We start from the raw sequence: 115,343 nt of genomic DNA on the forward strand, positions 1-115,343 counted from the left end.
GGCCGATCCAGGTCGGCTCGCACTATCACTTTTTCGAAACCAACGATGCCCTGACCTTCGACCGCGCGGCCAGCCGTGGCATGCGCCTGAACATTCCGGCGGGCACCGCCGTGCGCTTCGAGCCTGGGCAGAGCCGCGAGGTGGAACTGGTGGACTATGCCGGGCACCGGCGGGTGTTCGGGTTTGCCGGGCGGGTCATGGGTGACCTCTGAGTCCGCGTGTACCGCAGCCCCTCACCCCAGCCCTCTCCCAGGGGAGAGGGAGCCAACCACCGATAACTGCCTCACCGCGATCAGTCCCCTCTCCCTCCGGGAGAGGGTTAGGGTGAGGGTCAATGGCTCACCGCTATTTTCCTGAAGGACGCCAGATGAAGATTTCCAGACAAGCCTACGCCGACATGTTCGGCCCCACCGTCGGCGACAAGGTGCGCCTGGCCGACACCGAGCTGTGGATCGAGGTCGAACAGGACTTCACCACCTACGGCGAAGAAGTGAAATTCGGCGGCGGCAAAGTGATCCGCGACGGCCAGGGCCAGAGCCAGTTGCTGGCGGCCGAAGTGGTCGACACCGTCATCACCAACGCGCTGATCATCGACCACTGGGGCATCGTCAAGGCTGACGTGGGCCTCAAGGACGGGCGCATCGCCGCGATCGGCAAGGCCGGCAACCCGGACGTGCAGCCCGGCGTGACCATTGCCATCGGCGCCAGCAGCGAAGTGATTGCCGGCGAAGGCATGATCCTCACGGCCGGCGGCATCGACACCCACATCCACTTCATCTGCCCGCAGCAGATCGAAGAAGCGCTGATGAGCGGTGTCACCACCATGATCGGCGGCGGCACGGGACCAGCCACCGGCACCAACGCCACCACCTGCACTTCAGGGCCGTGGCACCTGGCGCGGATGCTCCAGGCGGCGGACGCATTCCCGATGAACATCGGCCTCACCGGCAAGGGCAACGCCAGCCTGCCGGAGCCGTTGATCGAACAGGTCAAGGCCGGCGCCATCGGCCTCAAGCTGCACGAAGACTGGGGCACCACCCCGGCGAGCATCGACAACTGCCTGAGCGTCGCCGACCAGTACGACGTGCAAGTGGCAATCCATACCGACACCCTCAACGAGTCCGGTTTCGTCGAAACCACCCTCGGCGCGTTCAAGGGCCGGACCATCCACACCTATCACACCGAAGGTGCCGGTGGCGGCCACGCGCCGGACATCATCAAGGCCTGCGGTTTCGCCAACGTGCTGCCGAGCTCGACCAACCCGACCCGGCCGTTCACCCGCAACACCATCGACGAACACCTCGACATGCTGATGGTCTGCCACCACCTCGACCCGAGCATCGCCGAGGACGTGGCGTTCGCCGAAAGCCGCATCCGCCGCGAAACGATTGCCGCCGAAGACATCCTCCACGACCTCGGCGCGTTCTCGATGATCAGCTCCGACAGCCAGGCCATGGGCCGCGTCGGCGAAGTCATCACGCGCACCTGGCAGACCGCCGACAAGATGAAGAAACAGCGCGGGCCGCTCGCGCAGGACGGCGAAGGCAACGATAACTTCCGCGCCAAACGCTACATCGCCAAGTACACGATCAACCCGGCGATCACCCATGGCATCAGTCATGAAGTGGGTTCGGTGGAAGTCGGCAAATGGGCCGATCTGGTGTTGTGGCGCCCGGCGTTCTTCGGCGTGAAACCGACGCTGATCCTCAAGGGCGGTGCCATCGCCGCGAGCTTGATGGGCGACGCCAACGCGTCGATCCCGACCCCGCAACCGGTGCACTACCGCCCGATGTTCGCCAGTTACGGCGGCTCGCTGCACGCCACCAGCCTGACCTTCATCAGCCAGGCAGCACAGGAATCGGGACTGCCCGAAGCGTTGGGCCTGAAGAAGAAAATCGCCGTGGTCAAAGGTTGTCGCGACGTGCAGAAAACCGACTTGATCCACAACGATTACCTGCCGACTATCGACGTCGATCCGCAGACCTATCAGGTCAAGGCTGACGGGGTGTTGCTCTGGTGTGAACCGGCCGAAACCCTGCCAATGGCCCAGCGTTACTTTCTGTTCTGAGCCAAAGCCCCGGTCGTCGAGCTTTCGACGATCGGGGCTGACAGCGCCTCAGCGGGTTGAGGTGTCCATCAGATAACCTGAAGTGCCAGGCTGCTCATCGTCGAGCCCAACCGTCACCGGTTCGCCGGTTTCCAGGCGCGACAGGGCAATCAGTTGCTGATTGCGCTCGATACCACGCTCGATCTCGAGCGCCTGAACCGCCTCCTGGTATGCCGTGCTGGTCACGCCCTCATATTCGTCCTCAAGTCGTTGCAGCTTTTCATCCGCGCTGCGCTTGAGCGCACCGAGTTCATCCGGGTACTTCTCGGTCAGGTACTGCACCCAGTAATCGCGGCTGATCAGTTCTTCATAGAACCGCTCGCCTTTTTCCGCCTTCACGACGGCGTCACGCGCGGTCGCCAGCTCCTCGCCCCTGATCGGCCGGGCAAATCGCATGTGGCTGGGTTGCCCCGGCAGTTGCAGACCGTCCTCCCAGCCTGAAGTCAGACCGATCCGGTATTGCAGTCGCACTTCCGCCGGATCGGCGTGACGGCCCATGCTGCGTGCGGCCAGTTTTTCCACCTCGCCCAGGCGGAACAGCTGCCGCGACAAGTCGAGCAAGGCGCGCCCCTTCGCCGCGAGGCCGGGCTGCAAGTGTCGCAAGGCGTTGTACTCGAAGACCTTGACCTCGATTTCACTGAGCGCCAGGGTGCGGCCATCAACACAGGTCGTGTGGGTGGTCGCCATCGAAAACAGCGTGTCGCGCAGCTCCTGACTGCCATCCGCCGCCTCGACAACTTCCCACACGCGCCGGGTCAGGTCGGCGCGAAACACCCGGAACTCTTCGGTGTCCGGCATCCGTGAAAGCAGATGGAAGAACGCCCCGTTGTCAGGCTCGGCAGCCAACCGCTGCCACATGGCCCGATATCGTGCGGCGTCCTCTTGCGGGATGTTTTCAATCCAGGGCGCAGCTTGTTGTTCGAGGATGCTTTCAGCGAGTGTCGGGACCACTTCATCCGGTTCTGCATCACTCTCTGTACCCGCGCCTTCGTCGTCGCTTTCGGTCGTACTTTCCATGTCATCGATCATCCGGTCGATATCGGCATACGTCATACCCAACACATCGCGACGCCCATGGGCATCGGCGTACTCACGCAGGCGCATCAGGCTTTGCTGCGATATCTCGTAGTTCTCCGACAGATTGCTGCCGGCGAGCAACATGGCATGGTCGCGGTCGTACAACTCGACAGGAATCGACGAGATCTCGTTGTTGCTCAGGTCGATCACTCGCAGACGGGGCGCTTGCAGCGCGCCTTCCGGCCATGCCGTGAGCAGGTTGTCACGCAGGTCCAGCCGTTCCAGTCGCTCGAGACGAGTGACGCTGAATGTGCGCAGGCCGTTATGGCTCAGGTCCAGCCACTGCAACTGCGACAGCCCCTCGAGCGCTTGATCCAGCGCTGCGGAATCCGCGAGGCCGGTGAGTGACAGTTCCAGTCGTTCCAGCTGACGCATTTGCCCGACAGGCTCAGGGATTGCCGGCAAGTGGTTGCCGCTGAGGTTGAGCTTTCGCACCTGCGTGAATGCCCTGAGGAAAGCACTGGAGCCATCGGTGGAAAGCTTGACCCCCGCGAGATTCAGGGTGCTCACCGCAGGAAACGCCTCTGACAGTTCAGGCAGATTGCCGACTTGCAGACCGTCGAGGTTCAGCTCTCGATCAGTCACGCCATTCCAGTCAATCGTACCTTCACGCCAGCATTCGATGATCCGCTGCGCCGCAAGTTGGCGGGTGCGCGATGACACGACCCAATCCATGCCGCGGGTTTCATGGGTGAACAGCCAATCGTTCAGACGCCGGGTCAGCGACTCGAATGTCTGCTCCCATGCGTCGATTCGCGCACCGATCTGCACCTCGGTCAGCCCGGCGCCCTGCATCCGTACTATCGCCTGCTGCGCCTGCGCGCTGTCGTACTGCGGACGCAAACGCCGGACGCGAGCAGCCCACCCGGTCGCCCCCTCGCCCATTGCCGTGAGCGGAGGCAGCGGCAGCAACCGCCGGGCGATCACCGAGCCGCTTTCCGCAGGCGGCGTGCGATGGCGCGGTTCTTCCAGGGCAAAGCGCTGAAGCGATCCAGGCATCAGACCTCTGGCCTCTTCGATGCGCTGGCGCGCACTGCCCAGCGACACTTTGGCCTGCTCGGTAAGCGGTGTGCCAACCAGGCTGGTATCAAGCAACAACGCATCACGCGCCAGCAACGCCTCCGGCAGCGCGGTCAACTGACTGTCGCTGAGATCCAGCCAGGTCAGCTCCGGCAGAGACTCCGCACCGACCGGCCATTCGCGCAGGGTCGTCGCGCTAAGGTCCAGTGCCATCAGGCGATTCATCCCGCGCACATCGATGCTGTTCAGCGGGTTGTCATGCAGGTTCAGGGTTTCGAGTGCCGGCAGATCGCTTGAGTCCAGCGGCAGTTCGGTCAAGCCACAATGGCTCAGGTCGAGGTTATCGACCCCGCGAAACGTGCGGATAAAACCGCGCAACTGTTCGACCGGGGCCTGCAACCCGGCCAGATTCAGACTTCTGACATGAGCGAACCCCTCAGGCGACAGGGCCGGCAGACTGTCCACCGGCGAGCCGAGAATATCCAGCACCGAGGCATCATTGGGCAGGCTGACATACAGGTTGTAAAACAGGCTCTCGGTGCGCGCGCCATAACGCTGGAACAACCCGCTGCGCCAGCTGGTCTTCAGCGCCTCGGCCACTGCCGAACGTACTGCACCGCCGTTGAGGACCGTCGGCTCGGAACCGACCCACTCCTGAAGCCGGTTGAGTTCGCTGAACTGCTCGCTCAGGGTTTCGATCGCGGCGAAGCGGCTGCCGATGTCTGGCCATTGCGCCTTGAACCCCGTACTCAGGACATCGAAAAGGCTTGGCTCCATGCCGACAAAACGCTTGAGCTCACCGCGGCAGTAATCCGCGACCATTTCGTCCAGATCGATCAAATGCCGGGGCTGGCTGCGGATAAATTCGTAGATCGGCTTGAACACCCGACGCGGGAATTTCGACCAGTCCAACGACAGGCCGGACAACAGCCGCTGATGGCCTTCATAGATTTCCATCGGCAGGCTATTGATCGCGGTTGATCGCAAATTCAGGCGTTCCAGTCGTGGCAAGTCCAGAACACCGCGCGGCCATTGGTGCATTTGCGGGCTGCCGATTTCGAGCCTGCGCAATTGGCGCATGCCGCCGACGTCGAGCGTCATGGGCACCACCGGGTTCATGCCTCCAGAGGAACAGTGCAGCTCCAGCTCTTCAAGCCGGTTCAGTTCCCGAAGCCGTGTCGCCACTTGCCCGGTAATCGGTGTGGAGAGTTTCAGGCGGGTCATGTGCCGCAGCGTCCTCAACGTCGCGAGCACTTTGTCGAACTCCGCAACACTGGCGGTCAATGTCAGTTTTTCGACATTGGGAAATGCCGCAAGCGTGTCGCCCACGACCGGAACGCGCAACATCAGTTCGCGCACATGGGAAAAGTCCGCCGCCAACGAAGGCAGCGACGCGTCACTGATCAGCGTCAGGCGGGCCGCTTGCGGATCGTGTCCGGCCAACGGTGCGTTGCGCCAACAGTCCTTGATGTTTTGCACCACACTGACGAACTCGTCCCGGGAAGCGCGCAAACGCAAATTCTGCGACATCAACCATTGATCGAGCGTTGTTTCCAGACTCCGCCACTCGCTCAATCGATTATTGAGCAAATGAAAGATCTGCTGGTCATTCTTGCCCAGACGCCATTGTTCAAGGATGAAACCGCGTGCCTGAACATCAGTAAGATCCGGGTAGACATTCTGGACGTGACCGGTCAACGACGGATCCGGCCCCGGCCCATCGCCACTCGCGCGATAGCCAAGCAGTCGGGAGGCAATACGCTGCGGCGGCTTGAACCATGGTTTTTCTGCGGCGCCTGCACGCAGAAGCCAGGCCGACTGACTGCGCTCGGCAAGCGCTCGTTCAGCGATCGCACCTTGCAGCTCGACGCTCTGTCCGACATGCGGCAGCCCCAGCGCCTGCCGTGCCGGATCGGGCAAGGCATGCATCAACGAGCTGAAAAAGTTATCCCCCCTGTGGGGAATGCCATTGAGCGGCTCGCCACGCTCGTTGGCGGCTTGAAAGGCATCGGCGTACTTGACCAGATACTTGTGCGCAGAGGCCGTTTCGCTGCCGATGGCATCCAGCAGCGGGCCGCTGATACTGCCTTCGCGGAGTTCCAGACGCACGTCATCCGACCAGCCCGGCAGCCGACCCAATGTCTGCAACGCGAGATGACGGCTGTCGGGCGAGGCCATGGTCTCACTGCGCAACCCGGCCAGCGCCCGGGTAAGGCGTCCTTGCTGGCCATACCAGCGACCGAGCTCCTGCAAATGCGAAGGGACCTTCGCAGTGCCGTCCAATCGGGCCAGTTCCTCGGCGTTGGCCTCGCCCAACGCAGCTGTTGCGGCCCGCCCGGTCAGCCCGGGGACGACTCGTTGCAGCTTTGCCGCCCGGGGCTCGACTGGCTCGGTTGCCTTGAGAAGACTGTCGAACAACGCAGGCTGGTGCGCGCTGGCGTAGTCGGCAATCTGCCTGGAGAACTCCTGGGCCCTTGATGCGCGAACGCGCGCGGGCTCGCCACCCAACAGACGCACCGTCTCCGCCTCATCCAGTGCCGCGAGTACCCGGGTCGGTAGCTCACCGTTCAGCACCTCGGCCCGGCTGATCCGGATCGGCACCTTGCCGCCGCGCTTCGTCCCGTAACCGAGTGCACGTCCCGAGAGATCAGGGCTGTCGTAAATCTGCAGCCTGCGCCCGAACGGCCAGCGCGGCATGTCGGGAAGCAGCGGCATCAGATGCATGAAGCGACTGTCGACCACCCGTGTTCCTGCTGCCTGTTCGACGATCGATCCAGCATCGCGCTCGGCGTTGAACAGTTGCATGGCATCGGCCAGTTCCGGCGGCGGCAAGGCGTTGTCCAGGTGCATCTTGCGCAAGGCGTTGTCGCTGACGCCGGCCACATCGGCCATCGTCAATAATTGCTCGTCAGCAAACGGGTCAGTGCTGTGGCCGATACGCCGCAACAACGTCAACCGGTCCCAGTCCTGCGGGCGTTCCAGGGTATGCCGCCATGCACCGGCGCCGTTATGCGTCAGGGGCGGCTGATAGGCCTGCGAATCGCTCGGATGCTGGATGCGCCAGGCTTTGAGCGACTCGTCGTAAGTCTGCTGGTAAGTCTTGCCGTCAAAGCGGATGCAGATTTTTCCTCCCGACTCGTACTGCCCCAGCGCATTCGGTCCAACGTTCGCGTCCAGTGTGACCGGACTCTCGTAGCCACTCAGATCAGGCTTCCACAAGCGGGCCGTGCCGTCGGGCATTTCCACCTGATGCAGGTTCTCGATGACCGGTGTCGATCGGGCGGCGGTCAGCCGGGCGAGCCCTTTGCCGGCACCCGCCATCAAGGCAATCAACGCCAGGTTCTGCGCGACATCGATCAGATGCGCCTTGGCGGCCTTGCGATCACCCTCGCTCCACTCGATGGCGCCTTCAAGGGTTTCTTCGAGCAGTTGCCCGGCCATCACCACCATCATCACTTCACCCAAAACCGGCACGAACATCGAGACGCCCATCAGCACCAGCATGCCGATGTTCAACAATCCGGCGAATTTTTCCGAACGCACTTTGGCATCGACATCCGCCGTCGGCACTGCATGGCTGCGGGCATCGTCCATCATCCGGTCGCGATGCCGGTGATAAAGGTAATCCCACAAGTCAACGTTCTGCGCCCAGATGCCATGGCCTTTGCGCGGCAGGCCGACCGGGTTCAGATAGGGATCGGTGTTCGGCACCTGCTCGATCGACGGCGCAGGCGGCAGTTCGTGAATACCGGTCAGGGCGGCGTTGAATGGATTGACCGCTTTGTAAAACTCATTGAGCAGCGCTTCATAGGGCGCCAGCCTTTGGGCGAGCGTACGGTTCGGCGGGTCGTCAGTGAACTGGCCGAAGTAACGCGAGCGGTCGGCATACGCGACGAACTGGCTGAAAAACCGTTGGTAGCCGTTGGGTTCCGCTGGATGAGCCTGAGTAGCATCGGGTGCGGTGAACCGCCGCTTGAACATCGCGGCCATCTCCCCGCCCCTGTAGCGCTTGAGCGGGTGATAGGGATCGCCCGGGATATACAGAATCGAATCGTCGCTGTAACGGTACTTCTCACAGATCGTGAACATGACGCAGCCAGTCATGCGCCGGCCCATCAGGCTCAGATCGCGAAACCATATCTGCCGATCGCCCTGAACCGGTGCCAGCTCACCGTCGAGGATTGAACGAATCGAGGCGTAGTCTTCACGCCCGATATCACCTTTGACCAATGCCAGTTCGGCAGCCGCACGCAATGCGGTTTTATGGGCGTCGATGAATTTATCGCGCAGCACGTGCTCGGCCACCGCGTCCCTGGGGTGCAGGAAATCCTTGAGGTAAGCCTGGTATTTCGCCCCGATATCCAGCGAGCGGCACAGGCCGGTGAACTGCTCGACCGTCAGGGAAGTGCTCAACGGCGCAAGGGTGCCGGGTTCCAGGCTTTCACTGCGAAATCCCGATGTTTCATGAAAAGCCCCGCTTTTGCATTCGCGGGCTTCGAAGTTGTGCAGCGCCGCCTGTAGCAGAGGCAGTTTCAATACCTCAAAGTAATCGATGTCGATGGCGAAGATGCCCATCTCCACCGGTTTATTCAGCACCAGCCAGGTCTTGCTGACATCCAGCGTCACGTTGAAGCGGTCCTTGAGGGCCCTGGTCAACAACGGCGCGGCGAAGCTGTCGATGTCCTGGAAGGTTGACATGACGTTGTCCAGGCGGGTCTGGGCGGCGAGGCTGGCGGTCACGGCATCGCCCACGGCTTTGCGTTGATCGCGCGACGCGCGCCTGTACCAGTCCGGTGTGGCGGCAATGGCATTTTTCAGCGCGTCCTGCTGTCGAACCGGTGCGTTGACCAACCAGTCCGGGCTGGCCTTGTGCAGGAAATCGGCGTGCAGACTTTGCGTCGCGAGCGGCCCCGGCGAGGAGGTAACGTTATCGGTTGAAGAGAGGGAGACAGGGATTTCGGGCATGGTTTCACTCCTTGAAATGGAGCGAAAGCAGACCATGGCGAGACTCAACGGCGGCGGTACATAGGTATCGCGGCACGGCGTCTTGTCAGCGGAGATTTCAGGCCCGAGCGGCACTTTCATTCCCGCCCAAAGGGGCTAATATTCGAACGCCCCGACTTGAATTTCCAGGAACCCGGACATGCGTTTATCCGAATTTATCCGGCAACACGCGGATCACATCGTCGAGGAGTGGGAACAGTTCGCCAGGACCATCACCCCGGCGGCCGAGACCATGGACAGAACGGCGCTGCGCGATCATGCCAGAGAGATTCTGCTGGCCGCCGCCCGCGACATGGACACCGCACAGACCGCCAGCGAGCAGATTGCCAAAGCCAAAGGCGAAGGCCCGGAGAAAACCCCGAGCCTGGACGAGGCCGGTGCCAGCCACGGAGAGTTGCGCCATACAGTGGGTTTCGACCTGGTGCAGATGACGTCCGAATTCCGTCATTTGCGTGCCTGTGTGATCCGCCTCTGGGTCAACAGTCTGGAATCACCGGACATCGCGTACTTCCAGGACATGATCCGTTTCAACGAAGCCGTTGATGAAGCCCTGGCCGAATCGACGGCCGCTTACGCCGAACAGGTTGCTCATTCACGGGATATCTTTCTCGCCATCCTCGGCCATGACCTGCGCGCACCGTTGCAAGCGGTCAGCATGTCCACCGAGTTGCTGATGCGCAAAACGGCGCTGGAAGGCGATGCGCTGACCTGCGCGCTGAACATCAGACAGGGTGCGCGGCATATGGCGGCGATGGTCAGCGACCTGCTGGAACTGGTGCGCAGCCGCCTGGGCAAGAGCCTGCCGATCGAACCGGCACCGATGGACCTGGCCGACGCGGCGCGCGCCGCCATCGCCGAAGCCTGCGCCGGCAATCCGGAAAGTGATCCGACACTGAAAACCGAGGGTGACACCCGTGGCAACTGGGATGCCGGACGGATCGATCAACTGCTGCAGAATCTGATCGGCAATGCCTTGCAGCATGGGTCTGATCCGCGCGAAGTGATCGTGACGTTGAAGGGAGAAGCCGGGCACGTGCTTCTGACCGTGCACAACTGCGGCAACCCCATTCCCGCAGAAGCCATCGGTACGATTTTCGATCCATTGGTGCGCAGTGCCGACGAAGAACTCGGCCAGCCGTCGACCAGCCTCGGTCTGGGCCTGTTCATCATCAAGGAAGTGGTGACCGCCCACGGCGGGACGATCGAAGTCAGTTCAAGCGAAGCCGACGGAACGCTGTTCAGCGTGACGCTGCCCAGACAGGTTTGAAGCGCTACTCGACCACCAGCCGCGCCAGACGCTGACGGAGCATGCGGTTCTCGGATCGCAACTCCTGCACTTCTTCCAGCAGGTCCAGCGCCAGGGCGACGCCTTCCCATTCCAGGTCAAGGTCGCGCCGCAGCTTGGCGGCGCGTTTGGCCAGGGCCAGTTCGTAGTCGGTGAAGCGCCATTCCCGGGGCTGCGTGCCCTGAGGTTCGAGGATGCCGTGCTCGACGATTTCGATCACGTAGACGTCCGACAGGTCGGCCGCCTCACAGAATTCTGCCATGTCCAGTTGAACGATCAGGGGGCTGCTCATGATGGGCTACTCCGTCGTCAGTATCAGAAGTTCTCTCGCGGATTGAAGGCGGCCTTCTTCGCCAGTTCCTGCCACAGCGCCTTGACGTCATCGCCGTTGGCTTTGGGCATCACGGCCTTGAGCTGGACGAACAGATAACCGCGCTCGCCAGCCTTGTTCTGCAGGCCGTGGCCCTTGGCTCGCATGCGCTGGCCATTCTGGCTGCCGGCCGGGACCTTGAGGTTGATCTTGCCGGTCAGGGTCGGCACGGCCACTTCGGCGCCCAGCGCCAGCTCCCAGGGAGCAAGCGGCAAGGTGATGATCAGGTTTTCGCCTTCGACGTCGAATTTCGGGTGCGGCGCGAAACGGATGGTCAGGTACAGATCACCATTGGCGCCGCCACCAATGCCCGGTGCGCCCTGACCCTTGAGGCGGATGCGCTCGCCGTCGGCCACGCCGGCCGGGATCTTCACGTTCAGGCTCTTGCTGGTGTTGCTGACGTGCTGGCCCGAACCGTTGTATTGCGGCACCTGAAAGCTGATCTTTTTCGATTCGTTCGAAAGCGTCTCTTCCAGAAAGATCGGCAGTTCCAGTTCCACGTCTTGCCCTCGCCGTCCGGCGCTGCGGGATTGCCGGCCAGCGCCGCCACCGAAACCGGGGCCGCGATTGCCGAAGATCGAACTGAAGAAGTCCGAAAAGTCACCGGTGTCCTGACCGCCACTGTTGCCAAAGCCGCCACGGCTCTGCCAGCCCGGCGGGCCCTGGAACGGCTGACCGTGCTGGCCGTAACGGCGCAGGTCATCGTATTCAGCGCGTTTGTCGGCACTTTTCAGCGCTTCATAGGCTTCCGAGGCGTCCTTGAACTTGGCCTCGGCGTCCTTTTCCTTGCTGACATCGGGGTGGTATTTGCGCGCCAGCTTGCGATAGGCAGCCTTGATTGCCTTGTCGTCAGCCGTCGGCTCCACGCCGAGTATCTTGTAATAGTCTTTGAAGTCCATCGAAGGAATCACCATCCGTTATCGATTTCGCGCCGATCCCAGCATGCGCCTATTCGCGCGTGCCGGGTTGACCGATCTCAAGTTTGTGACCGGGTGGCGCAGCAGAAGTTTATCGGCAGTGGACGGCGGTTCTTGCGACCGCCGGTATGTCTGCCGGCCCATGCCAGCAAGTTTGGGGCAAAGCGCCGAGTTTCAAGCAAGCTTAGTCGTGAAATAGCAGATGACCGGCCTTCGAATCTGTCGCGCACTGACATACACTGCGCGGCCGTTTTTTTGACCGGAACCGAAAGACCATGAAAGACGCCTCTCCAGCCCGTGCCTGCGGCATCGACTTCGGCACGTCCAACTCCACCGTCGGCTGGCTGCGCCCCGGCATGGAAACGATGATCGCGCTGGAAGACGACAAGATCACCCTGCCGTCGGTGGTCTTTTTCAACATCGAAGAGCGCCGCCCGGTTTACGGCCGTCTGGCGCTGCACGAGTACCTGGAAGGCTATGAAGGCCGGCTGATGCGCTCGCTCAAGAGCCTGCTCGGTTCCAAGCTGATCAAGCACGACACCAGCGTCCTCGGCACCGCGATGCCGTTCAAGGACCTGCTCGGGCTGTTCATCGGCCAGCTCAAGAGCCGCGCGGAAACTGCCGCCGGTCGGGAGTTCGAGCAGGTTGTACTGGGCCGCCCGGTGTTCTTCGTCGACGACGATCCGCTGGCCGACCAGGAAGCCGAAGACACCCTGGTGGAAGTGGCGCGCAAACTCGGTTTCAAGGACGTGTCGTTCCAGTACGAGCCGATTGCCGCAGCCTTCGACTACGAGTCGACCATCGAAAAGGAAGAACTGGTGCTGATCGTCGACATCGGCGGCGGTACGTCAGACTTCTCGCTGGTGCGCCTGTCGCCCGAGCGTCGTGGTGTGGATAACCGTCACGACGACATCCTCGCCACCGGCGGCGTGCACATCGGCGGGACCGACTTCGACAAACAATTGAGCCTGCAAGGCCTGATGCCGCTGTTCGGCTACGGCAGCCGCATGAAAAGCGGCGCGTTCATGCCGACCAGTCACCACATGAACCTGGCGACCTGGCATACCATCAACTCGGTGTACTTGCAGAAATCGACCCTGGCCCTGGGCAGCATGCGCTACGACATCGAAGACACCGGCGGCATCGACCGTCTGTTCAAGCTGATCGAACAGCGCGCCGGGCATTGGCTGGCGATGGAAGTGGAAGAAACCAAGATTCAGCTGACCCACAACGACAGCCGCCATGTGCCGCTGGATCGCATCGAGCCGGGCCTGAGCGTGGAACTGACCCGGGCGTTGTTCGAGTCGGCGATCGAGTCGCAGCTGGAGCGCGTGCGCGGCAGCGTCACCCAGTTGCTGGCAGACGCCAACGTGGCGGTGGGTCAGGTTGATACGGTGTTCTTCACTGGCGGTTCGAGCGGTATTCCGGCTCTGCGCAACAGCGTCTCGGCGATGCTGCCGAACGCGCGGCATGTGGAAGGGAATATCTTTGGCAGTATCGGTAGCGGCCTGGCGATTGAAGCCATGAAACGCTACGGCGTTTAACGCCAGCCTCAAGTTGCAAGCTTCAAGCTACAAGTAAAAGCAAAGGCAAGAGCGACCACCGCTCTTGCCTTTTTCTTGCGGCTTGCAGCTCAAAACTCGCAGCTGCTTTTAAACCATCCCGCCCAGCTTCAGCTCACTCTTCAGATACGCGTAATAAATCGGCCCCGCCACTACCCCCGGCAAGCCGAACGCGGCCTCGAACACCAGCATTGCCAGCAGCAACTCCCAGGACTTGGCACTGATCTGCCCGCCGACGATGCGCGCGTTGAGAAAGTATTCGAGCTTGTGGATAAAGATCAGATAGCCCAGCGCCGCAATCGCCACCCAGATCGACAGCGACAGGCCGACGATGGTGATCAGCGTGTTCGACATCAGATTGCCGATCACCGGCAGCAGACCGAGCAGGAAGGTCAGCACGATCAGGGTCTTGGTCAGCGGCAGCTTGATCCCGAACATCGGCAGGATCACCGCCAGGAAGATCCCGGTGAAGAAGGTGTTGAGCAGGGAAATCTTGATCTGCGCGAAGACGATGTTGCGAAACGCCTGAACCAGCAAGTGCAGACGGTCGAACAGTGCAGCCGCCAGCGGTTTACGCTTGGTGACGTCCGGCACCCGCTGCAAGGCGATGATCGCGCCCAGCACCATGCCGATCAGCAGCGTCACGAACATGTGCGCCGCGTCCTTGCCCACCAGTTGCAGGTCGGACAAATGCTTGCTCGCCCATTCACCGATGGCCACCCGGAACTCGGCGGCACTGGCCGGCAGGTAGCTGTCGAGAAACGGCGGCAGTTGCCCGCGCGCGCGGTCGACCACGCCCATGAATTTATCGAGGGAAGCGCCGGGGTTTTCCGCCTCGTGCAACAGGAAACTGATGGCCCCGGCAAAGATCAACGCCAGCACACTCACCACCAGCGTGCCCAGCAACGCCACCGCCAGCCAGCGCGCACGCCGACCTTCGATCAGCCGTTGCAGTTGCGGGGTGAGCATGTTGACCAGTTCGAATACCAGCAGCCCGGCGAGCAGACTGGGCAGCAAACGCAATGGCAACACCAGCAACAGACCGCCGAAAATGATGATGCAACTGACCCAGAACACTACATGACGCTCAGAAAACGTTGGCATACAGCCTCAAAACGAACGGCGTAAAAGGATTGGCAGTCTGCCAGCGATCCTTGGGGAGCACTAGGGATATGCGGTGTTTGTAGGTTTGGGGCTCGGCTTGAGAACCACCCCTCACCCTAGCCCTCCCGAAACGTCGGACCGCCCGTAGGGAGAGGGCACTGATTGCGGGATGCTCGGGTGATCCGGCGACCTGAAAGCTCTGTATCGAATCCATAATCGACCGGATGTTTCAGGTCGAAGAATGCCTGGAAACAACGCGGTCAGTCCCCTCTCCTTCTGGGAGAGGGTTAGGGTGAGGGCCTGGATCCCAAGCCGGACACATCTGCCAGTCACCACTCAAACCCGCTTTATTTTTTCTTCAGGCAATCACTCATGAAGGTCTTGCGCGCATCACCCGTCAGCGCCTTGGTGGCCGCATCGGCGTTGCAGGTTTTCATTTTCTGTTGCTGCGGGGTCAGGGCCTTGGCGTCGTTTGCTGCCGGGGTTGCCTTGAGGCAGGTGCTCATGAAGGCTTTGCGCTCGTCGCCCTTCAGGCTCTTGGCCGTGGCGTCGGCGTTGCAGGTGGTCATTTTGTTCTGTTGCGCCGTGGCGGCGAAACCCTGGGAGCACAGCAGCAGACCGATCATCAACAAAGGGACACGCAGCATCTTCATGGAGTTTTCTCCTTGGCGCCGCCTCGATGGAGGCGGCCTCCGGCTGAGTGTAGTCAAAGCTTGTTACACCTTCCTGCCTTCAAGGTGGCTGCGCCGGTATTGTTCGGGGGTACATCCGGCCTGCCGGGCAAACATGGCGATGAAGGCCGAGCCGCTGCTGTAGCCGAGATCAAAAGCGATTTCCTGCACGCTGCGCGCCGACTCCAGCGCCTCAATGGCCGCGAGATAGCGCAGCCGCTGGCGCCATTCGCCAAAACTCATCCCCAATTCCCGCACGAATTGCCGGGCCAGAGTGCGCTCGCTGACATGCACCTGCGCCGCCCAGTGCGCCAGCGGCTCGTTGTTGCCGGGCTCGGCCTGCAGGGTTTCGAGGATGGTCAGCAATCCGGGGCTGCTGGCGTAGGGCAGATAGCATTGGTGAACCGGCGCCTGGCGCAATTGATCCACCAGCACCTGGGCCAGGCGCTGGTCGGCTTCGAACGCCGGGATCTTCACATCACGGGCGGCGAAGTCCTTGAGGATCGCCTTGAGAATGTCGCTGATCGCCAGAGTGCAGGCCTGCGCCGGCAAGTCGCAACAGACATCCGGCGCCAGGCACACCGCCCGATAATTGACCGGCTGATGACTGTAGAAACTGTGCTCGACCTGCGGCGGCACCCACACCGCGTATTGCGGCGGCGACATGAAGCGGCTGCCGTCGACATCCATGTGCAGCACGCCGTGGGCCGCGTACTCCAGCGTGCCCCACGGATGGCGGTGCGGCGCGGCGTATTCGTGGGCGTTGAAGTCGGCATAGCGGAAATACACCGCCGACGGCAGTTCGCTGAAATCCAGCAGATCGATGTGTTTACTGTTCATGCTGTCCGGAATCAGAGGCGGGTTGTCCGGTTCGCAGTATAGGCCTGCATCCAGACAAGGGATAATCACCGTTCATCAACGTACTGGTTTCTCCTCCCATGCAATACGCGTTTCCCCTGCTGGCGATTTTCATCTGGGCCGGCAACACCGTGATCAACAAGCTTGCGGTCGGTGCGATCTTTCCCGCCGAGATCGGCTTCTACCGCTGGCTGCTCGCCGGTCTGCTGTTCACGCCGTTCATGCTGAAAAAGGTGATCGCGCACTGGCCGCAGATCCGCCCGAATCTGGGCAAGATTTTCATCCTCGGCGTGCTCGGCATGGCGGTCTATCAGAGCCTGGCCTACTTCGCTGCGACCATGACCAGCGCCACCAACATGGGCATCATCCTGTCGTTGATGCCATTGATGTCGCTGGCCATGGCGATCATCAGCCTCGGCCAGCGCCTGACCGCCGGCGCACTGGTCGGAGCCGTACTTTCATTCGCGGGTGTATTGGTGGTGGTGTCCTCCGGCAGCCTCGGCGCACTGCTGCAACACGGGGTGAACCTGGGTGACGCGATGATGTTGATTGCCACCCTCGCCTACGCGATCTACAGCACCCTGCTGAAAAAATGGCAGCTGCGCCTGCCGCCGCTGGTGTTGCTGTATTTGCAGGTACTGGTGGCGGTGGTGGTGTTGTTTCCGCTGTACGCGACTTCACCGAAAACCGGCCTGACCCTGCAGAACATTCCGCTGGTGCTGTACGCGTGCCTGCTGGCCTCGATGCTTGCGCCGCTGGCGTGGATGCAGGCCGTGCAGCGTCTGGGCCCGAGCCGGACCACGCTGTTCTTCAACCTGCTGCCGCTGATCACCGCGCTGATTGCCGCAGTGGTACTGAAGGAACAACTGGCGATGTATCACCTGGTCGGTGGCTTGCTGACGCTGGGCGGGGTGATTCTTTCCGAGCGCTGGACCACCGCCCTCGGTCGCTCCCGCACCCCGAGCGCCGCCTAGACCCCGGCGGCTTTCAACCGCGCCGCATGCTCGACGAACAGCCGCACCGGATCCGCGCCTTTGCCAACCAGACCCAGCGACTGGTTGACGATGTCGAAGTGATCCATCGGGTAGTCATCGCCGATGACGGTGCCCAGGTGCGAGCTGTAGCGTCCGACCATGCCATCGCACTGCCCCGGCTCGCGCACGAAGGTTTTGGCGAACAACCGACAGCTGCGGTTGGTGCCATCGAACAGGTTGCCACCGCGATCGGTCTTGCCCGGCTGCAAGGTGCCGGACCACGAGTAATACCGCACGCCGTTGACCTCTTCCGGCCCGTGCCCACCCCAGGTTTGCGGCAGGCCCTGTGGATAACGCTGGTTGAACAGCGCCACGCCTTCGGTGGTCAGGGAATGGTGCGAGGCGTGGATATCCACCGGCAGTTTCGGCCCGTGGTAGCCGGTCTCCAGCAGCGCCATCAGCCAGCCGACAAAACGCAACAGCGCCTCGAGGATTCGGCCCTTGGCGCTGTCCGCCGGATAGTGTTTCGCCAGATAGTCGGCCAGTTCCGAACCGTGATTGGGCCCGGCAACCGACGTCACCGACGCCACCAGATCCGGTCGCTTGGCCGCCGCGTAACGTGCCGTCAGCGAACCCTGGCTATGGCCGAACAGATTGACCTTGGCCGCGCCGGTCTCACGAAGGATTTCATCGATGCGCGTCAGCAACTGCTCGCCGCGCACCTCGGTGGAATTGAGCGGCGACACCTGCACCGCAATCACCGTTGCACCACCCCGGCGCAACGCCTTGATGATTCCGTACCAGTACGGGTACAGCACCAGACGGATGAAACCGAGCATTCCCGGCACCAGCACCAGTGGATAACGTGTGGCCGAATCTTGCGACATGGGCAAACATCCTTGTGGTCGGTGAGTGGATGCAGGACGTGCAAAACGCCCGCCAAACATCCGCCTCGATGATGACAACTCCACGACCAGCCTACTTCAGCCCCACCACCCCCGCCACAATCAGCCCCACCGACAGCAGCTTCACCAGCGTCAGGCTCTCGCCCAGCAGGGCGAAACCGAGAAACACCGTGCCGAGCGAGCCGATGGCCGTCCAGATCGGATAAGCGATGCTCACCGGCAACTCGCGCATCGCCAAGGTCAGGAAGTACACCCCGCCCACCGCCGCGACCACGGTAATCAGCGACGGCCAGAGCCGGGTGAAACCCTCGGCGTACTTCATGCCCATGGCGAAGGTGACCTCGAACCCCGCTGCGATCAGCAGAAACAGCCAGGCCACCTAGAGCTCCCGGGCGAGGTCGAGCAAGCGCTGCTCGGCCTCGGCCACCGACACCGCGAAGGTACGCTCGGCGGATTCCTCGCCCTCGGCCGCGACCACCGTGACGTCGTTGATGCCGATAAAACCCAATGCCGTGCGCAGCCATGGATCGGCGTGGTTAAGCGCTTCCAGTTCGCCGCCCGGGCCGAAACCGAAACCGCCGCGACTGGTGACGATCAGCGCCTTTTTGCCGTGCAGCAGCGGCGTGTATTGGGCGATGCCATTGTCCAGCGTATGGTCGAACGTCAGACCCAACCGCACGATCTGATCGACCCAGGCCTTGAGGCCGCTGGGCACGTTGAAGTTGTACATCGGCGTGGAAATCAGCAGCAGGTCGTGATCGAACAACTCGCCCACCAGTTGATCGCTGAGCGCCAGATCGGCCTGCATCGTCAGCGGCCGAGCCTCGGGATCCGGATAAAACGCCGCCGCGACAAACGCCTCGTTCACCGCCGGAATCAACGCCCGGCCGACTTCACGGCGAGTGACCTGAGCCTGTGGATGACGGACTTGCCAGGCACTGAGAAAGGTTTCTGCCAGACGCCGCGAATGGGAACGCTCACCGCGAGGGCTGGCATGGATCACAAGAATCTTGCTCATCTGAATCTCCTTGGGACTAGACTTGAGTGACGGTGTGGCGCCAGATTGCAGCACCCACGTCATCGCCTCAAATGAGCAAAAATCAGTCGGGATGAATTTATTTCATCCGTGGAGCTTTCATGTTCGCTGCCTTGCCCCTGACCGCCCTGCGCGCGTTCGAATCCGCTTCACGCCTGTTGAGCTTCAAGGCGGCCGCCGAAGAACTGGCGGTGACGCCGACGGCGATCTCCCATCAGATCCGCTCGCTGGAGGACTGGCTCGGCGTGGCGCTGTTCGAACGCCTGCCGCGTCAGGTGCGCCTGACCGAGGGTGGCGAGCGGCTGTTTCGCAGTTTGCACGGCGCATTTCTGGAGGTGGCGCAAAGCGTCGACACCCTGCGCCCGCAACGCAGCGGCAGCAGCCTGACGCTGTCGACCACCGCCGCGTTCGCCGCGCTGTGGCTGGTACCACGACTGGGGCGGTTTTACGCAAAACATCCGAACATCAATGTGCGGCTGGACACCCATTGCGAAGTGATCGACCTGCATCAGGACGCCAGCGTCGATCTGGTGCTGCGCTACAGCCTCGACGATTACCCGAACCTCTATGGGCTGTGCCTGTTCGATGAATCGTTCGGCGTGTACGGCTCGCCGGAACAGGTGGCGCTGGCCGCCCGCCGCACCCCGGCGCTGATCAGCGTGCGCTGGCACAACTCAAAGCTCTACGCCCACGGCTGGGAAGCCTGGTGCGCGCAGTCAGGCGAGAACTGGCTCAATCAGCAACCGGCCGTCCGCGAATACGACGAAGAGCACTACGCGCTGCAAGCAGCCATTGCCGGACAGGGGCTGGTGCTGGCGAGCAATATTCTGGTGTCGGAGAGCGTCGCCAGCGGTCTGCTGGTGCCGTACAAGGGCGAAGTGCAGGTCGACGGCGCCGGTTACAGCGCGCTTTGTGTACCGGGCCGCGAGCGGCATCCGCCGGTAAAGGCGTTTTTTGCCTGGCTGCGCGAAGAGGCGCAGCTCTCCGGGCATGCCCCGCGCTGAATCCGACAAAACTTTTTGCCGCGTTCATCACTCACAACCAGGTAACGATCACGTCAGCAGAACGTGACGCCAATCGGATTAGCCTCCAGGAGACTGAAATGAGTGACCTGCAATTGTCTGATGTTCAAACCCTGCGCGAGCGCGCACGCCAGCACGTGGAAAACGGCGCAGTGACCGAAAGCTACAGCGCCAACCGTGAAGAAGTGCTGCGCCTGCTCAACGAATCGCTGGCCACCGAACTGGTCTGCGTCTTGCGCTACAAGCGCCACTACTTCATGGCCAACGGCTTGAAAGCCAACGTCGCCGCCGACGAGTTTCTCGAGCACGCCACTCAGGAAGCCGAACACGCCGACCGTCTGGCCGAGCGCATCGTGCAACTGGGCGGCGAGCCCGAGTTCAACCCTGACCTGCTGTCGAAGATGTCCCACGCGCAATACGTGGCCGGCAACACCTTGAAGGAAATGGTTTACGAAGACCTGGTGGCCGAGCGGATCGCCATCGACAGCTACCGCGAGATCATCCAGTACATCGGCGAAAAGGATCCGACCACGCGCCGGATCTTCGAAGACATCCTGGCTCAGGAAGAAGAGCATGCGGATGACATGGCCGATATCCTGAAAGACCTCTAATCTCCCGCTAACCCCGCTGACTGATCGTTCCCACGCTCCGCGTGGGAATGCATCCCGGGACGCTCCGCGTCCCAAGAGCGGACGCAGAGCGTCCATGGCGGCGTTCCCACGCAGACGGTTCGACGCCTCGACGTGGGAACGATCGGGTTGCAGCAATTACTTGGTGGGTTTGACGGTCACCGGCGCCTTGCCCGCCTTCATCTGCTCCAGCAACGGCGCGCACTGATTCGGCTCGCCACCACTCGGCGCCACCAGCGCCAGCAACCCTGCCGCCGGCGCAGCGATCACGCCCAAGGCCACCATCCCCGCCCCGCGCAACATCAGCGGCACCGCTTTCACCCCGGCATCCGGCTTGATGAACTTGCCACGCACGTACAACGGCGAACGCAGGGAAATCAAACGCCAGCCCTTGGACTCCGGCGTCACCGTCAGGTCCAGTTGCTCGGTAGCCATGTTCGCCGTGCCGTCGATGTAGATGATTGCGTTCTCGGTATCGAACACAAACAGCCGCGTGTTCGCCAGGCCAGTCTTGATGTCGAAGTCCGCCGCCGCGCAGTTGATCTTCACTTCCTTGTCGCCAAAGATCTTGCCGACCACGTAGTTGCCGACGTTGAGCCCGGCCAGCTCCATCAACTCGCGACTGATCGCGCCGTCGTTGATCAGCATCTTCAGGTTGCCGTTGGCACCGCCCAGCAGTTTGGCCACCGAGTTGCCGCGACCGGCGATATCGGCATCACCGTTGAGCTCGCCGAAACTGGTCTTCATCGGTTCGAAGGTCGGGAACAGCTGTTTGAGCTTGAACTTGCGCGCAGTCAATTTAGCCCGGCCTTCCAGCGGTTCGGTGCGACCGTTGAGGCGAATCTGCGCATCGAGGTTGCCACCGGCCACGCCGAAGCGCAGCGGCTCCAGACTCAGCTCGCCGTCGTTGAGTTTGAGGTGGGTATAGAGGTCGGTGAACGGCAGTTCTTCGCTGTGGACGATGCGCTTGCCGGTGAATTCGACGTCGGCATCCATGTCGCGCCAGCGCTCGGTCTTGAACTCTTCCACCGGCAGCACCTTGTCCGCCGGCTGCTTGCTCTCGCCGCCACGGGCCTTCTGCTTGGCATTGGAGTCGGCACCGATCAGCGGCGCGAGGTCGGCGAACAGCAATTGATTGGACAGCAGCGCGCCACTCAGCTTGGGCCGTGGCTGGCTGGCGACGTAAGCCAGATCGCCATGGATGTCGCTGCTGCCGATCTTGCCGTTGAACTGTTCGTAGCGGAACTGCGCGCCGCCCGGCTCATGCAGCTTGGCGATCAAATGGCCGTCGGTGGCATAAGGCGGGGTGTCCGGCAGGGTTACGCCGGTCAGCGGATACAGGTTGCCGAGGCTGGCGCCGGCCAGTTTCAGGCGCAGATCGAGGGCGCCGAGGTTCAGCGGATCGGTCAGGGTGCCGGCGAGTTCGACGCTGGTATCGCCGATCTTCGCCTGGGCCTGCAACGGGAACGGTTTGCTCGCGTCCTGCAGAGCCAGCAAGCCACCGATCTTGCCCTGGCCGGCGAGTTTCTGGCCGTGATACTGGCCGGTGACTTTCAGGCCGAAGGCGTAATCCTGCGGTGCGCCACCTTTGTCCTGTGCGGTTTTCGCGGCTTTGTCGCCGACGATGTCGCTGAACGGAATCGGCTTGCCCAGCGGATCGATCAGCAGGTCGAGGTTGGTCTTGAGGGTCTGGTCATCCAGGGTGACGTGGCCCTTGTCGAAGCCGATGGCGCCGATGTCGACCACCCAGTTCGAGGGCTCGGCATTCGGGTCCTTGGGATCGAACTTGAAGGTCCAGTTGGCGCGGCCGTCGGCCAAACGCTGCAGTTGCGCGTTGGGTTCGGTCAGGTCGATGCGCGGGATCGCGACCCGTTGCGCCAGCAAGGCCAGTGGCGAAATGCGCAGCTCGACCCGTTTGAGGGTGACCATCTGCGGTTGCTTCGACCAGTCGGGATTGCCCAGCGTCAGGTCTTCGGCAACCACATGCGGCCACGGCACCCAGGCGCGCCAGCCGCCCTCGTCGAGCTCACGCCGCCAGACCACCGACAGGTTGCCGTTGATGGCGAACGGTCGATGCAGTTCTTCCGAGACTTTGGCGTTGAGCGGCGGTTTGATGCGGTTCCAGTCGAAGAACACGATGATCAATACCAGCACTGCCAGTAACAGCACGAGGGTGGCGAAGGTCCAGGCGAAGATTTTACGCGTGCGCGTCATTGCACAAAGCTCCTGAAGACGACTGCATCCATTGGCACGACGCAGCTGAAACGACGGGCCGTGATGGCCCTCATGAAATCTGTGACTGACAAACAGCCCGCAGGTTTAATCCAAAGCCCCAGCGAGGGGAAAAAACGGTCGCCATTCTGACCGATCGGTCGAATTGGCGTTACCGGACCCGCACTTTTGCGGGGCGCGAGTGGGTGGAAAATACCCACCGCAGTGCAAAACCGCCTGCCTGAAACGCCCGATCTAGAGCCTCCCAATGGAACAATCAATTCTGTTGATTATTACCATTGTGTTTATGAACTTTTATATCGACTTATCGAGAGTAGCATTGCCCTCGTACCCACTTTATCGCCCTCCCAAGGAGCAACCCATCATGAAACGCCAACTTCTGTTCAGTCTTACCCTCTCGATGCTGGCCAGCACCGCTTTCGCCCTGCCAGCTGCCGATCAAGCGACTCCGCAAGTCAAAACCAGCCACTCGGTGTTCAGCCAGACTGTTGCCGCTGATGGCTCGGACCGCACTCCACAAGGCCAGACCCTGGCTGAAAACGGTCGTAACCGCCTGGAAGAAAAAGGCCTGGTTCAAGATGGCTATGACAAAACCCCACAAGGTCAAACCGTAGCTGAAGGCGGCCGTGATCGTCTGGAACAGAAAGGTCTGGTTCAAGACGGTTCGGACCGCACTCCACAAGGTCAAACCCTGGCATCTGACGGTTCTGAACGCACCCCACAAGGCCAAACCCTGGCATCTGACGGTTCCGATCGCACTCCACAGGGCCAAACCCTGGCAGCCGACGGTTCCGATCGCACCCCACAAGGTCAAACGCTGGCCGAAGGTGGTGGTGACCGTGTGATCGAACGCAACAGCGCTTTGAGCTAAGCCCATGGCGGCCTGGAAAAAAAGCCCAATCCCCGGATTGGGCTTTTGACTTTTCAGCAGCCTGTATAAAGAAGTCGCGATTTCCCTGCTCCATCTCCCCCGCTGCCGTTCGACGCCGACAAAGCCGATTTGCTAGAGTGCGGCGCTTGTCTTGCCTAAGAACACACCCTTGCGATGCTGCCCCGCGCCGAACAGAAACAACAGACCCGCAACGCCCTGATGGACGCTGCCCGCCACTTGATGGAAAGCGGCCGAGGATTCGGCAGCCTGAGCCTGCGTGAAGTGACGAAAACCGCCGGCATCGTGCCCACCGGTTTCTACCGGCATTTCGCCGACATGGACGAACTCGGCCTGGTACTGGTCAGCGAAGTCGGCCAGACCTTCCGCGAAACCATCCGCCTGGTACGCCACAACGAATTCGTCATGGGCGGCATCATCGATGCGTCGGTGCGGATTTTCCTCGACGTGGTCAGCGCCAACCGTTCGCAATTCCTGTTTCTGGCCCGCGAGCAGTACGGCGGATCGTTGCCGGTGCGTCAGGCCATTGGCCGTTTGCGGGAGGACATCAGCTCCGACCTGGCGGCGGACCTGGCCTTGATGCCCAAGCTCCAGCACCTCAATCGCGAAGGCCTGAGCGTAATGGCCGACCTGATTGTCAAATCGGTGTTCGCCACCCTGCCGGACATCATCGACCCGCCCGCCGAAGCCCTGCCCGAGCATCTGACGCCCCAGGCGAAGATCACCCAGCAGTTGCGCTTCATCTTTATCGGGTTGAAGCACTGGCAAGGGCTCGGCAGTACCGAGTGAGAAAGCAAAAAATCGCAGCCTGGAGCTGCGATTTTTTTTGCGCTGCAAATTGGTGCATGAAAAAAACTTCATGCACCAAAACACCCCACAATCCTGCAACATCTTGAAACATCCACTAGGCTCCGACAGGGTTTTCCTACGCTTCGTCCGATTGGCAAGCCCCTTGCTCTAGCCTGAGCATTGTCCATTGCTGGAAGCTTTCCGATGCTGGTGATTCATCGCAGAATCGAGCCCCACCCCGTCTGGGCCGCCGAGTTGCACCTGACCTTTGAAGCCAGGAGCAAAAGCCGCTTGCGCTGTTTCAGTGCCGAAGGCGAGGACGTCGGACTGTTTCTGGAGCGCGGTCAACCGCCGCTGTATGACGGCGAGTGCCTGCAAGCCGAAGATGGCCGGATCGTCCGGGTCTGTGCCCGCCCTGAACAATTGCTGCACGTCACCTGCGCCAACGCCTTTGAACTGACCCGCGCGGCCTATCACTTGGGCAATCGCCACGTCGCGCTGCAAGTCGGTGACGGCTGGTTGCGGCTGCTCGACGATTACGTGCTCAAGGCGATGCTTGAACAACTCGGCGCGCAGGTCGAATCGATCGAAGCCCCGTTCCAGCCGGAACACGGCGCCTACGGTGGCGGCCATCATCATTCGCGGCACGGTGACGAAGACTTCAACTACGCGCCGAAACTCCATCAGTTCGGCGTCCGTTTGTGAACCCGGCCTGGGCGCTGCTGCGCCTGGCCAGTCCGCAATTGCCGATTGGCGGCTACAGCTATTCCCAGGGCCTGGAAATGGCTGTGGATAACGGCCGTGTCGACAGCCCGGACAGCGCCCGCCGCTGGATCAGCGATCAATTGCTGCTCAACCTCGCGCGGTTTGAAGCGCCCCTGCTGCTCGCCCATTGCCAGGCCGCCGCGGACGAACACTGGGATGAATTGCGCAAGCTCTGCGAAAGCCACCGCGCCAGCCGCGAAACCCGCGAGCTGCATCTGGAGAGCCGGCAGATGGGCTACTCGTTGCAGCAATTGCTCAACGGCCTGCCCGAACTCGATCAGCCAGCGCGGGATTTTCTCGAACATTGCGCCGAGCCGCACTTGGCCCTGTGCTGGGCTCTGGCCGCGCGCGCCTGGCAGATCAGCCCGCAGGACGCCCTCGCCGCGTGGCTGTGGAGCTGGCTGGAAAACCAGCTCGCGGTGCTGATGAAAACCTTGCCGCTGGGCCAGCAAGCCGCTCAGCGCCTGACCAGCGAACTGCTGCCGCTGCTGCAACAGGCCCAGCAGGACGCCACCCGAATCAATCCCGAACACCTCGGCAGCGCCGCGTTCGGTCTGTCCCTGGCGTGCATGGCCCATGAGCGCCAGTACAGCCGCCTGTTCCGTTCCTAGGGCCTTTTATCTGGAGAATCACATGAACACACAACCCCTGCGCGTCGGCATCGGCGGCCCGGTCGGTTCCGGGAAAACCGCGTTGACCCTGGCCCTGTGCCTGGCGCTGCGCGAACGCTACAACCTGGCCGTAGTCACCAACGACATCTACACCCGCGAAGACGCCGACTTTCTGGTGCGCAACGAAGCGCTGGCGCCAGAACGCATCATCGGCGTGGAAACCGGCGGCTGCCCGCACACCGCGATCCGCGAAGACGCTTCGATCAACCTCGAAGCGGTGGATCAACTGAACCGGCGTTTTCCGGGGCTGGACCTGATTCTGGTGGAGTCCGGTGGCGACAATCTTTCCGCGACCTTCAGCCCGGAACTGTCCGACCTGACCATCTACGTGATCGACGTTTCCGCCGGCGACAAGCTGCCGCGCAAGGGCGGGCCCGGCATTTGCAAATCCGACCTGCTGGTAATCAACAAGATCGACCTCGCGCCGCTGGTCGGCGCCTCGCTGGAGATGATGAACAGCGACACCCAACGCATGCGCAACGGCAAGCCGTTCGTGTTCAGCAACCAGAAAACCGGTCAGGGCCTGGAAGACATCATTGCCTTCATCGAACGCCAGGGCCTGCTGACTGCAGCCTGATTCACTGATCAACAAGGAAGCTTATCCATGACACTCAAACGCATTCTCGGCGCCGTCGCGCTGCTGCTGACTCCGGCCCTGGCCTTCGCCCACCCTGGCCACGGCGACTCTGGCCTGGTGGCCGGCATCAGCCACCCGATCGGCGGTCTCGACCATTTGCTGGCGATGGTGGCCGTCGGTCTGTGGGCGGCGCAGCAGCAAGGCGCCGCACGCTGGGCGCTGCCGTGCACCTTTGTCGGCACCATGCTGATCGGCGGTCTGCTCGGCTTTGAAGGGCTGGAGCTGCCGGCGCTGGAAAGCGGGATTGCCGCCTCGGTGCTGGCGATGGGTCTGGCGGTGGCGCTGGCGGTGCGTCCGCCGCTGGTAATGGCAGTGGCGGCGACGGCGCTGTTTGCGCTGTTCCACGGCGTGGCCCACGGCCTCGAGTTGCCGGACATGTCGAGCCCTTGGGCGTATGCCGCCGGTTTCGTGGTCGCAACGGCTGCGCTGCATGCGGCGGGTTATGCGGTCGTGCGTTTTCTGCCTCAGGCGGCCGCGCCGCTGGTGCGACTGGCCGGCGCCGCTTCGGCGGTGACGGGCGCGTGGTTGCTGGCCGGCTGAATTGTACCTCTGATCGTTCCCGCGTATGGCGCGGGAACGATCGATCGCCACTCTCTGCTACCATGTCGCGCAATCGCCCCTGCCGTGACGACGTCCGCCCATGCCCCACGCCTCCCGCTCCACCTCCCTGCCTGAACTGACCGCCCTGTTCGGTGAAGTGCAACAGCACTTTCTCGACGTGATCGTGCCCCTCTGGCAAGGGCCGGGCTGGAACGCCGACATGGCGTTGCCTTATGAGGCGCTGGACGCTGCACATCAGCCGCTGCCACCACAGCGCTACCGGGCGATGGCCTGCGCACGGCAGCTGTACTTGTTCTCAAGCCTGATCGGGGTTGTGGATAACGCCGAAGTCCGCGCGGCTGCGTTGTTCCGTTCCCTGCAACGGCACTTCCACGATGCCGAGCACGGCGGCTGGTTCTACAGCATCGATCCGCAGGGCAAACCGCTGGATAAGCGCAAGGATCTCTACACCCACGCCTTCATCCTGTTTGCCTGCGCGCATTACTGGGAAAAGTCCCGCGAGCCCTTGGTCGAATCGACCCTGAATGCCGCGCTGGAAGTCATCGGCCGACGTTTCGCCACCGGTGACGGCCTCTACGAAGCCTGCCTCGACCGCGACTGGGTCACGCTGGAAACCGGCCCGTTGCAAAACCCGCTGATGCACCTGGCCGAAGCCTTCCTGGCCACGTTGGCCGTGCGCGAAGATCCCCAGACCCGGCAGGCGCTGAGCGAGTTATGCACAGCCATGCACAGGTGCTTCATCGAACCGCAACAAGGCGTGTTGATGGAAAAGCCGCTGGGGGCTGTGGATAACTGGTTTGAACCGGGGCATCAGTTCGAATGGTATTTCCTGCTGGAGTCTTCACCGCTGTTGCGCGGATCGAAACTGCACGCGGCACTGGATCGCGCGTTTGCCTTCACCGAACAACAGGGCGTAGAAGCCGACACCGGTGCGGTGCTGGCCATGCTCGATCCGCAAGGACACGGGAAGGATTCGACCCAGCGCATCTGGGCCCAGGCCGAATACCTGCGCGCCCTGACCTTGCGTCCGGGCAGTGAAAGTGCGGTGCTGCGCCAGTTGCAGGCGCTGCAACAGCGCTTCCTGCATGCCGGCGGCTGGCACGAATGCCGTGACGATCAGGGCGAGGTCAGCCGCAAGGACATGCCGTCGACCACGCCGTATCACTTGGCGACCTGCTACCGCGGCCTCGCCGACTATCTGAGCTGACAGCCGTGGCGAGGGAGGCGACTCCCCCCCCCCCACGCAACATCAGGCAATCCACTTCCTGTCGCCGGTGAAGCTGATGGTCAGCCAGCGCGCCGCATCCGGTTTGCCCAGCTTCGCGGAAATCTCCTCACGCAGCACATCCAGCTGACCGACGCTCTGCAGCCGGTAATTCGCCGGCAACACCACATGAATTTCGATGAACCGCGCCCGCCCGTGCTTCTGCACGTAGGACACGTAGTCGTCGAAACCATGCTCGACCTTGGCCGCATCCATCACCTGGCGCACCTGATCGTCCAGCGTGTCCGGCGCAATACCGAGCACGTCCCGCAGCGCCGGGCCGAGAATCTTGAAGGCCGGTGGCAGCATGGTCAGGGCCAGCACGATCAGGATCAGCGGGTCGACGAACTTCGCCCACTCGCCATAACCCTGGGACTTGAGCAGCAGCGCCGCGAGGAAACTGATCAGCAGGCCCACCGACAGCATCGCGTCCACCAGCCAGCTGATGTTGTCGAACTGGATGAGGCTCGACTTGAGCTTGCGATTGCGGTGACGCACGTAGAAGAAGTAGGCGAACTCGACAACGGTGAACACCGCCGCGTAGATGATCACCAGCCCCAGCTCGATTTCACGACCGCCGTTGATGATGCCGAACACACCGTTGAGAAACGCGTAGATGGCGATCAGCAGCAGGAAACTGCCCTCGATCAGCAGCACCATCGGCTCCAGATGCCAGAAACCGAACTGGAAACGCTGGTTGCTTTGCTTGGCGATCAGCTTCGCGGTGATCAGCATCAGAACTTTGATGAAGGTTGCGATCAGCGAAAAAAAGCCATCGAACAGGATGGATTGGGAACCCGAAACAAAACCGGTGGCGATCCCGGCGATCGACACGGCCAACATCAGGATGGTCGATTGTTTGAGCAGCGACTGCTCACCTCGGTTACTCACTTTGACTCCTCGAAAACCTTGAAAACCGCAGGGTGCGGTGGGGTCCTTGAGGAGTGAGTCTACCTTACTGCCAGAATTTGGCCGATTTGCCCTCTTCGCCAGCAGACTGGCAAAGAGGGCAAAACCGTATCAAGCCTTGTTACGCTCGATGGCAAAACCGGCCCAGGTCTGGCTCACCGGCATCAGCTCAAGGCTGTTGATGTTGATGTGCGCCGGCGCATTCAGCACCCAGAAGATCGTCTCGGCGATGTCCTGCGGCTGGATCGGCTCGGCACCGGCGTAGGTGGCGTCGTAACGCGCCTGGTCACCGGCGAAACGCACCAGCGAGAACTCGCTCTCGCACAGGCCCGGCTCGATGTTGCTGACGCGCACGCCGGTGCCCTGCAGGTCGCAGCGCAGGTTCAGCGAGAACTGTTTCACGAACGCCTTGGTAGCGCCATAGACGTGGCTGCCCGGGTACGGGTAGCTACCTGCGATGGAGCCGAGGTTGACGATGCCGGCGCCGCGACCGTGGGCGATCAGGCGAGGCAGCAACAGGCGAGTGCTGTACATCAGGCCTTTGACGTTGGTGTCGACCATGGTGTCCCAATCGTCGAGGTCGCACTTCGGTGCAGGGTCCACGCCCAGCGCCAGCCCGGCGTTGTTGATCAGGCCGCGCAGCTTGGCGAACGATGGCGGCAGGTTGGCAATCGCCTCCTCCATCGCCTTGCGATCACGCACGTCCAGCACCAGGCCATGCACTTCGGTCTGCTTCGACAGCTCGGCGCATAGCGCATTGAGGCGTTCTTCACGACGACCGGTCAGCACCAGTTTCCAGCCGGCCTCGGCAAAACGACGGGCACAGGCTTCACCAAAACCGGAGGTCGCGCCGGTGATAAACAGGGTGTTGGACATCGTGTTCTCCTTGCTTCGGCCGCCGGGGCAGCCATTGGAATAGAAAATCAGCGGGCAGCATGCCCGGCCCCGCTTTAACCGGCAACCACCGAATCCTGCTCATTAATTGATCAGCGGCCGCTACGCCATATGCGCCGCGGCCTGTAGCCATGTGCACGCACGTTATCCACAAGCCCTTCCACAGTTTCCGGGGGCAAGTGGAAAAGCGCAAAGCCGCGCCACACAAGGCTTTGCGAGCGATTCAGAAAGTTTTTTGCTTGACCCTGAACAACCAGTTGTGCCGGGCAGGGCATTTTGCACGACCGACCGGTCATGGCCATGATTGCGCGAGGCCAGCAATTACGGCCCTTAGCCAAGTCTTTCCAGAGTTTAATCACAGACTTATCCACAGGATTGACCACAGCCATCAGCGCTGTTTTGCACCCCCATAAAAAGGTTGACAAACAGGCCTTCTCCTCAGCGAAAACACGCTGATCAAAAAACAACCACAGCGCTGCAAGCCACGGTTTCAAAGGCTTTCAGCCAGCTACACCCACGTTATTCACAGCCAGCTCCACAGCAAACGGGGACAAGTCAAAACTGTGGAAAAACAGCCATTTGCAGCGGCTTTATGTCGCGCTTTGGCAGGTTGGCGATTTTGTTTTCCACAATTTCCCGAAAGTCCTGGTTTCCAGTGAACGAGCAGACGCAAAAAAGCCCCGACACTCACGCATCGGGGCTTGTGGACAACTTCAAACGATCAGTGACCGCCGAGGTAAGCGTTGCGCACTTCCTCGTTCACCAGCAATTCCTGGCCGGTGCCCGTCAGGCGGATCTCGCCGTTGACCATCACGTACGCCCGGTCGGACAGTTTCAACGCATGGTTGGCGTTCTGCTCGACGAGGAAAATGGTCATGCCGGTTTTCGCCAGTTCCCGCAGGGTGGCGAAGATCTGTTTCACCACGATCGGCGCCAGCCCCAGGCTTGGTTCATCCAGCAGCAACAGCTTGGGCCGGCTCATCAGCGCCCGGGCGATGGCGAGCATTTGCTGCTCGCCGCCGGACATGGTCATCGCCCGCTGCGTGCGGCGCTCTTCGAGCCGCGGGAACAGCTCGAACATGCGCTGCATGTCTTCCTTGGCGTACTTGTCACCGATCGGAATGGTGCCCATCAGCAGGTTTTCCTCGACGGTCATGTCAGGGAACACCCGCCGCCCTTCCGGCGATTGCGCAATGCCGTTGGAAGCGATGTAGTGCGATGACTTGTGGGTAATGTCCACGCCTTGATAGAGGATCAGTCCGCCCGCCGCCCGTGGCTGGCCGAAGATCGACATCAGCAGGGTGGATTTACCGGCACCGTTGGAGCCGATCAGGCTGACAGTTTCCCCTTCGTTGATCTGCAGCGAAACGCCTTTGAGGGCCTGGATCGGACCGTAGAACACGTCCAGATCCTTGAGTTCGAGGATGGGTTGCGTCATACGACTTCCTCTTCGTCGGCGCCCAGGTAGGCCGCGATCACTTTCGGATCGTTACGAATGGCATCCGGTCCGCCCTCGGCGATGACGATGCCGTGGTCCAGCACCACAATGTGATCGGAAATGCTCATTACCATGCCCATGTCGTGTTCGATCAGCACCACGGTCAGATCGTGCTCGTCGCGCAGCAGCCGGATCATCGCGCTCAGCGCTTCGGTTTCCTGAGGGTTGAGGCCGGCGGCCGGTTCGTCGAGGCAGATGATCTGCGGCCGCGTGCACATGGCCCGGGCGATTTCCAGACGGCGTTGCTGGCCGTAGGACAGTTCACCGGCCAGACGGTTGGCGCAGTCCACCAGATCCACCACTTCCAGCCAGTAGAACGCGCAGTCCAGCGCGTCGCTTTCAGCCTTGCGATAGCCCTTGGTGTTGAGGATGCCGGCCAGCATGTTGCGGTTCACCCACATGTGCTGGGCCACCAGCAGGTTTTCCAGCACCGACATTTCCTTGAACAGGCGAATGTTCTGGAACGTCCGGGCCAGGCCGGCGCGGTTCACCAGATGGGTGCCGCCGAACATCTTGTAATACAGACGGCTGGCAAAGTTTTTCGGCGAGACGAAGTCGGTCGGCTTGAACGACTCGCCCAGTAGCTGGATGACGTTGGCCTGCTGGCCGCGCACGTTGAGTTCGATCTTGCCGCCGGAGGCTTTATAGAAACCGGTCAGGCAGTTGAACACCGTGGTCTTGCCGGCGCCGTTGGGGCCGATCAGGGCGAAGATCGAGTTGCGCTTGACCTTCAGGCTGACATCGCTCAAGGCCTTGATGCCACCGAAGTGCATCATCAGTTTTTCAACAGAGAGTACGACTTCACTCATGGCGCAGTCCTCTCATAGTGAATGGCACCTTTGCGTGGAGTGACTCCGGTACGGCTGATGCGGATCAGCCCGCGAGGTCGCCAGATCATCATCAACACCATCAGGATCCCGAACAGCAGCACGCGGTATTCGGCGAAGCCGCGCAGCAGTTCCGGGGCGACGGTCAGCACGAACGCTGCAATCACCACACCGATGGTCGAGCCCATGCCGCCGAGCACCACGATGGCGAGGATCAATGCCGATTCGAAGAAGGTGAACGAGGTCGGGTTGACGAAGCCTTGGTAAGTGGCGAAGAACACACCCGCCAGACCTGCCGTCGACGCACCGATGGTGAACGCCGAGAGCTTGACCAGCACGTGGTTGAGGCCCATCGAGCGGCAGGCGATTTCGTCTTCACGCAGGGCTTCCCAGGCGCGGCCGACCGGCATCTTCACCAGGCGATGCTTGATGTACAGCACGGCCAGTACCACCAGGAACAGCACGGCATAGATGAAGTAATACTTCACGTCCGGGTTGTAGGCGATGCCGAAGAACTCGTGAAACGGTACCCCGCCATCCTTCGCCCGCTTGCCGAATTCCAGACCGAAGAAGGTCGGCAGTGGCGCCGGCATGCCGTTCGGACCGCCGGTCAGGGACAGCCAGTTGTTGAGCACCAGACGAATGATTTCACCGAAGCCCAGGGTCACGATCGCCAGGTAGTCGCCGTGCAGGCGCAGCACCGGGAAACCGAGGATGCAACCGGCAAGGCCAGCAGTGATCGCCGCCAGCGGCAGCACGGTCCAGAAGCCCAGCCCGAGGTACTGATATCCGAGCGCCAGACCGTAGGCGCCGATGGCGTAGAACGCCACGTAACCCAGGTCGAGCAGGCCGGCCAGACCGACCACGATGTTCAGGCCCAGACCCAGCAGCACGTAGATCAGTCCGAGGATGACCACGCCCAGCAGGTAGGAGTTGGAGAAGAACGGCAACGCCACGGCGATGGCGATCATCAGCGGGATGATCCAGCGCAGGCGCGATTTGTAGTCCGGGGCCAGCACGTGCACGCCGGAACCGGTGCTCTCGAATCCGTCGAGAATGCGCAGGCCCTTGGGGGTTTGCAGGAACAGACTGAGGGCAAAACGGCCGGCCATGACGATGGCAATGATCCACGCCACGCGGCTCGGTTCGAGGTTGAAGCTGTAGCCGTCGAGTACCACGCCGACAATCGGCCCGAACACGATCAGGGCAATCAGACCGGCGAGAATCGCCTCAACCAGGCTTTTTTTGACATCGATGGATTTTGTAGTGGTTGAAGACATCGCTTACACCTTCGACACAAGAGGACGACCCAGCAGGCCCTGAGGCCGGAAGACCAGAACAAGTACGAGCAGCGAGAAGCTGAACACGTCTTTGTAGTCGGAGTTGACCAGGCCCGAGAACAGCGACTCGGAGATCCCGAGGATGATCCCGCCGAGCATGGCGCCAGGCAGCGAACCGATCCCGCCCAGTACCGCCGCAGTAAATGCCTTGATGCCGATGATGAAGCCGGCATAGAAGTCGAAGGTGCCGTAGTTCATGGTGATCAGCACGCCCGCCAACGCCGCCATGGCCGCACCGATGATGAACACGTAGGAAATGACCCGGTCGGTGTTGATGCCGAGGATCGAAGCCATTTTGCGGTCTTGCTGGGTCGCACGGCACATGCGCCCGAGCTTGGTGTACTTGATGACGTAGGTCAGCAGGCCCATGCCGACGAATGCGGCCACCAGGATGAAGACTTTGGTGTAGGTCAGTTGCACGAAGCCGGTACCGACTTCGACACGCCATGCACCGGTCAGCAGCGTGGGTACGCCCTGTTGTTTGGCGCCCTGGGCGATCTGTGCGTAGTTTTGCAGAATCAGGGAGATGCCGATGGCGCTGATCAACGGTGCCAGTCGGGTGGAGTTGCGCAGGGGTTTGTAAGCGACTCGCTCGATGACCCAGCCATACACCGCCGTGATCACGATGGTGAATATCAGGGTGCCGAGCATCAGCAGTGGGAAGGATTCAATACCGAAGTAAGCCAGCAGAGCCAGACTGATTGCCGCGAGGTAAGCGGAAATCATGTAAACCTCGCCGTGGGCGAAGTTGATCATGCCGATGATGCCGTAGACCATTGTGTAGCCGATGGCGATCAGGCCGTAGACCGACCCGAGGGTCAGGCCGTTGACCAGTTGCTGCAGGAAAATACCATCCATAACGCAATCTCACGCAGTGAGAACCTGCACACCCTGGGGCGCGCGGTTCTTCTAGGAAAAATACAGATTTACGTCGGAGCAATGTCAGACAGGAAACCGCAACCCCCTTGTGGGAGCTGGCTTGCCAGCGATAGCGGTAGAACATTCAACAAAGTTGTCGACTGTCAGGCCGTCATCGCGGGCAAGCACGCTCCCACAGGGAATGTGGCGTCCGGTTGATCAGGTGCCGTTATTTCTGTTTTTCCAGCTGGTGATATTTGCCATCCTTGTCCCACTGGTAGACCACGTAGTCGGAGACCTTCAGGTCGCCTTTGGAGTCCCAGGTCTTCTCACCCATGACGGTCTTGACCGGGTTCTTCTTCAGCCAGGCAGCGGCCTCCTCGCCCTTGTTCGACTTGGCGCCGTTGAAGGCGGCGGCCAGGGCCTGAACCGATGCATAGGCGTACAGGGTGTAGCCTTCAGGCTCGGTGCCAGCCTTGCGGAACGCATCTACCACAGTCTTGCTGTCTGGCAGCAGGCGCGGGTCGGCACCAAACGTCATCAGCACGCCGTCGACGAATTGCGGGCCACCGGCGGTGGTCACCAGTTCGTCGGTCACGATGCCGTCATCGGACATGAACTTGACGTCTTTCAGGCCTTGCTCACGCAGTTGGCGAACCAGCGGGCCGGCTTCCGGGTGCAGGCCACCGAAGTAGACAACATCGGCGCCGGCGCCACGGATCTTGGTGACGATGGTGCTGAAGTCTTTTTCGCCACGGGTCAGGCCTTCGTACAACACCGGCTTCACGCCGCGTTTTTCCAGCTGAGCCTTGGTGGCATCGGCCAGGCCCTGACCGTAGGTGTCCTTGTCGTGCAGCACGACGACTTTCTTGCCCTTGAGCACGTCGACGATGTAGTCGCCGGCCACGATGCCTTGCTGGTCGTCACGGCCGCACATCCGGAACATGGCGCTCAGGCCGCGCTCGGTCACTTGCGGGTTGGTGGAACCCGGGGTGATCGCGATGATGCCGGCTTCGTCGTAGATCTCGGACGCAGGAATGGTGGAGGACGAGCAGAAGTGGCCGACCACACCGGCGACCTTCTGGTTGGTGAGGTCCTTGGCGACCGTCACCGCCTGTTTCGGCTCGCAAGCGTCATCGCCCTTGACCAGGACGATCTTCTCCCCGTTGACGCCGCCCGCCGCGTTGACCGCGTCGGCCGCCGCTTGTGCCCCTTTCATGTACTGTTCGCCAAATGCCGCGTTGGCGCCCGTCATCGGACCCGCCACACCGATTTTCACATCAGCTTGTGCAAACGCAGAAACACCCAGCGCAGTAGCCACTGCGAGGGCCAGAAAGCCTTTCTTGTAAAACGTCTGGGACATGAGGTGGTGCTCCAAGGTTTTTTTTAGTTGGCACTGCGACTTCACTTGAATGCTCAGAGCAAGGGCCGTGCCATCGGTTTTTTATTCTTCAAAAAGTCGCTGCTTTCTTGTTATTTCGACTGTTTCGTTCCCATTTTCATTGGGCGTGCAACCGTCTAAACCGCGGAAGGTGAAACCAATTATTTTTTCAGGCGCAACCCGCACGCGCCATCATTGCAACCGCGGCGCCAAACGACGTGCAACCAGCCTGTAACAGCCCGCGTCACCGAACTGCACACTGCTGGTGCGGGACTGCTACAACCCGCACCATTACAGGCTAGTCGCTACATCGAAAAGCGCCGCTTCCGGCAACATATTTCAACACTCAAATGACGATCCGCAGGCACTGGCCCGCGTGATACAGCGAGAACCCCGCCTCGTACAGACAACTGCGCAAGCCCACACCCGCCAGGGGCTGCATCGGTGCGAAGGGAATCGGCAATGCCTGAGGATTTCCGTTACACAGGTAATCGGCGAAGGCCTTGCCGACCACGGTGCCGGTGGTCACGCCACGGCCGTTATAACCAGTGACGGCCACCAGTCCGGGCGCCGGCTCGAACAGGCGCATCAGGTGATCGGGAGTGAAAGCGATGCGCCCGGTCCAGGTGCATTCCCACTCCACGGGTTTGAGGTTGGGGAAGTAATGCTGCTGCACCCGGTCGGCCCAGGCCTTGAGGAACCAGGTCGGTTTCTGATTGCCGTTGCCGAGACTGCCCAGCAGCAGACGACCATCCTTGTCACGGCGGATGCTGCTCAGCACCTGACGGGTATCCCACGAGCCCTGCCCGCCCGGGAGAATTTCCTGGGCGGCGTCTTCGGTGAGCGGCACCGAAGCGACCTGATAGTAGTAACCGGGAAAGAAGTTGCGCTTGAGTTCGGTCCAGTCGCCTTCGGTGTAGGCGTTGGAGGCGATCACCACTTGTTCGGCGAGCACCGAACCCTGCTCGGTCTGCACCGACCATTTCTGCCCCTGGCGCTCAAGACGCGCGACCGGGGAATGATCGAACATTTGCCCGCCAAGGCTCATTACAGCGTTGGCCAGCCCGGTGACGTAGGCCATCGGATTGAGCGTACCGGCGCGCCGGTCGAGCAGCGCGGCGGCAATCTTCTGTGTGCCGGTCGCCTGTTCACAGGCCTTGCCGGTCAGCAGTTCAACCGGCGCCCCCCGGCGTTTCCACTGTTCTTCGCGACTGCGCAGGTCCGCCTCGCCCTTGGCGTTGTGCGCCATGTGCAGGGTGCCTTCGCGGCGCAACTGGCAATCGATGTTGTACTTATCCACAAGGCTGAACACCAGCGCCGGCGCCGCACCAAGCATGCGGTTGAGCTGGCTGCCAACCGCCTCGCCAAAGCCGGCCTCGATCTCGTCCGGCGGAATCCACATCCCGGCGTTGACCAGCCCGACGTTGCGCCCGGAGCCTCCATGCCCGGCGCGATGGGCTTCGAGCACGCAGACGCTCTTGCCTTTTTCCAACAGATGCAGCGCCGCCGACAACCCGGTAAACCCGGCGCCGATCACGCAGACATCAACCTTGACCTCGCCCCTGAGCGCCGTGTTATCCGGTCGTTGCGGCGTGAGGTTTTCCCACAGACATTCTTCGCGTAACGGCATTGCCAGACTCCAACAGAAACCTAACAAACACACAGTTCAACAATGTGGAAGCGAGCCTGCTCCGGGCGGCGCTCCAACGAAAGCGGCGTTTCAGCCAACATTGGTGTCGACTGACACACTGCTATCGCGAGCAGGCTCGCTCCCACAAGGGACTTACCGCTCAACCCTCAATCGAACGTAATGCCCTGCGCCAGCGGCAACTCCAGCGAGTAGTTCACGGTGTTGGTCTGCCGGCGCATGTACGCGCGCCACGCATCCGAGCCCGACTCGCGACCACCACCGGTTTCTTTTTCACCGCCAAACGCGCCGCCGATTTCCGCGCCGCTCGGGCCGATATTGACGTTGGCAATGCCGCAGTCACTGCCTACCGCCGACATGAATTTCTCGGCCTCGCGCACATCAGTGGTGAAAATGCACGACGACAGGCCTTGCGGCACGGCGTTGTTCAGGCGCAGCGCCTCTTCAAAATCGCTGTAGCCGACCACGTACAGGATCGGAGCGAAAGTTTCGCTGCACACCACGTCGCTCTGCTCCGGCATTTCAACAATGGCCGGCGCCACGTAGTAAGCATTGGGGAATTGATCTTCCAGTTGGCGCTTGCCGCCGAATACCCGACCGCCCTCGCTCAACGCTTGTTCCAGCGCGTCCTGCATGTTTTCGAAGCTGTGCTTGTCGATCAGCGGACCGATCAGGTTGCCTTCCAGCGGGTGACCGATACGGACTTTGGAGTACGCAGCTTTCAGTCGGGTGACGATTTCTTCTTTCACCGATTCATGGGCGATCAGGCGACGCAACGTGGTGCAACGCTGGCCGGCGGTGCCGACGGCGCTGAACAGAATGGCGCGCACTGCCATGTCCAGATCGGCGCTCGGGCCGAGGATCATTGCGTTGTTGCCACCCAGTTCGAGAATGCTGCGGGCGAAACGCGCAGCGACTTTCGGCGCCACTTCGCGGCCCATGCGGGTGCTGCCGGTGGCGCTGATCAGCGCGACACGCGGGTCATCCACCAGCGCTTCGCCGGCATCGCGACCGCCGATGATCACCTGGCTCAGGTGCGCCGGGGCATCGCTGAAATTCTTCAGTACGCGTTCGAACAGCGCCTGACAGGCCAGCGCGGTCAGCGGGGTTTTCTCCGACGGCTTCCATACCACCGGGTTGCCGCAGACCAGCGCCAGCGTGGTGTTCCACGCCCACACCGCGACCGGGAAGTTGAACGCACTGATCACGCCGACCACGCCCAGCGGGTGCCAGGTTTCACGCATGTGGTGGCCCGGGCGCTCGGAGGCGATGGTCAAACCGTACAACTGGCGGGACAGCCCGACGGCGAAATCGCAGATGTCGATCATCTCCTGCACTTCACCGAGGCCTTCCTGGGTGATCTTGCCCGCTTCCCAGGACACCAGCTCACCGAGTTCGGTCTTGTATTCACGCAGCACTTCGCCGAACTGACGCACCAGCTCGCCGCGACGCGGGGCCGGCACCTTGCGCCATTGTTCGAACGCATGATCTGCGCGACTGATGTGCTGCTCGACTTCGGCCGGGCCTTCCCAGTTCACGGCGCCGATGCGGCTGCCGTCGATGGGCGAATGCACCGGCACTTTGCCGTTCTGGTACAGGGCCGGGTTCACACCTAGACGATCAAGCAATGCGGCAACCATGGGTCACTCCTCGAGCAAAAAACTGAATGTGTGCGGGCGCGTTTTCACGACCGGGCAGACCTTTAGTTGTAGCGTCAGGAAGGCTGTGCAACAAACGACCTTTACGCGAGATATCATTCCGTTTATTCATGCTGCGCAGAAAGACAAGAAAAGGATCGCCCATGCTGAACAAACGCCACTTGCCGTCGATCACCGCGTTGCAGTGCTTCGAGGCCGTGACCCGGCACCTGAGTTTCACCCGGGCCGCCGAGGAACTGAACCTGACCCAGAGCGCTGTCAGCAAGCAGGTGGCGCAGCTCGAAGAATTGCTGCAGCACTTGTTGTTCCGCCGGGTGCGCCGCCGTTTGCAGATGACCCCCGCCGGCGATCTGTACCTGGTGGAAGTCAGAAAAATCCTGACCCAGGTCGAGATGTCGACCCATTACCTGCGTTCCTACGGCGGCGAAACCGAAGTCCTGCGCGTTTCCACACCCTCGACCTTCGGCGCCCGCTGGCTGGTGCCGCGCCTCAAGGGCTGGCGTCTGCGCCATCCATCGATTCATCTGGACCTTTGCAACGAGCAGGAGGCCGATGACCTGCTGCAAGGGCGCAGCGACCTGGCATTCTATTTCGGCCAGGGTTCACGTCCCGGCACCGAATGCCTGAAGCTGTTCGGCGAAGAACTGGTGCCGGTCTGCGCGCCGAGCAGCCTGCCGGACACTCCGTTGACTGATCCAACGCAACTCACCGATCTGGTCCTGCTGCAGAATGCTTCGCGCCCACAAGCGTGGCACGACTGGTTCGACAGCCAGGGTTACCAGACCGAACACAGCTACCACGGCCCGCGTTTCGAAACCTTTTATATGTGCATTCGCGCGGCGCAGGTCGGTTGCGGCGTCGCCCTGCTGCCGAGGTTTCTGGTGGAAGAGGAATTGGCCGACGGCAAACTGGTCATTCCCTGGCAGCATGCAATGCCCAGCACCGATGCCTATTACCTGGCCTACCCGGAACACGCGGCAGAAGTGCCCAAGGTGCGGGATTTCGTGAAGTGGATGCTGGAGCAGATCGACAGCCCCGATGCGCTCTAAGGCGCTGTGCCGGGATAAAAATCGCTGGCAATCCTCACCCCGGATATGCGCCACTAGCGCCATTGATTGATACCGCGCCAACGCGCGGCCCGTCTGGAGACCCCGTTATGAGCGAGAGTGTGTTTGCCGATCGCATCGTGCAGAACCTGCTCGACACCGACTTCTACAAACTGACGATGATGCAGGCGGTGCTGCACAACTACCCCAACGTCGAAGTCGAATGGGAGTTTCGTTGCCGTAACAGTGAAGATCTGCGCCCGTATCTGGCGGAGATCCGCTTCCAGGTCGAGCGTCTGGCCGAGTTGAGTCTGAGCGCCGATCAGTTGAGTTTTCTCGAGCGCATCTCGTTCCTCAAGCCGGATTTCCTGCGGTTCCTCGGTCTGTTCCGTTTCAACCTGCGCTACCTGCACACCGGCATCGAGAACGGCGAGTTGTTCATCCGCCTGCGCGGGCCGTGGCTGCATGTGATCCTGTTTGAAGTGCCGCTGCTGGCGATCGTCAGCGAAGTGCGCAACCGCTATCGCTACCGTGAAACGGTGCTGGAACAGGCCCGCGAACAGCTGTATCGCAAATTCGACTGGCTGACCGCCAACGCCTCGGCGGAAGAATTGTCGCAGTTGCAGGTCGCCGATTTCGGCACACGCCGGCGGTTTTCCTACCGCGTGCAAGAGGAAGTGGTGAACGTGCTCAAGCACGATTTCCCCGGGCGTTTCGTCGGCACCAGCAACGTCCACCTGTCCCGCGAACTGGACATGAAACCGCTGGGCACCATGGCTCATGAGTGGATCATGGCCCACCAGCAACTCGGTCCACGGCTGATCGACAGCCAGATCGCCGCCCTCGATTGCTGGGTTCGCGAGTATCGCGGGCTGCTGGGGATCGCCCTGACCGACTGCATCACCACCGACGCGTTCCTCGGCGACTTCGATCTGTTCTTCGCCAAGCTGTTCGACGGTTTGCGTCACGATTCCGGAGATCCGGTGCAGTGGGGCGAAAAATGCATCGCCCACTATCACAAGCTCGGCATCGACCCGATGAGCAAGACCCTGGTGTTCTCCGACAGCCTGACGCTGCCCAAGTCGCTGGAGATCTTCCGGGCGCTGCGCGGCCGGATCAATGTCAGCTTCGGCATCGGCACCAACCTGACCTGTGACATTCCGGGTGTCGAACCGATGAGCATCGTGCTTAAAATGACCGCCTGCAATGGCCAACCGGTGGCGAAGATCTCCGACGAGCCGGGCAAGACCCACTGCAAAGACCCGAATTTCGTCGCCTATTTGCGACACGTTTTCCAGGTTCCTGCCGTTTCCAGCCTTTCTAGCAAGGAGTGAATTCATGCAAGCCGTACAGCGTGAGATTGCTGAACAGCTCAACGTTCAGCCGCCGTTCGCCGATTACCAGGCCCTCGAAGCGGAAGTCGCCCGACGCATCACCTTCATCCAGGATTGCCTGACCAGTTCCGGACTCAAGACCCTGGTGCTGGGCATCAGTGGCGGCGTCGATTCGCTGACCGCAGGCCTTTTGGCCCAGCGCGCCATGCGTGAACTGCGCGAGCGCACCGGTGACGAGGCTTACAAGTTCATCGCCGTGCGCCTGCCGTACGACGTGCAGTTCGATGAACACGATGCCCAGGCCTCGGTGGACTTCATCGCCCCGGACGAGCGCCACACCGTCAACATCGGCCCGGCAGTCAAATCCCTGGCCAGCGAAGTCGCAGCCTTCGAAGGCAAGCACGCGGTGTCGGTGGATTTCGTGCTCGGCAACACCAAGGCGCGGATGCGCATGGTCGCCCAGTACACCATCGCCGGCGCGGCCCATGGCCTGGTGATCGGCACCGACCACGCGGCGGAAGCGGTGATGGGTTTCTTCACCAAGTTCGGCGACGGCGCCTGCGACCTGGCCCCGCTCAGCGGTCTGGTGAAAAATCAGGTCCGGGCCATCGCCCGCAGCTTCGGCGCACCGGAATCGCTGGTGGAAAAAGTGCCGACGGCGGATCTGGAGGACCTGTCGCCGGGCAAGCCGGACGAGGCGTCCCACGGTGTGACCTACGCCGAGATCGACGCCTTCCTGCACGGCGAGCCGGTGCGTCAGGAAGCGTTCGACATCATCGTCAACACCTACAAAAAGACCCATCACAAGCGGGTCATGCCGTTTGCGCCTTGAATCCAGGGCATAAAAAAAGCGTCCTTCAGGACGCTTTTTTTTTGACCTTGTGTTGCTTATTTCAGGGTCACGGTGCCTTTCATCATCGAGATGTGGCCCGGAAACGAGCAGAAGAAGCCGTACTTCTCGTCAGCCTTGAGCTTGGACACGTCGATGGTCAGCGAGTCGGTTTCCTTGGCGCCGATGATCTTGGTGTGAGCGATAACGCGCTCGTCACCGTCCTTCAGGTAGTTCTTGTCGATGCCGGCGGCCAGGCCGTCGGTGGCGATCGGCTGCATGTCGGCTTCTTTGCTGATCACCAGGTTATGGCCCATGACGTTCTTCGGCAGGCTGCCGGAGTGGGTCAGCTCGACGGTGAAGGTTTTGCAGCTCTTGTCGATTTCGATGGCCTTGGTGTTGAAGGACATCTGGTCGGTGGAATCAACGGTGGTTTTGCACTCGGCAGCCATCAATTGGCTGCTGGCCAGCGCCAGCAGGGATACCGCAACAACTTTGGAAAACATGGTGAATCTCCAAGGCAGGGTTAACAAAAACACGAATGGTTGGAAGACTGCCTGAAATCTTCGCAAGTTCCTATGACTTGAGTCAAAAATTGTATACAACTTTCAGGCTATGACACTCATCGAAACAATCTAACAGCCAGACGTTTGGCCGGGCCGTATCTTCAGGGCTCAACGTTCATCTGGAGCATCCGTCATGTCCTTCAACAGCCTGTTGTGCAGTCTGCTCGCCGCCTACGCCTGTGGTGCAAGCGGCACCTATGAAACCCCGAAACGCGAAGTCTAGCCCTTGGATCAAGGCGTGCCAGCCATTACCCTGTGACCGATTGACCCAGGAGGAAGGCATGTCTCTCACATCCGTTTGTGTATTTTGCGGTGCCAACGCCGGCACCACCCCGGCGTACACCAAAGCCGCCATTGCCCTCGGCACAGCTCTCGCAGAACGTAAGCTGACGCTGGTCTACGGCGGTGGCGCCGTCGGCCTGATGGGGATTGTCGCTGACGCCGCGCTGGCGGCCGGTGGCGAAGTGATCGGCATCATTCCGCAGAGCCTGATGGATAAGGAAATAGGTCACAAGAGCCTGACCCGTCTGGAAGTGGTCGACGGCATGCACGCCCGCAAGGCGCGGATGGCCGAACTCAGCGATGCGTTCATCGCCCTGCCCGGTGGCCTCGGCACCCTGGAGGAGCTGTTCGAAGTCTGGACCTGGGGCCAGCTCGGCTACCACGGCAAGCCGCTGGGCCTGCTGGAAGTGAACGGTTTCTACAGCAAACTCACTGCATTTCTTGATCACATCGTCGGCGAAGGCTTCGTTCGTGCGCCGCACCGTGACATGCTGCAAGTGAGTGAATCGCCGCAAACATTGCTCGAAGCCCTCGACAACTGGAAGCCCACCGTCACCCCAAAATGGGTCGACCAGAAACCCGGTTAACCGCCGGGCACCGATACAGGGCAGAATACGCGCCGCTCAACCTCACCTTCGACCCCAGAGGATCGCCCATGGCCAAACCCAATTACTCCTTCGCCAAACGTCAACGTGACCTGGCCAAGGAACAGAAGAAAGAGGAAAAGCTTCAGCGCAAGAAACAGATGGCTGAAGAAGCGGCACTGAACCCTGACGGTGAAGTGGCGACCGATGATGATGTTGAGGCACCGAAAGACCAGGCACCCGACGCCTGAGCTGAATCGCGAAATTGAACACCCTCCATTGTGGGAGCTGACTGGCTCCCACGATGGATCGCACTTACTCCAGTGGCATCACCGTGACCCGCACCTCCGGATCATGGCTCCCTCCCCCCAGAATCACCCCGCGCAACGGCGAGACATCGGAGAAATCCCGGCCCCAGGCCAGGGTGATGTGCTCCAGTGCCGGCTGCACATTGTTTGTCGGATCGAAGTCCACCCAGCCCAGCACCGGGCAAAACACCGAAACCCAGGCATGGGACGCATCGGCGCCGATCAACCGTGGCTGCCCCGGTGGCGGCTGGGTCAGCAGGTAGCCGCTGACGTAACGCGCCGCCAACCCGCGTGAGCGCACACAGGCGAGCATCAGGTGCGCGAAGTCCTGACAGACCCCGCGCCGGCGCTCCAGCACTTCCACCAGCGGCGTCGCGACCTGTGTCGCTTCGGCATCGAAGGTGAATTCGCTGAAGATCTTCTGCATCAGGGCCTGCACGCCCAGCATCAACGGTCTGCCGGTCGGGAAACAGCTCTCCGAGAACTCGACGAAACTGCGCTTCAGATGCACGTAGGGCGACTGGAATCGATAGCGACAGGCTTCCAGCAACGAGGCGGACAGCGGTTGACTGCTGTAGGTCAGCGCGTTGCGCGTCAGTTCCCAGGCCGGTGACTGCTGGAAATCCACCACGGGTCGCGCCAGCACTTCCACCGTCAGCCGTGCGTTGACCTGCAATTCATCGTGGGGTCGCTCGAAGGCGAGGCGAGTCAGCGGATTGCCGAACACATCCTGCTCGTCACGGCGGGCGGTCGGCTCCGGACTGATCAGCAATTGCTGCTCGCTGCAGCGCTGCCACTCGCATTCGCGCGGCCACAGATGCGCCAGTTGCTGGGCCAGGGACACCGGGCTGTCGTAGCGATAGCAGGTGTCGTGAAGGATCTGGTAATGGGCACTCATCAGACGGACACCGTGCGCTGGCTGACATCATCGACATGGGCGAAATGGCGCAGGGCCAGTCGATCCGACACCTGACTGCTGGCGTCGGCGATTTCCTGTAGCAGGTCCGCCAGACCGTCGAGGGCCGCGCGCACGCTGGATTCGCCGAACAGCGGATTCTCCAGACAGCTCAGGTCGAAGCGCGCCAGACGCTCGACCAGCGGCGGCAACCCCGCCTCCCTCGGCACACCGAAGTCATCATTCAGCCGCTTCAAGGTGCGAGTCACCAGCGTCAACTGGAACAGCACCGCATGGGGGTTCTGCTCATCCAGCAGCAACAGGTCGAGCACCGGAATCAACTGCGCCACCGCCAGATAACGCGAGCGATAGGTGATGCTGCTGTTACCCAGCTCCAGCAACCACTCAAGCCCGGCCTGATCGAACGCGCCAGCGCCGCGCAAGAAACCCGCGAGGCTGCTGCTGAGAAATTGCAGGCGCTCAATCCGCCGGCCGATCATCAGGAAGCGCCAGCCTTCGTCGCGAGTCATGTCGTCAAGGGCAAACCCGGACAGCGCCGCCAGCGACATCACCAACCGGTTGAGAAAATCCAGCAGTTCGCCGAAATCCGGCTCGTCAGTGTCCAGCTCTGAAGCCTCACGCTGCAGCTCCACCAGCGCCTGCCAGTTTTCCCGCGAGAGCTTGCCACGCACTTGCGATGCCGCCCACTGCAAGCGTTGCAGGTTGGAACGCAAACTGAACGACCAGTCCTCGCCGAGCAGCGCCGCGAGCAAGCGCTCCGGCAGTTCACCTTCGTCCGGCAGCAGCATCAGTCGCTCGCCCAGATCCACCGCAGCCTGCAGGGCTTGCGGGTCATCGCCGTCGACGTAACGCGCGAGCATGATCCGCAGCAGCCGCGCGCTGTCGTCGCAACGCTCGCAGTAACGGCCGAACCAGAACAGGTTTTCCACCACCCGCGACGGCAGATACGGATCGCGTCGCACCAGATCGGGCACACCGATGTTGCGCTGGGCTTTCCACTGTTCACCGCTGGGCGGTCGATCCCCCAGCACCCAGGTGTCCTTGCTCGCGCCACCGCGCTGCATCGACACCACTTCGGCATCGGCTTCTGCCGCGACCCGGGTCAGGCCACCGGGCAGCACCCGATAACCGTCGTGACTCGCCACCGCGTACATGCGCATGCCGATTGCCCGGGGTTGCAGTTGCCCGTCCTCGGGCTGCCAGATCGGCGCCTGGGACAACTGGGCGAGTTCTTGCGCGACATAAGCATAAGGCCGGGCCTGCATGCGCGCGGCGAGACTTTCACGCTGTTTTTCGCTCAGATCCCGACCAAATACCGGCGCAAAACTTTGCGACGGAAACGCCGGTTTGATCAACAGCTCCGGCAGTTTTTCCAGGGCCTGGGCCAACACCGGCGCTTCGCCGCACCACCACGTGGCAATGGACGGCAGAATCAGCTCTTCGCCGAACAGGTACTGATTGATCTTCGGCAGGAAACCCAGCAACCCCGGCGACTCCAGCACGCCACTGCCCAGCGCGTTCGCCACCAGCACCCGGCCCTGACGCACCGCCTCCAGCAATCCCGGAACGCCGAGCGCCGAATCCGTGCGCAATTCCAGCGGATCGCAGAAGTCATCGTCGAGCCGACGCATGATCGCGTGCACCCGGCGCAGGCCGCTGAGGGTTTTCAGGTAGACCGTGGCATCACGCACCGTCAGGTCTCCACCCTCCACCAGCGGATAACCGAGCTGGCGGGCGAGATAGAGATGCTCGAAATAGCTTTCGTTGAAACGCCCCGGGGTCAGCAACACCACCAGCGGCGCGTCATCGTCGCAGGGGGCCTGACGGGCCAGGGTTTCCTGCAAGGTGCGGAAGAAGCCGGCCAGATGCTGCACTTTCAGATCCCGGTACAACTCGGGAAAGGCGCGGGACACGATGGTGCGATTTTCCAGCGCGTAACCGGCGCCGGATGGCGCCTGGGTACGATCCGCCGTCACCCACCAGCGCCCGTCCGGCGTGCGCGCCAGATCGACGGCATACAGGTGCAGAAAGGCCCCGTCCGGCGGCACAATGCCCTGACAGGGCCAGAGGAAGTTGTTATGGCCGAACACCAGTTCTGCCGGCAGCAGCCCTTCGCTGATCAGCCGCTGCGGGCCGTACAGATCCGCCAGCACCGCATTGAGCAGCCGCGCGCGCTGGGCGATTCCGGCCGACAGCTGTTGCCACTCGTCGGCGGCGATTACGTGGGGCAGCAGATCCAGTTCCCACGGACGATCCGCGCCCTTGGGGTCGGCATAGACGTTGTAGGTGACGCCGTTTTCCTGAATCTGCCGGGTCAGCAACGCCTGACGCTGCACCAGTTGCGCCGGGGTGCTGCGCTGCAATTGGTCGACCAGTCGCCGCCAGTGCGGGCGCACCGCCCCGCTGTCGTCGAGCAGTTCGTGATAGGTGCCCGCCGTCAGCGGGTAGCGGTCAAGCAGGTCAGGCATGGAAAGCTCGGCAGCCGGCAAGGAACGGTCAGACTAACGCAGGCACATGACGCCCGGATATACGAAAAATCCGGGCGTCACGCTCCTAAATAAAACAGCCGATTTAGAAGCGTCGTAAATCGAGTGTCATCGGTAGTTCGTCGGAGGTTGTCAGGTTCGGTATAGGAAGTTTCCCCGGCGTATGTCCGATGCGGAAGAAACGCGCCATGCGCCGGCTCTCCGCCTCGTTGGCGTTGACCGGCAGCGTTTCGTAATTGCGCCCGCCCGGATGCGCGACGTGGTACTGGCAACCGCCCAGCGAGCGCTGCATCCAGGTATCGAGCAAGTCGAACACCAGCGGCGCATGCACCGGGATCGTCGGTTGCAGGCAATTGGCCGGTTGCCACGCGCGGAAACGCACACCGGCGACAAACTCGCCCACCCGGCCGGTCGATTGCAGCGGCACCGGTATTCCATTGCAGGTCAGCAGATAACGCTGCGGCGGCAGCCCCGTGAGTTTGACCTGCAAGCGCTCCAGCGATGAGTCGACGTAGCGCACCGTACCGCCCGCCGCGCCCTCCTCGCCCAGCACGTGCCAGGGTTCAAGGGCCTGACGCAATTCCAGCTCGATACCGTTGACGGCGTAATCGCCGACCTTGGGAAAACGGAACTCAAGGTGCGCCGCGAACCATTCCGCACGCAGGGGGTAACCGGCATTGTTGAGCTCGACGATGACGTCGGCGAAGTCCTGCTCGATGAAGTGCGGCAGCATGAAGCGGTCGTGCAGCTCCGTACCCCAGCGCGCCAGTTTCGGCGGCGCATAGGGCTCGCGCCAGAACCGCGCCACCAGCGCTCGCAACAACAGCTGCTGCGCCAGGCTCATGCGCGCATGGGGTGGCATCTCGAAACCACGCAACTCCAGCAACCCGAGGCGCCCGGTGGAGCCATCCGGTGAATACAGCTTGTCGATGCAGAACTCGGCGCGATGGGTGTTGCCGGTAACGTCGATCAGCAGATTGCGCAGCAAACGGTCGACCAACCACGGCGGGCAGTCTTCTCCCGGCGCCGGCATTTGCGCGAAAGCGATTTCCAGTTCATACAGCGCATCGTTGCGCGCTTCGTCGATCCGCGGCGCCTGAGAGGTCGGGCCGATGAACAGGCCGGAAAACAGGTAGGACAGCGATGGATGGTTGTGCCAGTAGCTGATCAGGCTACGCAGCAGGTCCGGGCGGCGCAGAAACGGTGAGTCACCCGGTGTCGCGCCGCCGAGGACGAAATGGTTGCCGCCGCCGGTTCCGGTATGTCGCCCGTCAACCATGAATTTCTCGGTGGACAGTCGGGTCTGGCGCGCTTCTTCGTACAGAAATTCGGTGCGCTCGACCAACTCGTCCCACGTCGCCGACGGCTGCACGTTGACCTCTATGACGCCGGGATCCGGGGTGATGCGAAAGTTGCTCAGGCGCGGATCGCTCGGCGGCTCATAGCCCTCCAGCAATACCGGACAATGCAGCTCCTCGGCGGTGGCTTCGATGGCCGCGACCAGTTCCAGATAATCCTCGACCCGCTCCAGCGGCGGCATGAACAGGTACAACCGGCCTTCCCGGGCCTCGGCGCAGAAGGCGGTGCGGGTCAGCCAGTCGGCGGACTCGTCGATCTTCGGCACACGCTCGTCCGCCGGAGCGGGCTCACGGTGATCGTTGAGCTGCGATGTTTCGGGCAGCCCGGGGAAGTCCTGATTCGGATCGTTCGGATGAATGAACGGATACTCTGCCGCCTTCACCCAAGGTTGCGAACCCAATGGCAGGCGATAGCCGAGCGGCGAATCTCCCGGCACCAACCGGCAATGCTCATCGCGCAGGTACCAGCGCCCGCTCTGCCACTGATCGCCCTTGGCGGTGCGCGCCAGCGGCAGCACCTGGCCGATGATCTTGTCCAACCCCTGACTGAACACCTTGCGCAGTCGCGCACGTTCCAGCGGCTCCTCCAGACGCGAGTCTTCGGCGCTGACGTTGCTCGGCAAGGCGCCCTCGCGCCAGAGGTAATAGAAATTGTCTTCGTAGGCCGGGAAGACGAAGCGTGTCGGCAGTTTCAGGCGTTCGGCGACGCTCGCCAGAAAGCGCCCGGCCAGTTCACCCGTGGCGCCGTAATCCTGCTGCTCATCGGCGATCAGTGCATTGTTATGCCAGATCGGCACGCCGTCGCGGCGCCAGTAGCAATTCAGCGACCAGCGCGGCAGTTGCTCACCCGGATACCACTTGCCCTGGCCGAAATGCACCAGCCCCTTGGGCGCGTAATGTTTGCGCATGCGCTGGAACAGTTCGGCGGAGAGCCGGCGCTTGTCCGGGCCCAGCGCGGCGGTGTTCCACTCGGCGCCGTCGGGGTCGTCGATCGACACGAAGGTCGGTTCGCCGCCCATGGTCAGGCGCACATCGCCTTCCAGCAGATCGGCATCGATCTGCCGGCCCAGCGTCTGGATCGCCAGCCATTGCTCATCGGTGTAGGGCTTGGTGACCCGCGGCGCTTCCCAGATCCGCTGCACGGACATTTCGTGGCTGAACTCGCATTCGCAAGGTTCCACCAGACCGCTGATCGGCGCCGCCGAGGACGGATCGGGACTGCAGGCCAGCGGGATATGCCCCTCTCCGGCGAATAGTCCGGAGGTCGCATCAAGGCCGATCCAGCCGGCGCCGGGCAGATACACCTCGCACCACGCGTGCAGGTCGGTGAAGTCCACTTCGGTGCCGGACGGCCCGTCGAGGCTTTTCACGTCGGCGGTCAGTTGAATCAGATAACCGGAGACGAAACGCGCCGCCAGCCCGAGGTTACGCAGCAGTTGCACCAGCAGCCACGCCGAATCGCGGCAGGAACCGGAGGCGTGTTCGAGGGTGTGTTCCGGGGTCTGTACGCCCGGCTCCATGCGGATCAGGTAATTGATGTCTTCGCTCAAACGCTGGTTGAGCGCCACCAGGAAATCCACGGCCGGCAGCGGCGTGCGGTCGATGGCGTCCAGATAGGCCTTGAATTTCGGCGTCAGCGGCAGGGTTTCGAGGTACGGCGCCAGCTCCTTGCGTTCATCGGCGGCGTAGGCGAAGGGGATTTTCTCGGCGTAGGGCTCGAGGAAAAAGTCGAACGGGTTGAACACCGCCATCTCGGCCAGCAGATCGACCTCGATCCGCAGTTCGGCGGTTTTCTCGGGGAACACCAGCCGTGCGAGGTAGTTGCCCTGAGGGTCCTGCTGCCAGTTGATGAAGTGCTGCTCGGGCGAGACTTTCAGTGAATAGGACAGAATCCGCGTGCGGCTGTGGGCAGCCGGGCGCAGCCGCACGATCTGCGGGCCGAGTTCGACAGCGCGGTCGTAGCGGTAATGCGTGACGTGATGCAATGCGACATGAATCGACACGGCGTGCCTCCTGCGAGCCCAAGCGTATTCGAAAGCGCGCAAGACTTATGCCATGCAGAGGCTTGGGCGCTTTCCCGGAATGCTTAGGGCAGTACAGCACCAAAATCGGGCGATGCGGTGAAATGGTTTGGCACAGTTGCACGCAAATGTTGCGAAAGCGGCCGGATACTTGATCGTTCCCACGCTCCCGCGTAGGAATGCAGCCCGTGACGCTCTGCGTCACTGGACGCGGAGAGTCCCTGGAGGCATTCCCACGCAGACGGTTCGACGTGGGAACGATCATTGAGCTCCTAAATGCAAAACGCCAACCCGAAGGTTGGCGTTCTCGTTAGCGCGGTACGACCGGCTTGCGTGCCGGTTTCGGCCCTTTGCCTTTCGCGGCTTCCTTGCGCTCCTTGGCGGCCTGCTGGTTGCGGGCGAATGCCGCGGCCTTGGCCTGTTCACGCTTGTCCCAAGGATTGCCGCCGTCGCTGGCGCGTGGAGGCAGACCGGTGTGCTGGGTGAGGATCTTGGTGGTCTTCTCTTTCGCGACCTTGTGGCTGCCGGCCGGCGTCGAGTTCTTGCGACGGGCACTCTGGTAGCTGTCGGTGGCCGGCTGATGCAGCGGGATCAACTGGTGCTTGCCCGGCCCGATCAGGTCGGCGCGGCCCATGCGGGTCAGCGCTTCACGCAGCATCGGCCAGCCTTTCGGGTCGTGATAACGCAGGAACGCCTTGTGCAGACGACGCTGCTCCTCGCTCTTGACGATGGTCACGCCGTCGCTCTTGTAGGTGACCTTGCGCAGCGGGTTCTTGCCCGAGTGGTACATCGCGGTGGCGGTGGCCATCGGCGACGGGTAGAACGCCTGCACCTGGTCGGCACGGAAACCGTTGCCCTTGAGCCACAGGGCCAGGTTCATCATGTCTTCGTCGGTGGTGCCCGGGTGCGCGGCGATGAAGTACGGAATCAGGTACTGCTCTTTCCCGGCTTCCTTGGTGTACTTCTCGAACATGCGCTTGAAGCGATCGTAGGTGCCGATCCCCGGTTTCATCATCTGGTTGAGCGGACCTTCCTCGGTGTGTTCCGGGGCGATCTTCAGGTAACCGCCGACGTGGTGGGTCACCAACTCCTTGACGTACTCCGGCGACTCGACCGCGAGGTCGTAACGCAGGCCGGAGGCGATCAAAATCTTCTTCACACCCGGCAAGGCACGGGCGCTGCGGTACAGCTGAATCAGCGACGAGTGGTCGGTGTTCAGGTTCGGGCAGATGCCCGGGAACACGCAGGACGGCTTGCGGCACGCGGATTCGATTTCCGGGCTCTTGCAGGCGATGCGGTACATGTTCGCGGTCGGGCCGCCGAGGTCGGAAATGACGCCGGTGAAACCCGGCACCTTGTCGCGGATCTCTTCGATTTCGCGAATGATCGACTCTTCGGAGCGGTTCTGGATGATCCGGCCTTCGTGCTCGGTGATCGAGCAGAAAGTGCAGCCACCGAAGCAGCCACGCATGATGTTCACCGAGAAACGGATCATGTCGTAGGCCGGGATCTTTTCCTTGCCGTACGCAGGGTGCGGAACACGTGCGTAAGGCATGCCGAACACGTAGTCCATTTCTTCAGTGGTCATCGGAATCGGAGGCGGGTTGAACCAGACGTCGATCTCGCCATGCTTCTGCACCAGCGCACGGGCGTTGCCCGGGTTGGTTTCCAGGTGCAGCACGCGGTTGGCGTGGGCGTACAGGACCGGATCGTTACGCACCTTTTCCATCGACGGCAGGCGGATCACGGTCTTGTCGCGGGTCATTTTCGGGCTGGCCAGGATCTGCACGACCTTGGCTTCTTCCGGATCTTCAACCGGACCCTTCTCCTGCTCGATCGCGCAGGCCTGAGTGTCCTGGGTGTTGACGTACGGGTTGATGATCTTGTCGATCTTGCCCGGACGGTCGATGCGCGTGGAGTCGACTTCGTACCAGCCCGCCGGCGTGTCGCGGCGGATGAACGCGGTGCCGCGCACATCGGTGATGTCTTCGATCTTGTGACCGTAGGACAGACGCTGGGCAACTTCGACAATCGCGCGCTCGGCGTTGCCGTACAGCAGGATGTCGGCGCTGGCGTCGATCAGGATCGAGTTGCGCACGCGATCCTGCCAGTAGTCGTAGTGGGCGATGCGGCGCAGGGAGGCTTCGATGCCGCCGAGCACGATCGGCACGTGCTTGTAGGCTTCCTTGCAGCGCTGGCTGTAAACCAGGCTCGCGCGATCCGGACGTTTGCCCGCCATGCCACCCGGGGTGTAGGCGTCGTCGGAACGGATTTTCTTGTCCGCGGTGTAGCGGTTGATCATCGAGTCCATGTTGCCGGCCGCGACGCCGAAGAACAGGTTCGGCTCGCCGAGCTTCATGAAGTCGTCTTTGGACTGCCAGTTAGGCTGCGCGATGATCCCGACGCGGAAGCCTTGCGACTCCAGCAGCCGGCCGATGATCGCCATGCCGAACGACGGGTGATCGACGTAGGCATCTCCCGTAACAATGATGATGTCGCAGGAATCCCAGCCAAGCTGATCCATCTCCTCCCTGCTCATCGGCAGGAATGGCGCCGGCCCGAAACATTCGGCCCAGTATTTTGGATAGTCAAATAACGGCTTGGCTGCTTGCATGTCGATGACCGGTGTTGAGGTGCAAAATCGCGGGCGCGGAATATAGCACAAAAAATGACCAATTCCGACGGCTGTGGTCGGAAATATCAGGGGCTTTCAGACGACGACAGATTTACTCGTCGTCGTCGAAGTTATAGCTGCCCGGCGCGAGGTTTTCGAAGCGGGTGTACTTGCCAATGAAGGCCAGGCGGATGAAGCCGATCGGGCCGTTCCGCTGCTTGCCGATGATGATTTCGGCGATGCCCTTGTGTTCGGTTTCCGGGTGATACACCTCGTCCCGGTACACGAACATGATGACGTCGGCGTCCTGCTCGATCGCTCCGGATTCCCGCAAGTCGGAGTTCACCGGACGCTTGTTGGGACGTTGTTCCAGGGAACGGTTGAGCTGCGACAGGGCGACTACCGGGCAGTTGAATTCCTTGGCCAGGGCTTTCAGGGATCGGGAGATCTCGGAAATCTCGTTGGTCCGGTTGTCACCGCTGGAGCCGGGGATCTGCATCAGCTGCAGGTAGTCGATCATGATCAGGCCGATGTCGCCGTGCTCGCGCACCAGACGCCGGGTCCGGGCACGCATCTCCGACGGGCTGATGCCGGCGGTGTCATCAATGAACAGCTTGCGGTCGTTGAGCAGGTTGACCGCCGAGGTCAGGCGCGGCCAGTCGTCGTCTTCCAGCTGGCCGGAACGCACCTTGGTCTGGTCGATACGACCGAGGGACGACAGCATACGCATGATCAGCGATTCACCTGGCATCTCGAGGGAGTACACCAGCACCACCTTGTCGCTGCGCAGTACGGCGTTTTCCACCAGGTTCATCGCGAAGGTGGTCTTACCCATCGACGGACGGCCGGCGACGATGATCAAGTCGGCCGGTTGCAGGCCGCTGGTCTTCTCGTCGAGGTCGGTGTAGCCGGTGGACAGGCCGGTGATCGAGTCGGCGGTGTTGAACAGGGTGTCGATGCGGTCGATGGCCTTGGTCAACAGGTCATTCACGCCCACCGGACCGCCGGTTTTTGGCCGGGCCTCGGCAATCGCGAAAATCTGCCGCTCGGCTTCGTCGAGGATTTCCTCGGCGGTGCGGCCTTCGGGGTTGAAGGCGCTGTCGGCAATTTCGGTGCTGATACCGATCAGCTGACGCAACGTCGCACGCTGGCGGACGATCTGCGCATAGGCCTTGATGTTGGCGACGGACGGCGTGTTTTTCGCCAGCTCGCCAAGGTAACCGAGGCCGCCGACCTGCGAGGTCTGACCTTCCTTGTCCAGTTGCTCGGCAAGGGTCACGACGTCGATCGGCAGGTTCTGATCGGCCAGTTTGGCGATCGCACGGAAAATCAGACGGTGGTCATGTCGGTAGAAATCGCCGTCGGAGACTTGATCGAGCACACGTTCCCATGCGTTGTTGTCCAGCATCAGACCACCGAGCACGGCCTGTTCGGCCTCGATGGAATGCGGCGGCACCTTCAGCGCGGCGGTTTGCAGATCGTATTGCTCGGGAGCGGAGATTTCGTTCATGGCCACTTTTTAATCAGGAAAAGCAGGGAGTGCAGAAAGACAAAGGGCACGACCTGTAAACAGGATCGTGCCCGATGTTAACCGTCTGACGGACAAGCCGCCAGTCGATCAGGGTGTTGCTTAAGCTGCTACCACGACAACGCGTACGGTGGCTTCAACTTCGGCGTGCAGGTGCACAGCCACGTCGAATTCACCCACGTTGCGGATGGTGCCGTTCGGCAGACGAACTTCGCTTTTCGCAACTTCAACGCCGGAGGCGGTCAGTGCGTCAGCGATGTCGTGAGTACCGATCGAACCGAACAGCTTGCCTTCGTCGCCAGCGGTGGCAGTGATGGTCACTTCCAGCTCGGCCAGTTGGGCAGCACGGCTTTCAGCCGATGCTTTACGGTCTGCGGCGGCTTTTTCCAGCTCAGCGCGACGCTCTTCGAACGCAGCCAGGTTGGCAGCGGTCGCAGCGGTGGCTTTGCCGAAAGGCAGCAGGTAGTTACGGCCGTAACCGGCCTTAACGTTTACTTTGTCGCCCAGGTTGCCCAGGTTGGCGATTTTTTCCAGAAGGATCAGTTGCATGTGGAAATCCTCTTAACTTTTAACCTTCACCGTTCGCGTTATCGGTGTCTTTCGACACCCGACCGCGAAAATCAATCAGGCTGTCGACAATGGCCAGAACCACGAGCAACGGATAGATCAGCTGCATGAACAGCAACAGCGTCACGTACAACCCCACCAGCCAGAAACCGGCCAGTCGCCTTTGCGCCACCAGCCCGTGAATCAGGGCCAGCCCGGCGAACACCAGCGGTACACTGCACAACGGCGTCAACATGGCCATCTGTGCACCGAGATTCGGGCCCAGAAGCATCAACGCCAGCAGTAACATCGCCGGTCCCAGCGGGATCCGGATGGCGCGAAACTCGCGACCAAAACCACCCGGGTTGTACAACAACGCCTGCCAGTAACGCCCGACAATCAGGCTCAGCACGCTGACGATCTGCAACAAGGCCGCAATCAGGCCGGTCAGGACCGGTGCGATCAGCGACGCGAAACGCGCCTGCTCGTCTACCGACAATTGTTGGTAGGCATCACCGAGAAGCGCGGGCATGACCTTTACCAAGGCCTGCGCCAGCATCTCGATCTGGGGCGCAAACGCCGCCCCGAGCACCACTGAAAACACCAGCCCCATGGCTACGCTGACCAGCAGCGTGCGGACCCAGGACTCGCTTGCGCGCAACACCAGCGCAAGCCCCGAAGACCCCAGCAGCACCAGAAGTGCCCGTGGGTCATCGAACTTGAGCCACCAGATCAACGCTGGCAGCAGTCCCAGAACCAGAACGCCAAGGGCGTCCGACAATCCGCGCCGCAGAAGCACCAGGCTTCCCGCGGCAGCACCCAACCAATACAACAACGGCAATGCTGCACATCCAGCCACTACGAGAGTGGCCTGCATGCGGCCGCGCATGATGAACTCAGCTAAGGCACGCATGCATTCAATCCTTTGCTACTTGTCGACTGCCCGGTCTCAGCGGCCGTGGCTGTCGGTGTAGGCCAGCAGGGCCAGGAAGCGGGCGCGCTTGATAGCGGTGGCCAGCTGACGCTGATAACGAGCTTTGGTACCGGTGATGCGGCTTGGAACGATTTTGCCGGTCTCGGATACGTAGGCTTTCAGAGTGTTGAGATCTTTGTAATCGATCTCCTTCACGTCTTCAGCGGTGAAGCGGCAGAATTTACGACGACGGAAGAAACGTGCCATTTGATAGGCTCCTTAAAAGGTCCGTGGATTACTCGTCAGCGTTATCGCTGTTGTCGCTGTCGCTATCGCTGTCATCGCCATCGGCGCTGCCATCGTGCTCAGGACGTTCGCGACGCTCACGGCGCTCACTGCGGTTTTCTTCAGCCTTGAGCATCTCGGACTGGCCGGTAACGGCTTCGTCGCGACGGATGACCAGGTTACGGATCACAGCATCGTTGTAGCGGAAGTTGTCTTCCAGCTCGGCCAGGGCCTTGCCGGTGCACTCAACGTTCAGCATCACGTAGTGAGCCTTGTGAACATTGTTGATTGCGTAGGCCAGTTGACGACGGCCCCAGTCTTCCAGACGGTGGATTTTGCCGCCGTCTTCTTCGATCAGCTTGGTGTAACGCTCAACCATGCCGCCGACTTGCTCGCTCTGGTCAGGGTGGACCAGAAAGATGATTTCGTAATGACGCATGAATGCTCCTTACGGGTTGTAGCCTGCCGCTCAAAAACGGTCAGACAAGGAGTGAATGACACTTATGGACTTGCTGGCGCGGGGCACATGCATGCCTGCCGCCACAGCAAGGGGCGCAATTGTAGAGAAGGGACTGAAGAGGTGCAAGGCAATTGGTGATTATTTGAACAGTCACCAATCCGGGTCACCCCACAAAGCACTGTGGGAGCGAGCCAGCTCGCGATGGCGGCTTAACATCCAACAATGATGCTGAATGTAACTCCGCTTCGCGAGCAGGCTCGCTCCCACATTTTGAAAGGCGTGATGCTTAAGCTTTTTTGGCAGCTGCCTTGGCCTTCGCACCGCGTTGGCGCTGGGCTTCGAACAGGCACACGCCGGTCGCAACCGAGACGTTGAGACTGCTGACGCTACCAGCCATCGGCAGGTGTACCAGGTAATCGCAATGCTCGCGGGTCAGGCGACGCATGCCTTTGCCTTCTGCGCCCATGATCAGGATGGTCGGGCCGGTCAGGTCCTGGTCATAGATGCTGACCTCGGCCTCACCCGCCGTGCCGACAATCCACAACCCACGCTGCTGAAGCTTTTCCAGGGTGCGCGCAAGGTTGGTGACGGCCACCAGCGGAATCACTTCCGCCGCGCCGCAAGCCACTTTACGCACCACAGGGGTCAGGGTGGCCGACTTGTCTTTTGGCACGATGACCGCCAGCGCACCGGCAGCATCCGCCGAACGCAGGCAGGCGCCAAGGTTGTGCGGGTCGGTCACGCCGTCGAGCACCAGCAACAGCGGTGCGCCTTCGGTGCGATCGAGCAGCTCGTCGAGCATCGCTTCGCCCCAGACCTGGCTCGGACTGACGTCCGCCACCACGCCCTGGTGCACGCCTTCGACCCAGGCATCCATTTCACGGCGCTCGGCCTGACCGATCTGAACCCGGTTTTCGTTGGCCAGCTCGATCAGCGTCTGCACGCGCGGATCGTTGCGGCTTTCAGCCAGCCAGATCTGCTTGACGCGTTTAGGGTGGTGACGCAGCAACGCTTCTACCGCGTGAACGCCGTAGATTTTTTCCAACTGACTCATGACTTCGCCTTCGGTTTACGCGCCCCGCCACTTTTGGCTGGAGCGGAACCCGCTTTCGGCGGGCCTTTACGGTGTTTGCTCGGTTTGGCTGGCTTGCCGCCGGAGGCCTTTTCAGGCGCCGACCGTCCGGTCTTTCCCCCGGACGCCGCTTTACCACCGTTTTTGGCGTCGGCCAGCAAAGCCTTCTTCATTTCACGGCTTTTGCGCAGCTCGGCGTTTTTCGCCACGGCGTCGCTCGGGCGATAAGCCTCGGCAACCTTTTCCTTGGCCGGACGACGGCTGGTGGATTTTGCCGGAGCTTTTTCTTCCACAACCTTGGCTGCAGGAGCAGCCGTTTCGGCGCCACGCTTCTTGCGGCCGATCGGCGCGCTGATGGTTTTTTCAGCCATCTCGAAGTCGATCTTGCGCTCGTCGAGATCGACGCGCATCACGCGCACTTCAACGGTATCGCCAAGACGGAAGCTGCGACCGGTGCGCTCGCCCGCCAGGCGGTGATGCACAGGGTCGAAGTGGTAGTAGTCGCCCGGCAGCGCCGTAACGTGCACCAGACCTTCGACGTAGATATCGGTCAGCTCGACGAACAGGCCGAAACCGGTCACGGCTGTGATCACGCCCGGGAACGATTCGCCCACGCGGTCTTTCATGAACTCGCACTTGAGCCAGTTCACTACGTCGCGGGTCGCTTCATCGGCACGGCGCTCGCTCATCGAGCACTGCTCGCCGAGTTGCTCCAGCGCTGCTTCGTCGTACGGATAGATGCGCGCCTTCGGAATGGTCATCGCCCCGGCACGACGAACGTGCGGAGTATCCTGTTTCGAATGGATCACGCTGCGGATCGCCCGGTGCGTGAGCAGGTCCGGGTAACGACGGATCGGCGAGGTGAAGTGGGTATAGGCTTCGTAATTCAGGCCGAAGTGGCCTTCGTTCTGGGCGCTGTACACCGCCTGGCTCAGGGAACGCAGCATCACGGTCTGGATCAGGTGGAAATCCGGACGGTCCTTGATGCTGGCCAACAGGGCCTGATAATCCTTCGGCGATGGACCATCCTTGCCTTTGTGCAGGGACAGACCGAGCTCACCGAGGAACGCGCGCAGTTTTTCCAGACGCTCCGGTGGCGGGCCGTCGTGGACGCGGTACAACGCAGGGATTTCGTGCTTTTTCAGGAACTCGGCAGTGGCCACGTTGGCCGCCAGCATGCATTCCTCGATCAGCTTGTGTGCATCGTTACGGGTGGTCGGACGGATTTCGGCAATCTTGCGCTCGGAACCGAAGATGATCCGGGTTTCCTGCGTTTCGAAATCGATCGCGCCACGCACGTGACGGGCAGCCAGCAATACCTTGTACAGCGCGTAGAGCTGTTTGAGGTGCGGCAAGACGTCGGTGTATTCACCGCGCAACTTGCGACCTTCGGTGGCTTTCGGCGTTTCCAGCATCGCGCTGACCTTGTTGTAGGTCAGACGAGCGTGGGAATGGATCACCGCTTCATAGAAGCAGTAGTCGGTCATTTCGCCGGACTTGGAGATGGTCATCTCGCAAACCATGGCCAGACGATCGACATGTGGATTCAGCGAGCACAGGCCGTTGGAGAGCTGCTCCGGCAGCATCGGCACCACGCGCTCGGGGAAGTACACCGAGTTGCCGCGCACCTGGGCTTCATTGTCCAGAGCCGAACCGATCTTCACGTAGCTGGAAACGTCGGCAATCGCCACGTACAACTTCCAGCCGCCGGAGAACAGGCGCAGCTTGCCGGGCTTGGCTTCGCAGTAAACCGCGTCGTCGAAGTCGCGGGCATCTTCGCCGTCGATGGTGACGAACGGCAGATGGCGCAGGTCGACGCGCTTCTCTTTGTCTTTCTCTTCGACTTCCGGCTTGAGCTTGCCGGCTTCCTTCAGCACGGCTTCAGGCCAGACGTGCGGAATGTCGTAGGTGCGCAGGGCGACATCGATTTCCATGCCCGGCGCCATGTAGTTGCCGACGACTTCGATCACGTCACCTTGCGGCTGGAAGCGCGGGGTCGGCCAGTGGGTGATTTTCACCTCGACGAACTGACCGATCTGGGCGTTGGCGTTACGGCCCGGCGTCACCAGCACTTCCTGCTGGATCTTCGGGTTGTCCGCGACGACGAAGCCGATACCGCCTTCTTCGAAGTAACGGCCGACGATGCTCTCGTGGGCACGGGACACCACTTCGACGATCACGCCTTCGCGACGACCGCGACGGTCCAGGCCGGACACACGGGCCAGGGCACGGTCGCCATCGAACACCAGACGCATTTGCGCCGGACTCATGAACAGGTCGTCGGAGCCGTCATCCGGCACCAGGAAGCCGAAACCGTCGCGGTGACCGCTGATGCGGCCGAGGATCAGGTCGAGCTTGTCCACCGGCGCATACGTGCCACGGCGGGTGTAGATCAGTTGAGCGTCGCGCTCCATGGCGCGCAGGCGGCGGCGCAGGGCTTCGATCTGGTCTTCTGTGGTCAGACCAAACTCTTCGACCAGTTGCTCGCGGGCAGCAGGCGAACCCCGATCAGCAAGGTGCTGAAGGATCAGTTCGCGGCTGGGAATAGGGTTTTCATATTTTTCCGCTTCACGAGCGGCCTCGGGATCGAGGGACTGCCAATCGGCCATTAGAGAGTTTTCACCTTGTCTATATGCGGGTTAGTTTGGCATAGGCGCCATCAAACGGGAAATTTCCGACTATATAAGACGCGTCTGGAGCCTTGTATCGACGCTTGGAGGGCGTTTTGAACACCGCTGGTAAAAAAAATCATTTTTTTTGCTGGCAGGGGTTTACAGTTAAAAAGGCGCTCCGTATAGTGCGCGCCATCGACGACGTACACACGTTGACGAGATGCCCAGGTGGTGAAATTGGTAGACACGCCAGCTTCAGGTGCTGGTGACCTTACGGTCGTGGAAGTTCGAGTCTTCTCCTGGGCACCAATTTCGAGTTTGAGACTAGATCAGTTTCAAGACTCACACAAAAACCCGCGAAAGCGGGTTTTTTGCATTCTGCGCCCCGCCTTTTTTCTGAAAATGATTTATTAAAATCAAATCAGGGGTTTACAGATCAAAAGGCGCTCCGTATAGTGCGCCACATCAACAGCGGCAACGCTGAAGATGAAGCCCAGATGGTGAAATTGGTAGACACGCCAGCTTCAGGTGCTGGTGACCTTACGGTCGTGGAAGTTCGAGTCTTCTTCTGGGCACCAATTCAAATTCAAGGTCACGATCTTGAATCTCACAAAAACCCGCGAAAGCGGGTTTTTGCGTTTTCGGGGGCTGGAAAAGTCTGAGCCCCAACACCTACCAGACCAACTCCCTCCCCGCAAGGCGCACTTGAGAAACAATATCGTTTATCATTGTTGCAAGTTTTTGCAATGCGACAGTGAGGAACCCTGCGAATGATGTTTCGAAATACCCTGCGCCGCGGCTTGACCTTCACCCTGCTCGGCCTGGCACTCGCCACTCCCCTCACCCAGGCTGCCGACGCGGTTTCCCTGACTCTCTACAACGGTCAACACAAGGAAGTCGGCGACGCGATCGCCAAAGCCTTCGAAGCCAAGACCGGCATTCACGTCAATGTCCGCAAGGGCAGCAGCAATCAGCTGGCCAGCCAGATCATCGAAGAAGGCGACCGCTCCCCCGCCGACGTCATCTACACCGAAGAATCCCCGCCGCTGAACAACCTCGGCGAGCAAGGCCTGCTGGCCAAGGCCGACGACGCGACCCTCGCCGTTCTGCCGAAAGAATACGTCGCCGGTAACGGCACCTGGATCGGCGTCACCGCCAGGGTTCGTGTAGTGGCCTTCAACCCGAAACTGGTCGATGAAAAGGACCTGCCGAAATCGGTACTGGATTTCGCCGACCCGCAGTGGCAAGGCAAGGTCGGTTTCGTACCGACCAGCGGCGCGTTCCAGGAACAGGCTGTCGCCATCATCAAGAAACACGGCCGCGAAGCCGCCGAAGAATGGCTGACCGGTCTGCGCGCCTTCGGCAAGACCTACAGCAACAACATGGTCGCCCTCAAGGCTGTGGAAAACGGCGAAGTCGCCACCGTGCTGGTGAACAACTATTACTGGTTCGCCCTGCAACGGGAAAAAGGCCAGCTTGATTCGAAACTGCATTACTTCACCGGCGGTGACGTTGGCGGCCTGATCACCGTGTCCAGCGCAGCCGTGCTGAAATCCAGCAAACATCCAAAAGAAGCCCAGCAATTCCTCGCCTACATGGCCAGCGAAGAAGGCCAGCGCGTGATCACCCAGACCACCGCCGAATACCCGCTGCATAAAGGCATGGAATCGGATCGCGGCCTCAAACCTTTCAGTGAACTGGAAGCGCCGGACGTCACGCCGGCCGATCTCGGTAATGCCGAAGAAGCTTTGGAGCTGGAACGCGAAGTTGGCCTGAACTGATGACCGCATCGTTATCCGCCCCCGCTACACGCGGGGGTTACGTGCCACGGCGCAAGCGGCCGTCGATCTGGCTGGTGCTGCCGGTGTTGTTGCTGGTGGTCATGAGCCTGTTGCCGCTGGCCTACGTCGGGCTCAAAGCCTGGCAAGCAGGCTGGTCCGAGGCGCTGCACTTGCTGTGGCGCCCGTATGTGTTCAGCCTGCTGCGCAACACGCTGGCGCTGATGGTTGGCGTAACCGTGACCTGTGGCGTGATCGGCCTGTCGCTGGCGTGGTTGCTGGAGCGCAGCAATCTGCCAGGCCGACGGCTGTGGGGCGTGATTCTTTGCCTGCCGTTCGCGGTGCCGGCATTTGTCAGCAGCTTCACCTGGGTTTCGCTCAGCGCGCAGTTCGAAGGACTCGGCGGGGCGATTCTTGTGATGAGCCTGTCGAAGTACCCGCTGATCTTTCTGCCAGTGGCCGCCACACTGCGCAATCTTGATCCCTCCCTTGAAGAGTCGGCTCGCACACTGGGACAGAATCGCTGGGGCGTGTTTTTCCGCGTCACCCTGCCCCTGCTCTGGCCTTCGCTGCTGGCCGGCTCATTGCTGATCGCATTGCACATGCTGGTGGAATTCGGCGCACTGTCGATCATCGGCCTGCAAACCTTCACCACCGCGATCTATCAGCAATTCGAACTGGAATTCAGCAATGCCAACGCGGCAATGCTGTCGGCAGTGTTGCTGGCGCTGTGCCTGATGCTGTTGTGGCTGGAGTTGCGCGTGCGCGGCAAGGGCCGTCATGTGCGCACTGGCCAGGGCGCGGCGCGTCGGGCTGAACAAGTGCGACTCGGGCCTTGGGCGATTGCCGGTCAGCTGTATTGCCTGATGCTGGCGATTGTCGGCAGCGGGATTCCGCTGGGCATGCTGGCCTACTGGCTCGCCGTGGGGTCGTCAGCAGCCTTCCCGGTGGCAGCAATCACCGAAGCATTGCTGTCGTCACTGGCACTATCGCTGGGTGGCGCGGGATTGTGTCTGGTGCTGGCGGTACCGGTCGGACTGCTGGTGGTGCGCTATAAAGGTCAGCTGGCGATCTGGGCCGAGCGCCTGCCCTATCTGCTGCACGCCCTGCCGGGATTGGTGATCGCCCTGACGCTGGTGTATTTCGCCCTGCATTACGTGCCGGCGCTGTACCAGACCTCCGCGCTGTTGCTGATCGCTTATGCGCTGCTGTTTCTGCCGCTCGCTCAGGCGCCGATCCGCACGGCGTTGAACAAGGCGGCTCCGCAGCTCGAAGAAGCCGCCCGCACGCTGGGCGCTTCTTCATTCACGGCGTTCTGTCGAGTGACCCTGCCGATCATCTTCCCGGCACTGGGTGCGGCGTTCGCTCTGGTGTTTCTGGATGCCATGAAAGAACTGACGGCGACACTGCTGTTGAGTCCGACGGGGCTCAACACATTAGCGACCGAAGTCTGGGCGCACACCGCGAATGTCGAGTTCGCAGCAGCGGCGCCTTATGCGGCGTTGTTGATTGTGGTGTCGGGATTGCCGGTGTACCTGCTGACGACCCGGATGTATTTGAGCCGATAAAAAAATCGCAGCCGAGGCTGCGATTTTTTTTGCCCGGACTATCAGGCCCGGAACTGCCCCAGACTGGCCTTGAGCTGCGCCGCCAAACCATCCAGCACCTTGCCGCTGGCCGTGGTCTCGACCACCGCCTGGGCGGCTTTCTCGGCCTGGGCATGGATCGTCTCGACCCGCCCACGCACGGCCTGCGCGCCCTGCGCCTGATGCGCCGCGGCCTGAGTCGCCAGGCCAATCGCCGCATGCACCTGCTCGACCGACGCCTGCACCGATTGCTGCAACCGTGCGCTGTCACGCAGCACCAGCAAACCTTCGCTGGCCTGACGCCCGGCCTGACCGATCGCCTCGACTGCCTCACGGGCACCCTGCTGCAGCGCCACGATATGCGCCTGAATGTCGCCCGTGGAGCTTTGGGTCTTGCTCGCCAACGCGCGGACTTCATCCGCCACCACTGCAAACCCGCGTCCGGTCTCGCCGGCCCGGGCGGCTTCGATGGCCGCGTTGAGCGCCAGCAGGTTGGTCTGCTCGGCGATGCCGTGAATCACGGTCAGCACCACTTCGATCTGCTCGCTCTGCTGCGCCAGCCGCTCGATGACTTTCGCCCCGGTATCGACCTGCCCCGCCAGCGCCTCGATCAGGCTGCCGACCTTGGCCGAAGTGCGAGTGTTCTCGTCGGTGGCCTGGCGAATATCCACCACCTGCTTCAACGCAGCCTGCATCGCATGGCTTTCCGATTGCGCTTCATCGGCCATTTGCGACAGAGCCCGCAAACTTTCGGCCACTTCATCACGCTGCATTCCGGCCGCCGCATCGGCACCGGCATTGCGCAAGGTCATCGCACCGATTTCCACACCGGTACGCTGAGCCACATCCCCGGCCTCGCGCACGATCGGCTGCAACTTGTCCACAAAGCGGTTGACCGCCGACGCCATGTCGCCGATTTCGTCCTTGCTGTTGATCTGCACGCGTTTGGTCAGATCGCCCTCACCTGCTGCCAGATCATCCATGGCGGCGTTGAGCATCTTCAGGCGATTGACCACTCGATGACCGAGCACCACCGCCAGCAGCAACAGCACCCCGGCACCGACCAGCGCCAGACCCATGCCGATACGCCAGCGCAGAGTTGCTGCTGCGTCCTGCACTGTACTGGTGGTGTTGGCCTTCATTTCGGCAGCCGTGGATTGCGCCGATTGCAGGCGCGCGCGCATGGCGGTGGCGCTGTCGGCAGCAGCGCCTTTGAGGCTGTCACCGACCAGTTGATCGCTGCTGGCAATCAACGCCGTGAAGCGCTGATCGAGCGCCGCCAGATCGGTTTCGACCGAAGCAGTCGAGACACCCATCAGCACCTTGCCGATTTCCACGCCATTGGGGTTGATCGAGGCTTCGAGGTAGTAGACCGACGGATCATTCTTCGCCGCATCCAGCACTTTATCCAGCGCCCGCTCACCCTGGCCTTTTTCCAAAAGGGCCTTGTTGATCGGGTTTTCGCGGTTGAGGTAGCGGGTCAGATGCTGGCCGGTGGCGTCGTCATACACCACGAACAGCACGTTGGGATTGCGCTGGGCCCGGCGGGCGAACTCGGACAAGGTCGGCACGTCGCTGTCCCACATGGCGCGAGGCGCCACCGAGGCCAGCAACTGGGCCATGTCATTGGCCGAATCCTTCAGGTCTTTTTCCAGAGTCGCACGCAGTTGCGCCTGCTCTTCCTTCAGACGCGAGGAAAGACCGGCGGTAAGACGCTGACGGGTACTCGAGGAGAGGTTGTCGAGGCTCGACGTGACTTCGCGCCCGGCCTGCTCCAGTTCACCGGACAACTTCTGGCTGTCGGCGCCCAGACGAGAGCCGAGATCGGCTTCCAGCGCGGTGACGGTGCTCCGCGTCAGGGCGACGGCCACCAGCACTTGCACCAAAAGGGCGATACCAAGGGTAACGAACACAGGCCGCAACAGACGGCTTTGTAACAGTGAGAGAACGGCTGACACTTTGAATCCCTCTACTTCTGACGCCATTAATTTGATGGCACTCTTGTAGACAGAATCACAGCAAAGGTCATGCCGTCCAACAGGCATAAACGACAAAGGCCCCGATGAAGGGGCCTTTGTGTTTTTACATCAACGACTTATCAAGCGAACGGATGACGCAGAACGATGGTTTCGTTGCGATCCGGACCCGTCGAAATAATGTCGATCGGCGCGCCGATCAACTCTTCAACGCGTTTGATGTAGGCACGAGCGTTGGCCGGCAGCTCTTCCAGGGTTTTGGCACCCACGGTCGATTCGGTCCAGCCCGGCACTTCTTCGTACACAGGCTGCAGGCCTACGTAGCTGTCAGCGTCAGTTGGAGCAACGGCGTTGCCTTGTGCATCTTTGTAGCCGGTGCAGATGTTGATGGTTTCCAGGCCGTCGAGTACGTCCAGCTTGGTCAGGCAGATGCCGGAGATGCTGTTCACATCGATAGCGCGACGCAGGATAACGGCGTCGAACCAGCCGCAACGACGGGCACGGCCGGTGGTAGCACCGAACTCGTGACCTTGCTTGGCCAGGTGCGCGCCCACTTCGTCGAACAGCTCAGTCGGGAATGGACCCGAACCTACGCGAGTGGTGTAAGCCTTGGTGATGCCCAGGATGTAGTCCAGGAACATCGGGCCAACACCCGAACCGGTCGCCACGCCACCGGCGGTGGTGTTGGAGCTGGTCACGTACGGGTAGGTACCGTGGTCGATGTCGAGCAACGAACCTTGGGCGCCTTCGAACATGATGTCTTTGCCGGCGCGACGCAGGTCGTGCAGCTCGGCAGTCACGTCCAGCATCAGCGGCTTGAGCAGCTCGGCGTATTCCTTGCACTCGGCCAGAGTCTTTTCGAACTCGATGGCAGGCTCTTTGTAGTAACCGACCAGCATGAAGTTGTGGTAGTCCACCAGTTCACGCAGCTTGTCTTCAAAGCGCGGCATGTTGAGCAGATCGCCAACACGCAGGCCGCGACGTGCAACCTTGTCTTCGTATGCCGGGCCGATGCCGCGACCGGTCGTACCGATCTTCAGCTCGCCGCGGGCCTTTTCACGGGCCTGGTCCAGTGCCACGTGGAAGGACAGGATCAACGGGCAGGAAGGGCTGATGCGCAGGCGCTCGCGCACCGGTACGCCTTTCTCTTCCAGCTTGGTGATCTCGCGCAGCAGGGCGTCGGGTGCAACCACCACGCCGTTGCCGATCAGGCACTGCACGCCTTCGCGCAGCACGCCCGACGGGATCAGGTGCAAGACGGTTTTTTCACCATCGATCACCAGAGTGTGACCGGCGTTGTGGCCACCCTGGTAGCGCACTACGGCGGCAGCATGTTCGGTCAGCAGATCAACGATCTTGCCTTTGCCCTCATCACCCCATTGGGTGCCCAGGACTACGACATTCTTACCCATAACACTTGTCCTCATTCGCGCAAACTTGGTGCCGGCTTCAGCCGGCAGGAAAACTCAAGAAGCCAGTGGCGATACTTGCCAAAGCCCGTTCTGCTGGATCAATTGCCGGTCGCAGTCCGCATCACGGGCGGCGGCCAAAGGTTGTCCAGGCAATGCCTGAACGACACGCTGACCCTCACTGCGCAACTGGCAAACCTGCTGCCAGAGTGCCGCATCCGTACTGTCAGGCATCCAGATACCGCCAGACGGTAGCTCGATCTCAGCACGCCCCAGGGTCACCAGGGTTTTCAAATCGGTGGAGAAGCCGGTGGCCGGACGGGCGCGACCGAAGTCGGCGCCGATGTCGTCGTAACGACCGCCCTGAGCGATGGACTGGCCAACGCCCGGCACGAACACCGCGAACACCACACCGGTGTGGTAGTGGTAACCGCGCAACTCGCCCAGATCGAAGTACAGCGGCAGCTCCGGGAAGCGCGCCGACAGACGCTCGGCGATCGCCAGCAAGTCTTCCAGTGCCGCCAGTACCGGGGCCGGCGCATTGGCCAGACGCTCGCGGGCAGCGGTCAGGACTTCACGGCCGCCGCACAGGTCGACCAGCGCGCGCAGCATGCCGGACAGATCGGCCGGCAGGCCTTCGGTCAAGGTAATGACCTCGTCGATGGCCTTGCGTTGCAACGCATCGAACAACTGCTGCTCGACTTCACCCGACAGACCGGCCGCCTGGGCCAGACCGCGGTAGATGCCGACATGCCCGAGGTCCATGTGCACGTCCGGCACATCGGCCAGTTGCAGCATCGCCAGCATCAGGCTGATGACTTCGACGTCGCTGCTCGGGCTGGCATCGCCGTACAACTCGGCACCCAGCTGGATCGGGCTGCGCGAGGACGACAAGGCACGCGGCTGGGCATGCAGCACGCTGCCGGCGTAGCACAGACGGCTCGGGCCTTCGCGACGCAGGGTGTGCGCATCGATGCGCGCCACTTGCGGCGTGATGTCGGCACGGAACCCCATCTGCCGGCCCGATTGCGGGTCGATGACCTTGAAGGTACGCAGATCCAGGTCCTGGCCCGCGCCGGTCAGCAGGGATTCCAGGTACTCGATATGGGGAGTCACGACAAACTCGTAACCCCAGCTCTGGAACAGATCCAACACCTGACGACGCGCGACTTCAATGCGCGCCGCTTCCGGTGGCAGTACTTCTTCGATGCCATCTGGCAGCAGCCAGCGGTCTACCGTTGCCATTACGCCATTCCCCTTAGATCCGGGCGGCCAGCCCGAGGGCGAGCCTTGAGTGAAGCAGAAAATGACCGGCCCGTTCAAAACGCACGCGCATGAACGACGCGGCGAAAGGCCTGTTACCGGCTTCGCCCATCACTTTCCTCGAAAAACTGTCGGGCCATTCAACCCGATCTTCTGCAACAAAAACAGCAATCAAACGTGCAGACGCAAAAAAGCCGGGAATTTCCCGGCTGCCGCATCATACACACGTTTTCCCAAAGGATCACCCCGCCCGAGGTTTTAGCCGCCGGGCGGAATGATTCAGGTCAACGTCGTATCAAGGCTTGGACTTTTCCAGGTAACGGAAGAAGTCGCTGCTTGGGTCGAGGACCAGGACGTCGGATTTGTTCGCGAAGCTTTCACGGTAGGCACGCAGGCTACGGTAGAAACCGTAGAACTCCTGATCCTGACCGTAGGCCTTGGAGTAGATCGCAGCAGCCTGGGCATCACCGTCACCGCGAATCTCTTCGGATTCACGATAGGCTTCAGCCAGCAGCACGCGGCGTTGACGATCGGCGTCGGCACGGATGCCTTCGGCCAGCTCGTTACCCTTGGCGCGGTGCTCGCGAGCTTCACGCTCACGCTCGGTGCTCATACGTTCGAACACGCTGCGGTTCACTTCTTTCGGCAGATCGATGGCCTTGACCCGGACATCGACCACTTCGATACCCAGCTCTTTCTCCGCCATCTTGTTCAGCGACGCGGTGATATCGGCCATCAGCGCATCGCGCTCACCGGATACCACTTCGTGCAGGGTGCGTTTACCAAACTGGTCACGCAGGCCCGATTCCAGACGACGGGACAGACGCTCGTCGGCGATCTGCTTGAGGCCGGACGTTGCGGTGTAGAAGCGCTCGGCATCTTTAACGCGCCACTTGGCGTAGGCATCGACCATCACGGCTTTCTTTTCCAGCGTCAGGAAGCGTTGTGTCGGTGCATCCAGCGTCATCAGACGCGCGTCGAATTTACGCACCTGGTTAACGTAAGGAACCTTCACATGCAGACCCGGCTGAACGTCAGCCTGAACCACGCGACCGAATTGCAGCAACACCGCGCGCTCGGTCTGAGCAACGATGTAGAAGCAGTTCCAGCCAACCAGTACCACGACAACGCCAACGATCAGGGCGATCAGCGATTTATTGCTCATCAGCGGGTCTCCCTTGTGCGCGACTGCGGCACGTCAGTGACATGCGGCGTGACGTCCGTGTTGTTGCTGGCGGCAGCCGAACCGGTGACCGGTGCATTGCTGCCCGAACTGTTCTGAATCATCTTGTCCAGCGGCAGGTAAAGCAGGTTGCTCTGGCCGTTCTTGTTGCCGGTCACGAGAACCTTGCTGGTGCTGCTGAAGACTTCCTGCATGGTGTCCAGATATAGACGCTGACGAGTGACCTCGGGCGCCTTGCGATACTCGGCAACCAGCTTGGTGAAGCGATCCGCCTCACCCTTGGCCCGCGAGACCGTTTCGTCACGGTAACCGTTGGCATCTTCGAGGATGCGCTGGGCCTGACCACGGGCTTCTGGCACCACGCCGTTGGCGTAGGTTTCAGCCTGGTTGCGCGAACGCTGCTCGTCTTCACGGGCGCGGATCACGTCATCGAAGGCTTCCTGCACTTCACGCGGTGCCGCTGCGCTCTGTACGTTGACCTGGGTGACGGTGATACCGGTGCGATAGGTATCGAGGAAGCGTTGCAGACGCTCCTTGATCTCGCTGGCCATCAGCTCACGACCTTCGGTCAGCACCTGGTCCATCGCGGTGGAACCCACCACGTGGCGCAGCGCACTGTCGGTCGCATGTTGCAGGCTGATTTCCGGCTGGTCGACGTTCAGCACGAAGTCCTGCAGGTTGCTGATCTTGTACTGCACGGTCAGCGGCACTTCGACGATGTTCTCGTCTTCGGTCAGCATCTGGCCCTGCTTGGTGTAGGCACGCTCACGCGTGACGTTCTCCATGTACTTCTTGTCGATCGGCGGGAAGTAGATGTTCAGGCCGGGACCGACAGTCTCGTAGTACTTGCCGAAGCGCAGCACCACGGCTTGCTCCTGCTCGTCCACGACATATACCGCGCTATACAGCCAGACGGCCGCCAGCACGACAAGGCCGATGCCGAGCAGGCCGCCGAAGCCGCCGCTCTTGCCCGAGCCACCACCGTCATCACCGCGTTTTTTTCCACCACCGAACAACCCGTTCAGGCTTTCCTGCAGCTTTCGGAAGGCCTCGTCGAGATCCGGCGGCCCCTTGCGGTCGCCGTTGTTGCGACGCTTGCCACCCCAAGGATCCTGATTGTTCGAGTTGCCACCCGGCTCATTCCAAGCCATAGCGCTCTCCATCTGATAAAGCAAAGACGCACCCACGGCGCGCCGACCAATGCTACAGAATGCCTGCCGTTGCGGCACAACCGCTTTGCCAGGCTTTTATTGCAAAGTGTGTTGCTCGATGAACTCCGTCGGCACAACGCCTTCACGACTCACCAGTCGATTGAGCTCCGAGCGTGGCAATCGAACGGCCAGCAAGCTGACCCCTTCTTCGTCGTGTTCTTCTTTCTGTACCGCGCCCAGTTCGAAGAACTGCGCACGCAGACGCGCGAACCGCTGAGGCAGGCGCAAGGTTCCCACGAACAGGTCGCTGCCCAACAACTCGGCAATCGCCTGCTCGAGCAATTCCAGACCGGTGCCATCACGCGCAGACAGCCAGACCCGCTGGGGCTTGCCGTTTTCATCGCGCTGGATTTGTGGCTCAACGCCTTCAAGCAAATCGAGTTTGTTATAGACCTCGAGGATCGGCAAGTCCTGGGCACCGATCTCGCCCAGCACTACCATCACCTGCTCGATCTGCAACATGCGATCCGGTTCGGCCGCATCGATCACGTGCAGCAGCAGATCGGAGTTGCTCGACTCTTCGAGCGTAGACCGAAATGCCTCGACCAGTTTGTGTGGCAAGTGGCGGATGAACCCTACCGTGTCGGCCAGGACAATCGGCCCCAGGTCGTCCAGATCCAGACGGCGCAGGGTCGGGTCGAGCGTGGCGAACAGCTGGTCAGCCGCGTACACGTCGGACTTGGTCACGTTATTGAACAGCGTGGACTTGCCGGCGTTGGTGTATCCCACCAGAGACACGGTAGGGATATCCGCACGCGAGCGGCCACGACGCGACTGTTCGCGCTGGCTGCGCACTTTTTCCAGACGGCCCTTGATCTGGCGCAGGCGAACCCGCAGCAGTCGCCGGTCGGTTTCGAGCTGGGTTTCACCCGGGCCGCGCATGCCGATACCACCACCTTGACGCTCAAGGTGAGTCCAGCCGCGAACCAGCCGGGTGCTCATGTGGTCAAGCTGGGCCAGTTCTACCTGGAGCTTGCCCTCATGGGTACGGGCGCGTTGGGCGAAAATATCGAGAATCAGACCGGTACGGTCGATCACGCGACACTCGAAAACACGTTCGAGGTTACGTTCCTGACTGGGCGTGAGGACGTGATTGAAGATCACCAGATCGGCTTCTTCGGCGTGGACCAGGTCGCGCAGTTCCTCGACCTTGCCGCTGCCAATCAGGTATTTGGCGGTTGGCCGATGACGCGGCACGTTAAAAAACGCAACGGTCTCGGCGCCAGCCGAATTTGCCAGTTCCTGAAACTCCTGCGGATCTTCGCGCGCCTCAGGGTCCTGTCCATCCAAGTGAACGAGGATGACTCGTTCACCACCACCGTGGCGCTCAAAGAACAAAGGAGACTCCTATCAGGCGTTACCTGGCTCAGCGTCACCTGCTTCGGATTCGGTTGCGCTTGGCAGACGAATTGGACGAACCGGCACGACTGTAGAGATAGCGTGTTTGTAAACCATCTGGCTGACGGTGTTCTTCAGCAGGATAACGAACTGGTCGAACGACTCGATCGTGCCTTGCAGTTTGATCCCGTTCACCAGGTAGATGGAAACCCCCACTTTCTCTTTACGTAAAGTATTCAAGTAAGGGTCTTGTAGCGAATGCCCTTTTGACATGTGCCGCACTCCTTTAAGGATTCAATATAAAAAATAGGTAAACAGATGGCTTTTGCCGCCACACCCCCAAGGATAGACGGCAATTGCAAGGACTCAGCTCAATATGGAGATCGTCCCAAGGTATTTCAAGGCGCGTGGCAGATTGTCGCAATCCAGACTGTCGAGCCAGTGTAAATCTTTCCAGCTGCGCAGCCAGGTGAACTGGCGTTTGGCCAATTGGCGCGTGGCGATGATGCCCCGCTCCTGCATCTCGGCCGACGTCAGCTTGCCATCCAGGAAGTCCCAGACCTGGCGGTAGCCTACCGCACGTATAGACGGCAACCCGGCATGCAGGTCACTTCTATTACGCAGGGCTACGACCTCGTCGATGAATCCCTGTTCCAGCATATTTGTGAATCTTTGTTTAATGCGCTCGTGCAGTACCTGCCGATTAGTTGGAGCAATCGCCAGGTTCGCGACAGTATAGGGCAATTGTTGCAGTCCCGATGCGGCCGCTTCGGTACTTTGTACAGATTGTTTCAGCCGCAGTTCAGTCATGCTCTGACCGCTGACCCGGTAAACTTCCAGCGCACGACTCAGTCGTTGTGGATCGTTCGGATGAATGCGTGCCGCAGACTCCGGATCGATGACCGCCAGTTGATCGTGCAGGGCCTGCCAGCCAAGGCGTGCAGCCTCTTCTTCGATTTGCGCGCGAACCTCGGGATCGGCCGCCGGCATGTCCGCCAGACCTTCGATCAAAGCCTTGTAATAGAGCATCGTGCCGCCCACCAGCAGCGGAATTTTTCCGCGTGCGGTGATCTCGGCCATGGCCTGGAGCGCATCGCGGCGGAAATCCGCTGCCGAATAGGCTTCGGCCGGGTCGAGAATGTCGATCAACCGGTGCGGAAACTCGGCCAGCAGTTCTTTGGACGGTTTGGCGGTGCCGATGTCCATGCCGCGATAGACCAGCGCCGAATCGACGCTGATCAGCTCGCACGGCAGTACCTTGGTCAGCTCGATGGCCAGATCGGTCTTGCCCGCAGCGGTCGGGCCCATCAGGAAAATCGCTGGAGGAAGCTGGCTCATCAACGACCGCGCAGGAACAGTTTGTCCAGATCGTCCAGGCCCAGTTGGGTCCAGGTCGGTCGGCCATGGTTGCATTGACCGCTGCGCTCGGTATTTTCCATGTCGCGCAGCAGGCCGTTCATTTCCGGCAGGGCCAGGCGCCGGTTGGCGCGGATCGCGCCGTGGCAGGCCATGGTGCCGAGCAATTCGTTCAGATGTGCCTGGATCCGGTCGCTGGTGCCGTATTCCATCAAGTCCGACAGCACATCACCCACCAGACGGTTGGCTTCGGCCTGCTTGAGCAGGGCCGGAATCTGCCGGATGGCCAGGGTTTCCGGGCCAAGGCGCTGCAATTCAAAACCGAGGCGCTGGAACCACGCCGCATGTTCTTCGGCGCAATCGGCCTCGCGCTGACTGACCGCCAGGGATTCCGGCACCAGCAAAGGCTGACCGCTAAGGCCTTCGCTGGCCATGGCGATCTTCAGACGCTCGTACATGATGCGCTCGTGAGCGGCGTGCATGTCCACCAAAACCAGGCCTTGGGCGTTCTCGGACAGAATGTAGATGCCCTTGAGCTGCGCCAGCGCATAGCCCAGCGGCGGAATGTCTTCCTGACCGGCTGGCAATGCATTGGCGTTGGCCTCGGGCAGCGGCGCAAAAAACTCGCGGTACGCGGCCTGGGCCTCGGCTACCGGCACGCTCGATTGCGGACGCGGCGTGTATTGATACTGATAAGCCCCGCCAGCGCTGGCACCCGACGAGGTATTGAACGCCGGTTGCGCCTGCGGTTGCTCCAGCAACGCATTGGCCGCCAGACGCATTTCGCCCTGCGGCCCGAACTCACCGGCTTCAAGGCCGGTTGGCCGGACGATCGCGGTGGTGACCGAACCGGCAAGCTGATCTTCCGGCCTCACATCGCCGAGGGCACGGTGCAAGGTGCCATAAAGGAAGTCATGCACCATGCGCCCGTCACGGAAGCGCACTTCGTGTTTGGTCGGGTGTACGTTGACGTCTACTGCTGCCGGGTCGACCTCGAAAAACAGCGCGAACGTCGGGTGCCGGCCATTGAACAGCACATCGCGATAAGCCTGACGCACCGCGTGGGCCACCAGTTTGTCGCGCACCGCACGGCCGTTGACGAAGAAATACTGCAAGTCCGCCTGACTGCGGTTGAAAGTCGGCAGACCGACCCAACCCCACAAATGCAGGCCATTGCGCTCGATCTCGATCGGCAACGCCTGCTCAAGGAAGCCCGAACCGCAGATCGCCGCCACACGCCGTGCGCGCGCCGCGTCATCGTGGGCTTCGTGCAGGCTGAGGATGGTCTTGCCGTTGTGACGCAGATGGAACGCCACGTCGAAACGCGCCAGCGCCAGACGCTTGATCACTTCTTGCAGGTGATCGAATTCGGTTTTTTCAGTCTTGAGGAATTTGCGTCGCGCCGGGGTGTTGAAGAACAGGTCACGGACTTCCACCGACGTGCCGACCGGGTGCGCCGCCGGCTGCACGCGGGGCGCCATGTCACGGCCTTCGGTCTCGACCTGCCAGGCCTGATCGGCATCTCGGGTGCGCGAGGTCAGGGTCAGACGTGCCACGGAGCTGATCGATGCCAAAGCCTCGCCCCGGAAACCCAGGCTCATTACTTGCTCAAGGTCTTCCAGGTTGCGGATCTTGCTGGTGGCGTGACGCGCCAGGGCCAGCGGCAGGTCATCGGCGGAAATACCGCTGCCGTCGTCACGCACACGCAGCAGTTTGACGCCGCCCTGTTCAACATCGACGTCGATACGTTTGGCGCCGGAGTCGAGGCTGTTTTCCAGCAGCTCCTTGATCACCGAGGCCGGGCGTTCGACCACCTCACCGGCGGCGATCTGGTTCGCCAGCCGCGGGCTGAGCAGTTCGATGCGCGCAGCGTTCAGGACCTGATTCATTCTTTGGACGCCAGTTCGGTGCCGGGAATGGTCAGGTGCTGACCGACTTTCAGATCATCGCTTTTCAGATTGTTGGCGCTGCGCAACGTGGCCGGCGAAATCTGGTAACGCACGGCAATCATCGCCACGGTTTCACCCGGACCTACCCGGTGATCACGCGGCCCCTGAGCAATCTTGCCCGAATCACGCAGCCAGGCGATGTAAGTGCCCGGTGGCGGATTCTGCTGGAAGAACTGACGCACGCCGCTGCTGATCGAACGCGCCAGCGCCTGCTGGTGGCTCGCTGCCGAGAGTTTGTTTGCTTCGTTGGCGTTGGAGATGAAGCCGGTTTCCACCAGGATCGACGGGATGTCCGGCGATTTCAGCACCATGAACCCGGCCTGTTCCACGCGCTGTTTGTGCAGCGGGGTGACCCGGCCAATGTTGGTCAGGACTTTCTGGCCGACGTTGAGGCTGGAGGTCAGCGAGGCGGTCATCGACAGGTCGAGCAGAACGCCGGCCAGCATCCGGTCCTTGTCATCGAGACTGACGTTGCCGGCACCGCCGATCAGGTCGGAACGGTTTTCGCTGTCGGCCAGCCAACGGGCGGTTTCCGAAGTGGCGCCACGGTCGGACAGGGCGAACACCGACGCACCGAACGCGGCCGCAGACGGCGCGGCGTCGGCGTGGATCGAGACGAACAGGTCTGCGCCCTTCTTGCGAGCAATCTCGGTACGGCCGCGCAGCGGGATGAAGTAGTCGCCGGTACGGGTCAGTTCGGCGCGGAAGCCTTTCATGCCGTTGACCTGACGCTGCAACTCGCGGGCGATCTGCAGTACCACGTCTTTCTCGCGCTGACCGCGAGAACCGGACGCACCCGGGTCTTCGCCACCGTGGCCGGCGTCGATCACCACAATGATGTCGCGCTTGCCGGCCGGGGCCGGTGGCAGTTTGATCGCAGGCTCGGCCGGGGTGACCGGCACCGCAGGCACGGTCGCAACCGTTGGGGTCGGCGCAGGTGTCGGCGGTGGTGCGGCGTCAGCCGGGTTGTCGAACAGATCGACCACCAGACGGTTGCCATATTGCGCATTCGGCGCCAGCGAGAAACTTTTCGGGGTGACGGCTTTTTTCAGGTCGATGACCACCCGCAGGTCGGTCGGCGTACGTTGGGCCGAGCGCATGGCGGTGATCGGCGTATTGGCGGTCTGCACATTCAGCGGCGCGCCGAGGGTGGCGCCGTTGATGTCGATCACCAGACGATCCGGCGCGGTCAGCGTGAAGACGCTGTGTTGCACCGGGCCTGTCAGGTCGAACACCAGTCGCGTGTTGTCCGGCGCCCGCCACAGGCGCACGCTGTTGACCTTCGTCTCGGCCACAGCGTTGACGGTTACTGCCATCAACATCAGTCCAGCGGCAGCCACCAACGCGCGAAAGCGCATACCTAACCCCATCATTCAATTGGTTTCCAATGCCAAAGCGGCACACCAGGCCTCGCCGCGCGAGCCCTGGGATAAAATGGTCAGCGAACGTCCGCTGTCTTGCGGGCTAATGGTAATGGTCAGGTCAGGCTTTGGCAAAAAGCCTGCACCTTTATCGGGCCATTCGATCAGGCACAGGGCGTCGTCTTCGAAATAGTCGCGAATCCCGAGAAACTCCAGCTCTTCCGGATCGACCAGGCGATACAGGTCGAAGTGAAACGCCCGGACGTCACCGATCTCGTAGGGCTCGACCAACGTGAAGGTCGGACTTTTCACCGCCCCGACGTGCCCCAGGCCGCGAATGATGCCCCGCGACAGCGTGGTTTTGCCCATCCCGAGGTTGCCTTCGAGAAAGATCAGACCATGGCCCTGGGTGATACGGGCGATGCGTGCGCCAAAGTCGCTCATGGCCTGTTCATCGGCCAGGTACAGGGTTACTTCAGACACGGTGCATGCTCCTCCAACAACTGACGAATGGCTGGAATCAGATCACTGGCCGCCAGCCCACGGCCGAATTTACCTTGTTGCGCCCCAGCGTTGGCGTGCAGCCAGACCGCCAGACAAGCCGCGTCGAAAGCTTTCATGTCCTGGGCCAGCAGCGCGCCGATCAGACCGGCCAATACATCGCCGAGCCCGGCGGTGGCCATGGCCGGATGGCCTTGATGACACAGCGCCAGACGACCATCGGGATGAGCAATCAGACTGCCTGCGCCTTTGAGCACCACCACCGCTGTATATTTTTTGCTCAATGCCAGCGCCGCCGCTGGACGATCGGCCTGCACCTCGGCGGTGCTGATCCCCAGCAGCCGCGCCGCCTCACCCGGATGCGGCGTGATCACGCAATCATTGGGCAGACTGACAAAACCGGAGGCCAGCAGGTTCAGTGCGTCGGCATCCCATACCTGCGGCAGCGAGGCATTGGCAGCGGCCGACAACAGCGCCCGCCCCCAACTCGCCTGCCCAAGCCCCGGCCCGACCACCAGCACGGACACTTTTTCCAGTAGCCCCATCAACTGATTGGCTGAAGAGGTGCCCAGCGCCATGGCTTCCGGCACCCGGCTCAACGCCGCCGGCACATGTTCCGGACGGGTCGCAAGTGACACCATACCGGCGCCACTGCGCAAAGCACTTTCGGTGCTCAACAGAATTGCCCCGCCAAAGCCGTGATCGCCGCCGATCAGCAGCACATGGCCGAAACGCCCCTTGTGCGCCGCCGGCGTACGGGCCGCCAGACGCGGCAGGTTAATCGCGTTGAGACGTTGAGCGGCGGCTGGAATGTCAGTGAAGTTTTCGGCCGAGGCCTGCAGATCGTTAAACAGCAGTTCGCCGACGTGATCCGCCGCCGCGCCCGTGAACAGCCCGAGCTTCAGGCCGATGAAAGTCACGGTGAGGTCAGCGCGCACCGCATCACCCAGCGCATGACCAGTGTCGGCGCACAATCCGGAAGGAATATCGACCGCCACCACCGGCAGTCTGCTGGCATTGATCGCCGCGATCGCAGCGGCATAGGGCTCACGCACGTCGCCGCTCAGGCCGGTGCCGAGCAACGCGTCAACGACGATACCGCGCAACTCGCAGGACAGATCCCATGCTGCAATCGAAACGCCGTCAGCCACGGCTTCGGCGTGAGCCACGGCGGCATCGCCCTTCAAACGTTGCGGGTCGCCGACAGCCAGTACCTGAACCTGCCAACCCGCACGGTGGGCCAGCGCCGCCACCAGATAACCATCGCCGGCGTTGTTGCCGTGCCCGGCCAGCACCGTCAATTCATTCGCGGCCGGCCATTGGCGTACCAGTGCGCGCCAGGTGGCATGGGCGGCACGCTGCATCAATTCGAAGCCCGGCGTGCCGGCGGCGATCAGCCGTGCGTCGAGTTCGCGCACCTGCGCGGCACGGTACAGCGCGTCGGGTAATTGATCTTTAGTGTGCGGCATGCGTCTTCGGGCTCCGATGTCTGGCAGAATTATACGCACCTCAGCTCCGGTTTCTCTCGCCTCATGTCCGCCATCACCACAGATCTGCCTGCCCTCGCCCAATCCATCAAGGACTGGGGCCGCGAGCTGGGCTTCCAGCAAGTCGGCATCAGCGGTCTGGATCTGGCCGAGCATGAGCAGCACCTGCAACGCTGGCTCGAGGCCGGCTACCACGGCGAAATGGATTACATGGGCGCCCACGGCAGCAAACGCTCGCACCCCGAAGAGCTGGTGCCGGGCACCTTGCGCGTAGTCTCACTGCGCATGGACTACCTGCCGGGCGACACGCAAATGGCGCAATTGCTGGCAAAACCGGAAAAGGCCTACATCTCGCGTTATGCCTTGGGCCGCGATTATCACAAGTTGATCCGTAAACGCGTTCAACAACTGGCGGACAGGATTCAATCCGAGATCGGCCCGTTCGGCTTCCGCGCCTTCGTCGACAGTGCGCCGGTGCTGGAAAAGGCCATCGCCGAACAGGCCGGGCTGGGCTGGATCGGTAAAAACACCCTGGTGCTGAACCGCAAGGCCGGCAGTTACTTCTTTCTCAGTGAGCTGTTCGTCGACCTGCCCCTGCCGGTGGATGAACCCCACAGCACCGAACACTGCGGACGCTGCACCGCGTGCCTCGACATCTGCCCGACCAACGCCTTCGTCGGCCCGTATGTGCTGGACGCGCGACGCTGCATTTCCTACCTGACCATCGAACTGAAAAACGCCATCCCCGAAGACCTGCGACCGCTGATCGGCAACCGGGTGTTCGGCTGCGACGATTGCCAGATCTGCTGCCCGTGGAACCGCTTCGCCCGCCCGTCCGGCGAAAGCGATTTCAAGCCACGGCACAATCTGGACAATGCCGAACTGGCCGAGCTGTTCTTGTGGGATGAAGACAAATTCCTCAGCAGCACCGAGGGTTCGCCGTTGCGCCGCGCGGGTTACGAGCGTTGGCTGCGCAATCTGGCGGTGGGATTGGGCAACGCGCCTTCAACGATTCCGGTGCTGGAAGCATTGAAGGCGCGACGGGATCATCCGTCAGAGTTGGTTAGAGAACATGTGGAGTGGGCGTTGCGCCAGCATCTCGATGAAAGTACGTGATGCCCTCACTCACGAACTCTCCACACCACTGTCCTCACCTTCGAAGTCTAAAATCTGCGGTTGTATCTGGTTTTCTCCATCAACTTGAATCAGGACTCTCCTATCCAGGCCAGCGGCCTCGATATAGGCACTGACTCGCTGCAGAGTGGCCTCATCCAGCGGATTGTTTCGAAAGTTAAAATTGACCTGTTGAATATCCGGCACCTCAAAAAGTTCGTCTGGCAAGTGTTCAATTTCGTTATTGCGCAGATCGGAAAATGCCAGGCTTTCGCTTTCAAATAGCCCGACAGGCACCTCGTTCAGCCCCGTATCCGAGAGATAAAGACTGTCCAGGCGCCTCATGAATCTGAGGTCGGGCGACAGCCCGAGCGGGTTGTTGCTCAAGTCCAGCAGCTTCAGTTGTTCAATGTGGGCGAGGCCTTCGACGCTGGCTTCGGTGAGCCGTATGTCACAGTTGTCCAAGGTCAGCGTCACCAGTTCCCTCATCTGGTAAACCTCAACGGGAAACGATTTCAGGGCAAAGCCCGACAGGGTGAGATACCGCACACCCGGAAAACTCGCGAGAAAGGCGCTGTCTTCCAACGGGGCAGTGCTGGTCAGACTCAACTCGCGAACATGGCTGAAATCCGCCGACAAACGAGGCAGGCTGCCAAGTACATCGAGATCGTAATCCAGCGTCGATGGCGAATACGGATTGGCGCTGGTTGCCTTCCGGGACCAATTGTCCTGAAGTTCCTGTGCAAAACGCTCTCGGCTTGTTCTCTGCACGCCAATCTCGGTACTTGTCAGGGGCAACCCCGTGACCGGGTGCCGGGACGGCACCTGCCCGGCCCACGCGCCAAGATCCTTCAACAGAGTGAAGTATTCCGCTTCCAGCCGGGCCACTGCCAGCAGCGGATCACCCGTCAATCGCTCGCGGTGCATGGAAGTCCGAGCATCCTGGGCCATGGTCGGAAACAACGCTGCCAGACGCTCATCTACATTGCGCGCCAGCCCCGACGGGGCATCGCCTCGATCCAACGGGTTCCCTGATGCTATAGGGTGCCAGTACCTGCCCTCGGCGTCCGGCTCCATCAGCGGACCGGAAGCCTTGAGTTCTCTGGCGACCGTCGCGCGAAAAAGGCCGCTTTCGGTATCCCGAACCACTTGTACGAAATGATCGTCGGAAACAGCCACATACTGGCGCTGCTTGAACTCCCGAACGCCCTGCGCATCGACCTCGCCGAGATTTTTTCGGGCGGGCACCCGGTAGTCCGCGAAAGAAGTGGGCGAGGCAACTCCCGCTACTTCATTGATCGCGAAAAGCTCCACGCTCGGCCTGGGATTGGTTATCTGCGCCGTCGTGACAGGATCCGGCAGGAAAAGAGACGGTCGCGGATCCGGGCGATGCGGCAGGGCTGAGAGGGGAGAATCCCCTCTGGGCACACGATGAGAACCATCGGCAGCAGAGTCATTTATTTTGCTGGAGCCAGGTTTGATCCTGGGTGATTTGTCAGCCATGAAACTCTCATCCTTGAGATTGGGTTGCACTGATAACGGAGTTCTACGCGAACCGTATCGAACGCGCAGGTCAGTCAGCCAAACCTGAATTGTCTGGCCCTCGAAAAACCATCATACCGCCGTGCTTGCTGCGCACTGTCGTACATATGTCTACCGCATGAGCCTGCATGCTCACACTGCAGCCTGGAGGCGCGTTGATTGCCTGATCAGTAAATTAAAGAGAAAAGGCGCCTTCAGCGATTCCTCTTGGAACCACCGAAGGCGCGACCGGATCATTCCTCAGAGTGTATCCGGCAAAAGCACGAGTGGGCGCTGCCCTCCCGGCCATGGCACGCCAGGCCCATCAAGCGCCTCGAACGGTATGACCAAACGCATGCATGGTTACCGTCCGGGTGTCATGGTTCGCAAAGAAAAACAGACGTGTGGCCTGGTTAAGCCTGATTTCCGTGTAACCCGTGTCATTGAAGTAACCTGGGTCGCGGAGCTGACGCGGGTTGGGAGACTTGAAAGGGACCATCTCATTGTAATAAGTCTTGCCCCCAAGACCATTTGCAGCTTCGCTTGGAGACTTTCCTCCGTCCTTGATTGCATCCTTGAAACGGAAGAATTTATCCCTTGAAATGTCATCAAGGTCTTCAAAGCCGGGAATGGCGCCTCTTCCTGTTTTTTGACCATCTACCGTCCCTCTGAAGCCCTGTGTCTTGTATGTCCATTTTCGTGGACCTGCGCTCGTTCCCGAAGTGCTTCGCCCCCCCATTCCACTCGCCATGGCTCTGGCGGCCTCGCGAGGATTAGTGCTCAACCCTGACTTGAAAGCCCCCGCCAACCTGCTGGCACCTTTGATAGCCTGACCCGCCAGGCCGGCGCCAAGGGATGCCAACCCAAGTCCCAGACTGATGTAGCCAAGGACGTCACCCGCCGAAGAATCCGGGGCCAGTTCATGAGCCAGCTCGCTGGCGATAGCGGTAACACCCGAGGCGACTCCCAGCCCGATGGCCAGCACACCGAGTGGCGAGGCCGCTCCCAGCGTCAGAAAACTCACCGCAGTCCCCAGTGCTGCTAGCGCAACCCCGGCAATCGACTGCCAGGAAACATGCCCCGTAGGATCCACTCGGTTAACCGGATCGCCAAGGCAATACGCGTAAGCATTCAAGCCGCCTGCATCGAACGGACTCAGGCTGTCCGGGCTGATGAAGCGCATCAGTGTCGGGCTGTAGGCCCGGTAACCATTGCCCAGCAGATACAGACCGGTGACCTCATCCAGTTGCTCGCCATTGAAACCCGCCTGACTGAACAGGCCTCCCTCGACAGGCCGATGCCCGTAGGGACTGTAGGCGCTGTCGAGCGATTGTTCGCCATGCGAGCGACTCAGCACGCTCTGCTGCTGGTCAGCCCCGAAAAGCCGGATACCCGCATTCGCTCCCAGTTGCTGCTGTCCCAATATCAGACGGCCGTGTCGCACGACACTGCGTGATTCAGGACCACTGACTTCGTTGCTCATTTTGTTGTGGTGATAGAAGCGCTGCACCGCCGACTTTCCGGATTGCGACAGCTCGACCAGCCGATCGAAGCCGTCGTATCGGTAACCACGCAGGACCTCCCCACGTGAATCGATAACCTGAGTCAGGCGGCCATACGTGTCGTAGGCCAGAGTACGGCCCTTATCGTCCTTGATCATCCGGCCGTTGGCGTCGTATTCCAGGGTGACCGGTGCCGGATAGTCGGCATGAGAATGTTGAACCCCGACCAACTGGGCCGGATCCTGTTCGCTTAAACTGAACGTCGTCACGTTGACACCCAGAGGGAACGTGGTTTGCAAGGAGAGAATGTTATCCAGCGCATCGAACGTGAATGTTTGCTGGATAATTTCCTTGCCATAAGGGTCCCGCGGTCGCTGGATCCCTTCACAGTCGTACTGGATGAGTCGACCGCGTGCATCGTAAGAAAACCGCTCATCGCGCAACACCATGAAGCCGCGTTTGAGAACCTTCTGCGCCAGCTTGCCCGTCACGGTGTAACTGGAGCTCAGCGTTTGAGAGGGTAACCCGTTGACTTCAAAACGGCGGGTCAGCTCACGACCGATATCATCGTAGGTCAGATGCGTGAGGATATGATGCCCGGACAGGGTATCCCGGGATTCGATCCGCTCAAGCAAACCAGCCTTGCCATAGAAGTATCGAGTTTCTATCGGGCCTTGCCTGTGCAAGGTTTCGCGCCCCCAGATGTCGTACTCGGTTTTGTGCCGCGTGCCCGATACGTCCACGTGTTCCAGAGGGCGCCCCGCCAGCGAGTAGGTATGGGAGGTCGTCCGGCGCTGCCCGTCAAAGCGGGTTGTTTCCGACTTCAGACGCCCGGACGGAAAGTACTCGAACAGATTCTCACGTCCTTGCTCGACGCAACTTTCCATTCTGCCGTTTCGTTCATCGTAGGTGAAACGGGTAAGCCCTCCGCCTCCTGTTAGCGCTTTGCGCTCAGTCAAGGCGCCACCCGGACCCGATGAATAAACAAACTCGGTCGTTTCCCCTGCCGCACTCGTGTGCGATGTGGGCTGAGTCTTGCCGGCCGGATAAACTGCAACTGACTTGCGCCCGCCCACCGAAAGCTCGGTCAGCCGATTCAAACCATCGAAGACTTGCTGCCCCAACAGTTTCCCGGCGACTCTGATCGCGACCGGCAAAACCTCGGTGCTGTGGACGGCAAAATCGGTCTGCACCGCATGCCCGTCCGGCAAAACACTGCGAAACAGTCGATCGTACGCATCGTACTCATAACCGGTCCTGTTCCCGGCGGGGTCGGTTTGACTGATCGTTCGACCCAATCCGTCGTACTCAAAGACGGTTTTGCCAAGGCTTTGCGCCTTGAGGTCGAAGACTTCAAGGCTGTCCGGCTTGCCGAAGGCATTGAAGACAGTGACAGTTTTACCCAGGCCTTGCTGCCAGCGCTTCTGCTGGCGAGCCACCGGGTCGAATTCGTTATACTCGACTCGCCCGTCGGCATGGCGAGTCTCCTTGATCTGACCCCAGTTGTCGTAAAACACCTGCGATTTCACAGGACGTGCAACACCGTCCCACCAGTCGGTGCGGGTCTGCTCAGTCAGTCGTCCGACCCGATCATGGAGCGCGGCATAGACCACTCGCATCGGAAATGAGCCTGCCGGATCCGGGTTGTCGCAATCCTTTTCTTCAACGCCTATGACCCTCCCCAACGCGTCATAGGTAACTTTTTGCATGCCTCCCGACGGATCGGTCAGAACCACCGTGGCCGGCACGTCTACCTTGGCCGTTTCGTGACGCCATTGATACGAAGCAACATTCGTCGTGCCAGAGACAAGCGTCTTGCGTACACGACGTCCAAGCTTGTCGTATTCGAATGTAACCACACTGTCGTCAGCATCGCGCTCGGACAGCGTCAAACCACTCAGGGTGGAAAGCGTTTGCTCGGTCGAACTCGCTGTACCGTCGACCCCCTGCAAGGTTGTCTTCAGCCGCAGGGAGAAATCGTCGGTCGTGTAGGCATGCTTGATACAAGTCGTCGTGCCGTTGCGAGTGACCTTCTGCTGCTCCAGGAGGCCGTGTGTAAGAGGGTTGTCCGGTGTTTCCAGATAAGTCAGCGCAAGGGTCGAACGAAGAACTTCGCGATCTGCGACCCACTCGAAAGATTTTTCCTCGACAGGCACCACACTGGCCAGCGTCCCGCCCTTGAGCACGGAGAGCAAGGCATAGCGATAACGCGTGACGATGGACGCACCGCCACCCGTCGCGGGAGCCACGGTTTTTTGCTTCAGGAAGCGGACAAACTCCAGCGGATCCGCTGGACAATCCGGTGTCTGGGTCGCCGGATAGTATTCAAATCGCGTTGTCACCCCGTCCGCCCCGACCTGTTTGAGCAGGTTGCCGATGGCATCGTATTCAGTGACAGAGGCCTCGGAACGCTTCTCTTTTGTCGTCAGGTCCTCGTAAGTCAGGGTCTGGACTTCAGGCATCCGGAACTGCGCGGGCTGCTGGGTGAAAGGCAGTCTCACGTCACAGTAGTACCGCGTTGCAACTGTTGTTTGCGCATTACCGCAAGTGGTCACCTCGGAGATCAACAAATGGAACTTGTTGTAGGTTCGCTTGATACGGGTGTGGACTTTGTTCCCGACAATCAGCCGCTCTTCGCTGGAGTACTGATAGCCCCCCACGGCGCGGAAAAGAGGATCGCCATCGTCCTGGGGATCCGCTGCAACGCCGTGCCCAAGGTAATTATGGTCCGAATAGGTGTAGATCTTGCTGACCTTCGGTTGCCCGTATCTGGCGTAAATATCGTGGGCAATGACGCAAGGCAGGCTTTGATCACCCTCGACGGTCGGAAATAGATGGCCGACTTCCTTGTAGCGAATGTTTTCCACGGCACCCAGGGGCGATTCAACTCGGGTCAGATAACCGTCTGCGTACTGCAGCTTCCAGCCCCCACCTTCCGGCAAATCGATGGCGTTGACCTGATCGTTTCTTAGCGTCAGAGCAAACTCAGCGCTGGAGGGCGTCTCCGGATGCCGGGTCAGAATCACCCTTGTGTCTTTGCGGGCGATCTTGAGCAACGTTCTTTGGAAGTCGCTGATCTCGATCAGCATCGGCTGCTCATTGAACGTCCTGTACTTCAGGGAAATACTCACGCCATTGGCTGCGAATATCGTCTCGGGAACCGCGATGTTGGTCGCCCCATGGACCCTGAGCACTTCACGTCGACCATCCTTGTATCGGATCTCGTATCGTCCATCAGCAGTTTTCAGAACCTTGGCGCTTTCCAGCTTCATTTCCTTGAAATGCAAGGCTCCCCGCGACTCGACAGCTTTGTAGCGCTCGCCGCTGGAGAACGTCATAACCTTACTGCGCAAGTCATAATGGGTGATCGACAAGGACCAGCCAGCGCCATAACCGGCATTGCGCGAATTCAACGGATTGAAATTCAGCGCAAGATTGAATGAAGGGCCGTTAAGGTCGACGGACTGAATAGACCCAAGGGATAACGAACAGGTATAAACGCCGGTTCTGGGATCGACCCCGCCGGCTACAAAATCACCAAAATTGAATGCATTCGAATGCACGGACTCCGGAGAGTGGTTACTCATAACTAACATCCTGTCATTTATTTGCGACAAACTGTTTGCGCAAGAAGATTGCAGAGCAACGCCAAGAGAGCGTCAAATTGAAAAATGCATTTCAACTTAATGTGAATGACCGATTTGCAATATCCGGGTTTATACGTATCCGATGTTCGGTGCCATACTCGTCGTAGACATTTAGATCCAGAAACTCCCGGCGTATCACCTTACTTTGGAGTTCTGCTGTTATATGGCTGATTATCGAGATCGTACCGGGATCCTGACGCAACGTCCGAAAGCCACTCGGCGTGCGCGCGGTCACCTGATCGCTGAAAGCAGGACCGATGTAACCGATATAACTTCTCAAACCGGCCGACACTTTTGTTGCATCGCCGGAATAGAAAAACTCGCTTGCATATTCGGTTTCCTGCTGTACCGTCCCGCTGGACCATTCGAGCAAATGAATCAGACGACCTTCTGCGTTTAAGGTCAGACTGTGCTGCTCCATCCTTTCAAACAGACCTGGCCGATCCAGCACCCTTGTCCTGGCCAGCATGAAATTGGCGATCGGATATTGCCTGGGTGAGATGGCCTCCAAGGTGATACTGCTGTCGCGTCCGTCCTGGCCGTTGCTTCGATACCTTTCGCCATCCAGGATGACCTCGGCAGCAATCTGCATCGACCCCGAGCGACTGCTGGAAACCCAGTACTCAAAAACCTGGACGACCTCCGAAGGGTCGGACAATCGATTGCCGGCGGCAGGCACCAATGGCGAGACCCGTGCGTGCCCCCCCTTAATGTCGTGGGCAAAATGATTCTCCCGGGAGCTCGCTGTCCAGTCACCTGTCAGCGGTGCGGCGGAGTTATAGTCAATCAACCGAAGTGTCTCCAGAGCAGAGTGGCCATGGAGCGAAACAGCGTTGCCTTGCGCATCTTCACCAGAAATCAGCACCAACACCCGAATCTGCATGCGACCGTTGGCATAAAGTGCTTTATGGCGAATGGCCGCCGAAGAATCGAACTTCACTTCAATACGCTGGATAATCAAACCTTCTTCAGACATATCAAACCCCTTAAACAAAAAAGTTATCGCGAAGCTTGAATAGCATTCACGCCAACTCATTGATACACGCTCCAAAAACAAATAAAACAGACAACCAGTGACAACATGTAATCACACACAATGAAACAACGATAAACTCACTTCCGACTCTGAACTGCTCAATACCCTCTTCAACAAACGGACATTTAATTACGCACAATAAAAAACCGTTTTCCCGCAATCATTTAAAACTGCGAGAAAACGGCTAAATTAACCGTAGCAACAAATCGGGCGATATCAGAAAACCAAGCGCGCGCTGCCACGCGCACCTCCAATCTATAAAGGCGTCGGCACCGCTGTATATTTAATTGGCAAGGTCGGATCCTTTTCGACGAAAAGAACTCAAGTAGTGAATGCACCTCGCCGCAGACTCATCCCCGTTCCAGAAAGAACTCACGCTTTTCAGAGTTGGTCCGAATGGCCAACTTGTGCTCCGTGCCATACTGGTCGATTGCGACAAAGGGAAACACGCCATCCGCACTGGATTCGGCCGCCGTATATGCGAACTCGGAAAGTGCTTGCACGACGGTCAACTCGCCGTGACGATCATTGACTCTGACGACATACTCTTTGATCTTTGCCGAAGAATCCAGAGCGTGATCTCGAAATATATAATTTACAAAGGTATTGTCATTAACAGGTAGCGCAACAGTGACATCAGTTTTATTCGGCCTTACCAGAATCCCCTTCAAATAGTTGGTTTTCGACGCATATATCCAGTTGCCATAGGCAAACTTGACATCATCCGTACCTTTCGAAGAAACCCAGTCCACCAGTTTGATCTGCTGTCCCTGATAAACAAGTCCGAGATAGTAGTTCCAGATCCGGTTTCCCGGCTCCTCATTGCCTCGTCTGTTCGAAGTCCAGCGAAACTGTTCTACCGAGTAGGTAACCGGCACCTGAGCGTCCAGAGTGACACTGCTGTCCTGAAAACCGGAAAGACCGGTTCCATTGCTTCGGATAGTTGCCCCGTTCAAAGAAACACTTGCCGCGATTTGCGTCGTGCCGCTACCCGAGGACGATACCCAGAATGTGCGCACTTGCGGGTGGATACCATCATCCGGCTCATCGTCAGAGGGTTGTGCTGCATCCTGTATTACCGGCGCTTCCAGCGTAAATCGACCTTGTTCGGTACTGGCACTCCAGCCATCGCGCAAGGTTCTCCCGGTGTTGTAGTGAATAAGTTCAACCGTATTCATGACTTCTGCTGGAACCAGAATGCGATCCCCGTTTCCATCATAACCCGATACCAGCACCTGAACCTTTACTTGCATACGGCCGTTGCCGTACAGCACTTTACTTCGCGTTAATGACGAAGAGTCGAACTTCACCTTCAAGTCGATATTGTCCAGCCTTTCAGGATGGATCAACTGGTTTCCTGATACTTCGTTAAGCTCACTCATATTTTTACTCCTTGTGTTTGACGTCATTCCATACCTCGCAAAGCAAACGCGAAGTGAGACATGAATAACATGCAACCACAAACCGGCAAAAATTTAAATGTAAGAACCTGTAGCTAAAATGAAAGCAGAATCAGCAATTTGAAAAACCCGGCCACATTACCTCCGAGATACATTCATCATGAAATGTAAGTTCGAAAGAAAAAAACCACGAAGAACGTAAAGCAGCCGCACTCGACAACACAGATAGCGAAAAAATCATTCGCTGGCAGAACAGCTACGAATTCATTTGCGCAAGGTCTCAATGTTCGTCGTTATAAACGAACTTCGGCATTTCCCAATGAAAACGAATCGCCAGCAGGCGCAACAGGAAGCCACCAAACAGCGTGATCAGAATCGCCTGCTCGCCCGGCACGTTCAGGAACAGACACAGCATGTAGCACCAGGCCGCAGCGAACGAGACGCTGGCGTACAGCTCACGGCGGAAGATCAGCGGGATGTCGTTGCAGAAGATATCGCGCAGGATGCCGCCGAACACGCCGGTGATCACACCGCTGACCGAGGCCACCAGCATGCCGTGGCCCATTTCCAGGGCGGTCATGCAGCCGATCAGGGTGAACGCCACCAGACCGACCGCGTCGAGCACGAGAAACAGCGAGCGCAGATGGCGCATCCAGCGAGCCGTGAACACGGTGATCATCGCCGCGACTGTGGTCAGTACCAGATATTCCGGGTGTTTGACCCAGGTCAGCGGGTAATGCCCGAGCAGCACGTCGCGCACCGAACCACCGCCCAATGCCGTGACGCAGGCGATCAGCACCACGCCGAACCAGTCCATGCCGCGACGGCCCGCAGACAGGGCGCCGGTCATGGCTTCGGCAGTAATGGCGACGAGGTAGAGCATCAGCAACATGGTGGCGATCCTGGCAGGAAGGCGCGCAGTCTACTCACTTCGCCGAGGCACCAAAAGAGGGCACCCCGGCGTGGGTGCCGATCTCAGAACTTGATGAAATGCTTGCGGTAGTGCTGCAGCTCGGCGATGGATTCGCGGATGTCGTCCAGCGCCAGGTGAGTGCTGCCCTTCTTGAAGCTGTCACGCACGTCCGGCGCCCAGCGCGCGGCCAGTTCCTTGAGCGTGGAGACGTCGAGGTTGCGGTAGTGGAAGTAGCTTTCCAGCGACTTCATGTGGGTATAAAGGAAGCGGCGATCCTGGCAGATGCTGTTGCCACAGATCGGCGACTTGCCCTTCGGCACCCACTTCTCCAGGAAGGCGATGGTTTCGGCTTCAGCCTCGGCCATGCTCACGCGGCTTTCACGCACGCGCTGGGTCAGGCCGGAGTTGCCGTGAGTGCGGGTGTTCCACTCATCCATGCGGGCGAGGACTTCGTCGCTGTGGTGGATGGCGATCACCGGGCCTTCGGCCAAGGTGTTCAGGTCATTGTCGGTGACGATGGTGGCCATTTCGATGATCACGTCGTTTTCCGGATCGAGACCGGTCATTTCCAGGTCGATCCAGATCAGATTCTGCGGGTTTTGCATATTTCGGCTCCTGAGCAATGCTGCGCAGTTTAGCCTAGGCAGCCTGCCGGGCGTGCTAAACTCGCGGCCGTTTTACCTAATCGCTGCATTCTTCAGACGGAACACCCATGGCCAAACGCCAACTCAATCGTCGTCAAAACTGGCGCATCGAAAAGATTCAGGGCGAGCGCGCCGCCCGCGCCGCCAAACGCGAGTCCTCGGCTGTCGAGGCGCTCGAAGGCGGCGACCTGGGCCCGGAACAGCACGGCCTGGTGATCGCCCACTTCGGGGTGCAGGTCGAGGTCGAGGCCGTTGACGGTGAGCTGGCCGGCCAGGTCTTCCGCTGCCACCTGCGGGCCAACCTGCCGGCACTGGTCACCGGCGACCGGGTAGTATGGCGCGCCGGCAACCAGGGCATCGGCGTGATCGTGGCGCAACTGCCGCGCACCACCGAACTCTGCCGTCCGGACAGCCGTGGCCAGCTCAAACCGGTGGCCGCCAACGTCGACATGATCGTCATCGTGTTCGCCCCGCTGCCCGAGCCCCATGCGAACCTGATCGACCGTTATCTGGTCGCCGCCGAGCACGCTGGCATCCGCCCGTTGCTGCTGCTGAACAAATTCGACCTGATCGACGAACAGAACGCCCCGGCGCTGAATGCCCTGTTGGCGGTCTATCGCACGCTGGGTTATCCGGTGCTGGAAGTCTCGGCGCACCACGGCAACGGCATGGAGCAATTGCAGAAGCAGCTCGACGGGCGCATCAGCGTGTTCGTCGGCCAGTCCGGTGTCGGCAAGTCGTCCCTGGTCAACAGCCTGCTGCCGAAAGTCGAAACCCGCGTCGGCCCGCTGTCCGAGTTGTCCGGCCAGGGCACGCACACCACGACCACAGCGCGCCTGTTCCACTTCCCTGGCGGCGGTGAACTGATCGACTCCCCGGGCATCCGTGAATTCGGCCTCGGCCACGTCAGCCGCGCCGACGTCGAAGCCGGTTTCATCGAGTTCAACGACCTGCTCGGCACCTGCCGCTTCCGCGACTGCAAGCACGATCGCGAACCGGGATGCGCACTGCTCAAGGCCCTGGAAGACGGCCGCGTGCAGCAGCAGCGGATGAACAGCTACCGCTCGATCATCGCCAGTTTGCCGGAAAACGGCTACTAAACAGCCCTGTCGGCGGCCCTTCCCCAAGGGCTGCCGGTTGTCGGAACCTGCCGGCGTTCCCACCCTCACCTTAAACACAAGCCCTTTCTGTAAGCCTGATTACTTCAGTTTGCAGGACATTTCTCTTTTCCCGCCCAGACCTTGTAGCGCCCTTCCATAGGCCTAAATTGGGTTCTTCCTTCGCACCTATGCGATCTCCGAGGAACCCCATGCAGACCTATCATTTGTTCATCAGTCACTCGTGGAACCACCCCCACGCCCACGACAATCTGGTGCGCCTGCTCGGCGCTCAACCCGACTTCTGCTTCAAGAACTTTTCCGTGCCACCGCACAATCCGATCATGGGTGCACGCACCGACAAGCAGCTTGAAGAGGCGATCGAAAACAAGATCCGGCCGTGCTCGGCGGTGTTGATCATGGCCGGCATGTATTCGACCTACAGCAAGTGGATCAACAAGGAAATCGAGATCGCCAGACGCATGGGCAAGGTGATCATCGCGATCAAACCGTTCGGTGCCGAACGGATTTCCACCGTTGTACGCAATGCCGCACATGCCGAGTGTGCGTGGAACACCCAGAGCATCATCAAGGCCATCCGCCTGCACACGGCGGTGTAACCATGCGCAAGGGACTGTTTATCGGCATCAACCACTACACCCACGTCGCGCCACTGAGCGGCTGTAACAACGATGCGATGGCAATGGCCTCGGTACTGGAGCGCCACGCCAACGGGCGGCCGAACTTCAGCAGCAAGGTACTGACTTCAGCCGAGGAGAACCTGACACTCGACACGATGAAGCAACAGATCCGGGAGCTGTTTTCCGGCGACTGCGATGTGGCGCTGTTGTACTTCGCAGGCCATGGCCAGTTCGACACCAGCATCGACGAAGGACTGCTGATTCCACAGGACTTCCGGCACGGCGGCGAAGGCATTCGCATCAGCGACATTCTGACGTGGGCCGATCAGGCACCGCACATCAAGAACAAGATCATCATCCTGGATTGCTGCCAGGCCGGCGCAGCAGGTGCCATGCGCAGTCTGCGCGGTGGCAGCAGCGTGATCGGCGAAGGCATGACCATCCTGACGGCCTGCAAGAAAGAACAATCGGCGCTGGAAAGCCGTGGCCACGGGGTGTTCACCGATCTGCTGTTGCAAGCCCTGCACGGCGGCGCAGCCAATGTATTGGGCAAGGTCACGCCGGGCAGTGTGTATTCGTTTGTCGACAATGCGCTGGGGGCATGGGAACAGCGGCCGGTGTTCAAGACCAACGTGTCGCAATTCGTACCGCTGCGCGAAGTCGCGCCGCTGATTGCCGAAGAAACACTGCGCAAGCTCAAGGACTGGTTTCCCGAGCCGAGCTTCGTCTTCCGGCTCGATCCCAGCTACGAACCCACCGAAGCGGCATTCGATCCCGATCACGGCGATGTCTTCAAACAGTTGCAGATGTGCAACCGCCACAGCCTGATCGAACCGGTCGACGCCGAGCACATGTACTACGCCGCCCTCCACTCCACCGGCTGCCGCCTCACTGCACTCGGCGCCTATTACCGAGAGCTAGCGCTCAAAGGACATTTCTGATGCCCGTATTCATCAGCTACCGCCACGGCGATCGCGCTCAGGCGATTGCCATCAACAGCCGCCTGGTTCAGGCCAATATCAAGACCTACCTTGATGTGCTGGATCCTGAATCCCAGACCACCGACGACATCACGGGTGTCATCACCCGTAACATCACCGAGTGCAGCCACCTGCTGGCCGTGGTGTCGGAAAAGACCGCACTGTCGTGGTGGGTGCCGTTCGAAATCGGCGAGGCGACCATCAGCCACCGACGAATCTGCTCGTTCAGAACCGGGCCGGCGGAGCTTCCGCACTACCTGGACAAATGGCCGAAGCTGAGCACCGATCGGGATCTGGATTTCTTCATCGATGCTTACCGCACCGAAGGAAGCGTCAAGCGTTCCATGACCCTGGATTCGGTCACGGCAAATCAGTCAACCCGAACCGCCAATCGACACAACGCCGAAGTGTTTCATGACGCGCTGAAAAACCGTATTCGACGCGGGTTTTAGTCAGCCCGAGCGCCGCAGGGAATACGTCTGTGACCAGCCTTCCCACCGGACACAAAAAAGCCGACATCGCTGTCGGCTTTTTTGTGGGTCACTGCTTCGGCGCGGGAGCCGGTGCAGCAGGCGCCGGGGCTGGCGCCGCGGCGCCCGGTTCGGTCGGTTTCGGCAGCGGGTCGTCGAACAGGTTCAGCCGTTCGCGCAACTCGTGTGCAGGCACCGGCTGCTGATCTGCCGGCAAGGCGTTCGGGTCGACCGGGGTGGCCGGCGCCGCGCCGTTCTGGCCTTGATCTGCCGGTTTCGACGGGTCGGCACCTTGCGAACCTTCGATGGCCGCCTGGGCCTTCTTGGTCAGCACCACGATGTCGATGCGGCGGTTGACCGGGTTGAACGGGTTCTCCTTGTCGAACAGTGCCGACGAGGCGTAACCAACAACCCGCGCCACTTGAGCATCCGGATAACTGCCCGCCACCAATGCACGCCGGGCGGCGTTGGCACGGTTGGCCGAAAGCTCCCAGTTGCCGAAATCGCCGTTGCCCACGTAAGGCTTGGCATCGGTGTGACCACTGATGCTGATCTTGTTCGGCACCGCCTTGATGGTGTCGGCCATGGCCAGCAGGATGTCTTCGAAGTACGGCTTCAGGCGTGCAGAACCGGAGTCGAACATCGGCCGGTTCTCGGCGTCCATGATCTGGATGCGCAAGCCGTTCGGCGTGATTTCGAACAGGATCTGATCCTTGAACTTCTGCAGTTGCGGGTTCTCGTCGACCTTGTTCTGCAGTTCCTGCAGCAACAGTTCCAGGCGTTCCTTCTCGACCTGCTCGGCCATGCCTTCAACCTGTTCGGTGTCGACCGTGACCTTGTCCGGTTGCGGCTGCGACTTCACTTCAGGGTTGAGGGTGTTTTCCGGCGCCAGGGTCGGCGTACCGCCCAGATCGATGATGTACGGCGTGCCGCTCTCGGAGAAACCGACCGGATCCTTGAAGTAACCGGCGATGGCGATCTTCTGTTCCGGGGTCGCGGTGGACAGCAGCCACAACACCAGGAAGAACGCCATCATCGCCGTCGCGAAGTCGGCGAAGGCGATCTTCCACGCCCCGCCGTGATGCCCGCCGGCGATGCGCTTGACGCGCTTGATGATTATCGGCTGGTTATTTTCCATGACTTAGCGACCGCGAACGGCTTGTTCCAGCTCGGCAAAGCTTGGACGGTGAGCCGGGTACAGAACCTTGCGACCGAACTCGACAGCCAGCGACGGCGGCATGCCGGAAGCCGAAGCCACCAGCGAGGCCTTGATGGCTTCGTAGACGTTCAGCTCTTCCTTGGCATCGTGCGCCAGGGAGTGCGCCAGCGGGCCGAAGAAACCGTATGCCGCGAGAATACCGAAGAAGGTACCCACGAGTGCCGCACCCACGTGCAGACCGATGGACTTCTGATCGCCCTCACCCAGGGAGGCCATGGTCACCACGATACCCAGTACCGCCGCGACGATACCGAAACCCGGCATGGCGTCGGCAATGCCGTTCACCGCGTGGGACGGATGCTCGAGGTCTTCCTTCAGGCTGTACAGTTCCATGTCGAACAGGCCTTCCAGCTCGTGGGGAGCCATGTTGCCGGAGGACATGATGCGCAGGTAATCGCAGATGAACGCGGTCATGCGTTCGTCTTTCAGTACCGCCGGGTACTTGGCGAAGATCGGGCTCGCGGCGGCGTCTTCGATATCGCCTTCGATGGCCATCATGCCTTCGCGGCGGCTCTTGTTGAGGATCTCGTAGATCAGGCCCAGCACTTCCAGATAGAACGTGTGGCTGAAACGCGAACTGAACATGCTCAGGGATTTCTTGAGCACGTGCATCGTCATGTAGCCGGGGTTGGCCTGCAGGAATGCACCGAGTGCAGCACCGCCGATGATCATCACCTCGAAGGGCTGGATCAGGGCGGCAATCTTGCCGTGGGAGAGCACGTATCCGCCGAGCACGCTCGCGAATACGACGATGATGCCGATAATTTTAGCCATAGGTAGAAAGGTACTTGTTTAAGTCGGGTTCAAGGTCATATTCGGAAGTTAAAAAATCTCTTCTTCTACTTATCGGCAAAACTGCGCCAGACTATAGCCAGTTCAGGCGAAAAGCCAATTTAGCCCATGCCGGGCGCGTCTACAGTCAGTGAAGATCTCGTCCAGACATGGCTAATGAAACGAACGTCCCACACGTAAAACCGACCACACTCGATGGCTGGGTGAAGCTGCTCGACAGCGTTCGCCTGCCGGTGCCGCAAGATGCCCATGACCGGGTCTGCCGGGCGATTCGCGATGACCGCAGCTCGCTGCGCGACATCGCCGACCTGATGCAGGACAGCCCGGCACTGGCCCTGAGCATCATCCGCGAAGCCAACCGCCACACCCACGGCAACATGACTGCGCCGGCGGAAAACCTCGAAGTGGCGATCAATCGCCTCGGCCTTGGCCGCACCGAAGAACTGCTCGCGCGCCTGCCCGCCGAACCTTCCGCACAGATCCCCCAGGCCCTGCGCCAGTTGCAGATGATCAGCCAGCACGCCACGCAACAGGCCAACGGTTTTTTCGCCAGCCGCCTCGCACGTTTGTGGCAGGACATCCATTGGGGCAGCCTGCTGTTTCTCTCGCCGCTGTGGCCGTTGGCACTGACCTTTCCCCAATTGCTTGAAGAGTGGGAAGTGCGGGTTATCCACAAGGGCGAATCAGCGCGCGTCGTGGAAAAGCAGTTGTTCGGCGTGCGCCTGCTGAAAATCGGCGAAGCGCTGGTGGAAGCCTGGCGTCTGCCGATCTGGGTGCAACAAGGTTATCGGCTGCTGCTGACCGAGCAGCGCGAACTGGTCAAGGTCCTGCGCATTGCCCGCGATGTGGATCATCCGTTGCGCCAGCAAAACCGCCTCGACGACGATCCGACCCTGCGTCGCTGGCTCAATCAGCCGGCCAACACCGTGTTGCTGGCCAACGGTCTGGCACTCTCGGCGCAACAGGCCTGGGACAGTCCGCACAGCGAGCGCTGGCAATTCCTGACCAGCCTCTATCTGCAAATCTCGATGGACGAGGTGCAACAACAGTTGCACCAACAGGCCGCCGTCAGCGCTCGCCATCATTCCATGCCGGATCTGTGGCACCCGGCGGTTTCGCTGCTTTGGCCGTGGGGCACCCGTCGTCTGCCTGCCGGAATGCTGCCGGCTGCGGCGCCATCCGCTGACGACCTGACCCAGTGGCGCCGGCAATGCGCCGAGCTGCTGGCCGTGCCAAGCCGCTTCACCAATGCCATGAGCCTGACTGTCGCCGCCCGTGAGGCGCTGGTCGCCAGCGGCATGCGTCGGGTGATGATCCTGATGGCCGACCGCAGCCACGCCAATCTGCGCGTCCATCAAACCTCGGGGTTGCCGAAGGAAGCCGCTGCGCTCAATTTCGTTGTCAGCCAGAGTTCGGTGCTGCAACGCTTGCTCGCGCAGCAGGCGCAAGTGCGGATCACCCCGGACAACAATGCCCAGTTTTCCGCTCTGCTGCCCCCCTCGCTGCGCACGCTGTTCCGGGGCGAGCACCTGTTCCTGCGTTCACTGGTGAACAACGGCCGGGTGATCATGATCGTGGTCGCCGACCAGGGTGGCGGGCCGTTCGCCGACATCACCGTGCAAGCCTTCGGCAAAACCGCGCAGTGCATCGAGAAAGCCCTGCACAGTTTTAGCCAGCGCGGCCAATGACAGCTACAATCCTTCCCCTTTGTGCTCTGGAGACCTCACATGTCTGATTTCTCTGGCCTGGCCCTGGTGATCGAGCCGAGCGACCTGCTGCCGCGCCTCGAATCCCGCGATCTGATTCTGGTGGATCTGACCAGTGCCGCCCGCTACGCCGAGGGACACATTCCCGGCGCACGTTTTGTTGATCCGAAACGCACCCAGCTGGGTCAGGCGCCGGCTCCGGGCCTGTTGCCGAGCAAAGAGAAACTCGAAGAACTGTTCGGCGAGCTGGGTCATCGCAAGGACGCGGTCTACGTGGTCTATGACGACGAAGGCGGCGGCTGGGCCGGGCGCTTCATCTGGCTGCTCGACGTGATCGGCCATGACAAATACCACTACCTCGACGGCGGTCTGCCGGCGTGGCTGGCGGAAGGCTCGCCGATGTCGATCCAGATTCCTCCAGCGGCGGGCGGCCCGGTTGCCCTGACCCTGCACGAGGAACCCACCGCCACCCGCGAATACCTGCAGAGCCGTCTTGGCGCCGCTGACCTGGCGATCTGGGACGCTCGAGGTCCGCTGGAGTATTCCGGCGAAAAGGTCCTGGCGGCCAAGGGCGGGCACATCCCCGGCGCGGTCAATTTCGAATGGACGGCGGGCATGGATCAGGCGCGCCAGCTGCGCATCCGTACCGACATGCCGCAGATCCTCGAAAACCTCGGGATCACCAAGGACAAAGAAATCATTACCCACTGCCAGACCCATCACCGGTCCGGTTTCACTTATCTGGTGGCCAAGGCCCTCGGTTATCCGCGGGTCAAGGGCTACGCCGGTTCCTGGGGCGAATGGGGCAACCACCCCGACACCCCCGTCGAGCTTTAAGGATTTTTAAGGACAGTCATGAAAGAGCGTTTGTTTATCATCAGCCAGTACCTGCTGCCTCATCACCTGCTGTCGCGCCTGGCCGGCTGCGTCGCCGAGTGCCGCGTGCGCTGGTTCAAGAATGCCTTCACCACCTGGTTCGCCAAGCGTTATCAAGTGGACATGTCGCAGGCGCTGGTTGAAGACGTGACCGCTTACGAGCACTTCAACGCCTTCTTCACCCGCGCGCTGAAAGACGGCGCACGTCCACTGGACCAGACCCCGGGCGCAATCCTCAGCCCGGCCGACGGTGCGATCAGCCAGCTCGGTCCGATCGAACACGGTCGTATCTTCCAGGCCAAGGGCCACAGCTTCAGCGTGCTGGAACTGCTGGGCGGCGACGCGGCCAATGCGGCGCCGTTCATGGGCGGTGAATTCGCGACTGTTTACCTGTCGCCGAAGGACTACCACCGCGTGCACATGCCGCTGGCCGGCACCCTGCGCGAAATGGTCTACATTCCGGGCCGGATCTTCTCGGTCAACCAGACCACCGCGGAAAACGTTCCTGAACTGTTCGCCCGCAACGAGCGCGTGGCGTGCATCTTCGACACCGAGCGCGGGCCGATGGCCGTGGTGCTGGTGGGCGCGATGATCGTGGCATCGATCGAAACCGTATGGGCCGGTTTGGTCACGCCGCCGAAGCGCGAGCTGAAAACCTTCCGTTACGACGAAGCCGCCCGTGCGCCGATTCATCTGGAAAAAGGTGCGGAACTGGGGCGCTTCAAGCTGGGTTCGACCGCGATCGTGCTGTTCGGGCCGGATCAGGTGAAATGGGTTGAAGAACTGAGAGCCGGCTCGCCGGTGCAGATGGGTCAGGCCCTGGCACTGTCCAACCCCTGAACCGGTTGATCCGCCCTTTCGCAAGTCTGCGAAGGGGCGGATACGACCTGGGTGGCGCCGTTACTCTATCTGCCCACGGAAGCCGATCGGCCCTTCGTTGGCGTAGGTATTGGTGCCACTGAGGTTTTTCCCTCCGTCATTGGATGTGACACTCAACGCGATAACATTCTGGTTATCCCGCCCGCCGATCACCCACTTGCCACCTGGGTGCCACGGGGCATCGTTGCCACCCCACTGGTTTTCAACGTTGTACTGGTTCTGGCCAGTACGCTGAGCCTTGAAGCCAATAGGGCCTTCGCCGGCGTAAGTCATAGTGCCGTTAAAGGTTTTGCCACCGTCGCCGGACTTGATCTCGATCGCGACGACGTTCTGGTTGTCCCGCGCGCCCAGCACCCAGGTTCCACCCGGATGCCAGGGTGCCGAACTACCGCCCCATTGATTTGCCACTGCGTATTTAGACATGAACCTCATCTCCTTGAAGTTTCGGGAGACCTGCCCCGACGTTGACGGCAGGCCGTGCAACCGTGCGTTTCCGATCGCACGTCTGAGAGCCTAGTAGCGCCTGCGGGAATGGCACCAGGCCAGCAGACCAACGGTAAAAAACCCTGACAATCGCCTGCGAAACAGACCACAACTGCTAGAGTTTTTGGCATTGCCCTATTCGCCGCCGGAGCTTGTCACGGCATGAGTGAGCCTCGTTCCCAACCAAAACTGAGCGCCCCGACCCCGACGCAGTTGCGCCTGTCCTTCTGTGAAGCCACCCCGCGCGACCTCAAGCGCTGGATCGCCGACCTGCCGAAAGCAAACATCGGCGAAACCGCGCGCCTGCTGTATCAAGGCTTAGGTGAGCTCAATCAATTGCTGACGCCCAGCGATAATCGCCTGCATCTGCTGGAACTGTTGCGACCCGAGGTTTACTTCGTCTGCCAGCATCTGGAACGGCATTTTCTGCATCAGGCGATCATGCTCGATGAGCGCTCTCGCAAGATCAGCAACCTGTGCCAGGCCCTGCAAAGTCAGCTGGCCATCGGTTACAAACAGATCATTCTGCGGATCGCGCCCAAGTACTCCCGGGATCGCGCAACCCTGGTGAGCGAAGCGCTGCAACGGGCGGCTCACGCGCTCAAAGGACAACTGGTTCGCGCGACGCAGCTGTACAGCGCCGCACCGGAACAGCTGTGGTTCGAACTGCATCAATTGTTTCGCTGCGCCTGCGAGCTGCAACTGCAACATCGCCGGGTGCGCGACGACCTTGCCAGCCTCACCGCCGAGTTGAGTGTCGAACAGACCTACCTCGCCGCCCTGCTGCTGGGCAGCGCCCGCTGCAATCAGTTGCGGCAGAACCAGATCGCGCGCCTGGCCCAAGTAGTGGAGCCGTGGAGTGCGTGGCTGAAACTGCATCCCGCACATCCGGGCGAGGGGTTGTTCGCGGTTTCGGCAGAGATCGACGCCGGCCCGCGTTACCGCTCCCAATTCCGTAGCGAGCAACAAGCCAATCTGCTCGGTTTCGATCCGCAACCACTGGTGAACGCCATCGAGGCCCACCTGCTGCATCAGGATGCGACCACGCCGCTGCCCGTGCCGTCCGGCCTGACCCTCGATACCCTGCAACATTTGCACGCCACCTGGGGCGAAGCTGCCGAACGCAGCTTCCAGCGCACCGTCGGCCAGGGCAACCTGACCGTGTGCGTCGGCATGAGCGCCCTGCATTTTTACCTCGGTGGCGAACGCACCTTCAGCGAACTGCTCAAGCACCCCGGCGCCCGTGCGGCGAATTTCAGCCGCGCGGTGGTCCAGGGCGAAAAGGACAGCTGGAGCCAGGCGTTCGATGCCGCGCCGCAAAGCACATCCGATGAATTGTTGCCCTACGAGGAAATTCGTTACGAACCGCTGATCGACGATGAAGACGACGCCGACAGTCCGCCGCATTACCCGACCTACGCCTTGCCGGTGATCAACCACAGCCCCGGCGGTTATTGTCTGGCCTGGCCGAAGGATGTACCCGCCGAATTGCAGGCCGGGGAAATGGTCGGAATTCAGGACAGCCTCAATCAGGGCTGGAGCATTGCCGTGGTGCGCTGGATCCGCCAGGTGCGCGGCGCCGGTACGCAAATGGGCATCGAACTGGTGGCGCCCCATGCGCGGCCGTGCGGTTTGCAACTGGTGCGTTCGCGGGATGATCACAGCCAGTACCTGCGCGGTTTGCTGTTACCGGAGATCAGTGCGATCGACTTGCCGGCGACGCTGTTGGCGCCACGGCTGCCGTTTCAGGAAGGCAACAAAGTGCTGATCAACACCCAGGGCGAGGAGCACCGCGCCGGGCTGGATCGGCGGGTGGCCAGCACTCACAGTTTCAATCAGTTTGCCTATCGCTCGCTGGAAACCGCCAGGAATGGCGGGAGCGAAGAGGATTTCGACTCGTTGTGGAAATCCCTTTGAGCCAGGACCGCAGCCGAAGGCTGCGATCCTGCGCCGATGTCAGAGCTGCCCGTCGCGATCGCGGAAGCCCAGCAGGTACAGCACGCCATCCAGACCGAGGGTCGAGATCGCCTGCTTCGCCGACTGCTTGACCAGCGGCTTGGCGCGGAACGCCACGCCCAGACCGGCAATCGCCAGCATCGGCAGGTCGTTGGCGCCGTCGCCCACGGCGATGGTCTGCTCCAGACGCAAACCTTCTTTTTCAGCCAGCTGCTTCAGCAGATCAGCCTTGCGCTGGGCATCGACGATCGGCTCGATCGCCACGCCAGTGCACTTGCCGTCGACCACTTCCAGTTCGTTGGCGAACACGTAATCGATGCCGAGTTTGGCCTGCAATTGCTTGGCGAAGTAGGTGAAGCCGCCCGACAGGATCGCGGTCTTGTAGCCCAGACGCTTGAGTTCGGCGAACAGGGTTTCGGCGCCTTCCGTCAGGCGCAGCGAGGCGCCGATCGAATCGAGCACGCTGACATCCAGGCCCTTGAGCAGTGCCAGACGCTCCTTGAAGCTGGCGCGGAAGTCCAGCTCGCCGGCCATTGCCCGCTCGGTGATTTGCGAAACCTGATCGCCGACGCCGGCGGCCTTGGCCAGTTCGTCGATGACCTCGGCTTCGATCAGGGTCGAGTCCATGTCGAACACCGCCAGACGACGGTTGCGACGGAACAGCGAATCTTCCTGGAAGGCGATGTCGACGTTCAGCTCCTGAGCCACGCTGAGGAATTCGGCGCGCAGGGCCTGCGGGTCGGCCGCTTCACCGCGTACGGAGAATTCGATGCAGCCCTTGCCCTTGTCAGCCGGGGTGTCCAGCGGCATACGACCCGACAGACGGTCGATATGGTCGATGTTCAGGCCGTATTTGGCGGTGATCGAGCTCACGGCCTGCAACTGGCCAGCGGTGACCTTGCGGGTCAACAGAGTAACGATATGACGCTTCTTGCCCTGATTGCCCACCCATTGCTGGTAATCCTCTTCGGACACCGGGGTGAAACGCACCTGCTGGTCGAGCTCATAGCCCTTGAACAGGATGTCCTTGAGCACCGACTTGCCTTGCTCGGAATCGGGGATTTCCACGAGGATGCCGAACGACAGCATGTCGTGGATCACCGCCTGACCGATGTCGAGGATATTCACACCACCCTGGGCCAGAACACCGGTAATGGCCGCCGTCAGACCCGGACGGTCGACTCCCGTGATGTTAATCAGGACGATTTCGCGCAACGCGCACCCCCGCAACTGGAAAAAAACCGCATTCTACCCACTTTCAGTGACCATCGGGCACCGCCAGCGCTTTGCCGGTCTAGGGCCTGTCGCTATACTGCGCGTCAACTTCACGGACAAAAGAGCCGAGCTCAGTGAACCGGCCCACGCCAGTTAAAACCGATAACTTCTTTCTGCTGATCTTCCGTGCACTGCGCCACCGCCGTGTACCGATTGCATTGCGCATTGCCAGCCATAACGTGATCCTGGTCGCCCTGGCCCTGGTGATCTATGCCTGCGTGATGGGCCTGCAGTTCAAGCAGGCCATGCACGAGCAGGCCGATGCGCTGGGCGAAAGCCTGACCACGCAGACCGCCACCTCCGCCACCGAGCTGCTGGTGTCCAACGACATCCTCAGCCTCAACGTGCTGCTCAACAACCTGACCAAGAACAAGCTGGTGGCCCACGCCGCCATCTACAGCGTGGACAACCGCATCCTCGCCGAGTCCGGTCAGCGGCCCAAGCACGGCCTGCTGGGCGAAGCCGAGGGCATGTACGAGAGCAAGATCACTTTCCAGGACGTGACCGCCGGGCAACTGCGCATCAGCCTGGACATGGATCAGTTCCAGCAGCCGATGACCATCAGCCTGCAAAGCATGGGTATCCTGAGTGCGATCCTGCTGGCACTGTCACTGGCCCTGAGCCTGCGTCTGGGCCGGCACATCTCCACGCCGCTGCTGCAACTGCGCGTGTGGTTGCGCCGGATCGACGAATACACGCCGGGTATCGAACGTCAGGACGAGATCGGCGATCTTGCCCGCCAGTTACACGCCAACTATGCGCCGGAGCCGGCCGAACCGGAGCCTGAGCCGGAACCCGAGTTCGAGGACGACGAGCCGGAATTCGAAGTGCGCAACCTGCGTGATCCGAGTTTCGACGAGAGCCGCCCGATGGCTGCGCAGAAGCCTGCGCCACGCCATGTGGTCAGCACCGTTGAAGACGACGATGACGAAGACCCGTTCGCCGATCTGCGTGACGAGTCGCTGGACGAAACAGCACAACCGGCAGTGCGCCGACCGACCCCGAGCGTGCCGCAACACACGGCGGTGCTGGCGGTACAACTGGGCTCGCAGGAACAACTGCGCCGTTTGCCGCGCGCACGTCTGGAAGAGTTGCAGGATCGCTATCGCGACTGCCTGGAGCAGGCTGCTTCGCTGTACCAGGGTGAAATCGAAACACTGAACGACGGCAGCACCCTGATGCTGTTCCACACCGAAGACAGCGGCGACGATTACCTGACCAACGCCATCTGCTGCGGCGAGCTGCTGCGGGCGCTGGGCCACCAGTTGCAGATCGAAGTCGCCGACAGCGGCATCACCCTGCAATTGCAGCTGGGCCTGACCCTCGGCGACGAACTGTTCGGCCTGAGCCAGATTGACCTGTTGCTGACCGATTCCGCCCAGGACGCCCTGGCTCTGTCGCAACACAGCCGCAACCTGCTGCTGGTGGAGCGCAAGATCGGTGACGACGCGCTGATTCGCCAGCGTGCACGAATCCGGCCGATTGCCAGCCCTGAGGGGGCTTGCTGTGTGGAGCGGTTGATGGAGCCTTATCCGTCGATGCTTGAGCGGCAGCTGGCGCGGATGCATGAGCGTCGGGCCTGAGGCCTTGCCCTTGATGTGAAGAAGCCCGCAGACGAGTGATTGTCTGCGGGCTTTTTGTTTGTGGCGTTATTGTGACATCACCCGTCGTCAAACAGCCCCTCACCCTAGCCCTCTCCCAGAGGGGAGAGGGGACTGACTGAGGTGTATAACGCTATCCGTCGACCTGAAAATTTGAGTCGATTATGGATTCACAGCCGAGCTTTCAAGTCGGCGTACCTCCCGAATATCCCCCAATCAGTCCCCTCTCCCTCCGGGCGGTCCGACGTTTCGGGAGGGTTAGGGTGAGGGGCTTTTCGAGTCGGACACCAATGCATGTCCCACCAACGCCCAGACACGACAAAGCCCGCACAAGGCGGGCTCTGTCCTGACTCGATCCAGCCTTAGAAGCGAAACACTTCCATATCCGTACGAATCGGCGAAGCCATCGGTATCTTCGGCTGCTTCTCGGCTTCCGCCGCCGGTGCTGCCGGTTTCGGTGCCGGTTTGCGCGGCGCTTCGGCGACCGGTGGCTGATTGGCCAACGGCTTGAGCGCTACCGACAACTGCTCGGCCAGACGCTGCAACAACACGCCTTGCGCCTGCACCTGCGCGGCGGTGGTGCCGGCATGCTGCTCTTGCAGATGGACGATGCGGTTATCGCGCACCTGGCCACGGCGGTCGATCAGACGCCATTGCGCATCGAGGATCGCCGGTTGCGATTGACCAGAATCCAGACGCGTAATGGTCAACAGCACCTGCACATCCGGGGTGAAGCCCACAGTGGCCGGCGCCAGCACGACGCGCTGACTGTCCAGATGCCCGGCAACCTGACGCAACAGCAACTGATCGATGTCCGACGAAAGGCTTCCGGCCCAGCGACCATCGGTCGAAGCTTGGAGGCTGCCATCCGGTTGACGCTGCAACAGGGTTTCCCGTTGCAGGTAATCGGCAACGATCACAGGGCCCAGCAAAACTGCCATGCCCGCGCTTTGCGCAGGCTGGGCCGGACTTCCGCTGTCCAGCTGATACAGCGACACCGGCTGGTGAACGCTGCAACCCGCCAGGCCAAGAACGCCGGCGAGCAGGAAAATAAGGGGGCGCAGAGAAGTCATCATCCCGTCCAGGTGGCCGCCACAAGGCTGACCACAGTGAAAATACTCAATAAATATGAAGAACGCTCGGCCACGCCGGCGCTTGGAAAGGCCATATCATCCGTGAATATGCGTTCCGACTCCAGCGCCAAAGCGCCGATCTACGGGTTAAATCGTAGATCCGGCGCTCTAGGACGCTTAATTGAGGTTTTCGACGAGCAGCGCATCCACCCGCTGGAAGCCACGTGGCAGTTTGTTACCACGACGACCACGTTCACCTTTGTAGTGTTCGAGGTCGTCGGCTTTCAGCGACAAGGTACGTTTTCCGGCCTGCAGCACCAAGGTGGCGCCTTCCGGAAGAACGGCGATGTCCGTGACATATTCTTCGCGACTGGCCACACGCTCACCGGAAATACCGATGATCTTGTTGCCTTTGCCCTTCCCTAATTGTGGCAGATCGCTGATCTTGAAGATCAACAGGCGACCCTCGGTCGTCACCGAGGCCAGCCAGTTGTGCTCGCGGTCGGCGACCGGACGCGGCGCAATCACCTTGGCGTTGTTCGGCAGGCTCAACAGGGCCTTGCCGGCCTTGTTCTTGGCTTGCAGGTCTTCGCCTTTCACCACAAAACCGTAGCCGGCGTCGGAGGCGATCACGTACAGCGAGTCCTCTTCAGGCATCAGCACGCATTCGAACGTGGCGCCCGGCGGCGGCGTCAGACGGCCGGTCAACGGCTCGCCCTGGCCCCGTGCCGATGGCAGGGTGTGGGTGGCCAGCGAGTAACTGCGGCCCGTGGAGTCGATGACCACCGCCGACTGGTTCGAACGCCCCGCCGCCGAGGTCTTGAAGCCGTCCCCGGCTTTGTACGACAGGCCGGTGGCGTCGATCTCGTGGCCTTTGGCCGAACGGATCCAGCCTTTTTCCGACAGTACGACGGTGACTTTCTCGTTCGGCAGCAGATCGTGTTCGGTCAGCGCCTTGGCTTCGGCACGCTCGACGATTGGCGACCGACGGTCATCGCCGTAGGTTTCAGCGTCTTTCAACAGCTCGGTGCGAACCAGCTTCTTCAGCTTGGCTTCGCTGCCCAGCAAGGCTTGCAGCTTGGCTTGTTCCTTGAGCAGTTCGTCCTGCTCGTCGCGCAGCTTCATCTCTTCCAGTCGCGCCAACTGACGCAGGCGGGTGTCGAGGATGTAGTCGGCCTGGATCTCGCTGAGGGCAAAACGCTCGATCAGCTTGGCTTTCGGGTGTTCCTCGGTGCGGATGATGTGGATCACTTCATCCAGGTTGAGGTAGGCGATCAGCAAACCGTCCAACAGGTGCAGGCGACGCTCGACCTTGTCGAGGCGGAATTGCAAGCGGCGACGCACGGTCAGCACGCGGAATTCCAGCCACTCCACCAGCAGCGCACGGAGGTTTTTCAGCTGCGGCTTGCCGTCCAGACCGATGATGTTGACGTTGACCCGATAGGTCGACTCCAGCTCGGTGCTGGCGAACAGGTGCTGCATCAGCGCTTCGTGATCGACGCGGCTGTTGACCGGAATGATCACGATGCGGCACGGGTTCTCGTGGTCGGATTCGTCGCGAAGATCGGCGATCTGCGGCGCTTTCGACGGTTTGGCCTGCATCAGCGCAGCGATCTGTTCCAGCACCTTGGCCCCGGAGACCTGATGCGGCAGCGCGGTGACGATGATGTCACCGTCCTCGACGTGGTACACGGCGCGCATGCGCACCGAGCCCTTGCCGGTTTCGTACATTTTCAACAGGTCGGCGCGTGGGGTGATGATTTCCGCTTCGGTCGGGTAGTCCGGGCCCTTAATGTGCTCGCAGAGCTGTTCGACCGTGGCTTTCGGCTCATCGAGCAGGCGCACGCACGCGGTCGCGACTTCGCGCAGGTTGTGCGGCGGTACGTCGGTGGCCATACCCACGGCGATGCCGGTGGTGCCGTTGAGCAGGATATTCGGCAAACGTGCCGGCAACACCAGCGGTTCCTGCAGGGTGCCGTCGAAGTTCGGGCCCCAGTCTGCGGTGCCCTGGCCCAGTTCGCTGAGCAGCACTTCGGAATAACGCGACAGCCGCGCTTCGGTGTAACGCATGGCGGCGAAGGATTTCGGATCGTCCGGCGCACCCCAGTTACCCTGGCCGTCCACCAGCGTGTAGCGATAGCTGAACGGCTGGGCCATCAGCACCATCGCTTCATAGCACGCCGAGTCGCCGTGCGGGTGGAACTTGCCGAGCACGTCGCCGACGGTACGCGCCGACTTCTTGTGCTTGGAATCGGCATCCAGCCCCAGCTCGCTCATGGCATAGACGATACGCCGCTGTACTGGTTTCAGACCGTCGCCGATATGCGGCAGGGCACGGTCCATGATCACGTACATGGAGTAGTTGAGGTAGGCATTTTCGGTGAAGTCAGCCAGCGACCGGCGTTCTACGCCATCTAAGCTGTCTGCAAGGTTATCGCTCATGCGGGCCTCATCGGTTCGTTGTCTGGCGCAGCAGCATGGTGCCGCCGCGCTGAGTAAATTCAAGTTTGTTCAGGGCGCTCATGCCGAGCAGCACCTGATCGCCATGCAGCCCCGGCGCCACCAGTGCGCGGACGTCCCGCAGCACGATGTCGCCCAGTTGCAGGCGGTCGATACGGGTGCGATAGCCCTGGCTCAGGCCATTGGCCGTGCTCAGGGTCACACCGAAACCTTCTTCCAGCCGAAGGTTTTCCGCCACCTCGGCCGGGATTGCCACGTCGGTCGCGCCGGTGTCGAGCATGAACTCCACCGGCCGACCGTTGATCAGGCCGCTGGCGACAAAATGTCCCTGGGCGTTGCCGATCAATTTCACTTCGATAAAGCCGTTGCCCTGCAGCGAAGCCACTTCCGCATTGGGATTACGCTGGCGTTCTTCCCACTGGCCGAAAAACCGCGTGGCCAGAAACAGCGCCGCGCACCACGCCAGAATCATCAGCACCCGACCGGCGCGTTTGCCCGGCGGTTGCTGGCTCATGGCTTGGCGCTCCAGCCACCCTCGGGCGCGGCGAAACGCCAGATGATCGGGCGAACCTCGCCATCGGCGCGCGGGCCGAAATTGTTGTCGACGCCGATCCAGGCGCCTTGAGCATCGACCACCAGCGCCTCTTCCAGGCCGAAGTTCTGTGAATAACGCCGATTGGCCTGCAACAGCTCGGCCGCATACGACCAGCAGAGCTCGACCTTGGCCGTCTGCGCATCGCGACGACAGATCTGGTACGCGTTGCGCTCAAGGGTAAACAGCTTCCCGTTGAACAGGGAGATATCGGAAAAATCCCGATTGACCGGACGGGCTTTCGGGAACTGCGGCGGTTGCATTTCCATGCCGCCTTCACTGAGCAGCACGCAGCGACCGTCACAATCCCACACCGTCTGCTGGCGTTTGATCAGCAACAAACCGCGACTTTGCCGCTCGGCAGCCAGCCACATCTGATCGCCCGCCGGACTGATCGCCAGACCTTCAAATATCGCGTTGAACTGCAGCAACATGCCACTGGCCCGCGCCTCGCGCACCATCATCGGCGAGATTTTCAGCCACGACGACGGCCCCTGCGGCGGTACTTGCAGCACGGCCGCGTGGGCTTCGCTGACGATGTAGCGGTTACCGGCGCTATCACAGCTGATGCCTTCGAAATCCAGATCGCCGCCACGAATGAACGACGCCGCCCAGGTGCGCGAACTGATGCCCCACGGCAAGCCGCTGTCCGGCACTTTCGGCGGATCGATGCGCACGGCCGTGGCCTGCCAGACCCGGTCGCGGATATCGAGACGGTAGATCTGATCATCGTCGCGGTCCGAAACCGTCCACAGGTCATTACCGCACAAGGCCAGCCCCGACAGATTGCCGCCGCGCATGCCTTCGACCGGGTGTTCGGCGAGCACGCGCAATTCTTGCACAGGCTCTGCCGACACCGTCATCGAACCCAGCAGCAACGCACCCGCCAAGATCCAGCCAAACCGCATCAGGCCAGAACCTCGGCGAGGTTGCCCTTGGATTCGAGCCAGGTCTTGCGGTCGCCGGCGCGTTTCTTCGCCAGCAGCATGTCCATCATTTCCGAGGTCTGGGCGAAGTCGTCCCCGAGGGTCAACTGCACCAGACGCCGGGTGTTCGGGTCCATGGTGGTTTCGCGCAGTTGCGGCGGGTTCATTTCACCCAGGCCTTTGAATCGGGTGACCTGTGGCTTGCCGCGTTTCTTCTCGGCCACCAGACGGTCGAGGATCCCGTCGCGCTCGGCTTCGTCGAGGGCGTAGTAAATCTCTTTGCCCAGATCGATGCGGTACAGCGGCGGCATCGCCACGTAGACGTGACCGGCATCCACCAGCGGGCGGAAATGCTGGACGAACAGGGCGCAGAGTAAGGTCGCGATGTGCAGACCGTCGGAGTCGGCGTCGGCGAGGATGCAGATCTTGCCGTAGCGCAGCTGGCTCATGTCCTCGGCGCCCGGATCGACACCGATGGCTACGGCGATGTTGTGCACTTCCTGGCTGGCCAGCACTTCGCTGCCGTCGACTTCCCAAGTGTTGAGGATCTTGCCGCGCAACGGCAGGATCGCCTGGAATTCCTTGTCCCGCGCCTGCTTGGCAGAACCGCCGGCGGAATCACCTTCCACCAGGAACAGCTCGGAACGCATCGGATCCTGCCCGGCGCAATCGGCCAGTTTGCCCGGCAACGCCGGCCCCTGGGTGATGCGCTTGCGCTCGACTTTCTTGCTGGCCTTCAGGCGACGGCCGGCGTTGCTGATTGCCAGTTCGGCCAGCGCCAGACCGGTTTCCGGGTTGGCATTGAGCCACAGGCTGAACGCGTCCTTGACCACACCGGAAACGAAAGCCGCTGCTTCACGAGACGACAGACGCTCCTTGGTCTGGCCGGAGAATTGCGGCTCCTGCATCTTCATCGACAGGACGAAAGCAATGCGCTCCCAAACGTCTTCCGGCGCCAGCTTCACGCCACGCGGCAGCAGACTGCGGAATTCGCAGAACTCGCGCATCGCATCAAGCAGGCCCTGACGCAGACCGTTGACGTGGGTGCCGCCCTGCTCCGTCGGGATCAGGTTGACGTAGCTTTCAGTGACCGAGGTGCCACCTTCCGGCAGCCACAGCAAGGCCCACTCGACCGCTTCCTTGGTACCGGCCAGGTTGCCGCAGAACGGCGCGTCCGGCAGGCGCTCGAATTCGCTGACCGCGTCCACCAGGTAGGAACGCAGGCCATCTTCGTAATGCCACTCGACCTTCTCGCCAGTGCCTTTGTCTTCGAAACTGATCAGCAGCCCCGGGCACAGAACGGCCTTGGCCTTGAGCACGTGCTTGAGGCGGCTGATGGAGAATTTCGGCGAATCGAAGTATTTCGGATCCGGCGCGAAGTACACGCTGGTCCCGGTATTGCGCTTGCCGACAGTGCCGATCACTTGCAGATCGGTGGCCTTGAAGCCGTCGGCGAAGGTCATTTCATATTCGTTGCCGTCACGCTTGACCCGCACCCGTACCTGGGTCGACAAGGCGTTGACCACGGAAATACCCACCCCGTGCAGACCGCCGGAGAACTGGTAGTTCTTGTTGGAAAACTTGCCGCCCGCATGGAGCTTGGTGAGGATCAGTTCGACGCCCGAAACGCCCTCTTCCGGGTGGATGTCGACCGGCATACCGCGACCGTCGTCGCAGACTTCCAGCGAATGATCGGCATGGAGGATGACCTGGATCGATTTGGCGTGGCCGGCCAAGGCTTCGTCGACACTGTTGTCGATGACTTCCTGGGCAAGGTGGTTCGGCCGACTGGTGTCGGTGTACATGCCGGGGCGCTTGCGCACCGGGTCGAGGCCCGAGAGGACTTCGATGGCGTCGGCGTTATAGGAGCTAGCGCTGGGAGTGGCCATAGGGTCTCGTCGTCAGTGATTCAATGAAAATGGGGCAAGACTTCACAGTGCGGTGAAATCGATTGCCTGATAGGTATCGGCACCAATCCCGGCAAAGCTGAGCAATGCCGGCAATTGTGTAACAAATCCCTGGAAACTGTGGTCGCCGCCGGCCTGAATGCGCAAGGCGCAGGCCCGGTAATACTGCTGGGCAAGGCGATAATCCAGCGTTTCATCCCCGGTCTGCAACCATACCTGATAACGCTGCGGATCCTGCGGCGCCGGCACTTCCAGCTCGGCCAGGGCCGTCACGTGGTCGTGGGTCAGCTCCCAGGTTTCGTCGGTGTACAGGTTTTTCTGGGTGCCCAGGTATCCGTCGAACATCCGGTGCGGACTGACGGCCGGGTTGACCAGCAAGGCTTTCAAGCCATGGCGCTCGGCCAGGTGAGTCGCATAGTAGCCGCCGAGCGAGCTTCCCACCAGCAATGGCCGGCCGAGTTCGGCGATTGCCTGTTCCAGCTGACCGATGGCTTCGCGCGGGTGGTGATGCAGCGCCGGCACACGCAGTTGATCGCTCAAACCCAGCCGCTCCATCACCTCGACCAGTTGACAGGCCTTCTTCGAGGCCGGCGCGCTGTTGAAACCATGGATATAGAGAATCGAACCGGACATTTGAGCTCCCTGGGCGTCGGCTGAAGAAAGCGGAGTTTACAGGGAGTCGAGGGGTGTTGGGCCAGCACCCGAGGAAATCAGCGCTGCGCCCTTTGATCAGTAACCGTCGGAGCCGTAATCAACGGTGAACCGGAAATCGGTGACACGCTCCACGCCCGTCTCAATCCGACCATCTGGCAACAAGCGCAACCAGCGATACCCCGGTGCCTGCTCGCCGACCTTGAACTCTTCACTGCCCGGCTCGAACTGGATGCAGGTCGACGGCGATGCCATCAGCCGTACGCCGTTGCGCTCGCGGTCGATCTCCTGATGGACATGCCCCCACAGCACGGCACGGGCCTGCGGGAAACGATCGAGCACCTCGAAAAAGGCTTCCGGATTGCGCAAGCCGATCGGCGCCATCCAGGCGCAACCGATCGACACCGGATGATGGTGGAAGCACACCAGATGATGGCGATCCGGCGCTTCGCTCAGGGCGCGGGCGAGCAATTGCAGCTGGTCGTCCTGCAAATACCCCGGCACCGATCCGGGCACGGCCGAATCGAGCAGGGTCACGCGCCAGTTGCCGACGTCCACCACGGACTCCAGCAGCGCACTCTTCACAGTCGCCTGAGCCATGATCTGTGGCTCGTCGTGGTTGCCGGGAATCCAGCGGGCCGGCGCGTCGATCTGCGCCGTCATCTGCCGGAATTGCTGGTAGGACTCCAGCGTACCGTCCTGGGACAGGTCGCCGCTGGCAACGATCAGGTCGATCCGCGGTTGCTGTTCGAGCACCAGTTCGATGACTTTTTGCAGGCTCTCGCGGGTGTTCATGCCAAGCAACGTTCCGTCCGCCTCGGCGAACAGATGACTGTCAGAGAGCTGCACCAGCAACGCCGTGTCGGCGGTGGTCAAAGTCGATACGCTCGGCAAGGCGTTCTCCCCCGGGATCGCGGGACTGGATAGGTGCGGCAATTATGCGGGGGGACAGCGCAAAGAGAAACCGGCGAACCGGACGCAGTTCACAACTTGCGGTGGTTATCGGACCGCCGCGTATTCGTGTCCGCACGCCAGGCAATGACTCAGCCACTCGCCCAGGAACAGATTGAGCTGGGCCTTCTCGTCCGGCTGATGCATGGCCGCATTCGGGTAAGGATAGACGCCGCGAAAACGTCGCGCATGCTCGGCGCTGATCACTTCGGCCATGCGCGCGTCGTGATAGACCTGCACTTCCAGTTGCGGCACCGGCAGCCACGGCAGGCTGTGTTCCTGACGCACCTGCAGGGTCGTGGTGTACGGACAGGCCTGCAGCACTTCCAGAGTCAGCACGCCGAGCATCTGGTCGCCCTGGGTCACGGCGATGCGCCGCGCTTCGGGGTCGCTGCGCATGTCCGGCAACAGTCGCATCAGGCGCGCGTAGTTCGCCTCGCAGGCGGCTTGCAGGCCCACGAGGTCGACGCGGTAGCGATCGCGCAGCTTGTTTACGACCATAGCCCCCTCACTTCGGCGCGATTGAGCGCCAGCCACTGCAAGGCGATGATGCTCGCCGCATTGGCAATCCGTCCGTCACGTACGGCCTGCAAGGCATCTTCAAAGGCCCAGACCGTGACGCGAATATCTTCAGCTTCTTCCTCCAGCCCATGCAGGCCGCCCGCGCCTTCGGTGCTGCAACGCCCCAGATACAAATGTACGAACTCGTTGCTGCCACCCGGCGATGGAAAGTATTTGGTCATCGGCCACAGGGCCTTGATGTCCAGCCCAGCTTCCTCCTGTGCCTCGCGGTGAGCAACTTCTTCCGGCTGTTCGTCCTTGTCGATCAGACCGGCGACCAGCTCCACCAGCCACGGGTTATCGGCCTTGCCCATCGCGCCGACGCGAAACTGCTCGATCAGCACCACTTCATCGCGCTGCGGATCGTAGGGCAGCATGCACACCGCATCGTGGCGCACGAACACTTCACGATTGATTTCGCGGCTCATGCCACCGGCGAACAGTTCGTGGCGCAAGTGCAGACGGTCGAGCTTGTAGAAGCCCTTGTAGCACTGCTCGCGTCGCACGATATCGACGGCGGTCGGAATGGCTTTGGCAAAATCGGTCATGAGCATCCTCTTTACTGCAAATCCAATACGAGGCGCCTTACCTGCGACCTCGACTTCGCGCCATCCTAACGCGCCGGTGACGTTTGATGCAGCCCCTTTACTGTCAGCGGGATGGACGGTGGAGGCGAAACCCACTCTAATTAGCTTAGTGGCGAACTGACCGCTTCGTTGAGAGTCGAAGCGGTAACTTTTTGCCTTCCCCTGCTTCAGAAAGGACGCCCATGTCGCTTTTCAAAATCGCCTCCGTGGCCGCCATCGCCCTGACCCTGGGCGCCTGCGCCAGCCTGTTCCAGCCCAACTACCGCACGCCGCTGGAAACCACCCGCGACGCCTCGGAAACGCTGAAACCGGGCTGTTCCAACCCGGACTGCCCGCTGGTGAACATCGATACGTTGCGCTTCCC

Annotated in this window: 94 protein-coding genes and 2 tRNA genes (2 of these 96 cut by a window edge); 34 read left to right on the forward strand and 62 right to left on the reverse strand. The window is 61.0% G+C overall.

Annotation, left to right across the window (positions count from 1 at the left end; all coding sequences use genetic code 11):
* Both AC07XZ_RS09825 and ureC read left to right on the forward strand, forming a co-directional pair.
* Window positions 1–212: the 3' portion of an urease subunit beta gene (locus AC07XZ_RS09825; protein WP_007950605.1), read on the forward strand. The gene continues 94 nt to the left of window position 1, outside the view; 212 of the gene's 306 nt are visible here — the last part of the coding sequence; its start codon lies off the left edge, out of view; the stop codon is at window positions 210–212.
* 155 nt (window positions 213–367) lie between these two features.
* Window positions 368–2,068 carry an urease subunit alpha gene (gene ureC, locus AC07XZ_RS09830; protein ID WP_102688369.1) on the forward strand — a complete coding sequence of 567 codons (1,701 nt, stop codon included), beginning with the start codon at window positions 368–370 and terminating at the stop codon, window positions 2,066–2,068.
* A 48-nt stretch (window positions 2,069–2,116) separates the two neighbouring features.
* Here the strand turns inward: ureC and AC07XZ_RS09835 are convergent, their stop codons facing one another.
* Entirely contained in the window at window positions 2,117–9,169 is a 7,053-nt protein-coding gene (locus AC07XZ_RS09835; RefSeq protein ID WP_158247736.1) for an NEL-type E3 ubiquitin ligase domain-containing protein, read from the reverse strand.
* A gap of 178 nt (window positions 9,170–9,347) precedes the next feature.
* Between AC07XZ_RS09835 and AC07XZ_RS09840 the strand changes: the two genes are divergently transcribed.
* Window positions 9,348–10,475: a sensor histidine kinase gene (locus AC07XZ_RS09840; protein WP_085746537.1), complete on the forward strand. Its 1,128-nt coding sequence runs from the start codon at window positions 9,348–9,350 to the stop codon at window positions 10,473–10,475.
* Between the two features lie 4 nt (window positions 10,476–10,479).
* On the opposite strand, the gene AC07XZ_RS09845 is transcribed toward AC07XZ_RS09840, so the two are convergent.
* Both AC07XZ_RS09845 and AC07XZ_RS09850 read right to left on the reverse strand, forming a co-directional pair.
* Entirely contained in the window at window positions 10,480–10,785 is a 306-nt protein-coding gene (locus AC07XZ_RS09845) for a chaperone modulator CbpM (RefSeq protein WP_085746536.1), read from the reverse strand.
* A gap of 23 nt (window positions 10,786–10,808) precedes the next feature.
* Window positions 10,809–11,762, reverse strand: a complete 954-nt coding sequence (locus AC07XZ_RS09850; protein WP_102688381.1) for a DnaJ C-terminal domain-containing protein — start codon at window positions 11,760–11,762, stop codon at window positions 10,809–10,811.
* 293 nt (window positions 11,763–12,055) lie between these two features.
* Between AC07XZ_RS09850 and AC07XZ_RS09855 the strand changes: the two genes are divergently transcribed.
* On the forward strand, window positions 12,056–13,324 hold the full coding sequence (locus AC07XZ_RS09855; RefSeq protein ID WP_102688371.1) for an Hsp70 family protein: 1,269 nt from the start codon (window positions 12,056–12,058) through the stop codon (window positions 13,322–13,324).
* Window positions 13,325–13,432: 108 nt separating this feature from the next.
* On the opposite strand, the gene AC07XZ_RS09860 is transcribed toward AC07XZ_RS09855, so the two are convergent.
* The 3 genes from AC07XZ_RS09860 to AC07XZ_RS09870 all read right to left on the reverse strand — a co-directional run bounded on the left by AC07XZ_RS09860 (window position 13,433) and on the right by AC07XZ_RS09870 (window position 15,957).
* Window positions 13,433–14,446, reverse strand: a complete 1,014-nt coding sequence (locus AC07XZ_RS09860) for an AI-2E family transporter (RefSeq protein ID WP_007950612.1) — start codon at window positions 14,444–14,446, stop codon at window positions 13,433–13,435.
* Between the two features lie 347 nt (window positions 14,447–14,793).
* The gene (locus AC07XZ_RS09865) at window positions 14,794–15,099 is read right to left on the reverse strand and encodes a PsiF family protein (RefSeq protein WP_085746533.1); all 306 of its coding nucleotides are present in this window, start codon (window positions 15,097–15,099) and stop codon (window positions 14,794–14,796) included.
* A 63-nt stretch (window positions 15,100–15,162) separates the two neighbouring features.
* Window positions 15,163–15,957, reverse strand: a complete 795-nt coding sequence (locus AC07XZ_RS09870) for an AraC family transcriptional regulator (protein WP_102688372.1) — start codon at window positions 15,955–15,957, stop codon at window positions 15,163–15,165.
* Window positions 15,958–16,055: 98 nt separating this feature from the next.
* On the opposite strand from AC07XZ_RS09870, the gene AC07XZ_RS09875 reads away from it, so the two are divergent.
* On the forward strand, window positions 16,056–16,949 hold the full coding sequence (locus AC07XZ_RS09875) for a DMT family transporter (protein WP_102688373.1): 894 nt from the start codon (window positions 16,056–16,058) through the stop codon (window positions 16,947–16,949).
* On the opposite strand, the gene AC07XZ_RS09880 is transcribed toward AC07XZ_RS09875, so the two are convergent.
* From AC07XZ_RS09880 to AC07XZ_RS09890, 3 genes are all read right to left on the reverse strand, one after another.
* Window positions 16,946–17,836 carry an esterase/lipase family protein gene (locus AC07XZ_RS09880; RefSeq protein WP_102688374.1) on the reverse strand — a complete coding sequence of 297 codons (891 nt, stop codon included), beginning with the start codon at window positions 17,834–17,836 and terminating at the stop codon, window positions 16,946–16,948. The two genes, AC07XZ_RS09875 and AC07XZ_RS09880, sit on opposite strands and share 4 nt — an antisense overlap.
* Window positions 17,837–17,927: 91 nt before the next feature.
* Window positions 17,928–18,233 (reverse strand): DMT family transporter, encoded by a 306-nt coding sequence (locus AC07XZ_RS09885; protein WP_011332220.1) that lies wholly within the window; start codon window positions 18,231–18,233, stop codon window positions 17,928–17,930.
* A complete protein-coding gene (locus AC07XZ_RS09890) occupies window positions 18,234–18,872 on the reverse strand; it encodes an FMN-dependent NADH-azoreductase (protein ID WP_085746529.1) in 639 nt (212 codons plus the stop codon). It abuts the gene before it with no gap.
* Between the two features lie 119 nt (window positions 18,873–18,991).
* Between AC07XZ_RS09890 and AC07XZ_RS09895 the strand changes: the two genes are divergently transcribed.
* On the forward strand, window positions 18,992–19,894 hold the full coding sequence (locus tag AC07XZ_RS09895) for a LysR substrate-binding domain-containing protein (RefSeq protein ID WP_102688375.1): 903 nt from the start codon (window positions 18,992–18,994) through the stop codon (window positions 19,892–19,894).
* A gap of 98 nt (window positions 19,895–19,992) precedes the next feature.
* Window positions 19,993–20,523, forward strand: a complete 531-nt coding sequence (locus AC07XZ_RS09900) for a ferritin-like domain-containing protein (RefSeq protein WP_011332217.1) — start codon at window positions 19,993–19,995, stop codon at window positions 20,521–20,523.
* A gap of 156 nt (window positions 20,524–20,679) precedes the next feature.
* Here the strand turns inward: AC07XZ_RS09900 and AC07XZ_RS09905 are convergent, their stop codons facing one another.
* Window positions 20,680–22,755 carry an AsmA family protein gene (locus tag AC07XZ_RS09905; RefSeq protein ID WP_102688376.1) on the reverse strand — a complete coding sequence of 692 codons (2,076 nt, stop codon included), beginning with the start codon at window positions 22,753–22,755 and terminating at the stop codon, window positions 20,680–20,682.
* A 382-nt stretch (window positions 22,756–23,137) separates the two neighbouring features.
* Between AC07XZ_RS09905 and AC07XZ_RS09910 the strand changes: the two genes are divergently transcribed.
* From AC07XZ_RS09910 to AC07XZ_RS09940, 7 genes are all read left to right on the forward strand, one after another.
* Window positions 23,138–23,644: a hypothetical protein gene (locus AC07XZ_RS09910; protein WP_102688377.1), complete on the forward strand. Its 507-nt coding sequence runs from the start codon at window positions 23,138–23,140 to the stop codon at window positions 23,642–23,644.
* 174 nt (window positions 23,645–23,818) lie between these two features.
* Entirely contained in the window at window positions 23,819–24,451 is a 633-nt protein-coding gene (locus tag AC07XZ_RS09915; RefSeq protein ID WP_007950628.1) for a TetR family transcriptional regulator, read from the forward strand.
* A 204-nt stretch (window positions 24,452–24,655) separates the two neighbouring features.
* Window positions 24,656–25,156, forward strand: coding sequence for an urease accessory protein UreE (gene ureE / locus AC07XZ_RS09920; protein WP_102688378.1), 501 nt, complete (start codon window positions 24,656–24,658; stop codon window positions 25,154–25,156).
* On the forward strand, window positions 25,153–25,827 hold the full coding sequence (locus AC07XZ_RS09925) for an urease accessory protein UreF (protein WP_011332213.1): 675 nt from the start codon (window positions 25,153–25,155) through the stop codon (window positions 25,825–25,827). Before ureE ends, AC07XZ_RS09925 begins: the two co-directional genes overlap by 4 nt.
* 22 nt (window positions 25,828–25,849) lie before the next feature.
* Complete coding sequence (ureG, locus tag AC07XZ_RS09930) at window positions 25,850–26,464, forward strand: urease accessory protein UreG (RefSeq protein WP_007950645.1); 615 nt, start codon at window positions 25,850–25,852, stop codon at window positions 26,462–26,464.
* A 27-nt stretch (window positions 26,465–26,491) separates the two neighbouring features.
* Entirely contained in the window at window positions 26,492–27,064 is a 573-nt protein-coding gene (locus AC07XZ_RS09935) for a HupE/UreJ family protein (protein ID WP_102688379.1), read from the forward strand.
* A 100-nt stretch (window positions 27,065–27,164) separates the two neighbouring features.
* A complete protein-coding gene (locus AC07XZ_RS09940; protein WP_102688380.1) occupies window positions 27,165–28,292 on the forward strand; it encodes an AGE family epimerase/isomerase in 1,128 nt (375 codons plus the stop codon).
* Between the two features lie 42 nt (window positions 28,293–28,334).
* Here the strand turns inward: AC07XZ_RS09940 and AC07XZ_RS09945 are convergent, their stop codons facing one another.
* From AC07XZ_RS09945 to amaB, 9 genes are all read right to left on the reverse strand, one after another.
* Window positions 28,335–29,240 (reverse strand): cation diffusion facilitator family transporter, encoded by a 906-nt coding sequence (locus AC07XZ_RS09945; RefSeq protein ID WP_102686769.1) that lies wholly within the window; start codon window positions 29,238–29,240, stop codon window positions 28,335–28,337.
* 129 nt (window positions 29,241–29,369) lie between these two features.
* On the reverse strand, window positions 29,370–30,134 hold the full coding sequence (locus AC07XZ_RS09950; RefSeq protein ID WP_102686770.1) for an SDR family oxidoreductase: 765 nt from the start codon (window positions 30,132–30,134) through the stop codon (window positions 29,370–29,372).
* Window positions 30,135–30,873: 739 nt separating this feature from the next.
* Window positions 30,874–31,590: an ABC transporter ATP-binding protein gene (locus tag AC07XZ_RS09955; protein ID WP_102686771.1), complete on the reverse strand. Its 717-nt coding sequence runs from the start codon at window positions 31,588–31,590 to the stop codon at window positions 30,874–30,876.
* Window positions 31,587–32,459: an ATP-binding cassette domain-containing protein gene (locus AC07XZ_RS09960; RefSeq protein WP_102686772.1), complete on the reverse strand. Its 873-nt coding sequence runs from the start codon at window positions 32,457–32,459 to the stop codon at window positions 31,587–31,589. The genes AC07XZ_RS09955 and AC07XZ_RS09960 overlap by 4 nt, the downstream gene beginning before the upstream one ends.
* Window positions 32,456–33,757, reverse strand: coding sequence for a high-affinity branched-chain amino acid ABC transporter permease LivM (gene livM / locus AC07XZ_RS09965; RefSeq protein ID WP_102686773.1), 1,302 nt, complete (start codon window positions 33,755–33,757; stop codon window positions 32,456–32,458). The genes AC07XZ_RS09960 and livM overlap by 4 nt, the downstream gene beginning before the upstream one ends.
* A 3-nt stretch (window positions 33,758–33,760) precedes the next feature.
* A complete protein-coding gene (locus AC07XZ_RS09970) occupies window positions 33,761–34,675 on the reverse strand; it encodes an ABC transporter permease subunit (protein WP_007915894.1) in 915 nt (304 codons plus the stop codon).
* A gap of 229 nt (window positions 34,676–34,904) precedes the next feature.
* Entirely contained in the window at window positions 34,905–36,038 is a 1,134-nt protein-coding gene (locus AC07XZ_RS09975; RefSeq protein ID WP_011332206.1) for an ABC transporter substrate-binding protein, read from the reverse strand.
* A gap of 364 nt (window positions 36,039–36,402) precedes the next feature.
* A complete protein-coding gene (amaA, locus tag AC07XZ_RS09980) occupies window positions 36,403–37,686 on the reverse strand; it encodes an L-pipecolate oxidase (RefSeq protein ID WP_102686774.1) in 1,284 nt (427 codons plus the stop codon).
* Window positions 37,687–37,853: 167 nt separating this feature from the next.
* Window positions 37,854–39,344 (reverse strand): L-piperidine-6-carboxylate dehydrogenase, encoded by a 1,491-nt coding sequence (gene amaB / locus AC07XZ_RS09985; protein ID WP_007950668.1) that lies wholly within the window; start codon window positions 39,342–39,344, stop codon window positions 37,854–37,856.
* A 161-nt stretch (window positions 39,345–39,505) separates the two neighbouring features.
* Here amaB and AC07XZ_RS09990 point away from each other — a divergent pair, with 161 nt between their 5' ends.
* From AC07XZ_RS09990 to nadE, 3 genes are all read left to right on the forward strand, one after another.
* Complete coding sequence (locus AC07XZ_RS09990) at window positions 39,506–40,411, forward strand: LysR family transcriptional regulator (RefSeq protein WP_102686775.1); 906 nt, start codon at window positions 39,506–39,508, stop codon at window positions 40,409–40,411.
* A 107-nt stretch (window positions 40,412–40,518) separates the two neighbouring features.
* Window positions 40,519–41,742 (forward strand): nicotinate phosphoribosyltransferase, encoded by a 1,224-nt coding sequence (pncB, locus tag AC07XZ_RS09995; RefSeq protein WP_085685119.1) that lies wholly within the window; start codon window positions 40,519–40,521, stop codon window positions 41,740–41,742.
* 4 nt (window positions 41,743–41,746) lie between these two features.
* Window positions 41,747–42,574, forward strand: coding sequence for an NAD(+) synthase (gene nadE / locus AC07XZ_RS10000; RefSeq protein ID WP_007950678.1), 828 nt, complete (start codon window positions 41,747–41,749; stop codon window positions 42,572–42,574).
* 56 nt (window positions 42,575–42,630) lie between these two features.
* Here nadE and azu read toward each other — a convergent pair whose 3' ends face one another.
* Window positions 42,631–43,077, reverse strand: a complete 447-nt coding sequence (azu, locus tag AC07XZ_RS10005) for an azurin (RefSeq protein WP_007950684.1) — start codon at window positions 43,075–43,077, stop codon at window positions 42,631–42,633.
* A gap of 341 nt (window positions 43,078–43,418) precedes the next feature.
* On the opposite strand from azu, the gene AC07XZ_RS10010 reads away from it, so the two are divergent.
* Complete coding sequence (locus AC07XZ_RS10010; RefSeq protein WP_085746516.1) at window positions 43,419–44,006, forward strand: cytokinin riboside 5'-monophosphate phosphoribohydrolase; 588 nt, start codon at window positions 43,419–43,421, stop codon at window positions 44,004–44,006.
* Between the two features lie 68 nt (window positions 44,007–44,074).
* Window positions 44,075–44,254, forward strand: coding sequence for a hypothetical protein (locus AC07XZ_RS10015; protein ID WP_007950694.1), 180 nt, complete (start codon window positions 44,075–44,077; stop codon window positions 44,252–44,254).
* A 64-nt stretch (window positions 44,255–44,318) separates the two neighbouring features.
* Here AC07XZ_RS10015 and AC07XZ_RS10020 read toward each other — a convergent pair whose 3' ends face one another.
* The 11 genes from AC07XZ_RS10020 to rnr all read right to left on the reverse strand — a co-directional run bounded on the left by AC07XZ_RS10020 (window position 44,319) and on the right by rnr (window position 61,119).
* Window positions 44,319–45,209: a transglutaminase family protein gene (locus AC07XZ_RS10020; RefSeq protein ID WP_102686776.1), complete on the reverse strand. Its 891-nt coding sequence runs from the start codon at window positions 45,207–45,209 to the stop codon at window positions 44,319–44,321.
* Window positions 45,209–47,695 (reverse strand): circularly permuted type 2 ATP-grasp protein, encoded by a 2,487-nt coding sequence (locus tag AC07XZ_RS10025; protein WP_102686777.1) that lies wholly within the window; start codon window positions 47,693–47,695, stop codon window positions 45,209–45,211. The genes AC07XZ_RS10020 and AC07XZ_RS10025 overlap by 1 nt, the downstream gene beginning before the upstream one ends.
* 103 nt (window positions 47,696–47,798) lie before the next feature.
* Entirely contained in the window at window positions 47,799–51,074 is a 3,276-nt protein-coding gene (locus AC07XZ_RS10030; protein ID WP_102686778.1) for a transglutaminase family protein, read from the reverse strand.
* 328 nt (window positions 51,075–51,402) lie between these two features.
* On the reverse strand, window positions 51,403–53,706 hold the full coding sequence (locus AC07XZ_RS10035; RefSeq protein ID WP_011332195.1) for a YgiQ family radical SAM protein: 2,304 nt from the start codon (window positions 53,704–53,706) through the stop codon (window positions 51,403–51,405).
* A 112-nt stretch (window positions 53,707–53,818) separates the two neighbouring features.
* Window positions 53,819–55,216: a replicative DNA helicase gene (dnaB, locus tag AC07XZ_RS10040; RefSeq protein WP_011332193.1), complete on the reverse strand. Its 1,398-nt coding sequence runs from the start codon at window positions 55,214–55,216 to the stop codon at window positions 53,819–53,821.
* A gap of 120 nt (window positions 55,217–55,336) precedes the next feature.
* The gene (gene rplI, locus AC07XZ_RS10045; RefSeq protein WP_003186385.1) at window positions 55,337–55,783 is read right to left on the reverse strand and encodes a 50S ribosomal protein L9; all 447 of its coding nucleotides are present in this window, start codon (window positions 55,781–55,783) and stop codon (window positions 55,337–55,339) included.
* Between the two features lie 19 nt (window positions 55,784–55,802).
* Window positions 55,803–56,693: a YybS family protein gene (locus AC07XZ_RS10050; RefSeq protein WP_102686779.1), complete on the reverse strand. Its 891-nt coding sequence runs from the start codon at window positions 56,691–56,693 to the stop codon at window positions 55,803–55,805.
* 36 nt (window positions 56,694–56,729) lie between these two features.
* A complete protein-coding gene (rpsR, locus tag AC07XZ_RS10055) occupies window positions 56,730–56,960 on the reverse strand; it encodes a 30S ribosomal protein S18 (RefSeq protein ID WP_002551829.1) in 231 nt (76 codons plus the stop codon).
* A gap of 28 nt (window positions 56,961–56,988) precedes the next feature.
* On the reverse strand, window positions 56,989–57,417 hold the full coding sequence (rpsF, locus tag AC07XZ_RS10060) for a 30S ribosomal protein S6 (RefSeq protein ID WP_007950702.1): 429 nt from the start codon (window positions 57,415–57,417) through the stop codon (window positions 56,989–56,991).
* Between the two features lie 307 nt (window positions 57,418–57,724).
* Complete coding sequence (gene rlmB, locus AC07XZ_RS10065) at window positions 57,725–58,492, reverse strand: 23S rRNA (guanosine(2251)-2'-O)-methyltransferase RlmB (protein ID WP_007950704.1); 768 nt, start codon at window positions 58,490–58,492, stop codon at window positions 57,725–57,727.
* Window positions 58,489–61,119 (reverse strand): ribonuclease R, encoded by a 2,631-nt coding sequence (gene rnr, locus AC07XZ_RS10070; RefSeq protein WP_102686780.1) that lies wholly within the window; start codon window positions 61,117–61,119, stop codon window positions 58,489–58,491. Before rnr ends, rlmB begins: the two co-directional genes overlap by 4 nt.
* 225 nt (window positions 61,120–61,344) lie before the next feature.
* Here rnr and AC07XZ_RS10075 point away from each other — a divergent pair.
* From AC07XZ_RS10075 to AC07XZ_RS10090, 4 genes are all read left to right on the forward strand, one after another.
* Window positions 61,345–61,431, forward strand: a tRNA-Leu gene (locus tag AC07XZ_RS10075).
* Between the two features lie 182 nt (window positions 61,432–61,613).
* A tRNA-Leu gene (locus tag AC07XZ_RS10080) sits at window positions 61,614–61,700 on the forward strand.
* 192 nt (window positions 61,701–61,892) lie between these two features.
* Window positions 61,893–62,903, forward strand: coding sequence for an extracellular solute-binding protein (locus AC07XZ_RS10085; protein WP_085746511.1), 1,011 nt, complete (start codon window positions 61,893–61,895; stop codon window positions 62,901–62,903).
* Window positions 62,903–64,468, forward strand: a complete 1,566-nt coding sequence (locus AC07XZ_RS10090; protein ID WP_085746510.1) for an ABC transporter permease — start codon at window positions 62,903–62,905, stop codon at window positions 64,466–64,468. Before AC07XZ_RS10085 ends, AC07XZ_RS10090 begins: the two co-directional genes overlap by 1 nt.
* A gap of 41 nt (window positions 64,469–64,509) precedes the next feature.
* Here the strand turns inward: AC07XZ_RS10090 and AC07XZ_RS10095 are convergent, their stop codons facing one another.
* The 12 genes from AC07XZ_RS10095 to AC07XZ_RS10150 form a co-directional block, all read right to left on the reverse strand.
* Window positions 64,510–66,444, reverse strand: a complete 1,935-nt coding sequence (locus AC07XZ_RS10095; RefSeq protein ID WP_102686853.1) for a methyl-accepting chemotaxis protein — start codon at window positions 66,442–66,444, stop codon at window positions 64,510–64,512.
* A 140-nt stretch (window positions 66,445–66,584) separates the two neighbouring features.
* Window positions 66,585–67,874: an adenylosuccinate synthase gene (locus AC07XZ_RS10100; protein WP_085711159.1), complete on the reverse strand. Its 1,290-nt coding sequence runs from the start codon at window positions 67,872–67,874 to the stop codon at window positions 66,585–66,587.
* Window positions 67,875–67,928: 54 nt separating this feature from the next.
* Window positions 67,929–69,116 carry an ATP phosphoribosyltransferase regulatory subunit gene (locus tag AC07XZ_RS10105; RefSeq protein ID WP_102686781.1) on the reverse strand — a complete coding sequence of 396 codons (1,188 nt, stop codon included), beginning with the start codon at window positions 69,114–69,116 and terminating at the stop codon, window positions 67,929–67,931.
* Between the two features lie 313 nt (window positions 69,117–69,429).
* Window positions 69,430–70,299: a protease modulator HflC gene (hflC, locus tag AC07XZ_RS10110; RefSeq protein ID WP_007950723.1), complete on the reverse strand. Its 870-nt coding sequence runs from the start codon at window positions 70,297–70,299 to the stop codon at window positions 69,430–69,432.
* Window positions 70,299–71,468 carry an FtsH protease activity modulator HflK gene (hflK, locus tag AC07XZ_RS10115; protein WP_039766653.1) on the reverse strand — a complete coding sequence of 390 codons (1,170 nt, stop codon included), beginning with the start codon at window positions 71,466–71,468 and terminating at the stop codon, window positions 70,299–70,301. The genes hflC and hflK overlap by 1 nt, the downstream gene beginning before the upstream one ends.
* 96 nt (window positions 71,469–71,564) lie before the next feature.
* Window positions 71,565–72,866 (reverse strand): ribosome rescue GTPase HflX, encoded by a 1,302-nt coding sequence (gene hflX / locus AC07XZ_RS10120; RefSeq protein WP_007950725.1) that lies wholly within the window; start codon window positions 72,864–72,866, stop codon window positions 71,565–71,567.
* A gap of 12 nt (window positions 72,867–72,878) precedes the next feature.
* Window positions 72,879–73,139 (reverse strand): RNA chaperone Hfq, encoded by a 261-nt coding sequence (gene hfq, locus AC07XZ_RS10125; protein WP_007902656.1) that lies wholly within the window; start codon window positions 73,137–73,139, stop codon window positions 72,879–72,881.
* A gap of 93 nt (window positions 73,140–73,232) precedes the next feature.
* Window positions 73,233–74,204 carry a tRNA (adenosine(37)-N6)-dimethylallyltransferase MiaA gene (gene miaA, locus AC07XZ_RS10130; RefSeq protein ID WP_085746507.1) on the reverse strand — a complete coding sequence of 324 codons (972 nt, stop codon included), beginning with the start codon at window positions 74,202–74,204 and terminating at the stop codon, window positions 73,233–73,235.
* On the reverse strand, window positions 74,204–76,111 hold the full coding sequence (gene mutL / locus AC07XZ_RS10135) for a DNA mismatch repair endonuclease MutL (RefSeq protein WP_085746506.1): 1,908 nt from the start codon (window positions 76,109–76,111) through the stop codon (window positions 74,204–74,206). The genes miaA and mutL overlap by 1 nt, the downstream gene beginning before the upstream one ends.
* Window positions 76,108–77,493 (reverse strand): N-acetylmuramoyl-L-alanine amidase, encoded by a 1,386-nt coding sequence (locus AC07XZ_RS10140; protein WP_371857334.1) that lies wholly within the window; start codon window positions 77,491–77,493, stop codon window positions 76,108–76,110. The genes mutL and AC07XZ_RS10140 overlap by 4 nt, the downstream gene beginning before the upstream one ends.
* Window positions 77,494–77,544: 51 nt before the next feature.
* Entirely contained in the window at window positions 77,545–78,015 is a 471-nt protein-coding gene (tsaE, locus tag AC07XZ_RS10145; protein ID WP_007950729.1) for a tRNA (adenosine(37)-N6)-threonylcarbamoyltransferase complex ATPase subunit type 1 TsaE, read from the reverse strand.
* Window positions 78,003–79,502: an NAD(P)H-hydrate dehydratase gene (locus AC07XZ_RS10150; RefSeq protein WP_102686782.1), complete on the reverse strand. Its 1,500-nt coding sequence runs from the start codon at window positions 79,500–79,502 to the stop codon at window positions 78,003–78,005. The genes tsaE and AC07XZ_RS10150 overlap by 13 nt, the downstream gene beginning before the upstream one ends.
* 63 nt (window positions 79,503–79,565) lie before the next feature.
* On the opposite strand from AC07XZ_RS10150, the gene queG reads away from it, so the two are divergent.
* Window positions 79,566–80,636, forward strand: a complete 1,071-nt coding sequence (queG, locus tag AC07XZ_RS10155; RefSeq protein WP_085746503.1) for a tRNA epoxyqueuosine(34) reductase QueG — start codon at window positions 79,566–79,568, stop codon at window positions 80,634–80,636.
* 9 nt (window positions 80,637–80,645) lie between these two features.
* On the opposite strand, the gene AC07XZ_RS10160 is transcribed toward queG, so the two are convergent.
* From AC07XZ_RS10160 to orn, 6 genes are all read right to left on the reverse strand, one after another.
* Window positions 80,646–82,136: a leucine-rich repeat domain-containing protein gene (locus AC07XZ_RS10160; protein ID WP_102686783.1), complete on the reverse strand. Its 1,491-nt coding sequence runs from the start codon at window positions 82,134–82,136 to the stop codon at window positions 80,646–80,648.
* 343 nt (window positions 82,137–82,479) lie between these two features.
* On the reverse strand, window positions 82,480–87,243 hold the full coding sequence (locus AC07XZ_RS10165) for an RHS repeat domain-containing protein (RefSeq protein WP_256590532.1): 4,764 nt from the start codon (window positions 87,241–87,243) through the stop codon (window positions 82,480–82,482).
* Between the two features lie 91 nt (window positions 87,244–87,334).
* The gene (locus tag AC07XZ_RS10170) at window positions 87,335–88,279 is read right to left on the reverse strand and encodes a hypothetical protein (RefSeq protein WP_129972332.1); all 945 of its coding nucleotides are present in this window, start codon (window positions 88,277–88,279) and stop codon (window positions 87,335–87,337) included.
* Window positions 88,280–88,689: 410 nt separating this feature from the next.
* On the reverse strand, window positions 88,690–89,721 hold the full coding sequence (locus AC07XZ_RS10175) for a hypothetical protein (protein ID WP_102686785.1): 1,032 nt from the start codon (window positions 89,719–89,721) through the stop codon (window positions 88,690–88,692).
* Between the two features lie 298 nt (window positions 89,722–90,019).
* Window positions 90,020–90,631 (reverse strand): trimeric intracellular cation channel family protein, encoded by a 612-nt coding sequence (locus tag AC07XZ_RS10180; RefSeq protein WP_085746499.1) that lies wholly within the window; start codon window positions 90,629–90,631, stop codon window positions 90,020–90,022.
* 83 nt (window positions 90,632–90,714) lie between these two features.
* Window positions 90,715–91,257, reverse strand: a complete 543-nt coding sequence (orn, locus tag AC07XZ_RS10185) for an oligoribonuclease (protein WP_102686786.1) — start codon at window positions 91,255–91,257, stop codon at window positions 90,715–90,717.
* A gap of 107 nt (window positions 91,258–91,364) precedes the next feature.
* Between orn and rsgA the strand changes: the two genes are divergently transcribed.
* The 4 genes from rsgA to AC07XZ_RS10205 all read left to right on the forward strand — a co-directional run bounded on the left by rsgA (window position 91,365) and on the right by AC07XZ_RS10205 (window position 94,466).
* On the forward strand, window positions 91,365–92,396 hold the full coding sequence (gene rsgA / locus AC07XZ_RS10190) for a small ribosomal subunit biogenesis GTPase RsgA (protein ID WP_102686787.1): 1,032 nt from the start codon (window positions 91,365–91,367) through the stop codon (window positions 92,394–92,396).
* A 209-nt stretch (window positions 92,397–92,605) separates the two neighbouring features.
* A complete protein-coding gene (locus AC07XZ_RS10195) occupies window positions 92,606–93,013 on the forward strand; it encodes a TIR domain-containing protein (protein WP_064379087.1) in 408 nt (135 codons plus the stop codon).
* 2 nt (window positions 93,014–93,015) lie between these two features.
* Window positions 93,016–93,975: a caspase family protein gene (locus tag AC07XZ_RS10200; RefSeq protein WP_102686788.1), complete on the forward strand. Its 960-nt coding sequence runs from the start codon at window positions 93,016–93,018 to the stop codon at window positions 93,973–93,975.
* Window positions 93,975–94,466, forward strand: coding sequence for a toll/interleukin-1 receptor domain-containing protein (locus tag AC07XZ_RS10205; protein ID WP_102686789.1), 492 nt, complete (start codon window positions 93,975–93,977; stop codon window positions 94,464–94,466). The genes AC07XZ_RS10200 and AC07XZ_RS10205 overlap by 1 nt, the downstream gene beginning before the upstream one ends.
* Before the next feature lie 88 nt (window positions 94,467–94,554).
* On the opposite strand, the gene motB is transcribed toward AC07XZ_RS10205, so the two are convergent.
* Both motB and motA read right to left on the reverse strand, forming a co-directional pair.
* The gene (motB, locus tag AC07XZ_RS10210; protein WP_102686790.1) at window positions 94,555–95,622 is read right to left on the reverse strand and encodes a flagellar motor protein MotB; all 1,068 of its coding nucleotides are present in this window, start codon (window positions 95,620–95,622) and stop codon (window positions 94,555–94,557) included.
* A 3-nt stretch (window positions 95,623–95,625) separates the two neighbouring features.
* Window positions 95,626–96,477, reverse strand: a complete 852-nt coding sequence (motA, locus tag AC07XZ_RS10215) for a flagellar motor stator protein MotA (protein ID WP_007952169.1) — start codon at window positions 96,475–96,477, stop codon at window positions 95,626–95,628.
* A gap of 167 nt (window positions 96,478–96,644) precedes the next feature.
* Here motA and AC07XZ_RS10220 point away from each other — a divergent pair, with 167 nt between their 5' ends.
* Genes AC07XZ_RS10220 through asd form a run of 3 tightly spaced genes read left to right on the forward strand, consistent with a single transcriptional unit; the run spans window position 96,645 to window position 99,917 of the window.
* On the forward strand, window positions 96,645–98,183 hold the full coding sequence (locus AC07XZ_RS10220) for an HDOD domain-containing protein (RefSeq protein WP_102686791.1): 1,539 nt from the start codon (window positions 96,645–96,647) through the stop codon (window positions 98,181–98,183).
* A gap of 39 nt (window positions 98,184–98,222) precedes the next feature.
* Window positions 98,223–99,038, forward strand: coding sequence for a rhodanese-like domain-containing protein (locus tag AC07XZ_RS10225; protein WP_064379082.1), 816 nt, complete (start codon window positions 98,223–98,225; stop codon window positions 99,036–99,038).
* Between the two features lie 18 nt (window positions 99,039–99,056).
* Window positions 99,057–99,917 carry an archaetidylserine decarboxylase gene (gene asd, locus AC07XZ_RS10230; protein ID WP_102686792.1) on the forward strand — a complete coding sequence of 287 codons (861 nt, stop codon included), beginning with the start codon at window positions 99,057–99,059 and terminating at the stop codon, window positions 99,915–99,917.
* A gap of 60 nt (window positions 99,918–99,977) precedes the next feature.
* On the opposite strand, the gene AC07XZ_RS10235 is transcribed toward asd, so the two are convergent.
* Complete coding sequence (locus AC07XZ_RS10235; RefSeq protein ID WP_102686793.1) at window positions 99,978–100,379, reverse strand: lectin OAA family protein; 402 nt, start codon at window positions 100,377–100,379, stop codon at window positions 99,978–99,980.
* Between the two features lie 222 nt (window positions 100,380–100,601).
* Here AC07XZ_RS10235 and AC07XZ_RS10240 point away from each other — a divergent pair, with 222 nt between their 5' ends.
* On the forward strand, window positions 100,602–102,356 hold the full coding sequence (locus tag AC07XZ_RS10240) for a cyclic-di-GMP receptor FimW-related protein (protein ID WP_102686794.1): 1,755 nt from the start codon (window positions 100,602–100,604) through the stop codon (window positions 102,354–102,356).
* A gap of 39 nt (window positions 102,357–102,395) precedes the next feature.
* Here the strand turns inward: AC07XZ_RS10240 and serB are convergent, their stop codons facing one another.
* On the reverse strand, window positions 102,396–103,610 hold the full coding sequence (serB, locus tag AC07XZ_RS10245; protein ID WP_039766615.1) for a phosphoserine phosphatase SerB: 1,215 nt from the start codon (window positions 103,608–103,610) through the stop codon (window positions 102,396–102,398).
* Window positions 103,611–103,744: 134 nt separating this feature from the next.
* Here serB and AC07XZ_RS10250 point away from each other — a divergent pair, with 134 nt between their 5' ends.
* Window positions 103,745–105,253, forward strand: a complete 1,509-nt coding sequence (locus tag AC07XZ_RS10250; RefSeq protein WP_102686795.1) for an AhpA/YtjB family protein — start codon at window positions 103,745–103,747, stop codon at window positions 105,251–105,253.
* Between the two features lie 380 nt (window positions 105,254–105,633).
* On the opposite strand, the gene AC07XZ_RS10255 is transcribed toward AC07XZ_RS10250, so the two are convergent.
* The 9 genes from AC07XZ_RS10255 to AC07XZ_RS10295 all read right to left on the reverse strand — a co-directional run bounded on the left by AC07XZ_RS10255 (window position 105,634) and on the right by AC07XZ_RS10295 (window position 114,940).
* Entirely contained in the window at window positions 105,634–106,344 is a 711-nt protein-coding gene (locus tag AC07XZ_RS10255) for a PqiC family protein (RefSeq protein WP_085746491.1), read from the reverse strand.
* Window positions 106,345–106,521: 177 nt separating this feature from the next.
* Window positions 106,522–108,786 (reverse strand): DNA topoisomerase IV subunit A, encoded by a 2,265-nt coding sequence (parC, locus tag AC07XZ_RS10260; RefSeq protein WP_102686796.1) that lies wholly within the window; start codon window positions 108,784–108,786, stop codon window positions 106,522–106,524.
* Between the two features lie 7 nt (window positions 108,787–108,793).
* Window positions 108,794–109,318 carry a retropepsin-like aspartic protease family protein gene (locus AC07XZ_RS10265; protein WP_102686797.1) on the reverse strand — a complete coding sequence of 175 codons (525 nt, stop codon included), beginning with the start codon at window positions 109,316–109,318 and terminating at the stop codon, window positions 108,794–108,796.
* Window positions 109,315–110,304 (reverse strand): esterase-like activity of phytase family protein, encoded by a 990-nt coding sequence (locus AC07XZ_RS10270; RefSeq protein WP_102686798.1) that lies wholly within the window; start codon window positions 110,302–110,304, stop codon window positions 109,315–109,317. The genes AC07XZ_RS10265 and AC07XZ_RS10270 overlap by 4 nt, the downstream gene beginning before the upstream one ends.
* On the reverse strand, window positions 110,304–112,211 hold the full coding sequence (gene parE / locus AC07XZ_RS10275) for a DNA topoisomerase IV subunit B (RefSeq protein WP_039766602.1): 1,908 nt from the start codon (window positions 112,209–112,211) through the stop codon (window positions 110,304–110,306). Before parE ends, AC07XZ_RS10270 begins: the two co-directional genes overlap by 1 nt.
* Window positions 112,212–112,253: 42 nt before the next feature.
* The gene (locus tag AC07XZ_RS10280; RefSeq protein WP_064382909.1) at window positions 112,254–112,862 is read right to left on the reverse strand and encodes a YqiA/YcfP family alpha/beta fold hydrolase; all 609 of its coding nucleotides are present in this window, start codon (window positions 112,860–112,862) and stop codon (window positions 112,254–112,256) included.
* Between the two features lie 96 nt (window positions 112,863–112,958).
* A complete protein-coding gene (gene cpdA / locus AC07XZ_RS10285; RefSeq protein ID WP_102686799.1) occupies window positions 112,959–113,774 on the reverse strand; it encodes a 3',5'-cyclic-AMP phosphodiesterase in 816 nt (271 codons plus the stop codon).
* 105 nt (window positions 113,775–113,879) lie between these two features.
* Entirely contained in the window at window positions 113,880–114,332 is a 453-nt protein-coding gene (locus AC07XZ_RS10290; RefSeq protein WP_007952222.1) for a DUF1249 domain-containing protein, read from the reverse strand.
* Window positions 114,323–114,940 (reverse strand): NUDIX domain-containing protein, encoded by a 618-nt coding sequence (locus tag AC07XZ_RS10295; protein WP_102686800.1) that lies wholly within the window; start codon window positions 114,938–114,940, stop codon window positions 114,323–114,325. The genes AC07XZ_RS10290 and AC07XZ_RS10295 overlap by 10 nt, the downstream gene beginning before the upstream one ends.
* Before the next feature lie 221 nt (window positions 114,941–115,161).
* Here AC07XZ_RS10295 and AC07XZ_RS10300 point away from each other — a divergent pair, with 221 nt between their 5' ends.
* On the forward strand, window positions 115,162–115,343 hold the beginning of the coding sequence (locus AC07XZ_RS10300) for an RsiV family protein (protein ID WP_085701039.1). Its footprint extends 565 nt past the window's final position; 182 of the gene's 747 nt are visible here — the first part of the coding sequence; it begins with the start codon at window positions 115,162–115,164; its stop codon lies off the right edge, out of view.

The organism is Pseudomonas sp. GW458-11-26-14-LB4, from assembly GCF_059423925.1.

What these genes read in the sequence shown, in the direction of transcription:
- AC07XZ_RS10010 (WP_085746516.1), top strand. Translation starts at nt 43,419, where the DNA reads ATGTCTCTCACATCCGTTTGTGTATTTTGCGGTGCCAACGCCGGCACC.
- ureE (WP_102688378.1), top strand. Translation starts at nt 24,656, where the DNA reads ATGCTGGTGATTCATCGCAGAATCGAGCCCCACCCCGTCTGGGCCGCC.
- AC07XZ_RS10290 (WP_007952222.1), bottom strand. Translation starts at nt 114,332, where the DNA reads ATGGTCGTAAACAAGCTGCGCGATCGCTACCGCGTCGACCTCGTGGGC.
- AC07XZ_RS09950 (WP_102686770.1), bottom strand. Translation starts at nt 30,134, where the DNA reads ATGTCCAACACCCTGTTTATCACCGGCGCGACCTCCGGTTTTGGTGAA.
- ureC (WP_102688369.1), top strand. Translation starts at nt 368, where the DNA reads ATGAAGATTTCCAGACAAGCCTACGCCGACATGTTCGGCCCCACCGTC.
- AC07XZ_RS09895 (WP_102688375.1), top strand. Translation starts at nt 18,992, where the DNA reads ATGTTCGCTGCCTTGCCCCTGACCGCCCTGCGCGCGTTCGAATCCGCT.
- AC07XZ_RS09870 (WP_102688372.1), bottom strand. Translation starts at nt 15,957, where the DNA reads ATGAACAGTAAACACATCGATCTGCTGGATTTCAGCGAACTGCCGTCG.
- AC07XZ_RS10090 (WP_085746510.1), top strand. Translation starts at nt 62,903, where the DNA reads ATGACCGCATCGTTATCCGCCCCCGCTACACGCGGGGGTTACGTGCCA.
- AC07XZ_RS09860 (WP_007950612.1), bottom strand. Translation starts at nt 14,446, where the DNA reads ATGCCAACGTTTTCTGAGCGTCATGTAGTGTTCTGGGTCAGTTGCATC.
- mutL (WP_085746506.1), bottom strand. Translation starts at nt 76,111, where the DNA reads ATGAATCAGGTCCTGAACGCTGCGCGCATCGAACTGCTCAGCCCGCGG.
- AC07XZ_RS10270 (WP_102686798.1), bottom strand. Translation starts at nt 110,304, where the DNA reads ATGCGGTTTGGCTGGATCTTGGCGGGTGCGTTGCTGCTGGGTTCGATG.
- AC07XZ_RS10195 (WP_064379087.1), top strand. Translation starts at nt 92,606, where the DNA reads ATGCAGACCTATCATTTGTTCATCAGTCACTCGTGGAACCACCCCCAC.
- AC07XZ_RS10140 (WP_371857334.1), bottom strand. Translation starts at nt 77,493, where the DNA reads ATGTTGATGGCAGTAACCGTCAACGCTGTGGCCGAGACGAAGGTCAAC.
- rpsF (WP_007950702.1), bottom strand. Translation starts at nt 57,417, where the DNA reads ATGCGTCATTACGAAATCATCTTTCTGGTCCACCCTGACCAGAGCGAG.
- rlmB (WP_007950704.1), bottom strand. Translation starts at nt 58,492, where the DNA reads ATGAGTCAGTTGGAAAAAATCTACGGCGTTCACGCGGTAGAAGCGTTG.
- hflK (WP_039766653.1), bottom strand. Translation starts at nt 71,468, where the DNA reads ATGGCTTGGAATGAGCCGGGTGGCAACTCGAACAATCAGGATCCTTGG.
- AC07XZ_RS09935 (WP_102688379.1), top strand. Translation starts at nt 26,492, where the DNA reads ATGACACTCAAACGCATTCTCGGCGCCGTCGCGCTGCTGCTGACTCCG.
- AC07XZ_RS10050 (WP_102686779.1), bottom strand. Translation starts at nt 56,693, where the DNA reads ATGCGTGCCTTAGCTGAGTTCATCATGCGCGGCCGCATGCAGGCCACT.
- miaA (WP_085746507.1), bottom strand. Translation starts at nt 74,204, where the DNA reads ATGAGCCAGCTTCCTCCAGCGATTTTCCTGATGGGCCCGACCGCTGCG.
- parE (WP_039766602.1), bottom strand. Translation starts at nt 112,211, where the DNA reads ATGGCCACTCCCAGCGCTAGCTCCTATAACGCCGACGCCATCGAAGTC.
- AC07XZ_RS10085 (WP_085746511.1), top strand. Translation starts at nt 61,893, where the DNA reads ATGATGTTTCGAAATACCCTGCGCCGCGGCTTGACCTTCACCCTGCTC.
- AC07XZ_RS09840 (WP_085746537.1), top strand. Translation starts at nt 9,348, where the DNA reads ATGCGTTTATCCGAATTTATCCGGCAACACGCGGATCACATCGTCGAG.
- AC07XZ_RS10170 (WP_129972332.1), bottom strand. Translation starts at nt 88,279, where the DNA reads ATGTCTGAAGAAGGTTTGATTATCCAGCGTATTGAAGTGAAGTTCGAT.
- motB (WP_102686790.1), bottom strand. Translation starts at nt 95,622, where the DNA reads ATGGAAAATAACCAGCCGATAATCATCAAGCGCGTCAAGCGCATCGCC.
- AC07XZ_RS09975 (WP_011332206.1), bottom strand. Translation starts at nt 36,038, where the DNA reads ATGTCCCAGACGTTTTACAAGAAAGGCTTTCTGGCCCTCGCAGTGGCT.
- AC07XZ_RS10015 (WP_007950694.1), top strand. Translation starts at nt 44,075, where the DNA reads ATGGCCAAACCCAATTACTCCTTCGCCAAACGTCAACGTGACCTGGCC.
- AC07XZ_RS10160 (WP_102686783.1), bottom strand. Translation starts at nt 82,136, where the DNA reads ATGGCTGACAAATCACCCAGGATCAAACCTGGCTCCAGCAAAATAAAT.
- AC07XZ_RS10200 (WP_102686788.1), top strand. Translation starts at nt 93,016, where the DNA reads ATGCGCAAGGGACTGTTTATCGGCATCAACCACTACACCCACGTCGCG.
- AC07XZ_RS09960 (WP_102686772.1), bottom strand. Translation starts at nt 32,459, where the DNA reads ATGAGTGAAGTCGTACTCTCTGTTGAAAAACTGATGATGCACTTCGGT.
- AC07XZ_RS10265 (WP_102686797.1), bottom strand. Translation starts at nt 109,318, where the DNA reads ATGAGCCAGCAACCGCCGGGCAAACGCGCCGGTCGGGTGCTGATGATT.
- hfq (WP_007902656.1), bottom strand. Translation starts at nt 73,139, where the DNA reads ATGTCAAAAGGGCATTCGCTACAAGACCCTTACTTGAATACTTTACGT.
- AC07XZ_RS09905 (WP_102688376.1), bottom strand. Translation starts at nt 22,755, where the DNA reads ATGACGCGCACGCGTAAAATCTTCGCCTGGACCTTCGCCACCCTCGTG.
- AC07XZ_RS10025 (WP_102686777.1), bottom strand. Translation starts at nt 47,695, where the DNA reads ATGCCTGACCTGCTTGACCGCTACCCGCTGACGGCGGGCACCTATCAC.
- ureG (WP_007950645.1), top strand. Translation starts at nt 25,850, where the DNA reads ATGAACACACAACCCCTGCGCGTCGGCATCGGCGGCCCGGTCGGTTCC.
- AC07XZ_RS09940 (WP_102688380.1), top strand. Translation starts at nt 27,165, where the DNA reads ATGCCCCACGCCTCCCGCTCCACCTCCCTGCCTGAACTGACCGCCCTG.
- AC07XZ_RS10205 (WP_102686789.1), top strand. Translation starts at nt 93,975, where the DNA reads ATGCCCGTATTCATCAGCTACCGCCACGGCGATCGCGCTCAGGCGATT.
- AC07XZ_RS10255 (WP_085746491.1), bottom strand. Translation starts at nt 106,344, where the DNA reads ATGACTTCTCTGCGCCCCCTTATTTTCCTGCTCGCCGGCGTTCTTGGC.
- queG (WP_085746503.1), top strand. Translation starts at nt 79,566, where the DNA reads ATGTCCGCCATCACCACAGATCTGCCTGCCCTCGCCCAATCCATCAAG.
- AC07XZ_RS10100 (WP_085711159.1), bottom strand. Translation starts at nt 67,874, where the DNA reads ATGGGTAAGAATGTCGTAGTCCTGGGCACCCAATGGGGTGATGAGGGC.
- orn (WP_102686786.1), bottom strand. Translation starts at nt 91,257, where the DNA reads ATGCAAAACCCGCAGAATCTGATCTGGATCGACCTGGAAATGACCGGT.
- AC07XZ_RS09850 (WP_102688381.1), bottom strand. Translation starts at nt 11,762, where the DNA reads ATGGACTTCAAAGACTATTACAAGATACTCGGCGTGGAGCCGACGGCT.
- parC (WP_102686796.1), bottom strand. Translation starts at nt 108,786, where the DNA reads ATGAGCGATAACCTTGCAGACAGCTTAGATGGCGTAGAACGCCGGTCG.
- rpsR (WP_002551829.1), bottom strand. Translation starts at nt 56,960, where the DNA reads ATGGCACGTTTCTTCCGTCGTCGTAAATTCTGCCGCTTCACCGCTGAA.
- AC07XZ_RS10105 (WP_102686781.1), bottom strand. Translation starts at nt 69,116, where the DNA reads ATGGCAACGGTAGACCGCTGGCTGCTGCCAGATGGCATCGAAGAAGTA.
- AC07XZ_RS10240 (WP_102686794.1), top strand. Translation starts at nt 100,602, where the DNA reads ATGAGTGAGCCTCGTTCCCAACCAAAACTGAGCGCCCCGACCCCGACG.
- livM (WP_102686773.1), bottom strand. Translation starts at nt 33,757, where the DNA reads ATGTCTTCAACCACTACAAAATCCATCGATGTCAAAAAAAGCCTGGTT.
- rnr (WP_102686780.1), bottom strand. Translation starts at nt 61,119, where the DNA reads ATGGCCGATTGGCAGTCCCTCGATCCCGAGGCCGCTCGTGAAGCGGAA.
- AC07XZ_RS09910 (WP_102688377.1), top strand. Translation starts at nt 23,138, where the DNA reads ATGAAACGCCAACTTCTGTTCAGTCTTACCCTCTCGATGCTGGCCAGC.
- amaB (WP_007950668.1), bottom strand. Translation starts at nt 39,344, where the DNA reads ATGGTTGCCGCATTGCTTGATCGTCTAGGTGTGAACCCGGCCCTGTAC.
- AC07XZ_RS09970 (WP_007915894.1), bottom strand. Translation starts at nt 34,675, where the DNA reads ATGGATGGTATTTTCCTGCAGCAACTGGTCAACGGCCTGACCCTCGGG.
- AC07XZ_RS10175 (WP_102686785.1), bottom strand. Translation starts at nt 89,721, where the DNA reads ATGAGTGAGCTTAACGAAGTATCAGGAAACCAGTTGATCCATCCTGAA.
- AC07XZ_RS09900 (WP_011332217.1), top strand. Translation starts at nt 19,993, where the DNA reads ATGAGTGACCTGCAATTGTCTGATGTTCAAACCCTGCGCGAGCGCGCA.
- azu (WP_007950684.1), bottom strand. Translation starts at nt 43,077, where the DNA reads ATGTTTTCCAAAGTTGTTGCGGTATCCCTGCTGGCGCTGGCCAGCAGC.
- AC07XZ_RS09915 (WP_007950628.1), top strand. Translation starts at nt 23,819, where the DNA reads ATGCTGCCCCGCGCCGAACAGAAACAACAGACCCGCAACGCCCTGATG.
- motA (WP_007952169.1), bottom strand. Translation starts at nt 96,477, where the DNA reads ATGGCTAAAATTATCGGCATCATCGTCGTATTCGCGAGCGTGCTCGGC.
- hflC (WP_007950723.1), bottom strand. Translation starts at nt 70,299, where the DNA reads ATGAGCAATAAATCGCTGATCGCCCTGATCGTTGGCGTTGTCGTGGTA.
- dnaB (WP_011332193.1), bottom strand. Translation starts at nt 55,216, where the DNA reads ATGAACGAAATCTCCGCTCCCGAGCAATACGATCTGCAAACCGCCGCG.
- AC07XZ_RS10295 (WP_102686800.1), bottom strand. Translation starts at nt 114,940, where the DNA reads ATGACCGATTTTGCCAAAGCCATTCCGACCGCCGTCGATATCGTGCGA.
- asd (WP_102686792.1), top strand. Translation starts at nt 99,057, where the DNA reads ATGAAAGAGCGTTTGTTTATCATCAGCCAGTACCTGCTGCCTCATCAC.
- AC07XZ_RS10035 (WP_011332195.1), bottom strand. Translation starts at nt 53,706, where the DNA reads ATGCAAGCAGCCAAGCCGTTATTTGACTATCCAAAATACTGGGCCGAA.
- AC07XZ_RS09845 (WP_085746536.1), bottom strand. Translation starts at nt 10,785, where the DNA reads ATGAGCAGCCCCCTGATCGTTCAACTGGACATGGCAGAATTCTGTGAG.
- pncB (WP_085685119.1), top strand. Translation starts at nt 40,519, where the DNA reads ATGAGCGAGAGTGTGTTTGCCGATCGCATCGTGCAGAACCTGCTCGAC.
- AC07XZ_RS10280 (WP_064382909.1), bottom strand. Translation starts at nt 112,862, where the DNA reads ATGTCCGGTTCGATTCTCTATATCCATGGTTTCAACAGCGCGCCGGCC.
- AC07XZ_RS09875 (WP_102688373.1), top strand. Translation starts at nt 16,056, where the DNA reads ATGCAATACGCGTTTCCCCTGCTGGCGATTTTCATCTGGGCCGGCAAC.
- AC07XZ_RS10165 (WP_256590532.1), bottom strand. Translation starts at nt 87,243, where the DNA reads ATGAGTAACCACTCTCCGGAGTCCGTGCATTCGAATGCATTCAATTTT.
- AC07XZ_RS09855 (WP_102688371.1), top strand. Translation starts at nt 12,056, where the DNA reads ATGAAAGACGCCTCTCCAGCCCGTGCCTGCGGCATCGACTTCGGCACG.
- AC07XZ_RS10225 (WP_064379082.1), top strand. Translation starts at nt 98,223, where the DNA reads ATGTCTGATTTCTCTGGCCTGGCCCTGGTGATCGAGCCGAGCGACCTG.
- AC07XZ_RS10020 (WP_102686776.1), bottom strand. Translation starts at nt 45,209, where the DNA reads ATGAGTGCCCATTACCAGATCCTTCACGACACCTGCTATCGCTACGAC.
- rsgA (WP_102686787.1), top strand. Translation starts at nt 91,365, where the DNA reads ATGGCCAAACGCCAACTCAATCGTCGTCAAAACTGGCGCATCGAAAAG.
- AC07XZ_RS10220 (WP_102686791.1), top strand. Translation starts at nt 96,645, where the DNA reads ATGGCTAATGAAACGAACGTCCCACACGTAAAACCGACCACACTCGAT.
- AC07XZ_RS09835 (WP_158247736.1), bottom strand. Translation starts at nt 9,169, where the DNA reads ATGCCCGAAATCCCTGTCTCCCTCTCTTCAACCGATAACGTTACCTCC.
- AC07XZ_RS10235 (WP_102686793.1), bottom strand. Translation starts at nt 100,379, where the DNA reads ATGTCTAAATACGCAGTGGCAAATCAATGGGGCGGTAGTTCGGCACCC.
- AC07XZ_RS09880 (WP_102688374.1), bottom strand. Translation starts at nt 17,836, where the DNA reads ATGTCGCAAGATTCGGCCACACGTTATCCACTGGTGCTGGTGCCGGGA.
- AC07XZ_RS09890 (WP_085746529.1), bottom strand. Translation starts at nt 18,872, where the DNA reads ATGAGCAAGATTCTTGTGATCCATGCCAGCCCTCGCGGTGAGCGTTCC.
- AC07XZ_RS10180 (WP_085746499.1), bottom strand. Translation starts at nt 90,631, where the DNA reads ATGTTGCTGATGCTCTACCTCGTCGCCATTACTGCCGAAGCCATGACC.
- amaA (WP_102686774.1), bottom strand. Translation starts at nt 37,686, where the DNA reads ATGCCGTTACGCGAAGAATGTCTGTGGGAAAACCTCACGCCGCAACGA.
- AC07XZ_RS09955 (WP_102686771.1), bottom strand. Translation starts at nt 31,590, where the DNA reads ATGACGCAACCCATCCTCGAACTCAAGGATCTGGACGTGTTCTACGGT.
- AC07XZ_RS09865 (WP_085746533.1), bottom strand. Translation starts at nt 15,099, where the DNA reads ATGAAGATGCTGCGTGTCCCTTTGTTGATGATCGGTCTGCTGCTGTGC.
- AC07XZ_RS10150 (WP_102686782.1), bottom strand. Translation starts at nt 79,502, where the DNA reads ATGCCGCACACTAAAGATCAATTACCCGACGCGCTGTACCGTGCCGCG.
- nadE (WP_007950678.1), top strand. Translation starts at nt 41,747, where the DNA reads ATGCAAGCCGTACAGCGTGAGATTGCTGAACAGCTCAACGTTCAGCCG.
- AC07XZ_RS09990 (WP_102686775.1), top strand. Translation starts at nt 39,506, where the DNA reads ATGCTGAACAAACGCCACTTGCCGTCGATCACCGCGTTGCAGTGCTTC.
- rplI (WP_003186385.1), bottom strand. Translation starts at nt 55,783, where the DNA reads ATGCAACTGATCCTTCTGGAAAAAATCGCCAACCTGGGCAACCTGGGC.